This is a genomic window from Paenibacillus sp. D51F (assembly GCF_053345695.1).
This window is the reverse complement of sequence record NZ_JBKFAO010000007.1, coordinates 1-115,343: the sequence shown is the minus strand read 5'-3', so window position 1 is coordinate 115,343 and position 115,343 is coordinate 1. Positions and strand designations below refer to the sequence as shown.

The window sequence follows — 115,343 nt, the reverse complement described above, 5'->3', positions numbered from 1 at the left end:
AGCGCGGGAACGAGCGGCTGCCGCGGACGCTGCTGAAGCTGGCCGGCAAGTCGATCCCGGAAGCCTGGGAGTGCCTTTCCGTACCGACGCCGCTTGCGGCGCTGGATCTGCTGCTCAGAGACAAGCATTGGACGGGAGATGCAGCCGGAGCGGTGCCCGCCGAGCCGAAGGCGCTGGAGCTGATGCGGCTGCATGGTCTGGATGCGGAGAGCTTCGGCGATGTTGGAAGCTTTGGGCACAAGAATGCCGTACGGCTGGAAGCGGTGCGCATGCTCTATCTGGAGCAAGCCAGGTGGGAGACGGCCGAAGGCTCGGAGGCTCGGGACGGAGCGGCTGAGGATGCCTTGACCGTGCCGAGCGGCTGCCGGCTCGCTGTCGTTCGGCTGCCCGACTGCCGGTGGGGAGCGGCGCAAGAAGAGACTTGGACGGATAGCGTGGAAGCTTTGCGGCTGCTCGGAGCCGACGGACCGAAGCGGACGCTTGTGGCCGGACCGGATAGGACCGAGGTCGCCGCGATCGGCTCGCTCAGTACCGGAATGCCGAATGTGGAGACGGCGTGGATCGCAGCCGAACCGCAGGTCATCCGCCGTCTGGCGGGATTGCAGCGGGCTGCGGGGACGGCTGACTTGTTGGGCAGCCGAATCATGGAGGAGCTGCTTGAGATCGGCTCGCTGTCCGATCGCATCAAAGCGGCCGCTGCCGGTTGGGATGCCGCGCTGCAGCATCTGGAAGCGGTGCTCCGCACGACGATGCCGCCATCGGTCGGCTGGCGAAAGGCTGCGCGAGCCGGCGAGCTGTCGCTGCTGCTGCCGGAAGGGCTTGGCCTTGCGGCGCTGGCGAAAGCGGCCCGCCTGAAGGGAATCAGCTTTTCCGGCGGCAGCATTCAGGGCCGCGGGCGGCCGCGCGCCGTCGTAACGATCAGCTGCGAAGCAGGATCGGAGGAAGCTCGGCTGGAGCATGGAGTCCGGCTCCTCGGCGAGACGATCGGGGAGTTCCAGGCTCGGTCGTAGTCGTAAGTATTTTGGATGCCAAGGGTGACTGGGCTGTAACGACGGCGCAGCAGTGCGGGGAGTGTGCGGATGGTTGGCGTCGTGGTACGTTGGGGATAAAATAGATATCGGTGCAGAGTAGTGCAGATAGAAATGTGCTGTAGTTGCGGCGTGGTGCGGAGCGAGGGAAGGTGCTGATGGTTGGCGGTACTGGAGTGACGGTTCACTGTGTTTAGCTGTCGCGAAGAGCTGCCCCCGGTAATCATCACGTTATTCGTGCAGCTATCGGACATAGGATCCGTTATTTTGAACATTATGCCTTCATTTGAGGATTATCGGACATAGGATCCGTTATTTGTGTCGGCTCTATCATAAACTCGATAAGAATATGAAAATAGCGGAACGTATGTCCGATAGAACAGGAATCTCGTGCTTTTTGGAGAAATAGCGGAACGTATGTCCGATCGGACGCAATATGCCGGTACCTGGAGCGGAAGTACAGAACGCTAGCCAGCGAGGCCAACCCCCGTTCGGAGCGGAAGCCCAGAACGCCGGCCAGCGAGGCTTACGCCCGTTCGGAGCGGAAGCCCAGAACGCCGGTCAGCGGACCAACGCCTGTCCGGAGCCGAGGCCCTGAACTCCACCTGCGGTCCAATATCCGAATGAAGCTGCCGGCATGCTGCCCAATCGGACCCCAAACGAAAAAACACGATTGCTTATGGCCGTGTTTTTTTTCGATTGGATCTCTCCGCCGAGCGCTGAGCACCTTGCTCGGGCTGAACCAAGCCCGCCGCCTGCTCACGCCAGGCGGCAATGACAACGGCATGCTGCTCAACCGCGGCTTCGCCTGCCGGCAGCAGCTGGTAGACGCCGCGCTCGATCTTGGCGAACCAGCCGTAGTAGTTGCTTCGCAGCAGCTCGCCGGCGCGGGCGACGCCGGTCAGGTCGCGCAGCCGAGCCGGGGACAGCGGCCCGGCGGCCTTGAGGCCCCAGGCCAGGCGCAGCGCCTTCTCCCGGTAGGCGGTCATCATGACGCGCCCGGACGCGCGCCCGCTGCCGCCGACGTTGTAGTCGCCGCTGCGCTCCCGGAATTCCTGCAGCAGCCGCTTCTCCCGCGAAGGCCTGCGTCCGCGCATGGGCGCGTCGCCGGGCTCGCAGAGCATTTCGAGCACCGGAGCCTTCGTCTTGTAGAAGGTGACGGTGAGCAGGCCCATGCCGAGCATGCGGCACAGCTCGGCCAGCTCTCCGAAGCGCTGGTTCACCGCGCCGCGCTTCGAGCGGTTGCGCTCGACCGCGAGCACGACGCCGTCAGCGATCCGCATCCGCTGCAGGCCCTGCAGCAGCAGCGCCAGCGTGAACGTCTTCTTGAGCTCCACGATCAGCGTCTCGCCGCCGTCCGGACGGATCGCGACGAGGTCGCAATGAAGCACCTCGCCTTTGACCTCGTAGCCGAGTTTTTCATAGTAAGCCTTGACGGGGCCATAGAGCTCCGCTTCTTCTCTAACCGCCATCGTACAAGCCTCCTTCCCGAGCTGTCTCGGAACAAGGGCGCCGCCCGCTGCCGCCCGCTGCCGCCCGCTGCCGCGCCATGCGGGGCATCCGGCGCACGCCTGTTCCCATCGTCCGTTCATTATAGGAGATGCGCGGAGCAATGGCAATTCCTTTAAAGCGGCGAAATTTTCGGTCAAGTTATGAGGGGGGTCCGCATAGGCTTAAATACTTCGAATAGCTGCTATTCGGAAGCGGAAGCAGAGAGAAGCCTGGGCGAAGAGGGACTCAAGGGAAGCTTTAGCGGAAGCGATGGGAGGAGGCGCAGCATGGATATTTTCAAACGGATTGCGGAGTACAAGTCGGAGGGCGACCGCCTGGCCTGGTCAGGCACATTCAAAGAGTACATCGACCTGCTCAGGAGCGATCCGTCACCGGCGATGACGGCGCATTCGCGGGTGTATGAGATGATCAAGTCGCATGGCATCGAGGAGAAAAACGGCCAGAAAACCTATAAATTCTTCCAGCAGGAAATCTTCGGCCTGGACCGCGCCGTGGAAAAGCTGATGGAGGAATATTTCCACTCCGCCGCGAGAAGGCTGGATGTGCGCAAGCGGATCCTGCTGCTGATGGGACCGGTCAGCGGAGGCAAGTCGACCATCGTCACGATGCTGAAAAAAGGGCTGGAGAAGTTCTCGCGCACCGAGCAGGGAGCGGTATACGCGATCAAGGGCTGCCCGATGCACGAGGATCCGCTGCATCTCATTCCCCACGAGCTCCGTCCCGAGCTCGAGAAGGAGATCGAGGTCCGGATCGAAGGCAATCTGTGCCCGTCCTGCCAGCTCCGGCTGAAGACGGAATTCGAGAACGACATCGAAAACGTGCTGGTCGAGAGGGTATTCCTGTCCGAGGACAACCGGGTCGGCATCGGCACGTTCAGCCCTTCGGACCCCAAGTCGCAGGATATCGCGGATCTGACCGGCAGCATCGACTTTTCTACGATCACCGAGTACGGCTCGGAATCGGATCCCCGCGCCTACCGCTTCGACGGCGAACTGAACAAGGCGAACCGCGGCCTGATGGAGTTCCAGGAGATGCTCAAATGCGATGAAAAGTTTCTCTGGAACCTGCTGTCGCTGACGCAGGAGGGCCAGTTCAAGGCAGGCAGGTTCGCATTGATCAGCGCGGATGAATTGATCATCGCCCATACGAACGAATCCGAGTACAAAGCGTTCATCTCCAACAAAAAAAACGAGGCGCTGCAGTCGCGCATGATTGTCATGCCGATTCCGTACAACCTCAAGGTGTCGGATGAGGAGAAGATCTACGCCAAGCTGATCGCCCAGAGCGACCTGCGCCATGTCCATATCGCCCCTCACGCGCTCCGTACATCAGCCATCTTCTCCATCCTGACCCGGCTCAAGGAATCCAAGAAGCAGGGCATGGACCTGGTGAAGAAAATGCGGATGTACGACGGGGAAGAGGTCGAAGGGTACAAGGACGCCGATCTCAAGGAAATGCAGAATGAATTTCTGGAGGAAGGCATGTCGGGCATCGATCCCCGCTATGTCATCAACCGCATCTCCAGCGCCCTCATCAAGGGTGAAATGGATCATATCAACGCGCTCGACGTGCTGCGGGCGCTCAAGGACGGGCTCGACCAGCATCCTTCCATCACCAAGGAAGAGCGCGAGCGTTACTTAAACTTCATCTCCGTGGCGCGCAAGGAATACGACAGCCTGGCCAAGAACGAGGTGCAGAAGGCATTCGTCTATTCCTTCGAGGAGTCGGCCCGCACGCTGTTTGAAAATTATCTCGACAACATCGAGGCTTACTGCAACTGGTCCAAAATCAAGGATCCCCTCACGGGAGAGGCGATGGACCCGGATGAGCGGCTGATGCGCTCCATCGAAGAGCAGATCGGCGTATCCGAAAATGCGAAGAAGGCATTCCGCGAAGAAATTCTGATCCGCATCTCCTCCTACTCCCGCAAGGCGCGCAAATTCGACTATACGAGCCACGAGCGGCTGCGCGAGGCGGTGGAGAAGAAGCTGTTCGCCGATCTCAAGGATATCGTGAAGATCACGACGTCCACGAAGACGCCGGATGAGAACCAGCTCAAGCGGATGAACGAGGTGACCAAGCGCCTCATCGACGAGCATGGCTACACGCCGGCGAGCGCCAACGAGCTGCTGCGTTATGTGGGCAGCCTGCTCAACCGCTGAGGCGGCCCTGCGGGCTTCAAGCTTGCGCAAGCAAGAGCCGTTTCCAGGTCCAGCGGACCCGGAGACGGCTTTTTTTCATGCGGAGCCAGCTTCCAAGCGAGACGAGAGCAGGGCCGTTTCCTGCGACGGTCTTTATCCTCATGATGCGCATTGGACTGAAGGAACCGCTGCCGCTCGCGGCTCATCCTCTTTGCCCAGCTATTGGTCTTGAAGACGGTCTTCCCGCATAAACTTCCATGATTCGAGCGCGAATTCGCTTTGTTTATATATGTTAGTTATATTGACATACATTGGTAGGATCTTGTATGATCTGGGTAAAAAACTGCAGCCACATCTTCATTCGACCGTTACGGCCGGCATCCCGTCCCCGCTGAAGCCCATACCGGAGGGAGGTCTACGCGCATGTCCAAGGCAGAGCCGCATCGCGCGGCTGCTTACGAATCCCGTTCTTTTTATGATGAAATGTACGATGAGCGGGGCGTTGTCCGGCCCCACTACGAGCAGGTGCACCGCCATTTCTCCGCCATGAAGCAGCCGGAGCAGGAGCGCCGCCGCCAAGCGGTCGGGAACCGGATGCTCCATGAAGGCATCACGTTCACCCTCTATGCGCCGGGAACTCCCGATCCACTGGAACGCACGATTCCGTTCGACTGCATCCCGCGCATCATCCCGCCGGACGAATGGCATCATCTGGAGCTGGGGCTGCAGCAGCGGGTCAAGGCTCTCAATATGTTCCTCCAGGATATCTATCATGGGCAGCGCATCATTCGGGACGGACTCATCCCGAGGCGCATGATCGTCGGCAACCGCTACTTCCGTCCCGAGATGGCCGGCCTGCATGTTCCCGGCGGCGTCTACGTGACCGCCTCAGGCATCGACCTCATCCGCGACGAGCAAGGTTATTACGTGCTGGAGGACAATCTGCGCAGCCCTTCCGGATTCTCCTATATGTTCAAAGGCAGGACGCTGATGAACGAGCTGTTCCACGAGCTGTACCTGTCCAGCTCGGCGGCGGACACCGACCGCAGCCTCAATATGTTCCTGCGCAGCCTGAGATCGCTGGCGCCTTCTGGGCGCAAGGATCCGCTCATCGTCCTCCTCACCCCGGGCTCCTACAATTCCGCCTATTACGAGCATACCTTCCTCGCCCAGCAGCTCGGGATCCATCTCGTGGAAGGGCGCGACCTCGTGTGCAAGGACCAGAAAATCTATCTCAGGGACCTGCGGGGCCTCCGCCAGGTGGACGTCATCTACCGGCGCATCGACGATGAGTTCCTCGATCCGCTCGCCTTTCAGCCGGATTCCATGCTGGGAGTGCCTGGACTGATGAACGCCTATCGGGCCGGCAATGTCGCCATCGCCAACGCTCCCGGAACAGGCGTGGCCGACGACAAGGCCGTGTATGCCTATGTCCCGGAGATGATCCGCTATTATATGGGGCAAGAGCCGATTCTGGGCAATGTGCCGACCTATATCCTTTCGCGAAAGGAAGAGAGGGACTACGCGCTGGAGCATCTGGAAGAGCTGGTCGTGAAGGAGACCTCGCTCTCCGGCGGATACGGAATGTTGATCGGGCCGCAGGCTTCCCCGGCTGAGCTGGATGCGTTCCGGGAGTCCATCCGCCGCCATCCGGAGCGGTACATCGCCCAGCGAACGATGAAGCTGTCGACCGCTCCGGTTATGGGCGCTCAGGGGATGGCGCCCCGTCACATCGATCTGCGGGGCTTCGTGCTCAGCAGCGGCTCGGGAGAGACCCATGTCGTGCCCGGCGGCTTGACCCGGGTGGCGCTGCAGGAAGGCTCGCTCGTCGTCAACTCCTCCCAAGGCGGAGGGGTCAAGGATACTTGGGTGCTCCGGCAGCCATAAGCGGAACCTGGAAACAATCGAGTCGGAAAGGATGATGCGGCATGCTGAACCGCAATGCGGAGGCGCTGTTCTGGATCGGACGTTATATGGAGCGCACGGAAAATCACGCCCGTCTTGTCGATGTCCTGTACCATCTCCAGGGCAGTCCGGAGAACAAGGGCGGTGATGAGCTGAGGGCGGAGGTCGAATCGGCGGGCAAATGGGCGCTTGTCGTCAGCTCCATCGGCAGCCGGGAAGCTTATGAGGAGAGATACGCGGCTTACCGGGAAGAAAACGTGCTCCAATACGTCACGATGGACCGGGACAACTCCAATTCCATCCTGAGCTGCGTCAGCAGCGCCAGGGCCAACCTGCGGACGCTGCGGGAGAAGATGCCGGGCGAGCTGTGGGATACCGTCAACGGCATGTACTTGTGGCTGCGGGAGCGGCAGGAGGCGGGCTGGAGGGAGGAAGCGCCGCATCTCTTTTTCCGCCGGATGAAGGATTGGGCAAGCCTGTTCCAGGGGTACAGCCACTCCGTCATGCCGCGCGAGAATGAATGGCGCTTCATGGAATGCGGACGCCATCTGGAGCGGATGGAAAATACGCTGCGCATCCTGCAGGCTGTGCGCGGCTGGGTGCCCGGAGGAGGCTGGAACGGTCCTGAAGCCTATCCTTACCTGCAGGCGGTGCTGCGATCCATCAGCGGCTACGACGCCTTCCGCCGCTACCATGCCGACGGGTTCGGCGTGGAGAGCATCGTGGAATTCGTCATGCTCAACCCGGCTTTTCCCCGCTCCGTCCATTACGCCCTGCATAAGATGGATGAGCATCTGTGCAGTCTGGAGCTTCAAGATAAGCAGCTTCGGATTTTGCATGGACGGATCGCGCGAAGCTCAGGCCGGGCGAAGGCGGATCTGGCCTGCCTGGAGCGGGAAGATCTGCTGCTCGACGGCGAAGGGCGAATTCCGGCCCATCTGCTCGAACAATGCAGGCAGTTGGGCTCCGCCATGGAATCGGCGTTTTTTCGGATCGGGGAGGCCAGCGCGTGAAGCTTCATATTTCCCACATGACCCGTTACCGCTATGCCGATCCGGTTACGGACAGTGTCAATGAAATCAGGCTTACGCCGGCTACCGACGAGCGCCAGTCCTGCCATCAGCACAGCATTTCGGTCGAGCCCAACGCCCCGATGTTCGCCTATGAGGACTATTTCGGCAATAAAGCGCATGCCTTCACCGTCAATGCGCCTCATACGATGCTGACGGTGAGGACGGCCACGGTTGTGACGACGAAGGAGCCGCCTGCGGCTGGAGCAGCGGCTGCCATGCCTTCAGAGAAGGCATGGGCTTGGCTGCGAGGAGATGAAGCGCTCGACCGGTTCGCGGAGTATCTGCTGCCGACGGGATACACCGAGCTGTCCCCGGCCATCTCGGCCTTCACCGATGCCCGCGATCCGCAAGATACCGGAGTGCTGGGCTGGCTGGAGAGCTTGTCTGCCGACATCCAGGCGGAATTCATCTATGACCCCGAGGCGACCAACGTGTATACGAAGGCTGCCGACCTGCTGGAGTTCCGGCGCGGCGTCTGCCAGGATTTCGCCCATCTGATGCTGGCCTGCTGCAGGTTCAAAGGCATACCGGCCCGTTATGTGAGCGGCTATCATTTCGTCGGGGATTTGAGGGGCGGCAATGCCGACTTCGAGCAGGCTTCGCATGCATGGGTCGAAGCTTATATTCCGTCGGCGGGATGGCGCGGCTTCGACCCGACCAACGCCTCTCCGATCGGGGAGCGTTACGTGAAGCTGGGACATGGCCTGGATTACCGGGACATCGTTCCCTTCAAGGGCGTGTATATCGGCAGCGGCGCCCAGGAGCTGGACGTGCATGTCGATGTCAGCCGGCTGGAGGACTGAAGCCGCATGGCGATGCCGGCGATTCTCCTTTCCGGCGAGATGATCATGGCAGCCGGAAGACCCTTTTTCGTTCAGCCGCTCCCCGCAGCTTCGATTTTGGAGCGGATCCATAGGATGCCATAGAGCAGCAGAGGCAGATAGATCAGGAAGATCGAGGCGAAGGGACTCCAGTTTTTGGCGAGGAAATCCTGGACGAACACGGTGTTGGGATAGCACATCTGGGCGAGCACGACCAGTCCCAGCCCGAGCGGGATGACGAAAGCTGCCTGCTGCTTGATTCCGAATACCTGGGCGAAGCCCATGACGGCCGCATCGAACGCCAGGACGATCTTGATCAGGATGGACAAGACCCAGATCAGGATTATGATCGCCTCGATCCGCTCCAGGAAATGGCCGATGCTGATATTCTTGGCCAAGGTGTAGGCGGGAAATAGCTGGTTGGACGTCACGGCATAACCGAGCACGCCGATGCTGCTTACAGTCGTCAGGACTAGGACGGCGCCTCCTACGAGAGTTCCGCCCAGATACGCTTTTGTCTTGCTGCCCGATTTCCGGATGTGGGGGTAGAGCATCGTCAGCACGATCATCTCCTGCAGTCCATACAAGGAAACCCCGCCTTTGATGGATGGCATGAGTCCGTACTCCATGACAGGCTCGAAATTATGGATATCCATTTTGGGGATGGTAGATAGAAACAAGAGGGCGAACAAGAGCATCAGCCACGGGAAAAATATTTCGGCCGCGCGGGAATAGGCGCTTTTTCCGAGGCGGACGGCGTACACCACGATGCCGACGAACAGCAGCTGCAAAATCTCGATCGGCGTTTCCGGCAAATTCTGAGTCGTCATGAAATACCCCAGATCCCCTACCATGATGGAGGCGAGCAGGTAGAAGAAAGCCGCGAACGCCACGCCGACCAGGGCGCCTGCCCATTTGCCGAGCGCGCTCCGGCACATCTGGACCAGCGACTCGCCCTTGCGCAGCCTTCCCAGCGCCGCATAGAGCGCAACCGTCGCCAGATTGATGCCGACGCCGATCATGGATGCCAGCCAAGCGTCCTGCTTCGCGTCCAGCGCCAGGCCGGCGGGAGCGATCAGAATGGAAGTTCCGATCGTGAAGAAGACGGTCAGAATGGTGAACGCGCGGACGGATATCATTTGATCTTGCGGCATCGTCTCATTCCTCTCAGGTGAACAGGGCGTAAAAGGCTTTGGAATAGCCGGAAATGACCATTGCGATTCCGATCAGCGGATTGGGCGGGACGGGCATGAAGATGCATGCCAGGCTGCCGGCCGTAGCCGCGGTCAATACCGCCGCAACTCCGACGGCTTCCTTCTTCTTGCCCTTTTTCCACAGGGCGGGAAGATCCAGCAGGCCCGTCAGCAGCCAGGCTCCTGCAATTCCAAACCACAGCCACATTTCTCCATCCTCCTATTTCTGGATCTCATCTTCCATGGACTTGATCGTCGTGCCGATCCGGCGGATCGTGCTGACGGACGTTACTTTAACCCTCACCGTTTCGAACTCCCGATCCCAGTCCTTGATTTTGTGCCATTCCTTCGGATTCTGCCGGTGAAGAGCGTCTCCGAAGCCGAACACGTCGACCTTCAGCTGCTTCTGCAGCTTGTGGATCGTTTTGTTCATCATGGCCTCGATCTGCTCGTCGACCGCCTTGGTCAGAGCGGACAAGGTGGACGGATCGGTAATGTCCAGCCGGCAGCCGATATCCGAGATGTCCTGCTGCGTATGCAGCACGACCTCGAATTCGTCCGGGGAAAGGGAGCGGATGTTCGCATGGGAGCGCAGCACCTGATAGGAGACGAGTCCTTTGCTGCTTGGGCACGGGGCGGTCAGAGTGGTCATGTACATGGAATTCTGGATGAAGTTGAGCACGCGGGCATCATTCTCATCCATCCATCCGGCCATCCGATCGTATTTGAAGGCGGCCATGCCGTCATATTTCAGCAAGACAGCCGGATTAATATCTTGTCCGCTCGAGATTTTTTCGCCTTCCGCCGGCTTGCCGACGAGCTCGATCGTCGTCAGGGCCGGACCTTTGCCTTCCTTGGATAAATTCTGGATCAACCGGTCCACCGTGACCTTGCTCGTAGCCGACCAGGTATTGTCCGACGTTTCCAGCTTCGTAAACAAGCTGTTCGATGGAATCGGATCGATCGGACTGTACATGTCCAGGATTTCCGATGCCGAAGCGTTTTTGGCTACGATGAGATAGAAGTCGGTCCGCAGCTCCCGGTTGCGCGAGATGAAGTCGAGCGGCTTGCTGATGCCGCCGCGTGCGATTTCCTCCCCGAGGATGAGAATGCGCAGATGGGAAAGGTACATTACTCTCGATACCTTGACCGTCATCCGCGCCAGAGCGTCCGGAATGGTGAGCCCGCTGGCCTGATAGGTGACGACGGGGCTGAAGCTTCCGCCGCCGCTTTTCTTCTGGGCCACCTGTCCCGGGTTCACGATCTGAGCCGATACCTGGTAGAGGCCGTTCTTCTTGTCGATGCCCATGCCGACGACGATGCTGATATCGTTGAGCTCATGGCGGCTCCAACAGCCGGCGAGAGGCATGAGAAGCAGCAGCGAGAGCAGTGCAGGCGCGAGCCTGGAGATACGCAGCATCCGGATCATTTCTGCCTCCTCAGCTTTTGCGGGTGGAGGCTGCGGGGCCGATTTTTCATCCGCGGAATCGTGATCCGGAACAGCGTGTCCTTTTGATCGCCCATGATGAAAGGAGCCATCGGGGACATGTATGGCGCTCCGAAGGAGCGGAGGCTGCACAGATGCAGCACGATGGCGATGATGCCGAGGAAGACGCCATACAGTCCGAACGATGCTGCCAGCAGCATCAGTCCGAAGCGGATGATGCGGGCGGCGATGCCCATGTTGAAGGCAGGCAGGACAAAGTTGGCGATCGCGGTGATCGACACGACGATGACCATCGCCGCGCTGACAAGTCCGGCATCGACGGCGGCCTGGCCGACGACGAGCGTGCCGACGATGGAGATCGACTGGCCGACCGTCTTGGGCATGCGCACGCTCGCTTCCCGCAGAATCTCGAAGGTCACTTCCATGATGAGCGCTTCGATGAATGCCGGGAACGGCACCCCTTCCCTCTGGCTGGCCAGGTTGAACAGCAGCGTCGTCGGCAGCATCTCCTGGTGGAACGTCGAGATCGCGATGTAGAACGACGGAGTCAGCGTCGCCAGGAAAAAAGATGCGAACCGGAGCAGGCGGATCAGCGTGCTGAAATCCGCTCGCTGATAGTAATCCTCGCTGGACTGGAAAAACTGGCTGAAGAGAGCCGGGACGAGCAGCACGAAGGGGGTGCCGTCCACCATGATCGCGACCCGGCCTTCCAGCAGCGCGGCGGCGACCACATCAGGCCGCTCCGTATTGAAGATGGTCGGGAACGGAGTGAACGTTTTGTCCTGGATGTATTCCTCGATGTAGTTGCTCTCCAGAATTCCGTCGATCTCGATCTGCGATAGCCGTTCCCTGACCTGATCCAGAACGGCGGGAGCGACAAGGTCCTTCACATAAGCGACAGCCACCGCCGTATTGGTCACGGTGCCGAGCGTCATCGACTCGAACCACAGATTCTGATTCGCGATCTTCCGCCTCAGCATCGCCGTATTCCAGCCGAGCACCTCCGTGAAGCCCTCGCGCGGGCCGCGTACGACGGACTGCACGTTCGGCTCCTCGACGGAGCGGGCCTTCACTTCCTTCGTCGCAACCGACAGGGCGGAGGGGGAGCCCTCCAGCATGAGGATGCTGTGGCCGTCCAGGAGCTTGTCGTACAGCTCCTCGAACGTATGGAGCATTTTGACGGAGCCTTCCGTGATGACCCGGGTTCTGTAATAAAGGAGCCATTCCTCTACGGTCGCGCAGTCGGAATGCCTGCCGCCGCGCGAGAACAGCGATTGCATCATGAAGGTGGAATTGGACATCCCATCGATGTACCAGACGGCGCCTTCAACGGAAGTGTCATCGCTGAGGCTGGCTTGGAAGTCCCGATGGATCAGGTCGGGGCTGCTGCCGAATGCGGCATGGATGATCCCGGCATTGATATTCAGGGCGGGGCTGAGCGCACCGGAGGTCCCTGCAAGCGTCTGATTCGTCATCCCCTCACCTGATTTCCTATATGATTGGTATAGGTAGGATGAGCAATATTACGGTTCCTTATCCTTAAAATAACATTTGGCTGCGAAAAAAAGGCAGCATCCCTTCCGGCCGGAGCCGAACGGGATGCTGCTCTTTGCTGCATTGTTCCTGACGGAGCCGAACGGAATGCTGCCTTTGTTCCTTTCCGCCCGGCAACAGCGGAAAGGAAAGCAGCGAGCATGTCGATGCGGATCAAAATGGCGACCTGCGCACCGCCATTCTGCCTGCCGGGCGGTGCCGGTCAGTCGGCCGAACGGCGCTGCACGGATTCGGCCTCGATCAGAGAAACGTAGATCCGCTCATGCTCGACTTCTTCGCCGCCTATGATTCGGAGCAGCTGTTCCGACGCCATCGCTCCCCACCGGTACTTGGAGTAATCGATGGTGGCGAGGCGAGGCTCGAGATACTGGGTCAGGTCGATGTTGTCGAAGCCGACGAGCGAGAGCTCCTCGCCGATCCGGACGCCTTTGCTGGCAGCGTAATTGTACAGGCCGATGGCCATTTCGTCGTTGAGGCAGAATACGCCTGCCGGGCCTTCGTTCCGCTCCAGAATGATGCGTCCGGCTTCCTCGCCCGAGCCCTTGTTGAAGTCGCCTTCAATAATGACGGCTTCCAGCTCCGGATGGCGGTCGAGCGTCTGCCGGACGGCGATCATCCTCTGGCGCGAGTCGAAGGTGTCGGCCGGCCCGGTCACGACGTACAGCTTGCGGTGCCCCGTGCCGATGAGATAGTCCATGGCGAGATTTGCGCCGGCCTTGTTGTCGAGCAGCACCTGATTCACGGCGGGATGATTGAGTTCCCGGTCGAGCACGACCAGCTTGTGCCCGCGGTCGGCATAGTCGAGCAGCTCCTCGTCCGAGAAGGTGGAGTCGAGAATGATGGCTCCGTCGATCATCCGCTCCGGCAGCAGGCGATGCGACTGCATGCCGCTGCAGACGATCAGGTCATAGCCCTTGCGGTTGAGCACTTCCTTCATTCCTTGCAGCAGATCGCCGTAGAATGCGCCCGTGAAGTCGGTCAGGAACGCCCCGATGATCCGGGATTCCCGCTTCTTGAGCTGGCGGGCCGCCGCATTGGGAATATAGTTCAGCTCCTTGGCGATGGCCAGAATCTTGGCGCTGGTTTCGGATGTGACCTTCGGACTGCCGTTCAGCGCATAAGAGACCGTCGATATCGACACTCCGGCCTGCTTGGCGATATCCTTGATGCTGACCACCGAGATTCCTCCTGGAGAAGGTTTTTTTTTCAACTATACCACAACTTTCCTATTCGTAAGCGTTCTCTATCGGCACGCCTCAGGCTTCGATGACAATCTCGTTCATGGCCTCGGCATCGGACAGCCACAGCGACTCCAGCCCCGCCAGCGGCAGCTCCGCCCCGGTGCTGCGGTAGGAGCCGGCAATACGGCCGAATGCCGCTTCCTCGCCGTTGACGGTGATGCGCCGGATTTCTCCGCCGCTGCCGGCAAGGGAGTAGAGAATTCGCACGGAGCGGCCTGAGACCGCAAAGCGGAAGCTCATGCCGTCCAGCTCGGCAGGGAGGACGGGATCCAGCTGCAGGACGTTTGCCGCCACGCGGATGCCGAGCACGTTCGAGATGAGCTGGTTCATATAGATTCCCGGGCCGCTGGAGTAGATGCGCCAGCCGCCCTTGACGGCGGCGGTTCCCTGCCGCAGCTCTTCGAAGCGCGCTGTGGCCTCGTACCGGGTCGCGAAGCGTCCGTCGGAGCTGCTGAAGTAGGCGTTGCTCTGCCGAAGCTCCGCATTCGGAACCGAATCGACGATTCCGATCGGGTTGATGACCTGCAGCGCCTGCCAGGCTTCGTCAGGCTTGCCCAGCTTGGCCATCGCCTCGATGAAGCGGATATGGGCGTGGACGTACTGAAGGCCGATCTCGCGGCCGAAGTTGGATGCCTGCTCCGCGCGCTTGAAGAGGGTGCTGACGCCGCCCTCATAGGCAGCGGGCCGGTTCATCAGGCGCACGCCGTCGGGGAAGCTCAGCTCGCGCTTGATCAGCGCGTAATGCGCCTCGGCCTGCTCCGGAGTAATCAGCCCGGCTATCATGCTGCGCGTCATCGGCAGGAGGCGGTACTGGATGCCGGTGCGCTCATCCGACGGGTGCAGCCACTTGTCGGGATGCTGGGCGTCCTCCATGTAGAGGAATCCGGGGATGACCTCGTCGGGATTCATGTACCGGTGGAAGTCCTCGCGGATGCCCTCCGCCAGCTTCAGCAGTCCTGCCCCGAAGGCGGCATGCGCGGAGGAGCGGGCTCCGCCATCAGCAGGGGCCAGCAAGCCCCCGAGCTGCCGGACCGCCTGATAGGTCAGCGCGACGGTCCAGCTGCTGACCATATAGGCGCGCAGCTCAGCGCTCGCCGGCTGCAGCGTATCGTCCCAGTCGCCGTCTCCGTAGGAGGAGAGGGACGTGCCGTGCAGGAAGCGGGAGCGGATGTAGTCCATCTGCTTGATGACATGATCGAACAGGGAATGTTTTTGCTGCGTAGGCTCGAAGGTGTCATCTTCGGTATAAGGCAGCTCGGCTTCCAAAATAGAGAGGTCGCCGGTCGCGGCGATATAGTCGCCGAGCAGCTTCAACGGCCAGACGATGATGTCGCCGTGGCTTTCCTCCTGCTGGACGCGGTAATAGCGGTCGAACATGAACCATTGCGGCCAGCCTCCGCTTGCCTCGTACTGATGGGCGTAGACGGTTCGGATAATATCCTTCACGGCCTCGTAATGCTGCACCGCCAGGAAATATTCCGCCGGCCCCTGGCAGACGTCCCGCGTTCCCCAGGCGGCGCCGCCATATTGCTCCAGCCCGTGCGGAACGGCGAAATGAACCCGCATGTTGTGCGTGTACCACCACGCCAGCATGTCGAGGCGCCGCACGGAGGGGATGTCCTGCGGATGCTCCAGCCGGAAGTTGTTCATAAGCTTTGCCATGCCGGCGCGGTAGCTGTTCTTTTCGCGTTCGAAGACCAGAGGCTCGGCATGGTCCGGCTCGGAGCTTCCCCAGCCGTTCAGCCGGCCTCCGATGCGGAGGCTCCAGGCTGCCGAAGGAGCCGTCTCCAGCACGAGCAGAGGGGCGGCGCCTGGAGTAAGGGAGGGCATGAGCCTCCGCTCATCCTTGAGGACCATTTCGGTGCCCTGCGCGTTGATGCGGTAGGAGAGGGCCGGGTATGCTTCCCGGATCGGCGATCCTTCGGAGGCGGAGACGATGAGGCTGCCGTCCTGCTGCCGGAGCTCGTACGGAAGCTCGTAGTCGCGGTCGTTCATCGTGATCTGCGCCGTGACCAGATAACGGCGGGGCTGATGGCTGGCGGATGTGATTTCCAGCACGGCATCCGGCGCGGAAGAGCTTGCGAAGCTCGTGATTTCCAGCGTGTCGTCATCGAGAACATAAAGCCAGCGGGCATAGTTGAAGCCGATCTCGAACAGGCTAGGCATCGCCAGCAGGCGGTATTGTCCGTCGACCTCGGCGTATAGGCGCAAGCCGGAAGCATGAGCGGCGTTAAGAGCGCTGCGTACATGGCCGATCAGCTTGTTGAAGGAAGTGTTCCCGACGACCAGCTGGGAGTGGAACACTCCGTACATATAAGCGGTCGTGGTGAGCATCTCGGCTGCTGCCCGGTCCGGAGCTCCGCTCATCAGGATATGGCCATGCGGCCGCTCCATGGAGAGCTCCTTGGCCTTCAGCACGACATGCTCGTAATCCGGGGTGAAAAAGGACAGCAGCTCGCCATCTGAATATTCTTCCTCCAGCCGGACCGGGTAACGCTGCGCAATCTCGGCTGGCGCCAGCGGCCGGGAGAGCAGCGGATCGCCGAGATCGGCGGAGCGGAGCGGCACCGGCACGGCAGGGCCGTCTGCAGCGGGCAGGCGGCTGGCCTCCTGCCAGGCTTCCTCCAGTTGATCGGCATATCCTGCTTCCGTGACGGCTTCCGGATGATGCTCCCGGAACATCCCGTAGAAGACGGCCTCAGCGCCATTCGCCGGATCAAGCGTCTTCGACTGCAGAGCGGTGTAGGCGAATTCGTATTGGTAGACCTCGGAGGGCAGCCGCTCCAGGCTCAGCGCCTCGGGCCGGTGGCTGTCCTTGAAGGAGAGGCCGAAAAATTGGAAGCCGTCGGTCGAGTACGATTCGGCTCCCGTGAGGCAGCCCTGCTGCATGTAAGGGAACGATCCGGCTTGCGGCTGGTTCTGGCGGGAGCAGACCCTCCAGCCCCAACGCTCGTCGCGGTAGGCCGAATGGTCGATGTACTGCGAGCAGTAGGCTTCGTTGCTGCGCACTGCCGCCGGAGCGCCGAGGCCGATATCCTGGCCGTAAATGACATCGGTCTGCAGGGAGACGCCGGCGGAGTCGAGCTTGACCTCCCAGAACCAGCTGTCGCTGGAGGACAGCAGGAAGGAGACTTCGTACGCCACTTCTTCCGCGGTGCCGCTCCAGGTGATTCTTTGCCCTTGGCGGCTGACTGCGCTTCTCGAGGAGACGCCCAGCAGAGGATGGATGGAGAAGCCGCCCGGACGGCGGATCCGCAGGTACAGATTGTTGAGCGATCCGTCCAGCGGGCTGGACAAGAGCTGGTTGAGCATCATTCCGCCGCCGAGCGCCTCATACAGGTCGCCGGAAGTGTGGAAGGCGAAGGATAAAGACCCGGATTCCAGTCTCCACAAGGCTGGCTGAACATTTGTTTGCGGGGTAGGCATGGGGTGTTTCCTCCTTTCGATAGACAAGAAACGCCTGTTTATCCGGAAAATAGATAATAAAAACGTTTCGACAACATGTAATCCGAGTATAAACAAAGGTGGGAAATGAAGTCAAACCTTTATTGAAAATCAATGTAAGCGGATTTTTTGAGGAGAGGCTGCCCCTTTCGGCTATATATGAAGAGAAAAATCTTCATCAAAAAAGCCTTGAATGCGATTTCAAGTTGATCTATAATTCAATTCGAAACGTTTCAATAGAGCATAGGGCAACTTAACCAGGGGAGGAAATACAAATGAAAACGAAAACTGCAAGCGCCGCCATCGCGGCCGTCATGCTCGCAGGAACCGCTTTGGCGGGATGCTCTTCGGGCGGCAGCGACTCCGCTAACGGAGGCAAGGTCACTCTCTCCGTATGGGCGATGGGAGACAGCAGCAAGCCGATGGAACAGATGGCAGCCGCCTTCACCAAAGAGAATCCGAACGTCACGGTCAAGGTTCAGGCGATCCCTTGGGGCAGCGCCCACGACAAGCTGCTGACGGCGGTCGCTTCCAAGAAAGGTCCCGACGTGCTGCAGATGGGCACGACCTGGATGCCGGAGTTCGCCGCGGCTGGAGCTCTGGCCGATCTGACGGCCGACCTCGGCAGCTACCCCGAGCTTGCAGCGGACAATTTCTTCAAGGGTACCGTCACCTCCACCCAGTTCGACGGCAAAACCGTCGGCGTGCCCTGGCTGGCTGAAACGCGAATCCTGTTCTACCGAACGGACGTGCTGAAGTCCGTCGGCTACGACCAGGCTCCGAAAACCTGGGATGAGCTGCTTGACGCCTCCAAGAAGCTGACCGAGCGAGGCAAGGACAAATACGGAATCGGACTCGATCCGAAGGAGCCGACGCTCAGCTTCATGTTCGCCCGCCAGAACGGCGCCAAGCTGATCGAGGACAACAAAGCGCAATTCGACCAGCCGCAATACCGCGACACGGTCGCTTATCTGGACAGCTTCTTCAAGAACGGATACGCGCCGGTCGATCTCGGCCTCGATACGTCCCAGACGTTCGGCGGCGACGGCATGGTGCCGATGTTCATCAGCGGACCTTGGATGATCAAGACGATCAAGGACCAGATTCCGGACATCGACGGCAAATGGGCGACGGCCGTTCTTCCTGCCAAGGAGAACAACATGAGCTCGCTGGGCGGTTCCAACCTGACCGTATTCAACTTCACCGACCACAAGGCGGAAGCGATGAAGTTCGTCTCCTTCCTGAGCAAGCCGGAAAACCAGCTGGAATGGATGAAGCAGACCGGCGAGCTGCCGGCCAACATGAAGGCATGGGAAGATCCGCAGCTGAGCGGTGATGCCAATATGAGCGTTGTCGGCGAGCAGCTGAAAAACGCCGAGCCGATGCCGCTGGTCAAAGCCTGGGACAACATCTCCCAGAACTTCGTTAAAACATTCGAGCAGATCTACCGCGCGAACGGAAATATCGATGCCCAGCTCAAAGACTTCAACGCGCAATCCCAGCAGCTGCTGGACAAATAAATCGCTGACGGCCAGGGGCCGGCTGCCGGAATCTCCGGCAGCCGGCTGATCTGCACTCCGCCTTCCGTCAGGACCCGTAAAGGAAGTGAGATGGATGAAAGGACCTTCAAGGGCTGCGCCGTACGTCTTCATCGGCCCGACCCTCATCCTGCTAGCCGTGTTCTCCCTGCTGCCCATTCTTGTCGCGGTCTACATCAGCTTGACCGACATGGACTTGGCGGGACTGGCCAACTACTCCAGCATCAAGTTCGTCGGCCTGCAGAATTATGCCGATGTGCTGGGCGATCCCGTCTTCCTGCTGGCGCTGCGCAACACGCTGTTCTACGTCGTCATCGGCGTGCCGCTCGTCATTGCCTGCTCGCTCGGGGCAGCCCTGCTGATCAACTTCGGACGCTCGCGCGCGTTCAAGGTATTCCGGGTCGTCTATTACCTGCCGTCCGTGACGAACGTCGTGGCAGTGGCCGTCGTCTGGAGCTATCTGTACAATCCGGGCATCGGCCTCTTCAATTACGTCCTGACGTCGCTCGGCTTCGGCAAGGTGGCCTGGCTGACCGACCCGACGATCGCCAAGCTGTCGCTCATCCTGCTGGCGCTGTGGCGGAGCATCGGCCTCAACATGATCATCTTCATCGCGGCGCTGCAGGGCATCGACCGCTCGTACTACGAGGCGGCGCAGCTGGACGGCGCCAGCCACTGGCAGCAGCTGACCCGGATCACGATTCCGATGATGCGCTTCGCCATCTTCTTCGTCAGCGTGACGACGATGATCGGCTGGCTGCAGTTTTTCGAAGAGCCTTTCGTCATGACCCAGGGCGGGCCGCTCAACGGCACCGTATCCGCGTCTCTGTTCATTTACCAGAACGGCTTCCAGTTCAGCAACTTCGGCTATGCCGCCGCCGGATCGTTCGTGCTCTTCTTCATCATTATCGCCGTCACCCTGCTCCAGCTGAGACTCCAGCGGAAGCAAGCCGAGGAATAGGAGGCTTACCGTCATGTCCTTGACACCTAAACAAGCGCAATCGGCAGCCCCGACCGGCCGCTCGCGGGATAAGCTGCAGCAGTGGGCCGCCGGCATCGTGCTGACCGTATTCGGCGTCGCGATGATTTTGCCGTTCATCTGGATGCTGCTCTCCTCCTTCAAGACAGAAGGGGAGATCAAGCGCATTCCGCCGACTCTGTGGCCGGAAGCCTTCACGCTCGACAACTTCGGCAAGCTGTTCACCGAGATGGACTTCGGCACGTACCTGACCAATACGCTGCTTATCACGCTGTTTTCCTTCGTCGGGCTGCTGCTGAACGCGATGGCCGGCTTCGGCTTCGCCAAGTACAGCTTCAAGGGACGCGAGAAAATGTTCCTGCTCGTGCTCGCCACGATGATGATTCCGGGCCAGGTGACGATGATTCCGGTCTACCTGATCCTGAACAGCGTGAGCCTCACCAACACGATGCTCGGCATCGTGCTGCCGGGCTTCACGAGCGCCTTCGGCATCTTCCTGTTCCGCCAGTTCATGTCGACGCTGCCGGATGAGATCATGGAGGCGACGCGCCTCGACGGGGCAAGCGAATACCGGCTGTTCGCCCAGATCGTCCTGCCGATGTCCAAGCCGATCCTGGCCGTGCAGGCGATCCTCACGTTCATCGGGGGCTGGAACAGCTTCCTGTGGCCGCTCATCATCGCCAACGACGAGAAGCTGTATACCCTCTCGGTCGGCCTGTCGCTGCTGAAGGGCCAGCATGCCACCAACTTCGCTCTGCAGATGGCGGGAGCGGCATTCATGGTCGTTCCGATCATGATCATCTTCGTCTTCTTCCAGAAGCATATCATCGAGAATTACAATATTTCGGGCATGAAATAAGGTTAGAACAGGGCCTGTCTGATTCCCCCTATTTCCGACTCGACCGGCAAGGTAGACCACGTCTCCGTGCTGTCGCTTGGAGACGCGGTCAACAACATGGCCGGCTAATAAGCTGCTCATGCAGCTCACGATGATCCCCATGCAGGGAACGCTTTGTAAAAGCGATCCGGCGCATGGGGATTTTTTTGGTTTAAGCACAGACTAAGAATGATTTTTTTTTCCATTCAAGAAGGGGATCTAAATCGAATGATCAGGCCAAGAGCCCGACCCCGCAGCCGCCGTCGGCAGAACCGCTTCCGACGCCGGAGCCCGAGCCGACCCCGACGCCGGTTCGGTGCTGCAAGCGGAGGACTGAACCAGCTGGTCCACAGACAAGAACACATTCAACAACCAGCTGAGGCACACCGAGGCTCAGCGAGCCCGTCACGGTGCGGTCGACGGAACCATGTGTGGCGAAGACTTCCACATTTGTGCCGAGCGTGATTTATGAACTGCAGTAAGAAGCCTAGTTCAAGTTGGTTAGTGGTTACGACGCGCCGACGGGCAAGGTCCCGGCAGGAAGCAGGCTGGAGATTAGGCTCGGAATCGTCGCGGGCGAGCTCGCTTAGGTTGGACTACGGAGTCTTATAACCAAGCACTTCCCTAAACATCCGAATCATCACATCGCTCGGCGAATTGTGGATTTGCACAGCCACGGTTCGTTGATCCGAAAGAGAAGATAATAAGGAATTAGTAATTTTTTGAAGAGGCTTGCAGCACAGCAAGCTTTTTATTTGACGAATTGTCAGTCTAAGTGCGACACCTCGTCCATGAAGGCTTCGTGAACCGACTTCCAGCCCATGCATTTCCTGGGGCGGTTGTTAATCAGATGAAGGGCATCCGCGAGTTGCTTATCCATAACAGAAGCGAAGTCGTGTCCTACGCTCAAAGCTCTCCGCTCATGGTACGCCTGCTCGGCGGACTGAGGCTTATAGCATTCTGCTGACGGCCGAGTTTGAGTTGGCATGCGATCGTAAAGGGATGTCGGCCTAGCTCATGACTTATCTTCCGGAATGACCAGCCTAGCCGATACAGAGCTTCTATTTGCCCGCGTTCAATTAGGCTAAGAAGAGAGTAGCTCATGTTGGATTCTCCTGTAGAGAATGGTCGTCTGGTCACTCCATTTTACATGAAACCAGCATGGGTCTTTTGTTTTCTAGGTGTCGCACTTCATATTGAAATCGTCAAAATATTAGAATAATAGACATAGACATAGGAAATTATACCCTGTATAATTATGGTAGGTAAAAAGGCCCATGGACTAAAGTACATATCTATTATCCAGCGAGTTGTCAAATGGAAAAGCCCCTTTTATATCAGTGGGTCATTTTTCTTTGAAAATTAAAAGTTGAGAGGGGTAGTAGTATGAAAAAAGTTTTATCGATTTTATTTTCAGCTGCGCTATTCTTAGGAGTAGGATCTCAAGCTTTTGCAGCAGAAAAGGTTGATGTTCAACAAGCAATGAAATTAATTGAAAAGACAAACAAGGAAATTGATGAAAAAATTAATAGTTCAGTAAAAAAAGCTGATAAGTTACAAGCTGATTACCTTCTTGAAGTTCGTAAAATTGAAGAAGGAGATCAAGTAGTTAAATTAAAAAAAGATAAAGAAAAAGTTTTGACTGACTTAGCAGCAGCTCAAAATGATGTGAAAAAACAAGAGGAATTAAACAAAAAATTAGCAAAAATTACTGCTGAGCTTGAAAATGAACAAACAAAAATTGATAATGAAATTACAGATATCAATCAGGATATTATGGATGCCACTTTTCAGCTAGTAACAGCAGAAGATAAAGATTCAAAAAAAATAGAAGAAAAGATTAGTAAACTAAATAAGAAGTTAAATGAGAGATCGGAAAAGTATCAAGAAAAAACACAAAAGTTTACGAGCGAGCTTGAAAAAATCATTACTGAGGTTTATGATGAAACCCTTAAGATGTCAGCAGAGACAATCAAAAAGGCTGCTGAATTGGGTGTTCAAGCTGAATGCAGCTGGAAGCTTGTCCGTTTTGCTGACAAGTGGGTATGGATTGATCCGATAAGAGTAGTGGGCTGTTAATTTTAAACTAACAATCAAATATAAATGTGTAAGACAATAAAAATGAGTTTGAATTCGAACTCATTTTTATCTTTTTTAAGGTGGGATACCATGGAAGGTTTTTCGATTGGAAAAAAAGGATCTTCTTTAGAAACAGTGAAATTTGATAATAATTTCGAGTTTAGTTTGATTTCCCGTGGGGATGGTGTTGAAATATTAAACCAAACCATTCAAGAGGGGAAATTATTCTACATTTATCCCAGCGATAACGTTAATGCTTTGGAGTTTTATTTAATATTATCTGGTCAAGTCGTTTGTGAGTTTGATAATGCTAAGCATATATTAGGTCCCGAAGATTATTTTACTGCCAGAGGACTTCAAGACCCAATCCACTTTACCGCTCTTACAAAAGTAACCCTACTATGTGTTTTTACGGAAAAAACTTTGTTCATATTAGTAAGGATCTTTCCTCCCTTATGGAAATTACGAAACAAGTAGAAATAAAAGATAGATATACTCATAGACATAGTGATCGAGTGGCAAAGTATTCTGTGAAAATAGCTAAAAAATTACATATAAGTAAAGAGCAATTAGAGAATTTGACAGTGGCAGCTGTGCTGCATGACATTGGTAAAATTCATGTGCCAATTGAGATATTAAATAAACCAGGAAGATTAGAGAATGAAGAATTTGAAATTATAAAAAAACACCCTATAGATGGAGCAAGAATGGTAATTAACTCTTATTATCAGGAGCTGGCTCCTATTATTGAACAGCATCATGAAAGGTTAGATGGCAGTGGCTACCCTTATGGATTAAGTGGAGATGATATTCTTTTGGAAGCAAGAATTATTGCAGTAAGTGATACATTTGATGCCATGACAGAAGATCGGGCCTATAGGAAAGCGTTTAAAGAACAATTTGCAATAGATGAACTTAAGAGAATGGCTGGCTCTCATTATGATAAGGAAGTGGTCTGGGCCTTCGAACAAATATTAAAAGAAGAAGGACGAATTAACTAATCTGCCTTTTAAACGAATAAGGCAACTAGAGAAAGGTAAGACCTATCATCAAGCAATATATTTGAAGCAATCATGTGTAGAGAAAACTCATTAAAGTAACGGAGAACGATAGTGTAATAAAAGAGAAGTTCTACTCAAAGAAACCACTCCATTGTCAGGAGTGGTTTTCACTTTATATCCTGATGTAGATTTTATGGTCAAGTTGTACTTTGTGCTTAGATACATTGCGGAGAACCGTATCACTAGTAACGACAGGTTCTACAACTTACCTCGAGACAACCGGAAAGGTTCACGACGTTCGAAAAAATGATACAATATTTATAATGACGCATCGAAATCGTTAGCGAGTATAGATCAGGAGGAAGATAAGGAAATGAGTTCTAGAACATACCCAGCGGCAGATCCGCGGTTCGTATATCAGCCTTCAGCCGAAGGGGAGAAGCCGTATCGCATCTTGCTGTATTACAAATACGTGACGATAGAAGATCCGGAAGGATTTGCTCAGGAGCATCGAGAGCTCTGCAGAAATCTTGAGCTGAAGGGCCGTATTCTTGTTGCCCCTGAAGGTATTAACGGCACGGTATCCGGCACCGTCGATCAGACGAACGCCTATGTGCGGTACATGCATGAGCACCCGTTGTTTCGCGATCTCGTTTTTAAAATTGACGATGCGGACAATCATGCCTTTCAAAAAATGTTCGTCCGGCCGAAAAAGGAACTGGTTACCTTCCGGCTCGAAGACGATGTCAACCCGAACGAAAAAACGGGCAAGCACTTGAAACCGAAAGAGTTTTTTGAAATGCTTCAAAAGGACGACGTCATCGTCCTGGACGGCCGCAACGACTACGAGTTCGATATCGGCCATTTCCGCGGAGCGATCCGTCCCGATGTCGAATCGTTCCGAGAATTTCCGGAATGGATTCGCGAAAACATGGAGCAATTCAAAGACAAGCCCATTTTGACCTATTGTACAGGGGGGATCCGCTGCGAAAAGCTGTCCGGCTTCCTCATGAACGAAGGCTTTAATGAGGTGTATCAGCTGGACGGTGGAATCGCCACGTACGGAAAAGATCCCGAAGTTCAAGGAAAGCTGTTTGATGGCAAAATGTACGTGTTCGATGAGCGGATTTCGGTACCCGTCAACCAGGTAGAACCCGTCGTTGTCGGCAAATGCCACCATTGCGAAAAACCGGAGGATCGTTACATTAATTGTGCCAACGACTTCTGCCATAAACAGCACATCGTCTGTCCGGACTGCTATGAGGAGCACAATCAATTTTGCTCGAAAGAATGCGAAGAGTTTTGGCTGAACCGGGCGGAAGGCTGACCATCGGCTTGTTGAACGCGGAGCATGCCGTATTTTCAATGGATTTTGTTGAATTTCCAAATATGGATTGACCTCTAATATAAGGGGTATCCGCATTTATTGTGGGTACCCCTTTTTGATGTTTATTTTTGGGGAACTTGTGCATGTACCGCCTGCAGCACGTTTGGATTCATTTTGTTTCTTTAGTGAAGGGCATGATTGGTTGCCCAATATAGAAAACGCTGTTATGGTCGGCAGTCTCGGGCAAATCATCGGGAAGCTTCTTTCGGTGATGCGGCAGCTTATTTTTTTAGTGCCACAGAATATGGACTGGTATATAATTCCAATTAAGAGCAACACAGAACTTGAATCCGCCTGCATATCAGTTGTTACTGACGAAATCGGCTCAGAGCTTTGTGGTGGATTCTATACAGAGGAAGTAACGAATCTTAATGATAAATGATAAGCGAACGAACCGAGGTGACATATGTCTTTCATTTTGCCATCCCTAGAACAGATCAAGGACATTGAGAATGCTGAGATTGAGTACATGACGGATCGGATGTCAGCCATCCAGGCTCGACCCGGAAATCCGGAAGGAATCGAGATTCAGCGATTCGGGAATGCAGTCTGCTATTACAGCAAGACCATGACCTGGGCGGCCTTCAATACGATTAAAGGATTGAGGTCGGAAGACATTGATGCCATAGAGCCCATAACCGAATTCTATAGAGCAAGAGCTCGAACACCTCGATTCGAAGTGATTCCTTCGTTGGTGGATCAGAGCTTCCTCCGGCGATTGTCTGATCGGGGCTTCTATCAATCCGGCTTTCACACTTCAATGGTCTGTGAACCTCAGACCTATCCGGATGGTTATTCCAATGGCGTCACCTTGTTGGAATGCGGAGAAGATCAGTTAGAGCTGTATGCAGCGATTCATTGCCGAGGAACAGGGCTGTCCGATGAGGGCATCCCATATGTTTTGGAGAATAATAAGGTTTTGTATTATCGACCTGGATGGAAATTCTTTATCGCGTGCCTGGATGACGTTCCGGCAGCGGCCGGCGTGATGTTCTGCAAGGATAAAAAGGCATCCTTGACCTTTGCGGCTACTTTGCCCCAATACCGGAATCGGGGATTGCATCAAAGCTTATTGAAGAGACGAATAGAAGAAGCCTTGATGAACGATTGCAAGCTAGTCGTCAGCCAGTGCTCATTTCAATCTCAAAGCCATAAAAATATGGAGCGCTTGGGAATGAAAATAGGTTATGTGCGAGCATCCTGGACGGAGAGAGCGGCGGAATAAGCAAAATGAGCGGTCCACCACTATGTAGCTGCTATCGGACATACGATCCGCTATTTAGCCGCTGTGAAGCCAATTTCACATTTATCGGACATACGTTCCGTTATTCCCCTCTGCAATATTTGGATCCCAATAATAATTCACAAATAGCGGATCCTATGTCCGATAATCAACCAGATCCTACGAGTTCCCTCAAATAGCGGATCCTATGTAAAACCACATTCCGGTCTTATGTTTGAGGTTTGGTTTCATGTACCTGCCGTTGATAGTTGCTGCCGGATTCGGGATTCTATTCGGAAGGTTGTGGATGGGGTGAAAAGGGTTCTTGCAGGCGGATTTATTCTGTTAAGCGGAGTACTGCTTTATTCAGGGGTGCATCTTGCGGCGGCCATGTATCTTCCCCACATTACGGCATGGTCGACACCTCCAGGGAAATATGGAACAGCGTTGAGAGAAACAGGAGGATATGCGGCAAATCTTGTTTCCATCCTGTTTATGATTGGAGGCAGCCTTATTTTGCTGATTGAACTTTATTTCCCGCATGCAGCGGCAAGATATAAAAAAGCGGTTGCGGAGAGAAATATGGAATATGAAAATGAACATAATCTAAGGAAATAAACCGTTCAAAGAAGGAAATTGGCTGCAGCCGCAGCTCACCGAACGGTTCGTGCGAATGTAAAGCAAGCTTGAGAACAAGTAGGAAATTACGTCGAGAAAGACATGCCCGTGTGATAGTCGCAGCTTGAAGCTAGGTCTGGACAGGGTGGCTTTTGATGGAGCCAATTATTAGGATTGTTCTAGCTCTTTCGTTGACGCATTGGTTCCTCAGGGCGATTCTCTTTCGAATTCCGAAAGAAGAGTTGTCGAGCTCAGGCCGAAGAGCGGATGGTTGGGGAAAAGCCATTCTCGTGTTTTTGGCGTTCATCCTTATCATCCTGTTGCTTTTAAATGATCAGGACATCAGCAAGAAGTGGCTCTGGATGGCATTTCTTTTCTTTGGCCAGGGCTTTCAGACTTTTATCGACTGGAAGTATCAAAAGCCGTCTAAGGAATACTTGATTTCACTAATCGTACTGGTACTTGGAGAAGCTTTGATCTTCTTCATTCTTTAAAAGAAGGATACCGGAGCTTCGCGATCCGGTCCTTCCAGTTGGATCTAGTCCCGTTCGAGCTCCAATCCGGCCAGCGACTGCTGAGAGCGATAGAGGTAGGGCGAGATGCCGAAGCGGGCGCGAAACACCCGGTGAAAATAAGAGTAGCTGGCGAAGCCGCAAGCCTCGGCGATCTGCTCCAGTTTAAGCTCGCTGTATTTGATCTGCTCCACTGCAGCATTGAGGCGGATCTCAATCGCGTATTGGATCATGGTCTTGCCATAATGCTCTTTGAACAGCCGCACGGCTCGCGACAAGCTGAGGCCTCCGTAAGCGGCGGCTTCCTCGAGCTTGAAGGTGGCCATGGCATGCTCTTCAATAAATCTTTTGATTCTCAGTGTCGCCATGCCCTTGCGGTCCGTCTGCACATTCTCGGCGATGGCCCGGTCGACAGACAGGCAAAGGCTGCGCAGTAGAACGTCCTTCAGCTCGTCATTTCCCTCCAATGAGCCCCGGCGCTTCTCCAGCATAAGGCTGCGCCACAAGCCGATCAGATTGTCGTCGGATCCGACCCGGCTGACCGTCGGGCGGACCTTCCGATCCCACCAGACATCAATCCATGAGCCTTGGCAAAACAGATAATAATCTGCGCTGGACAAGCGTCCTTTTCTTAAAGGCTCCCCCACGACGAGATGGTAATCGTCCCCGGGCCGGAGCAGCAGCAGATCGCCTCCGTTCAGGATATACTCCTGGCCGCCAGAGAAGACCTGGCAGGCGCCTTCGGTCTGAAGGCGGAAAAGGTAGTGCTGCAGCCCGCTCTTCAAGTCCTGAGTAAAGGGTTTATAATGATTTGAATAGTCGCAGATAAGCAAAGATGTGTCCAAAAAGAAACCCTCCCATTGGAATTCCGAGCAAATCGTTCATGTTCTAAGGAGATTGTATATGTTCATTTTAGGCTGTAATCCCCTAGAATGAAACCAGAGAATAAAACATGTATGCAGAGGAGCTTACCAGTATGGAAAAACTTAACATTGGACTTCAATTGTTTACGCTGCGGGATGAAACCGCTGCAGATTTTGAGGGCACGCTTCGCAAAGTCGCGGAGCTTGGCTACAAAGGTGTCGAGTTCGCCGGTTACGGCGATCTGAGCGCCGATAAAATGAAAGCGCTGCTTGACGAGCTGGGCCTGCAGGGCTTCAGCAGCCACGTTTCCCTGCAAGCTCTGCGCCAGGATCTGCAAAAAGAAATCGATTATCTGAAGACGATCGGCGCCAAATACATGATTTGCCCGTATCTGATGCCGGAGGACCGTCCCCAAAGCGGCGAGGAATGGAGCCGGCTTTTCGCCGAGTTGCAGGAATTCGGCATTGAAGCCGGCAAGCAGGGGTTGATTTTCGGCTACCACAATCATGATTTCGAGTTCCATGGCCAAGTCGGCGACGACAACGCTTTCGACGCCATGTTCAAGGAGACGACACCTGAAGCGGTTCAGGTCGAGATGGACGTATGCTGGGTTCAATTCGCAGGCCGGAATCCGGTCGAGTATATCGGCAACTACGCCGGTCGCCTGCCGCTGCTGCACTTGAAGGATTTCAGCGCGGATGAGCAGGGGCAGATGAAAACGCTGGAGCTGGGACAAGGCTCCGTTGATCTGCCTGCCGTCATCGAGGCTGCAGCCGAAGCGGGCGTGCAGTGGCTGATCGTGGAGCAGGACGTCTGCCAGAATCCGCCGCTGGAAAGCATCTCGAATAGCTACGAATGGCTGAAAAGCAACTACTTGAACGTCTAATAAAGGAGGAACATAAGCTGTGAGCAAAATCAAAATCGCTGTCATCGGTTGCGGCGCCATCGCCCAGCGCCGACATATTCCGGAGTATGCCGCCAACGAGAACGTAGAGCTGGTCGCATTCGCTGATCCTATTCTGGAGAGGGCCGAGAACATGGCCGAAACTTATGGCGGCCAAGCCTTTGCTTCCTTTGAGGAGCTGCTCGCCCAAGCGGACGTGGACGCGGTGAGCGTATGCACGCCCAATCATCTTCATGCCTCCATGGCGATTGCAGCCGCTAACGCAGGCAAGCATGTCCTGGTCGAGAAGCCGATGGCTACGACGCTGGAGGAAGGGGAGCGGATGATCGAGGCCGCCCGGAGCAACGGCGTTTTCCTGATGGTCGGACATAATCAGCGCCTGATGCCTCCGCATGTGAAAGCCAAGGAAATTCTGGATTCCGGAGAGCTGGGCAAGGTGCTCACCTTCCGCACGTCCTTCGGCCATCCCGGACCGGAGGCTTGGAGCGTGGACGGCGCGGAGAGCTGGTTCTTCCGCAAGGACGAAGCCATCATGGGCGCCATGGGCGATCTCGGCGTGCATAAATCCGATTTCATCCGGTATTTGCTGAACGACGAGGTGGCGGAAGTCGCCGGATTTATTGGAACCTTGGACAAGGAAGGCACGGACGTGGATGACAACGCCGCCTGCCTTCTGCGCATGAAGGGCGGAGCGATCGGAACGCTGGTCGCAAGCTGGACGCAGTACAAAGGCGGAGACAACAGCACGGTGCTGTGGTGCGAGCGCGGCGTCATGAAGATCGGCACGGTGGACGGCGACGAGGTCATCGTCGAGCCTGTCGACGGTTTGGTGGAAACCTACAAGGTCGGCGCCATGGCGACGAACGAGAAACAAGTGCCGAGCGGAGTCATCGATGCATTCGTGGATTCCATCGTCACGAACACGCCTCCAGCGATTTCGGGGGAAGAGGGCTTGAAGTCGCTGCAGGTCATTCTGGCAGCCTTTGAATCCCAGAAAACCGGACAGTTCGTCAAGCTCTAGGAAAAAACGAAAGACCCGAAGTAGGGACCCAGGTTGGGGCCGCACTTCGGGTTTTTTGTCTTGCCGAAAAGCTATTGCCAGTTCACAACAACCGTCGCCGTTCCGGTAGCGGGAGTCGTGAAGGTATGATTGGAGCCGCCTTCCCAAGTGACCGCCGTTCCGTTCTTCTTCAAGAACTTGAACTGGAGAGCGGTGCCTGCCGGCACGCTGACATCGTAATACCAAGTCGGGTAAGCGTATAGGATCTTGTTGAAGATCGGTCCGATGGCGGCGGCTGGAGCCCAGTTGCCGAGCTCGGATACGCCGCCGGAGAGGTAGACGTTCTCTCCAAACGCCGTCGTCGCATTCTGCACCACGAAGCGGACCGAGACCTGATTGCCGGTCAGGATGTTGAAGCCGTTGTACACATTGCTGTCGACCGCGCCGGAGGTGCGGATCTTGATGCCATAGCTGCCTGCGGCGACGGAAGGAACGGTGACTTTGATCTGGGTATCTTCCCAGGAGACGATGCCGGTTCCCGTTACGGCCGTGCTGCCGAAGTATACGGTGCCCTTGGAGGAGCCGAAGCCGCGGCCGTCGATCGTGACCGTGTTGCCGGGCTTGCCCATGACCGGCCCGGCATGGCCGACGACCGGAGCTGTCGCCGCCGCCGTATATTGCCATACGGCCGTACCGCCTGCAGCCAGGGTGAATGTGCCGACAGCTCCGCCGGATGCCGCCGTAATGCTGTTGCCTCCAAGCAGTCCGCCGAGAACATCATTGTAGGTTCCCGCCGGGAGGGAGGTGGCCAAGCCGCTGATGGATGCAGCCGTGGACAGGTTGCGGTTGACGGCTACGACCGCGACATTGTTGCCGAATTTGCGCTCATAGATGTAGACGTCGTTGTTGATCCAGCGCTGCTGGGTCGTGCCGTAAGCGATGGCCGGATTGGACTTGCGCAGAGGTCCCAGCAGGCCGCTGACCTTGTATGCTGTCGTCGTCGTGGAGAACGACGGCATCATGGCGCGGTTGTCGGGATCCGTGCCGCCAGTCATATATTGCTCGGTGCCGTAGTAGATCGCCGGTACGCCGCGCGAGGTCAGCGTGAACGCCAGCGCCTGCTCGAGACGGCGGTTGCTCAAGGAACCGGTTTTGAAGCGTTCCATGTCATGGTTGTCGATGAACGTGACCTGATCGGATACTTGCGCGTAGTCGGAGCCGGTCGCAGCGACCATGGCGTCAAGGCCGTACATCGTGTCCGTGCCGTCGCGGAAGACGCTGCGGACTTCCTGGTTGAAGCGGAAGTCGAGCAGGCTCATTCCGGATTCGTTGGCGAACTTGGTGTTGTCCGCCTCTGCGGCGGCCGAGCCCATGAACCATTCCCCGAAGACGAAGACCGGCTTGTACCCATAGATGGAGGCGAGCCAGTTTTTCTGCCAGCCCATGGACATATGCTTGGCCGCGTCGACGCGGATGCCGTCAATGCCGAGATCGAGCCACACCTTGATCGCATCCTTGAAGTAGGTGTCGATCGTGCTGTTGTTCTGCTCGAGATCCGCCAGATCATACAGATTTTTGTAGATGCCGTTCTCAAGCGTGGAGAAGTCAGAGCCGCCGTTATGGTGGAAGAAGCCGTTCGTATCATTGGTATATCCGCCGAGCAGCGTGCCGTTGTTGTAGAGCTTGCCGTTCTCGGCGAAGGAAGTATCCGTCTCCATGGCCGGAGAGGTGTGGTTCGGCGCGAAGTCGATGATGACTTTGATGCCTTTGGCATGAGCGGCATTGATCAGGTTCTGGAAGTCCGTGAAGCTGCCGAAGGCAGGGTTCGTCTTCTTGAAGTCGCGGGCCCAGTAGCCGTGATAGGCGGTATTGGTCACCCCGGAGTAGTTGATGACGGAGTAGATGTTCTCCACAGGCTGGGAAATCCAGAGCGCCGTTACGCCCATGCCGGTAAAGTAGTTGTTGTTGATCTTGTTGACGATGCCTTGCCAGTCGCCTCCGCAATAAACCCGCTTGTTGGTGCAGCCGGAGCTGAAGGCCGCTCCCGTCGGATTGTTGGCGGCATTGCCGTCGGAGAACCTGTCCGTGAAGAGCTGGTAGATGACGTCCGTGCTGTAATTCTGTTTGTTCCCGACCGCCGTGTCAGGCGCGGCGGAAGCGAGTCTCATCGGTGCCGCAGGCGTAAGCTGGGCTCCAGCGAGCATCGTGGCGATGGCCGCTCCCGCAAGGATTCGTTTCAACATTACGTTCATCAATATAACCGCCTTTTCAAGTGATTAATATGAAGCGCTTACATATGCTGTCAAAGCCTTGACGATTCCGGAAAGGCAGCCTCCTTTCTATACAAATAAACCCCGGTTTTCTCCGCTGACGGAGTAACCGGGGTTGTCTTAAACCATCTGGTTTAAAAAGCATAGCCCTCAAATTAAGGTTGGCTCAGTCATCATAAAAAATGTTTGGCATCGCTGTCAATAGGAAAATCGTTCGTCTTGCGGAGCGGAAGGAAAGGGTATATGGAAGTGCGCAGCAAGTCCCGGAATGCACAATGCAAGGGCGGAAAATGGCCGTATATATAGAAAAAACCGGATAAAACCTCATTTAGTCATTAACGTTATTTTCCAGCAATGGTATAGTCGGAATGGAAACAGAGAGATGAGAAGCGGAATTGAAAAGATTGGATCAGGAGGTCGCTGATGAATGCTTCCGATTGGCCTTCCGATCAGGAAGTCAGGCTTCAACGAAGACGAACGATAAAGCGAGCATTGGGAATCAGTTTCATTGGTTTCATAGTCCTATTCGGAATGGCTGCTTTCGGACTCCACCATCTGGGAGGAAGCCTGTTATCCGGCATGTGCGCGAATGAAATCATCCATAGGTCGGTCCAACCGACCGGCAGCTTGGAGCTGGTCGCATTCCAAAGGAATTGCGGAGCGACAACCGGTTACAGCTATCAGCTGTCGATCCTCCAGCAAGGATCAGGATCAAAACAGTCGGGGAATGTGTTTATTTCAACGAAACCATTCAAAGCGGAATGGACAGGTCCCAGTTCTATTGCCGTCACCGGCGATACGGGCGGTGCTTTAAAAAAACGCGAACGATATAGAAAAATCCATATTCGGTATAACTAATCACGATCGGGCATACTTCCCTTTGGTCTTGGAGAAAGGAAAACGAAAATGAAAATAGGGGAATTGCTTGGCAGCGGGAACACGGCCAATGTTTATCGCTGGGGGCGTACGGAGGTCATCAAAGTCTTTCATCAACGTGAGCATTCCAGGCATGAGGCCAAAAAAGAAGCGCGGAATGCGGAAGCCATTCAATCCTTGGGTCTTAAAACGCCGGCTTTCGGCGGGTTAGTGGAGGTTGAAGGCAAGACTTGCCTGGTGTATGAGCGAATTGATGGTCCCACGATGCTGAGCCGAATTGAGATGGCGAAATCTAGCGTTGTCTACTACGCCAGACAAATGGCGCAGGTCCAGTTCGATATCCATCAGGTAGACAGCCTTTCCGGTTCTAATTTAAAAGAGGGACTGTCGCATCAAATACAAACGGCAGAGATTCTAAGTGAACGAGAAAAACAATCGGTGATGGCAAAGTTGAAAGACTTGCCGGATGGCAGGAAATTGTGCCATTACGATTTTCATCCCGGCAACATTATTCTCTCTGCGAATGGGCCGGTTATTATCGATTGGATAAATGCATTGGTTGGTCATGAAGCGGCGGATATCGCCAGAACGTCCATGATGCTGCGTTCGCATGCTGTCCCGCGAGACGCTCCCGGTTGGCTGCAGGGAAGAGTGCTGCGCGAGCTGTTTCATGATGAGTATTTGAAAGAATATTTGCTGTTGTCCGGCATGGGGATTAGGGAAATCGAAGAGTGGGCGGCTCCTACGCTGGCGGCTCGAATCGGCGAAGTGCAAAACGAAGATCGGGACGAGATTGTTCACTCGTTGAGAGCGACTTTAAAAGCCTTAGGACGGATCCTGTACTGAGATATTCGAGCAGTTAGAAGCGGAGCTTCCTACATTTAAAGATTAGAAGCTTTGTTCATAGCACGGGAACAATAAGAAATTGAAATTTAAGTCAACAGGATCAAAAATACGAAAAGCCCCTTCCCGGATATCCGGAAAGGGGCTTTTGCAACGAAGAACTCTTAGAAAGCGGCTGCTTCGGCTTTGACTTTGTCCAGACCTTCGCGTACGATGTCGGCAGCGCGGTCGCGGAATTGGTTGTGGCCTTCGATGACGATCTCCTCGGCTTGGATGCCGAACAGGGCGAATGCGCCTTTGAGAGGACGGATGGCCGATTCGAAGTCAGCCATAGGAGCTGTGGAGTACACGCCGCCGCGAGCCGTCAGCAGGGAGACCTTCTTGCCGGCTGCGAGGCCTACAGGACCTTCGGCTGTGTAACGGAAAGTCTTGCCTGCTTGCGCCAGGTAAGCCATATAGTTGACCAGCGGAGCCGGAGCCGAATAGTTCCAGAGAGGAACCGTGATGACGACTTTGTCGACTTCGAGGAATTGGTTGACATATTTTGTGACAAGCTCGACTGCGGCTTGCTCTTCAGGAGTCGTGTCCATGCCTTGTCCAGCCTTGAACATGCCGGTCATGGCCGTGTTGCCATAGAAAGGAAGCACTTCCTCGTACAGATCCAGCTCGATTACCGTGTCGTTCGGGTGAGCGGCTTTATAGGATTCGAGGAACGTATTGTACATTTGGACGCTGATCGCTTGATCAGCCGGGCGGTCGTTTGCTTTGACGAAAAGAATGGATGCCATGATGGAAACGTCTCTCCTTGTGTCTTTAAATTGTGTTTGCAATAGTGACAGTATACATCGATAACGAAAATAATGCAACTAAACAAAGTGAAGTGAATTCCTGCCTTTTTAGGTTTCCTTATCCGCTGCTGACGCATGCGAAGGGTTTTCTGGAAACCATGGTCATGTGATAAAATAGGCTTCAAATCCATTCCTTCCCATATGAACTCCACCACAAAGGAGAATCCGCATGGCATCCAAAGCGCTTGAAGTTCTCATCGCGATCATTTTGGGCTTCTTCACGGGCATCTTGCTCAGCGGAAACGGCATTCATGTTCGGGAAAGCGGAATCCACATCCTGCTGGGCTGCATCTTTTGGATGCTCACGTTCTCGTACATAAAGCGCCGCCCGTGACGGACGATTCCATCCGAAGCTGCTGCATCCTGCATCGATGCCGCATCAACAGCCGGCTCCATCAGGAGCCGGCTGTTTTTTCGATTGTCCTATGGGGTTTCTTCAAATGAACTTTCGGCTCGTCTTCTTCCCGTCGCAGCTGAAGACGATTTTCTTGTCTTCGACGACGGTCTCCAGATGCACGGACTTGCCCCAGAGGGTGACGACGTGAGGGAGCGTGCGCTCCACATACTTGAGATCCAGCTCCACGCCTTCGTAATGGTGGATCAGGTACAGCTCGCCGACGCGATTGAAATCGCCGTTATGCACCTCGATGACGGGAAATCCGCCATTGACCCGGGAGTAGACGAGCTGCTCGCGGATATTTTTCCACGCCTTGTCGGTGATTTTCCATTCGGGGCCTTTCTTCTCGAAAATGAACAGGTCGAGATCGTCGACAAGCTGCTTGGTCAGGTAATTGCGGAGGAAGGAGGTATCGGAGTCCAGCTCCCGGACCTCGAAGATCTTCTCCCGGCCCCTTCCCGGCTTGTATCCGAAGCGGCGCTGGTCTTCCTCCGTCGGCTGCTCCCAGCGCTTCTCGATATCCTCGAAAATTTTCAGCCCCAGGTAATAAGGGTTCAGGATGCCGCGGCCGGGTACGACGACGGAGGCGTTCAGCTTGGCGAACTCGATCGTCTCCTCGCTGTCCAGATCCATCTCGCGGATGATCCGCTGATGCCAGTAGGACGCCCAGCCTTCGTTCATGATCTTGGTTTCCATCTGCGGCCAGAAATACAGCATTTCCTCGCGCAGCATGCTCATGATGTCCCGCTGCCAGTCGGCGAGGTGAGCCGAATGCTCCTCAATAAACCAGACGAGGTCCTTCTCGGGACGAAGGGGGAACTTCGGCGGCTCCGGCGGCCCCGCCTTTTCCTCCGACAAGACATTTTCCAGCCCCCACAGGTCGTCGTACTCTCCCGCTGTGCGCTCCTCCGCGTTCTCGGCTTCCCGTCGCAGGTATTCGTCGCGCTTCGACTTGTCGAGCTGGCGGGGCTTGATGAGCGTAGGATCGATATGCTCCTGGATCGCGAGCACGGAGTCGATGAAGCGCTCGACGGTCTCCGTTCCATAGAGCATCTCGTACTGGCTGACCCGCTCGGCCGTCGCGGACATGCTCTCGACCATGTCGCGGTTCGTTCCGGAGAAGCGGGCATTGTTCTTGAAGAAGTCGCAATGGGCGAGCACATGGGCGACGATGAGCTTGTTCTGGATGAGCGAGTTTCCGTCGAGCAGGAAGGCGTAGCAGGGATTCGAGTTGATGACGAGCTCATATATTTTGCTGAGACCGAGGTCGTACTGCAGCTTCATTTTGTTGAACGTCTTCCCGAAGCTCCAATGGCTGAAGCGGGTCGGCATGCCGTAAGCGCCGAACGTATAGATGATGTCTGCCGGGCAGATTTCGTACCTCATCGGATAGAAGTCCAGGCCGAAGCCTGTGGCGATTTCCGTAATCTCGTCGATCGCCCGCTCCAGCTGGCGGATGTCGTCCTGAGTCATAAGCTCAATCCCTCCGTGCCGAGATAAGTAAGGTTCATACCCACTGTATGCGGCGGTGGACGGGACTATGAGCGGCGATATGGGGATTATGGAAAGCCCGCAAAAAAAAGTGACCCTCCGGCATAAAGCCGGGGGGCCCAAGGTGCTGCTATATTCAAAGGGGGGTCATGTGCTTATTATAAAACCGCTTTCTTAAAAAAAGCTGAAAACGACGTTTCAGTTGCATGACATTTCGTTACGATATGTTTGCCGGGGAGAAAGCAAAGATCATCTAATGGCTGCATACCTCCGCGGTTGTTTGGTGAACGGCCCTCGATTCGAGTCAGCCTTCAGCTCTGCCCAAACAATAACAAAAACCATATTGAACGCAAAAAAGCGCTATGATACAATCTATAGCGACGTTGAATTGATGAAGTTATGGATGTATCCATTCTATTCCTAATCTAATTCTACATCTGGAACTCTGATTTGTCAATGCTCTTTTTTGCTCCAGAAAAAGGAAGACGAGGAGTGTGTTGAGGGAGAGATGGAAGCGAAGGATTGGAAGCAGGAACAGCAGCGGCTGGAAGGGGTCCGGAACAAGCTGCAGACGAGAATAGACGAACTGGAGCCGGAGGTCGCCGGACTGCGCGGTCAAGCTGCGGATATCCGCAAGCGGTTTTGGGAAGATGTGACGATCAACACGAGCACGGACGAAGACTTTGAAGAGACATTCCATACGATCAACCAGCAGTCCGCGGTATTGGCCGAACGGGAGCGCAGCCACAAGCTGTTGGCGCAGCAGTGGAAAAGCATGAAACGTCTGCTTCCGTCGCCGTATTTCGGACGCATCGATTTCAAGGAGGATGGGCTGGAACTCGCCGAGCAGATCTATATCGGCGTATCTTCCTTCGTCGACGAAGACGGCTTGAGCTTTCTGATCTATGACTGGCGGACGCCGATCGCGAGCCTATATTACGACCACTCCCCCGGTCCGGCTTCTTATGCAACGCCCGCCGGGCCCATCGATGGGACGATGGAGCTGAAGAGGCAGTTTCAAATTCAAGACGGGCACATCCGCAACATGTTCGACGCGAGCGAGACGATCGGAGACGAGCTGCTGCAGCAGGTGCTCGGCAAAGGCGCGAACCCGCAAATGAAGAGCATCGTGGCCACGATCCAGAAGGAACAAAATGCGATCATCCGCAATGACAAAAGCCGGATGCTTATCGTCCAGGGGGCGGCCGGCAGCGGCAAAACTTCCGCGGCCTTGCAGCGGGTGGCGTACCTGCTCTACAAGCATCGCCAGACGATCAAAGCCGACCAGATCGTGCTGTTCTCTCCGAATCCGATGTTTGCCAGCTATATCTCCACGGTTCTTCCGGAGCTCGGTGAAGAGAATATGCAGCAGACGACTTTTCAGGAGTATCTCGACTATTGGCTAGGTCCATCGCTCCGCCCGGAGGATCCCTTTGACCAGATCGAATATATGCTGACCGCTCATGGAGCGCCGGGGCATGAGGCTCGTCTTCAGGGGATCGAATACAAAGCTTCCGAAGCTTTCCTGCAAGCTCTGCGGAGCTATGGGGCTTGGTTGGGAGAGCAAGGCATGCGATTCAACGGAATTCGCCTTCGTGACCGCGAGCTGATTGCCGCGGAGCGGATGGAAGCGGAATTTTACGGTTATGACCGTTCCCTGCCTTTGTACAATCGGGTCGTTTTGCTGCAGGAATGGCTTCTGAACGAGCTGGCTTCGCTGGAACGCAAGGAACGGAAAGCGCCTTGGGTCCAGGAGGAGTTGGATTATCTCGATTCCGATCAGTACGCGGAGGTCTTCGACATGCTTCATAAGGAAAGGGAGCTGTTCGACCTTGCGGAGCATTACGCCGCAGTCCGCGAGAAAATCATCAAGAAGCGCCGGGAGGATGAGAGCGACTTCGACTTCGCCCGGAAGGAGGAGGAGCTGCTCCGCCGCCGCATTGTGAAAGAACTGTTCAAGCCGCTGAGGAAAAGCGTGAGGAAATTCGCGTTTATCGATGTCGATGGCATCTACGGGCAATTGTTTGCCGACGAAGCCGCTTACCGGGAGCGGACAAACGGGGGCGCCATCCCACCGCTGTGGCCCGATATATGCAGGCAAACGAAGGAAGCGCTGCTCCGGAATGAGCTGCTCCACGAGGATGCGACGCCTTACTTGTATCTGAGAGAGCTGATCGAAGGGGTTCGGACGAACACGGAGATCCGGCATGTCTTCGTCGATGAGGGCCAGGACTATTCGATGTTTCAATATGAGTATCTGAAAAAGCTGTTTCCACGAGCCCGGATGACGGTGCTCGGCGATTTCGGGCAAGCGATCTTCGTTCAGGCGACAAGCTTGGACACATCCGATTCGCCTCTGCTCCGCCTTTTTGGAGAAGCCGACACGAGCCTTGTCCGTCTTGTGCGCAGCTATCGTTCAACGAGGGAGATTGTCGAATGGACGAAATCGATGCTTCCGGGCGGGGAAGAGATTGAATCGTTTGAAAGGGGAGGCCGCAAGCCCCTTCTGACGAGGCTGGACAGCGGGGAGAAGCGCGACGCGCGGCTGCTGGCTGACATCGCGGCGCTCAGGGCCGAGGGCTTTGATTCCATCGCTGTCATTACGAAGACGGCAGCCGAAAGCCGGGAAGCCCATGAATCGTTGCGCAATCTTGGAGGCGAGGCTCTCCAGCTCATTGCGAAGGACACGGCGGGTTTTGAAAAAGGAGTGATGGTCCTTCCCGTGTATCTCGCCAAGGGTGTCGAGTTCGATGCCGTTCTGGTCTATGAGGCCTCGTCCGGAGCCTACGGCCGGGACAGCGAACGTAAGCTTCTGTACACGGCATGCACGCGGGCGATGCACCGGCTTCATCTTTACTCGACGGGCGATTGGTCGCCGTTCGTGCAGGCGCTGCCTGCGGATTTGTACGAGATTGACGGATCGGTACCGAGGCAGCTGGAAGAAGGCGCAGCTTCCGACGCGGACATCCAGACCCGGCGATGATGGGGCAGGACCGAGCGGATCGGTACCGATGCGCTCGTATGCAATTAGCCTCGGCCTTAGCGGCCAAGGCTTTTTTTGTGCTGATTTTGCCCGTTCGTACAGAACGGCAGTCAGAACCTTCCCAGCATGCTTCACCATTGAACATCTTCCTCGACAGAAGCGCAGGGGACTATCGGTTCAGCTTGAAGGTTATAATTTCATCATCATCTCCATACGTTTCTTTGCACTCTCCATATGATTGCTTTATCTCGCGATGTTTTTTGTCTAAATGGTTCGGGATTAAAGCAACCGGGGTAATTTTGCTTGGAAGCCGAGGGCGAAGGGCAAGAGATTCCGTCCTTCAAGCAGCGTTCGCACCGGGAAGAAACCCGTTTACAGAAGTTGGCTTCGGGTGTACGATACATCATGTTTCTAAAAGAGGGCAAAGTAATCATTCACGCTGCGCATGATGCGCAAAGGAGCAAAAAGAATCATGGTCAACCGCATGAAACGCCTTCTGATCGGGCGCCCGATGAAGAGCCGAGAGCTCGAGGGCGAGAAGCTCACCAAATTGAAGGCGCTGGCCGTCCTGTCCTCGGACGCCTTGTCTTCCGTCGCCTACGGGACGGAGCAAATCCTGATCGCCCTAATGGTGGCCGGCTTCGCCGCCGTATGGTACTCCATTCCGATCTCGCTCGCCGTGCTCGGCCTTCTTCTCATCCTCATCCTGTCTTACCGCCAAACGATCTATGCCTACCCGATGGGGGGCGGGGCTTATGTCGTCGCCAAGGACAATATCGGCACGACGACCGGCCTGCTGGCCGGCGGCTCGCTTCTCATCGATTATATACTGACGGTAGCGGTCAGCGCTTCCGCGGGGACCGACGCCATCACGTCCGCCTTTCCTTCCCTGCATGACAGCCGGATTCTGATCTCGATCATCGTCATCGTCCTGCTGACGATCATGAACCTGAGGGGCACGACGGAATCGGCTTCGGTGCTTGCCGTGCCGATCTACCTGTTCGTCGTATCCATATTCGTGCTCATCATTTCCGGCGTGGTCAAATACGCCTTCGGCGGCGCCCACCCGGAAATCCCGGAGATCGGCGCGACGGTGAGCAACATCAGCCTGTTCCTGCTGCTGAAGGCGTTCAGCTCGGGCTGCTCCGCGCTCACGGGCGTGGAAGCCGTTTCCAACGCGATCCCGAACTTCAAGCAGCCGGCGGAGAAGAATGCCGCCTCTACCTTGATCATGATGGGCGTCATTCTCGGCTCGATGTTCCTCGGCATCAGCTTGCTGGCCTATTGGTACGGTATTACGCCGAAGGCGAGCGAGACGGTCGTATCGCAGATTGCCGCCGGCACGTTCGGACGGGGCATCCTGTACTACTTCATCCAGGGCGTTACGGCGCTGATCCTGTTCCTGGCCGCCAACACGGCCTACTCGGCCTTTCCGCTGCTGGCGTTCATGCTGGCCAAGGACAAATACATGCCGCATGCCTTCATGGTGCGCGGCGACCGGCTCGGCTTCTCGAACGGCATCATCTTCCTGGCGGTATTCTCGATCATCCTCGTCGTGGTGTTCGGCGGCGACACCGAGAACCTGATTCCGCTCTATGCTGTCGGCGTGTTCATCCCGTTCACGCTGTCGCAGCTCGGGATGATGATCCGCTGGCTCAGGCTGAAGCCGAAAGGCTGGATCGGCAAGCTCGCCATCAACACCGTCGGCATGCTGACGACGCTCGGCATTACGCTGATCTTCATCTTCACGAAGTTCGCGCATGTCTGGATGGTATTCGTATTCCTGCCCATCGTCATGCTGCTCTTCCATCGCATCCACAAGCACTACACGAAGGTGGCCGCCGAGCTGCGGATCAACCCGGAGGTCGACAAGCCGGTCATCAAGGGCAGCACGGTCGTCGTGCCGGTGGCGGGCATCACGCGAGTCGTCGCCAATTCGCTCGGTTATGCCAAGTCGCTCACCGACAACGTCGTAGCCGTCTATGTCGGCTTCAACGAAGAAGACATCGCTCGCATGGAGAAGAAATGGGAAGAATGGAACCCGGGCGTCCGCCTCATCACGCTCCGCTCCAGCTACCGGAGCATCACGAGGCCGATCCTCAAGTTCATCGATACCGTGGAATGGAAAACGGGCGAGCATGACCATATCACGATTCTCATTCCGCAGTTCATCACCAAGCACTGGTGGCAGCATATCCTGCACAACCAGACGGGGCTTCTGCTGCGGGCCTACCTGTTCAGCAACAAGGATATCGTCATCGCCACGGTGCCGTACCATCTGCGGCATTAGGCCTTGAAATGAATAGCAAAAGGAAAGCGGGCGAATCCTATTTGGACCGCCCGCTTGAATTTTATTGCCGCCGGCATTATACTTACTTTTAATAAGTAACTTATTCAAGGAGGCAATCAGGATGACTCAACAGCATCTCTCCATCCATCCCGGCGTCTCGATCGGTCTTGTGAAATTGAAGGTCAAAGAAATCGATCGTTCCGTCCGGTTTTATACCGATATCATCGGCTTTCAAGTTTTGCGCAGGGACGAGGAGGGCGTCTGGCTGACAGCCGGCGGTCCGGAGCCTTTGCTGCTGCTCGAGGAACGCCCGGATGCCGTGCCGGCAGCGGGACGCACCGCCGGCCTGTACCATTTCGCTATTCTCGTGCCGGACCGCTTGTCGCTCGGCCTTGTCCTGCGCCGTCTGGCGGAAGCAAGGCTGCCGGTCGGGCAAGGAGACCACTGGGTGAGCGAAGCCTTGTACCTCGACGATCCCGACGGCAACGGCATCGAGATCTACCGCGACCGGCCGCGCAGCGATTGGAAGCATGACGCCGAAGGCCATGTGCTCATGGGGACCGATCCTGTCGACGTCGAGGGCTTGCTGCAGCTGGCCCAAGGACATGAATGGCAAGGGCTGCCGGCCGGAACGGTCATCGGCCACGTCCACTTCCATGTCTCCGATCTGCAAGCCGCCTACGACTTCTATTGCGGCCTGCTCGGCTTCGACCTGATCGCCGACGGCTGGCAGTCGATTGGCGCTCTTTTCGTCTCGGCGGGCGGCTACCATCATCATATCGGACTGAATATATGGGCGGGCAAAGGAGCTCCGCCTGCGCCCGAGCGCGGAACGGGGCTTGCCTATGCCACGATCCTCTATCCGGATGCCGAATCGCTGGCGACCGCCATGAGCAGGCTCCGCGACGGCGGAGCGGAGGTCAGGGACGTGCCGGAAGGCGGGGAAGTGACCGATCCTTCGGGAATCCGGCTGCGCCTGGCGAGCGCCGCGAAGCGGGCATGAGGCCGGGTTGATCGTCAAGCAAGGCGTGCTTGTCAAGGGGAGACGGGCGCTTCCAGCTCCCGATCCTTCCTATCAGAGACTTCCAGGCGGAGCTGTCCCCGGCTCCGCTTTTTTTGTGCTATAATTCGGCCATGACGCAAGTGGAAAGGGGAGGATCCGGAAATGGCGAAGAAAAAGCAGGCGCCTGCTCGGCGTCCCGAGCCGGGAGCGGAAGCCGCCAAGCCGGCGACGCTCAAGGATCTGCTGCCGGCGGATATGGTCCAGCGGCTGAAGTCGCAGGCCGACGGCATGAAGGCCGAGCAGGAGCGCGTCCGCGAAGAGGAGCGCCGCCGGGCGGAGGAAGCCCGCAAGGCCGAGCAGAAGCGCAACGAGAGCAGCATGGAGTATCTGCTCGACAACAGCAGCATGGATTGGAAGAAATTCAAGTAAGAAGGTCTCATCCGGTTTGGGGATGCGCTTGGGTGGTAATAAAGGAAGCGGACGGCGGTTCTGCAAGGCAGAGCCCGCCGCAGCCCGCGAATACCGCAACCCCAAGCAGGAGGATTTGACCGACATGATGACCGAAGCAAACGTATGCCATGAACGCGAAGCCTTCCAGCCCGCCCTCGTCGATCCTGCGGATCTGCAGGAGCAGTTGATGGAGCTTGACCATACATTATATGAAATGCGGTTCTATCTGAAGCGCAACCCCGAGGACGAGATGGCCGTCCTTCATCTGAAGCAGTTCGAGCGCAAGCGCCGCCGTCTCGCTGCGGAGCTTGCCGAGGCTAAGGCAGCCTCCTCGTTCTCCCTCAAGGGAGAAGAGGATCTCCAACCGGCTTGACACCGGTCTTGAAATGGAGACGTTATCGGCAGGCAAGCGGATTGTTTGGAGCCGGAAAGCATTACGACCATTAATCGCCAAGCGGCAGTCAGGATTTCCTGGCTGCCGCTTTTTTGCATTCCTTGGTGTGCCTTTTTGCATTCCTTGGTGTGCTTTTTTGCATTCCTTGGTGCGCCTTTTTGCACTCCTGGGTGGTGCCTTTTCTGCAATCCCTCCCTTTCGCTACCGATGTCGACCCTTCTAGCCAAAGGACCATAACTCCAAAAGAAATGTCATGGGAGCGCTTCCGCAATCCCCATAAAATGGAGGCGCTGCGGCAGAAGCCGCAGACAGTCAAAGGAGGAATTCATCATGTTCAAAAGATGGTCCCTGCTTCTGCTTGCCTTCAGCTTGACCTTGGCCTTGGCGCTCCCGATGGGCAGCGGCAAGGCCAAGGCCGCTCCGGTCTCGACCTTCTTCAACGTCATCAAGCAGGACGGAGCCGATCCGTGGATGTACAAGCATACGGACGGCTATTACTACTACACGCAGACGACCGGCAACAACATCACGCTGTGGCGCTCCAAGACGATCAGCGGCATCGATGCCGGCGACAGCGCGGTCGTCTGGACGCCGCCGGCGGGCACGATGTACAGCTCCAACATATGGGCGCCGGAGCTGCACTACCTCGACGGCAAGTGGTACGTCTATTTCGCCGCCGACAACGGCAGCAACGAGAACCATCGCATGTACGTGCTGGAGAACGCGAACGCGAATCCGCTCGCGGGAGGCTGGACGTTCAAGGGCAAGATCGCCGATCCGGCCGACCGCTGGGCGATCGACGGAACGGTGCTGACGGTCGGAGCGAACCGCTATTTCATCTGGTCGGGCTGGGAAGGCACGGTCAACGACAAGCAGCATCTGTACATCGCCCAGATGAGCAATCCGTGGACGATCTCTTCCGCACGGACGCGGATCGCGACTCCTGCCTACGCATGGGAAACGAATACGACTCCGCAGGTCAACGAAGGCCCGCAGGTCATCGTCAGGGGAAGCACGATCAGCCTCGTCTACTCCGCCAACGGCAGCTGGACGGACGGCTACTGCCTCGGCCTCGTCACGGCGGGCACATCCGCGAACCTGCTGAACGCCGCTTCCTGGACGAAAAAGAGCGCGCCGCTCTTCGCCAGCGCGAACGGCGTCTACGGTCCCGGCCATCACAGCTTCACCAAGTCGCCTGACGGCACCCAGGACTGGCTCGTCTATCACGCCGCCAGATGGCAAGGGTCCGGCTGGACCCGCAATGTCCGTACCCAGCCGTTCGGGTGGAATGCCGACAACACGCCGAATCTCGGCGCGCCGGTCAATCCCAACGCTCCGATCGCCAAGCCTGCCGGCGAGCCGGGCCGGGACCGCTACGAGGCGGAGAGCGCGCTGCTGTCGGGCGGAGCGGCCGTGGCGAGCGAAGGGAGCGCTTCGGGCGGCAAGAAGGTCGGCTATCTCGATACGACGAGCAGTTATGCCCAGTTCACCGTCTCTGCCCCGTCTGCCGGCTGGTACGTGCTGGCTGTCCGCAACGGCAACGGCACGAGCGGACAGCCTTGGGCGATCCACTCGCTGTCCGTCAACGGCGGCGCGGCGTCCAGCTTCTACGTGGCCTATTCCGGCTGGAACAACTGGGGCGCCTCGACGGCCAAGGTGTACCTGAACGCCGGCAACAATACGATCCGCTTCAGCGGCTCCAGCAATTACGCCGAGATCGACTGCATGGACATCTTTCCGGCAGGGTGACCTGTAAATATGTCCATTGTTCCTGTAGAAGCGGCATTTTTTCGCCGATCCCCTTCCCTTACGATAGAGCTATCAAAGCGCTCGCGCCTTGAACTACCAGGCAAAAGGGGATTAGAAACAGATGAAGACTCCGAAGTTCAAGAAAGCTTCGATCCTTGCCATGACGATGATGGTTCCGCTTCTTGCAACCGCTTGCTCCAGCAACGGCGGCGACAACGCGCCGGCCGGCGAAGGCCAGAAAAGCGGCAGCGGCAAAAAGACGGAAATTTTGTTCTGGTCGCCGTTCTCCGGCTCCGACGGCCCGTTCATGAAAAAGATCGTGGACAAATACAACAGCTCCCAGGACAGCTACAAGGTCAACTTCGTCATCCAGCCGAACGGCGAGTACTACAAGCAGCTGGACGTGGCGCTGAGCACCGGCAAGGAGCGTCCGGACCTGATGATCATGCACGTGGACAGCGTGCCGACCTACCAGAGCAAGGACCAGCTGCAGCCGGTCGATGAGCTGGCCGCTTCGGCCGGCATCAATCCGGCGGACTTCGCGGAAGCGCCGGTCAAGTATGCGACGATCGACAGCAAGCTGTACACGATTCCGCTGGACATCCACCCGCTCGTCATGTACTACAACAAGGATCTGTTCGAGAAGGCCGGCATTACCGCGCCTCCGACGAACCGCGCGGAATTCGACTCTGCGGTGGAGAAGCTGACCGACAAGTCGAAGGGCGTCTACGGCTACGTGGTGCCGAGCCTGTGGCCGCAGCAGTTCATCTTCCCGTCGCTCGTCTGGCAGAACGGCGGCGAGCTGTGGAACGGCAGCGACGTCGCCTACAACTCTCCGGAAGCGGTCGAGATGGTGCAGTGGCTGCGCGGCATGGTCGAGAAGGGAATCTCTCCGGGCAACGTGCAGCAGGACGGCGAGAACACGCTGTTCCTCCAGGGCAAAAACGCCATCCAGTTCAACGGCCCCTGGATGAAGTCCCAGTTCGACGAGGCCGGCCTCAACTACGGCGTCGCCGTCATTCCGCAGATCGGCAAAGCGAAGCAGGCGGTCTATGCCGGCTCCCACGGCTTCGTCGTGCCGAAGGCCGTGACGGACGCGGGCAAGATCGCCGGCATCGGCGACTTCCTGAAGTATGTCGCCGGCAACTCGCTCGACTGGGCCGAATCCGGCCAGGCGGTCGCCTCGCACAAGGTGCTTGAGAGCGCCGAGTTCAAGGCGATGGAATTCCAGAGCACGGTCGCCCAAAGCTTCCCGTCCGTTCAATTCGCGCCGAACGTGCTGAATTGGGGCACGATCGTCGAGCCGCTGTGGGGCGAGCTGAGCAACGCGATCCTGGGCAAGAAATCTCCTCAGCAAGCGATGGACGATGCCGCGGCGAAGTCGCGCCAGGCAATCAAAAAATAACGGCTTTCCAAACGTTGGGGCGGAAGGGACGGGGAGCGCGGACAGCCGGCTTCCCGTCCCTCCTTCCGTCCACGACTCTCGGAAAGATGAAATGGAGGCATCGTCTATGAAAAGCGCCTGGACTTCCCGGCTGACCTCGTTCCTGTTCATACTTCCCTATCTGGCCGCCTTCGGGCTGTTCCTGCTCTTCCCGATCCTGTACGGCGTCGTCATCAGCCTTCAGGACTTCGAGCTGCTGTCGGCGGAGCATGCCTTCGTCGGCTTAAGCAATTACGTGACGATCTTCACGCCCGGCACCTACGAGAACAGCCTGTTCTTCAAAGGCCTGTGGACGACGGCTCAGTTCGTCCTGTATTCCGTGCCGCTGCTCATTGTCATCGGGCTCGGCCTCGCGATGCTGCTGAACGCGCTGCCCGCCCGGGTGCGCGGCTTGTTCCGCACGTTCTATTTCCTCCCGTACGCGCTGTCCGCCTCGGTCATGGCCGTCATCTGGCTCATGATGTTCGACACGAACGCCGGCTTCCTCAACAGCCTGCTCGCCAAGCTGGGCATGGCCGGAATCCCGTGGCTCACCGATACTCCCTGGGCCTGGATATCGCTCGTCTCCACGACGATCTGGTGGACGATCGGATTCAATATGATCATTTTCATCAACGCGCTCAACGAGGTGCCGGAGGAATATTACGAGGCGGCCTCGATCGACGGCGCCGGGCCATGGTCCCGCTTCGTCTCCATCACGCTGCCGACGATCCGGCCCGTCATGCTGTTCGTCATGATCACCTCGACAATCGCCTCCTTCAACATCTATGCGCAGCCATTCCTGCTCACGCGCGGCGGTCCCGGTGATACGACCCGGGTGCTGCTGATCAATGTGCTCGACCAAGCGTTCGCACGTAAGGATGTAGGCTCCGCCTCGGCGATGGCGATTTTGATGGCCGTGCTGATCATGGCCGTATCCGTCGTCCAGTTCAAGCTCACCAACCGGAAGGAGAAGGCATAGATGGCGAACCCGAAAACCAAAAAAGCAATTCTTCTCCTGCTCGCGGCCGTCATCGCTCTGGTCATGGTCCTGCCGCTCGTATGGATGCTGTCGACCGCGTTCAAGAACGACTTCGAAGCGCTCTCGGGACGGATGGATTTCCTCCCGCGCAAGCCGACGCTCGACAACTTCAAGCAAGGGCTGGGCGGCGAGCTGATGAATACGCCTGTGCTGCGCTGGATCGCGAACTCGCTGTCCGTCGGCATCATCGGGACCGGACTCGTGCTCCTGATCGATTCCATGGCGGCCTTCGCGCTGGCGAGGCTGAACGACCTGCCGCTGAGGCGGGTGCTGCTGCCGATGTTCATCGCCTCGCTGATGATCCCGGGCGTGCTGACGTTCCTGCCGATGTATATGGAGTTCAACTCGCTCGGCCTGATCAACACGTACCCGGCTCTCATCCTGCCTGCGACGGCCGGTGCCTTCGGCGTGTTCCTGCTGTACCAGTTCTTCGTGTCCTTCCCGAAGGAAATCGAGGAGGCGGGACGAATCGATGGAGTGAACAAATGGCAGCTGTACTACCGCATTCTGCTGCCGTCGGCCGTACCGATCATGGTGACGCTCGGCATCTTCACGTTCATGGGCATCTACAACGACTTCGTCTGGCCGCTGTACGCCACGACCTCGCCGGAGATGCGCACCATAACGGCCGGCATCGCGATGATGGCGACCGGCAGCTATACGCAGAGCTATGGCAAGCTGATGGCGATGACGACGATCGCGGCGCTTCCGGTCGTGCTTGTTTTCATCCTGGGACAGAAATCCTTCGTCCGGGCGATCACGAGCGCCGGCGTTAAGTAGCGCTGAGAAACGAGCAGGGGACTCGACAGCGATCGGAAGAACATTCTGACTGCGCAGCAATTTTTTACGGATTCCTTATGAAGCCCGAAAACAACTGAGCAAGGAGACGACCGATGTCAATACGAGGCAAAAGAGCTTTCCTGCTTGCGGCGGGAGCGCTTTTAGTCCTGATCGCAGGAGGAATCTATTGGATGCAGCAGCAGGGAGACGACGGGAAAACGCTTTCGTATAATGGGCATGGAGGCATGTTCAAGAACACGCTCGCCGAGATCGATACGCCGGACCCGAGCGTGGTCTATCGCAACGGCTTCTACTACATGACGTTCACGCATCATGGAGCCGACATCATGGTGATGAAGTCCCGGACGCTGGATTTCCGCTCCGCAGAGCGCAAGGTCGTCTGGTATCCGCCGGCGGAAACGGCTTATTCGGCGAATCTATGGGCGCCGGAGATCCAGTATCTGCAAGGGAAATGGTACATCTACTTCGCGGCCGACGACGGAGACAACGCCAACCACCGGATGTATGTGCTGGAAGGCGAGAGCGACGATCCCATGGGCAGCTATGCCTTCAAGGGACAGATCAAGGACGATGCCGGCAAATGGGCGATCGACGGGCTGGCGATGGAGCATGAAGGCAAGCTCTACTTCGTCTGGTCGGGATGGGAAGGCGACGTGAACGAAGCCCAGAACACGTATATCGCGCCAATGAGCGATCCTTGGACGATCAGCGGGCCCAGGGTGCTGCTGAGCCGGCCGGAGCTGGACTGGGAAAGGGGCGGCGGACCGCCTTACATCAACGAAGGCCAGTCGCTGCTGTACAAGGATGGCCGCGCCTTCATCGTCTACTCGGGAGCGGGCAGCTGGACGCCGCTCTACAGTCTCGGGCTGCTTGCGCTGAAGCCGGGCGGCAATCCGCTGGAGCCTTCCGATTGGACCAAGGCGCAGGAGCCTCTGCTCGCCATGGACGAGGAGGCGGGCGTCTACGGACCCGGGCATAATTCCTTCGTCCCTTCGCCCGACGGAAGCGAGACATGGCTCGTCTATCATGCCACCTCCGGCCCGGCCGACGGGTGGAACAACCGCAAGGCGCGGGCTGCGCGGGTGGAATGGGACGAGAACGGACTGCCGCTCTTCGGCAAGCCGCAGCCGCTGGCGACGCCGATCCGGATGCCTGCGGGAATGGGCGTCCTCCAGGCGAAGGACGCGGTCCGGGACGGAGACCGGCTCCTCTTCGGAGCGATCCCGTCGACAGTGGAGGCCGGCGCTCCGGTGCTGGTCCATTACCGGAATGCCGGAGGAATCGAGGCTGCCGCGCGCATCGGAACCGATGCGGGACAAGCGGCGGAGCTGAGGCTGGCGCCGACGGAGGCGGACAGCATCGGCTACGCCTATGGACAGGTCGGATTGCGCGCAGGGATGAACGAGCTGGCGGTAGAATCGGCGGGAAGCGGCGCGGAGGTGCTTGCCGTGGAGATTCCCCGCTATGAAGCCGAGTGGGCGGCGTTCGGGGGCGATGCGGCCGAGGAGGAGAATCCGTATGCCTCCAGGGGCGCTGCCGCCGGATTGTACGGCGAGGGCGATTCGCTGCGGTTCGCCAATGTGAGCGTGCCTCGCGGCGGAAAGTACATGGTATCGGTGAGCGTCCTGAACCCTGGAGAAGGCGCGGAGCTGTCGCTTGCCGCGAACGGGGGACGCAGGTCGGCCGTCAAGCTGAAGCCGCAGGAGCGCAATGCCGCAGGCGTGTACGAGGCGGAGCTGGAGCTGAAGGCCGGGGAGAACGAGCTTGTTCTCTTTGACAGCCAAGGAAGCTTCATTATAGATTATGTGGATATATGGAGAAGGCCCGGCTGACGGGTCTTTCCGGGGAAGTGGTCCCAATAGGAGCGGAAGAGCGGGCCGTACCCGGAACGCTGGGAAGGATGCCGTCGATCATTCCGCTTGAAGATCAGCGCGAGACGGGGGAGCATGCAGCATGACAGGCAGCCGAGGCAGCAGGGACAGTCGGAACAGTCGGAATAGGTATGGGAATCTAACGAAAAGGCGGATCGCGCTGCTGATGAGCGCTTCAATCGCTGCGGCGGCCGCAGCGGGCTGCTCCGGAGAGAAGCCGGCCGAGAAGCTGCCGGATCCCGTCCAGCCGGTCGTGCTGGAATATTGGACCCCCTTCAGCGGCGGGGACAATATTTTCATGACGGAGCTCGTCGAGAAGTTCAACGCGGAGCATGAGGACATCCGGGTCGAGCAGATCAATTCCCGGCTGGACGACTATTACTCGCGCCTCCGGACCGCCATCCTGGCCGGCAATGCGCCTGACTTGGCTGTCGTCCATGCGACGAACCTGCCGCAATTCGTCCAGAACGGCTACATCGAGAAGCTGGACGAGCCGGCCGCGGATACGGGGCTGGACTGGAGCATGTTCAATGCGAATATCGCGGAATCGACTCTGTACGGCGGCAGCCATTACGCGGTTCCGCTCGATACGCATGCCTTGGTGCTCTACTACAACAAGAAATTCCTGCGGCAGGCCGGGCTTCTCGATGCGGACGGCAAGCCGGTTATGGAGCCTGGAGAGAAGGGCTTCGCGAGCTTCCTGGAGCGGATCAAGGAGCGCGTTCCCTCCGGCATCGCTCCGCTTGCCCTGCCGAGCACGAGAATCGATTCCGTCTGGCTGTGGTGGAGCCTGTACAACCAGATCGACGGCGGAGGCAGGTTTTTCAGTGCGGATGGGACGAAGGCCGTCTTCGACAATTCCGATTCGCTGCGCGCGCTGGAGTTCGTGGACAGCCTCTACAAGCGGGAGCTTGTTCCTCCCGGCATCAACGATGCCTTCAAGATGTTCCACGACGGAGAAGCGGCGGCGCTGATTACCGGCATGTGGGGCACCGGGGCATTCGAGAAGGCCGAAGGCCTGGAGCTCGGCGTCATTCCTTTTCCCGTCATATACGATCATCCTGCGGTATGGGGGGACACGCATACGCTGGCTCTGCCTGCCAAGGCGGGCCTGACGCCGGAGAAGCGGAAAGCCGCGCTTACGTTCGCCAAGTGGGCGGTCGACAACGGCGTCATGTGGGCGGAGGCCGGGCATGTTCCGAGCTCCAAGAAGGTCGTGGCGAGCGAAGCGTTCTCGGCGCTCAAGTTCCGCAGCGACTATGCGGCTACCGCCAACTACGTCGTCTATTGGCCTCGTCATGTCAAGCAGTGGACGATGATCGAGAAGCTGATTTCCGAGTGGGAGAAGATGATCTACCGTCAGCAGACTCCGGCGCAGGCGCTGGAGCGGGCGGCGGCGAGCGTGGATTCGCAGCTGGGCAAGTAGGCATCCGGGCGGAAGGGGAGAAAGGAATTTGAAGGCATTCGGCAACTGGTTCCGCAATCTGGAGCTGGCGCGCAAGCTGATTCTCATCAATGTCGTTTTCATCGTGCTGCCGCTCGGCCTGATGGGGTATCTCGCCTTCTCCCGCTTCTCCGCTACGACGGAAGCCAAGGTGGGCGATTACCAGCTTCAGACGCTGAAGCAGATGACGCTGAATATCGACACCTATATGAACGAGCTCAACCGCCTGACGGTGATGCCTTACCAGTATCCCAAGGTGACGGCTTATCTGGAGTCGAAGCGGGCATCGGGACAGGCGCTGTCGCTGGAGGAGATCAACGAGCTGAACAGCTTCGTCACCCAGGTGTTCCTGAACGGGCGCGTCGACATTCTCGGCGTCTCTCTCTACGGCCAGGGCGGCGCGTCGTACGTCGTCCTTCCGGAGAGCCAGTATGTAACGACCTACAAGCTGGACGAAAGCGCGGAGTGGCTGGACCGGTTCAAGGGCCAGTACGGCGAGCCGGTGTTCATCGCGACCCATGACGTCCGGTCGACCGGCGGCAACGTGTACCAGGCGTTCTCGATCGCCCGCGAGCTGCGCAGCTTCGACAGCGGCCAGTCGCTCGGCTATATCGTGATCGACGTGGATCCAAAGTTCATCCGCGAGATTCTGTCCAAGGTGAAGCTGGACCCGGAGGAGTCGCTCTACATCGCCGACCGGTCCGGCAACCTCGTCATCCGCAAGGACGACGGCGGAAGAGAGATGGCTCCCGGGCTGTACCTCGGCCGCACAGGGGAAGGCGTCAGCCATGTCCGCAATGATGGACGAGGGCTGCTGGTCTCCCATTTCACCTCGGAGGTGACCGGCTGGACGACCGTCGGCATCGTGCCGGTGGCGAGCCTGATGAAGGACACGGATACGCTGCGGACGTTCATCATCGGCATCGGCGCTACGAGCGTAGGACTTGCGCTGCTGCTGTACGTGTTCATCGCTTACCGGATCACCCGGCCGCTGCGCAAGCTGAGCCGTCTCATGCGGAACGTCGAGCGGGGAGAGCTCGGCCAGAGCTTCCATGCGGAGGGGCGGGACGAGATCGGTGCGCTCGGCCGCTCCTTCAACGAGATGGTCGCCAAGCTGAGCGAGCTCGGCTATCTGCTCTACGAGACCGAGATCCGCGAGAAGGATGCCCAGATCGCGGCTTTGCAGAGCAAGATCAACCCGCATTTCCTCTACAACACGCTCGGGTCGATCAGCATGTATGCGGAGATGGAGGGCAGCCGCGAAATCATCACGATGTCGAACAATTTGAGCCGTCTCCTGCGCTACAGCCTGAGCGGACGCAAGGAGCGGGTGACGCTGAAGGACGAGCTCGACCACGTTTCCGGGTATATGAAAATTCAGCAGATGCGCTACGAGGAGCGGATCAAGTTCACGATGGAAGCCGATCCCTCGCTGCTGGACTGCGAGGTCATCCCGCTCATCATTCAGCCGCTCGTGGAGAACGCGATCAACCACGCCCTGGACAAAGGCGCTGGCCAAGGGCGGATCGCGCTGACGGCGGAGGCGGCGGGACAGGTGCTGGAGATTGCGGTGGCCGATGACGGGATCGGCATGAACGCGGAGGCGCTGGAGGCGCTTCGCGCCCATCTGCGGAGCACCAAGGAGCTCGGCGGGCAGTCGGGCAACGGCCTGCTCAACGTCCACCGGCGGATCGTGCTTCACTATGGCGAGGAATACGGCCTGACCTTGGAGAGCATGCCCTATCAGGGCTTCAGGGCCGTGCTCCGGTTTCCGCTGCTTCATCATGCAGGCGCCAGATTGGAGGAGATCGGGTAAATGCCGAAACTATTGATTGTCGATGACGAGTCGATCTTCCGCAGGGGGCTCCGCAAGATGATCGCCGGCCTCGACGAGAGCTGGGAGATCGTCGGCGAAGCCTGCGACGGCTACGAAGCGCTGGACAAAATCGAGGAGCTCGCTCCCGACGTCCTGCTGACGGATATCCGCATGCCTCGCATGGACGGCATTCAGCTGCAGCAGATGGCGGGCAGCCGGCGCCAGGAGCTGCTGACCGTCGTCGTCAGCGGCTACGACGACTTTGCCTACGTCCAGCAGTCGATGCGCCAGGGAGCGATGGACTATCTGATGAAGCCGGTCGAGCGCGAGGAGCTGTCTCAGGTGCTGGAAAGGCTCAAGGCAGAGGTGGAGCGGCGCCGGAAGTCCGCGCGTTCGGAAGCGGGCTGGGATGCGCAGCCGGCGGTGCGGCGCCATATGACGGAGCATCTGGCCGAATCGCTGCTGTCGGGCAGGGTGGACGAGAGCGAGCTGCGGCTGCTGGAGCAGATGGGCATTGCGCTCCCGCATCCGTACTTCGTCTGCATGGTCATCAAGCTCGACAAGCAGTCGGTCGGGGAGGAGCGCTACAGGAGCGGCGACGCTTCGCTGTTCCAGCTGTACATCCAGCAGTTCGTGCAGGAAATGCTGGACCGGCACGCCAAGGGGCTCAGCTTCGTGCTGTCGGACTCAAAGGTTGTCGCGCTCATCAATCTAGAGCGTCCGGAGCCGCTGCCCAGCCGATCGGATTCGCTGGCGGACATGATCCGCAGGCAGATCTCTTCCCTGTCGCGGCTGACGGTGACGATCGGAGTCGGCCGGCCGGCCGAGGGGCTGGCCGGCATTCCGAAGGCGTACGGCGAAGCCGAGATCGCGCTGCTGCACCGGCTCATCGTCGGCGGCGACAGCGTGCTGGACTACGCCGCGGTCGCCGGGAGCGGCCGGTCGGACGACGAGGTCGCGAAGCGTTCCGCCGACAGCCTGGAGAAGGCGGTCATGGAAGGCCGGCGCGGGATCATCGCGGCCATGGCGCGGCAGTGGATCGACGAGCTGTGCGCCACGGCCCGCACGCCGGAGAGCATCCACCAGCAGCTGTGCAAGCTGCTGATCCGCCATTACGAGCTGGCGGAGGAGCTCGGGGCGGCGGGCGCCTGGCTGGACCGCTCGGATATCGGCAGGATGCTCGTCGAGATTTGCGCCATCACCTCCCGGCAGGAGCTGGCGGAGCGGCTGGAGGAGCTGCTGTGCCGGCTTGCGGAGGCGATCCAGCAGTCGAGGGAGCAGCAGGACCGGGACCCGATCGCGGCGGCCAGCCGCTACATCGAGGCGAACTTCCGGGAGGCGCTGACGCTGAAGGACGTCGCGGACGAGGTGTATTTGAACCCGGCTTACTTCAGCAATCTGTTCAAGCAGCGGACGGGCGTCACCTTCATCGAGCAGCTGACCCGAGTCCGCACGAGAGAGGCTCAGCGCAGGCTCGCCTTCACCAACGAGAAGATCAATGCGATCGCCGAGGAAACCGGGTTCGCCCATGTGCGGCATTTCAACCGGGTGTTCAAAAGCCGGCTCGGCGTCTCGCCCAAAGAATACAGGGACAGCATGCGCGCGGGCGGCGATCTCCCGCTGGCATGAGGCTTGCGGCGGAATGACAGGGTTGAGGGAACGCCGAGTCTTCGATTCGCCATGGCCGATAAGAGCGTGAGGTTTATTGAAGAGCGAATGAAGTCCTTTGGAGAGCGCATGAAGGTTTAATGAAGAGAAGGATCATGAAGTTTATTGAAAAGCCTATAAAGTCTTTTGAAGAGCCGGACCATGAAATCTGTTGAAAAGCCCATAAAGTCTATTGAAGAGCGCATGAAGTCTGTCTGAAAAAGAAGGCATGAAGTCTGTCTATTGTGAGCAGCAGGTCCAAAATAGGAGCGGAGGGTTATGGTTATGGGAGAGCAGCATCGCGCGGAGTATCCGAGGCCGCAATTCGCCAGAGAGAATTGGATCAATCTGAACGGGCCATGGGAGTTCGGCTTCGACGACGCCGGAGAAGGAGAGGGAAAAGGCTGGCATAAGGGAGAGACGCCTTTGGAGCGCGTCATCGAGGTGCCGTTCGCTTTCCAGAGCAAGCTGAGCGGCATCGGAGATTCGGACTTTCACGACATTGTCTGGTACCGCCGGGAGCTGGAGCTTCCCGAGCCGTTGGCAGGCAAGAGGATTCTGCTCCATTTCGGAGCGGTCGACTACGACGCCTCGGTCTGGGTGAACGGCATTCTCGTCGCCCGCCACGAGGGAGGGCATACGCCGTTCAGCGCGGATATCACCGACGCCCTGCATAAGGACGGGCGAAGCAGCCGGCTCGTCGTGAAGGCGGCCGACTACAGCAAGGACGTCACGCTGCCGCGCGGCAAGCAGTATTGGAAAAGCGATTCGGCGAGCATCTTCTACACCCGCACGACCGGCATTTGGCAGACGGTATGGATGGAGGCGGTCTCCGAAACCTCGCTGGGCAAAGTGAGATTCACGCCGGATATCGACCGCCAAACGGTGGAAATCCGCTCCTGGGTGCAGGGGCCGCTGAGAGAGGGATTGACGCTGCAGGTGGATATTTCGTTCCAGGGCGAGCCGGTGGCCAGCGATACGTTCTCGGTGCGCGGCGCGCATGAAGCCCGCAGCATCACGCTGGCGGACTTCAACGACCACGGCCTCGGCCGCTGGTGGTCGCCGGAGCGGCCGCATCTGTACGACGTCAGATTCCGGCTGCTGGACGAGAAAGAGGTGCTCGACGAGGTGACGAGCTACTTCGGGATGCGCAAGATCTCGATCGAGAGCGGCAGGCTGTGCCTGAACAACCGGCCTTATTTCATGAAGCTGGTTCTGGACCAGGGGTATTTCCCGGACGGCAACCTTACGCCGCCGAGCGACGAGGCGATCCGGCGCGATGTCGAGCTGACCAAGGAGATGGGCTTCAACGGAGCGCGCAAGCACCAGAAGCTGGAGGATCCGCGCTATTTGTACTGGTGCGACAAGCTGGGCTTGCTCGTATGGGGCGAGGCGGCAAATGCTTACGAATATTCGGAGGAGTACGTGCGGCGCTTCACTCAGGAATGGCAAGAGAGCATCGAGCGGGATTACAACCATCCGTCGGTCGTCGTCTGGGTGCCGCTCAACGAGAGCTGGGGAGTGCCGAACATCGCCGTCGACAAGCGGCAGCAGGAGCATGCCCAGGCGATGTACCATCTGACAAGGTCGCTTGACGCGTCGCGTCCGGTCGTCTCCAACGACGGCTGGGAGATGGTGAGCACCGACTTGTTCAACATCCACGATTACGAATGGCGCCGGGACGTGCTGGAGAAGAGATATTCCACGGCGGAAAACGCCGTATCGGCAACGCCGGCCGGGCGCGTGCTGGCGGTGGACGGGTTCCCGTACCGCGGACAGCCGATCCTCGTGACGGAGTTCGGCGGCATCGCCTACAAGAAAAGCGACTGGGAAGGCTGGGGCTATTCCGGAGCGGAGAACGACGAGGACTTCGCGGCCCGGCTGAACGCGGTCATTTCGCCGCTGCTTCTGTCCGGATGCGTGCAGGGGTATTGCTATACGCAGCTGACGGACGTGGAGCAGGAGATCAACGGCCTGCTGACGTACGACCGCCAGCCCAAGCTGCCGCTGGAGACGATCCGGACGATCAATGAGGGACGCTGGCGGCAATAGAATCAAGCAGAGGACTGTTCCGCAAACCTCTTTCCTAGACCTTTCAACCGGATTTAAAACCGGAATAAGCCGAGAAAACCGTCTTAGTCGCTCTCGTCGGGCTCTCGAGACCGGAATAAGCCGAGGAAACCGTCTTATTCGCTCTCGTCGGGCTCTCGGGACCGGAATAAGCCGAAAAATCCGTCTTATTCGCTCTCGTTGGGCTCTCGAGACTGGAATAAGCCGAAAAATCCGTCTAATTCGCTCTCGTCGGGCTCTCGGGACCGGAATAAGCCGAAAAATCCGTCTTATTCGCTCTCGTTGGGCTCTCGGACCGGAATAAGCCGAGAAAACCGTCTTAGTCGCTTATCCAGTCTCAGCCCTCGGTGCGAACCAAGCCCTCCACTTGCACTGGAGATGATGGAGGTGAGGACGGATATTCTGCGGCAGAGGGAGCAGGAACAGCATTTCGAATAAACACCAGCTAAACCCGGCTCCGAGAGAGCCGGGTTTAGCTTTTTAATGAAATGGCCGCGGCATGTGTTTGATTTTCCCCAACCCAGACTCGGGGAGAACACGACGACTGAAAATCACCCGCCAGCTAAAGCGGTCCCCCGTGGGATCAACTCCGCGGTTCAGCGCCGATCCGAGCCGGAGGACGTGCTCGCCGCATAAGCGGACAATACCCGCAGCGGCCATATGTACCGGCTGCTGTGGTAGTTCAGATACACATGACCGGGCAAGCCGCCGCCGGTCGGATAGCGGCTGCGCCAGTCTTCCGCTTCCAGCAGTTCGATCAGGCATTCGATGCCCCGATCGATGGCGGCGGGGGGCGAAGAGGGATGAGCCATCAATCCCTCGAGCGCCCAGGCGGTTTGCGATGGCGTGCTTGCTCCGAGCGCGCGGTATTCTGCGGCGACGTCGCTGAAGCAGGATTCGCCCCAGCCGCCATCCGCATTCTGCACGGAGAGAAGCCAGTTCATGCCGCGGTAGAGAGCTGAAGCGCTGCGCTTGGCACGCATGGCCATAAGACCGGCGAGTGCGGCGCCGGTACCGTGCACATAGGCGATTCCCCAGCGTCCCGGCCAGCATCCGGGGCGCTGCTGCTGCTTCAGGATCCAGGAGGCTGCACGGGCAGCGGCGTCGCCGTCAGGATCGTCTCCGCCTTCATCGGCGTCGATCGCTGCGCTTACCCATGAAGGCGACGGGGCATTCCGGCGGCTTGCCCATAACAGCGTACGGGCGGTCAGATCGACGGTTGGCGGATCGGTGACGATCTGCGAGGCCTGTTCGAACTGGATAAGCCCGATCAGCGGGCTTCCGGCTTCGCGCTCGAAGGCTGGCCAGCCGCCGCTTTTGTTCTGCATCGACCATACCCAGCGGTCCCCTCGTTCCCGGGCTTCATCCGGAAAAGCATCTCCCGCATGTATCCGTTGGAGCATCGAGAGAGAAGCCGTCGTATCGTCGATATCCGGGTAGCGGGTGTTCACATCCGAAAACCCCCAGCCTCCGGGCGGCGTGCGGTGATTGCGGCGGGCCCAGTCGCCCTTGGCCGTCTGCTGGCGGGAGGCTATATATCCGGCCGCCCGCTGGAGAGCGTCATGCGCTCCGGGAAGTCCGCTTTCATGAAGCACGCAGCCCAGCATCGCCGTATCCCATACGGTCGAGGAAGCGATCTGCAAATGGGAGATCTCATGCCGCTGATCATCCCATACGAGCGACTGGATTCCTTGTAGGCCATGCCTTATGATCTCATGGCTTGGCGGGTAGCCGATGGAGACGAGAGCTGCGATCATGAGGATGGTGGCGGTCGAATAGGTGAGCAGAGTGCCGTTCGGCTCTATCCGCTCGAGCATGAATTTCTCGCCCTTGTCCAGCGAAGCCGGGTATAGAGGGGAATGGCCGGCGGCGAGCGCCTCGGCCATGCCGGCGAGCGGCCCCGGAAGCGAAGGAGGCTTCAGGAAGCTCCGGCTCTCTCCGGCCACGAGCTCCGAGAGATCGGGCAGGCGTCCATCGCCCAGCTTGAAGCTGCCGGAGGCCAGCATGAGCACCGGCACGAGATGGACGCGGGCATGGCCGGACAGATCGAACAGGCTGATCGGCAGCCAGGACGGGGCGAGCAGCGTCTCGACCGGTATGCGCAGAACCCGCGGCCATTCCAACTGGCCGGTCATGCAGAGCAGCACCTGCGTCATCATCGTCCGCACTTCTCCAAGCCCGCCTCGTGCGAGAATGAAGCGGCGGGCGTTGACCATCCGAGGATCGCCGTATTCGTAGTAGCCGGAGGCGAGCAGCGCGTAATAGGCTTCCACAGTCGACTCCAGATGGCCTTCCTTCTGATCCTCATGCAGCTTCCAGCCTCCGCCGTTCTCCTGAAGCACGGCGATGCGCTGAGCGATCCGCCCCGCGAGCTCGCGGTGATCCTCCATCCAATCCATCGCCTGCAGCAGGATCAGCAAAAAAGCATCGCTCATGACGCCGCTCTCGCAGCACAGCCGCCATGCGCCGTCGGGACTCTGCCGCTCCAGAAGCTCTTCCCGGAGCCGTTCGGCCGTTTCCTTCGCCTGTCCGCTCCATTTCATGTCGTCTCACCTCGGTTTCAGCAAGGATATTCATCGCGCCGGGAGGCACTCGTCCAATTACGCGCGCCATGTTCCGCAATAGGTTGAACCATACGGCCGTTAAAGAAAGCCGTGTCGTATGCCGGAGGGGCCGGTTGGACCCGCACAAGCATCATTCTGGTCCTGTTCATTCTGCTTGTCATCATAAGCCGAGTCTGGTTTTTATAACGCGAGCAGCGGCATGAGGGGCAGGATGCCGGGAGGCGTCCTGCCGCAGGCAAAGGGCTGTGCCGACCGCTAGACCACACAAGGTCCGGCGGGGCGCAGCCCTTTTGGCGCGTCGCGAGGCGGCAAATGCCGACCGCCAAGAGACGGCCTTTAGCGTGAACGCCGCGAGACAGCCAATGGCAGTACGCTGCGAGACAGCCAATGGCAGTACGCTGCTAGACAGCCGATGGCAAGACGCCGCGAGAAAGCCAATAGCATGACGCCGCGAGGCGACCATCGGCGTGAATGCCGCGAGACGGCCATCGGCGTGAATGCCGCGAGGCAGCCAATAGCATGACGCCGCGAGCCGGCACTCGGCCTCATCATGGCGGGCCAGCCAGGGCGGCTGCCGGCCGGGCTTCAGCCTGCCGGCTTCGCGAAGAACCGTTTGAGGGCATTGTAGACCTCGCTTTTGTCGCGGATGACGGAGAACAGGAATTTCTTGTCCTGGATATGCTTGTAGGCGGACATCAGGGTGCTGCTCCGGTTGTACTGGTTGACCTCGCCATAGCCGAACAGGTTGGACCGCTTCATCAGCTCGTCGATCAGCTTGATGCATTTCTCGTTGTCCGAGGTCAGGTTGTCGCCGTCGGAAAAGTGGAAAGGGTAAATATTCCAGTTGGCCGAGGGATAGCGGCTGTCGATGATGTCGAGAGCCTTCTGATAAGCGGATGAGCAGATCGTGCCGCCGCTCTCGCCGCGGGTGAAGAACTCCTCCTCGGTCACTTCCTTCGCTTCCGTATGGTGGGCGACGAAGACGATCTCGACATGCTCGTATTTGCGGCGCAGAAACTTGGTCATCCAGAAGAAGAAGCTGCGGGCGCAGTATTTCTCGAACGAGCCCATGCTGCCGGATGTATCCATGAGGGCGAGCACGACGGCGTTGGAGTGGGGCTTGATGACTTCCTGCCAGGTTTTGTAGCGCAGATCCTCCGGAGTAATCCCCCCGATGCCTTGGCGTCCGGCGTTGGCGTTGCGCCGAAGATTCTCGAGCAGCGTACGCTTCTTGTCGATGTTGCTCATGATGCCTTTTTTGCGGATATCCTGAAAAACGATGTCGGCGGCTTGAACGTTCTCCTTCTGCTTCTGTTCCAGCCTCGGCAGCTCCAGCTCCTCGAACAGCAGATCCTCCAGCTCATCCATGGTGACTTCGGTCTCGAAATAATCCTCTCCGGCCTGATCGCCGGCCCCTTGCCCTTTGCCTTTGCCTTTGGCGGCGGAAGGATCCACGCCAAGGACGTCGCCTACCTGAGAGTCCCCGTCTCCTTGTCCGACATGCTGCTGCTTGTTGTAATTGTAGACGAAGCGGTACTCGTCGATGCTTTTTACCGGCACCTTGACGGTTTCGCGACCATTCGAGAGGATGATGCTTTCGTCGGTGACGATATCTTTCAGATTTTGCTTGATGGCCTCGCGCACCTTCTGCTGATGGCGGGTCTGGTCCTGATAGCCTTTGCGATGCAGGGACCAATCCTCGCGGGAGACGATGGACAGCGGTTCCGTCATAGCCGCTCACCCCACTATGTGTATTTCAGAGCCTGTAGGACCTGTTCTCCAAGTATATTCATGGGGAGGGGATTCATTACCTGATGCCGGTGCCGGGGTCCGGCGTCTACTGGCGCTGGACGAGCCTCGAAGAGGATATGGTATAATAGGAACATTCGCGAGCCGGATAACGTGCTTGCAAGAAGAGGTGAAGCCGCATCATGTTTCCCCGTTATATCGCCTACGGCTCGGTGCATGCCCTGATCTCCGTCGCGCTCGGAGCGTTCGGCGCCCATGGGCTCAAGGACCGTCTTACGAGCGACATGCTGGACGTATTCGAGACCGGCGTCCGTTATCAGATGTATCATGCCATTGCCCTTATCCTCATCGCCTTCGCCGCCAGCCGTCTGGGAGAGATCCGGGCCTTGCGCAACGGCGGCCGGCTCATCAATGCCGGCATCTTCCTCTTCTCGGGAAGCTTGTACGTGCTGAGCATGAGCGGAGTCACTTGGCTCGGAGCCATCACGCCGCTCGGGGGACTCTGCTTCATCGCTGGCTGGGGGCTGACCGCCTGGGCCGCCTGGAGCGCCCGGGGCCGTTCCTGAGAGCGGAGCAGCCGCCCGCGGATTCGTAGCCTTGAAAGCAAAATGCGGCGGCACCTTGGAGGTGCCGCCGCATTTGCAAAAACAGGGGAATGTAGGACGAAGCAGCCGGCTGGACTAGACGGACGCGCTGCGTGCATGCTAGTTGAAGTCGTCGATTTCCTGGAGCAGGAAAGTGTAGACCTGCTTCTCGTCGACATGATAGACGGTGATGAGATCGCCCTCGATGTTGAGGATTCTTCCCGGAATGCTCATTCGGACGCCCTTGCCTTTGTTGACGCTGAGCCGGACGAGAGTCTTTTGTTCCATATGATGCAGCAGGGTGGATGTGACGCTCAAGGATTCGGAGCCGTTGGAAGGCTGTGCGGCCTCGGGCGATACGGAGCTTGCCGTTGGCGTTGCCATCCCGGATGGAGCATGTTCTTCAGGGAACGAGGCGCCGACGAGGGAGCTCTTGCCGATCTTGTAGCTGCTTATGCCTGCCGACTGGAGCAGCAGCTTGAGCCTGGCCTCGGCAAGGTCCCGGGTAACCGCGTCAATAATGAGATCCGTCTGGAAGGAATAGGTATTAGGTCCTTTGCCGTTCATGATGTATGTAGTTCCTCCGAACTTCATAGAGATAATGGTATAACTATATCATTAGATCACCTAATGACATAGACCTATTTTTGAGGTCGAGATCCGCTATGGAATCGGTTTTCAATTATGGGTTATAAGCTATAAGTCATGACGATCGAACCCTGGCAAGGGATAAAATAAGGGATATTCTGGAAGATAAAAGGGATTCAACTTATAGAGGAGGTTTTCCGAATGTCCGCAGGCATATTGGAAAGATTGCGCGAGGAAACGGCGCCCAGCCATGAGCAGCTTGAAAGCAATGCATATGCCAAAGCCATCATGGATCAGACGATGACTCTTGAGCAATACAAGCAGTATTTGGAGCTGTTCTATGGCTTCATCAAGCCGATGGAGGCCATCGTGCTGGCCCGCCCCGCAGCGGAAGCACGGGGCATCGATCCCTCAAGGCTCGCCAAGCTGCCTTTGCTGGAGAAGGATTTCATGGAGCTCGGCTATTCGAGGACGGACATCGATTCCATTCCCATATGCGCTTCCCTTCCGGATGTCTCCGTACCGGCGCGCATGCTCGGTTATCTATATGTCATGGAAGGCTCCACGCTCGGCGGACAGGTCATCAGCAGGAAGCTGGCTTCCGGCTTGCAGCTCGCCCCCGAATCGGGATTGTCGTACTTCTACGCCTACGGTCCCGACACGAGGGAAAGATGGGGCGAGATGAGGGAGCTGCTTGTTCGGGAAGGCTCCGAGCCGCGGCAGGGTGACGAAATGGTCGATGCTGCAAAAGAAACGTTCACTCTTCTGGGTGCCTGGATTCATGCCCGCCTCCAAGAGCAGGCCGTATAACAAAGAAGGCGGAGGCCTGAGCGGCAATGAAAGATGACGGAAACGCGAATGAACACGAGCTGCTGGACAGAACCCTTCTGACGGAAGGCGATTTCGTCGCCGTGACGAGGGAGGATGGCTGCCGAATCGGCCCGTGCAGCGCCAATGCCGAAGAGCTGCTCGGCATCGCAGCCGGCAAGGCTGCTCGGAACGCCTTTGGCCGCTGTCGGCTCTGTTGACGGCGGCCTTTGCTGTTGACGGCGCCATCGTCAAAGAGCGGGCACCTTCCCCGACCCTCCACGCATACAATACGGGAGTGCTGAGAAGGGAGGTGGCCCATTGTCATGATGCAGATTGTACCCGTTGCTCTCGGAGACGGAAAAACCGCGCTCGGCATCGAGGTGAAGCTGCCTAAGACGACGCTGCTCGCTGTAACGACGGATAAAGGATATATCATGTGCGGTGCGCTAGATGTCGCTTTGTTCGACAGCAACCCCAAGCTGAAAGAACGGGGAGTCGTCGCTGCGCGCGCCGTCGGCGTCCGGACGCTTGAGGAGCTGCTTGACGCTCCGCTGGAATCGGTGACGGAGGCGGCTGGAGAAGCCGGCCTCTATGTCGGCATGAAGGGAATCGAAGCCGTCCGGCAGCTGGCTTGACGGAAGAGCAGGAGGATTTCCGAATAGAGGAATGAAGCAGGATGGCAAGGAAGGGCAGAGGAAATGCTGCCCTTTTTTGTTGTTTTTTTGGAAAATAGGCCATCTGGCTGGAGGGATTGATCCGTTCGTTGATGAAATAGACACAATCGATTTCCTGGAGGGAGAATGAATGCGTCCATTTGCCAATGAAGAGTGGTTTTCTGCGATCCTTCCGAATTCTAACGTGCCGTTGAGCGGGATGATGAGCATTTCGGGTAACGGCCATATTGTATACATTTATGAAAATTTGGACCGCTACATCCAAAATGCGGTTGCGTTTGTCCGTATGGGAATCCAGCAGGGGCATCAGACCGTGATGGTTGAATCCGCGACGCTCTATCAAACCATCCGCAAGCTGCTATCCCGCCAGATGGATGAGAGCCAGCTTGCCCTTGTCCATCATATCGATCGGGAAGAGCTGTACCGGATCGACGGAGGGTTCCGGAGCGGCATCTTCATGGAGAGATTTTCCCGCGCCGTGGAATCCTATCAGAAACAAGACTTGCTCCTGCGTGCCTGGGGCAATATTCCGCTCAAGGATGTCGAAGAGATCAGCCTCAAGCTCGACGCTATGGACCATTTGGCGGATGAATGCATAGGCGGGAACGGGCTGATCTCCGTATGCGCCTATGACGGCAGGCAGATATCGGCTGCCTTCCAGCTCGCGCTGCTGCGGAGCCACGAATATCATATGACCGACGAGGAATTCGTCGGGTCCAGCCTGTACCTGCGCCGCTCCGATATCTACCCGTCCCTGGCCGTGCAGAACGAGCAGCAGATCGACATGGACCGCAGCAAGCAGGAAGCAAGCCTGATGCGGAGCCAGCTGCTGGCGACGAAGCATCAGCTGGAGTCTTTCATCACCCGGAACTTGGATCCGGTGCTTATTCTGGATGACCATGACCTGACCGTCAGCGTCAACCAGGCTTTCGAGACGACATTCGGCTGGACCATGGATGAGCTGGTCGGTATTCCGGGCCATGCGCTGCCTCTGCTCCCGGACGAGAAAACCTTCGAGGTGGGGCGCAATAAAACCATCATTACGGCGGGGAGAAGCATCGAGGGCTATGAATCGGAGCGGGTGACGAAAAACGGCGTCCGCCTCCATGTCATGGTGTCGAGCTTTCCGCTTCTCGACGCCGAGGATCGGATCAGGGGCAGAGCGGTCATCATTAGGGACATTACAGAGAGATTGCAGGCCCAGGAGCTGCTGATCCGCTCGGAGAAGCTGTCGATCGCGGGGGAGCTGGCGGCCGGCATCGCCCATGAGATCCGCAATCCGGTCACGGCGCTCAAGGGCTTCCTTCAGCTCCTTCAGTCCGGAAGCACGGAGAAGCGGGATTATTTCTATGAAATCATGGCCTCGGAAATCCGCCGGATCGAGCAGATTCTCAGCGAGCTGCTCATGCTGGCCAAGCCTCAGGCCGTCCACTTTGAAGCGAAGGATATCCGCCTTCTGCTGGAGGATGTCGTCACGCTGCTGAACGCGCAGGCGATCCTGAATGACGTGCAGATCATCACTTCTTTCAGCGACGAGGAAATGATGATCATGTGCGAGGAGAACCAGCTGAAGCAGGTGTGCATCAATATGATCAAAAATGCGATCGAGGCGATGTCAAGAGGCGGCAGCCTGATTATCGACGCCCGGATGAAGCCGCACGGACGAGGTGTGATGGTCAGCTTCATCGATGAGGGCTGCGGCATTCCGGCCCATTTGCTGGAGAGGCTCGGACAGCCTTTCTACACGACCAAGGAGAAAGGGACCGGCCTTGGCTTCATGGTCAGCAAAAAAATCGTCGAAAACCATGGCGGCACGGTCACGGTACATAGCGAGGAGAACAAAGGAACGACGATCGTCGTCGGGCTGCCGCTGGACGGCGATCGGACAGGCGATGACGACTGAGGGAGTCCGCTGTCCCAATTATTCATTGCCGATCAGGGCTGAGCACAAAAAGCCGCCATGGAGATCTCCCTGGCGGCTTGCTGCTGTCCAGCGGCATTATCCCTGGCGGAGCTCCTCGAACAGCTTCTTGAGGTTTTCGCCGTAGGGCGGCCGGATAACGCCTTTTTCGGTAATGATGGCTGTAACATATTCGGCAGGCGTCACATCGAATGCCGGATTGTACACCTTGACGCCTTGAGGTGCGGTGCGCTTGCCGAAGCCCTCGGTCACTTCCTCCGCGTGGCGCTCTTCGATCGGAATCTCCGCACCGGTAGGCGTGCCGAGATCGATGGTGGAGAGAGGACATGCGACATAGAAAGGAATTCCGTGGGCTTTGGCGAGCACGGCCACGCTGTACGTGCCGATCTTGTTGGCGACATCGCCGTTCGCGGCGACGCGGTCGGTGCCGACGATGACGGCGTCGATCCAGCCCTTGTTCATGACCATGCCGGCCATATTGTCGCAGATGAGCGTCACGTCGACGCCGGCCTGCTGCAGCTCGAATGCGGTCAGCCTCGCCCCCTGAAGGACAGGACGGGTCTCGTCCGCGAATACTTTGAGCGAGATTCCGCGCTCTTGAGCCAGGTAGAACGGAGCAAGCGCCGTCCCGTACTTCGCGGTGGCGAGTCCGCCTGCGTTGCAGTGGGTCAGGACGCCCATGCCGTCGCGCATGAGCTCCAGCGCATGCTCGCCGATCATCCGGTTCGTCGCCTCGTCCTCGCTTTGGATGGCGATCGCCTCGTCGAGCAGGCTTTGCTTGGCCTCATCGAGGGAGACGGCGCTTTGGGCCAGCTCCGCCGCGCGGGCTTTCATGCGGTCCAGCGCCCAGAACAGGTTGACGGCCGTCGGACGGCTCGTCGCCAGATAGCCGGCTTTCTCCGTTACGCGGCCAAGCCAGGCGGCGAGGCTGTCGTCCGCCTGGAAGGGCTGGCCCGGCAGTCCGCTGCCGAGCACAAGCCCGTAGGCGGCGGCGATGCCGATGGCGGGAGCTCCCCTTACTTTCATATGTCGGATCGCTTCCCAGACGCCTTCGGCATCCGTCAAGGGAAGATAGACGGTCTCCTCCGGAAGCAGGCGCTGGTCGAGCAGCTGAAGCTGGCTGCCCGCCCAAATGAGGGATTGCAGGCCGGGGTATGCGGCTGAGTTGTCGGTCATGATGGTTCCTCCGTTCATTATCCCTGTCCGGCGATCGTGCCGGCGGAGCCGGCCTTCCGGGCAAGGTGTCGTTGCGCCATCCGCGCTCAGCGCGCGGATGCCGTAAGGGCGATGTCGATGACTTCCTCGATCGAGGCGATGGTGCGGTGGCGCTTGACGAGCTCCTTGCCGATCGCCAGCGCCATGCGCTTCGCGCGCTCGCGGACGGCGTCGTCCGGAATCGCGTCGAGATCGGCGACATGGGCGAAGCCGACGACGCGGCGGACCATCTTGGCTCCGGCGAATCCGGCCGTATCCTGCAGCAGCCGGCTCATATACAGATCCTGGAAGCCCGCCGCGGCGGAGAAGACGGGATCCTTGCCGTGCTCGTCCCACAGCGTGCGGAACTTGGCGGCGAACTGCGTCCATACGCCGCGAACGGTCTCCGCGAGGAATTCCCGGTACTGCTTGCGGGAATCCGCCTCCGGGCTCCAATGCTCCTGTCCGGCAAAGTTGAGCAGCAGGTTCGCGATGACCGCGCCGATATCAAAGCCCATCGGGCCGTAGAAAGCGAACTCGGGGTCGATCACCTTGGTGGAGTCGGGCAGGGCGAAGATGCTGCCGGTATGCAGGTCTCCGTGGATCAGCGCCTCTCCGCGGGTGAGGAACTTCTCCCTCAATACGGCGATTTCCAGATGGAGCGCGGCGTCCGTGCGGAGCGCCAGCGCCTCGTCGGCGATGGAATCCTCGTAGTTGTTGCGCTCGTGCTCGCGGTAAGGCTCGTCGAAGATGAGGTCTTCCGTAATCTGGCACAGCTCCACGTTGACGAACGACTGCTGGCGCAGCTTCTTCTCCTGCTGGCTCATGCCGAGATCCGAGGTGAAGAACAGCGTCTGGGCGAGGAAGGTGGAGATGTCGCTCGCGAATCGCGGATACAGAGTGCCTTCCATCAGTCCTTTGCGCATGATGACATGGCTGCTGAGGTCTTCCATGACGGTGATCGCCTGCTCATGGTCGGTGAAATAGACTTGCGGCACCAGCTCGGGCGCCAGGCTGTGCTGGATCTTGAGAGCTTCGCCTTCGATCCGCGCGCGGTCGACCGACAGCGGCCAGGACTCGCCGAATACTTTGACATAAGGCAGCGCCTGCTTCACGATGAGCCCTTTGCCGGTCGCAGGCTCGGTAATATGGAAGACGAGATTCAGGTTGCCGTCGCCGATCTCGGTGCATTCCAGCTCCGCTCCGGGAGCGAAGACTCCTCCCACCGTGCGGGCGAGCTCGACCGCTTCCGCCTCGCTGTAGGGATGATATGCTGGCATTAGTGATTTCCACCTTTCATGGGTAGCATAATAAAAGAAGGAACAATTCATGAGATCGCTTGCGGCCGCGTGCGGACGCCAGGCTTTCGTTCTACATAAGCCCTAATTATAGCCCATCTTTTTTAGACTTGAAATAGGCTCGTTTGATATAATGGGGCGAATATGCTTGACGGGTGAAAGGATGTGTAGCCGAAGTGAACGTATCTGACGGAGCCGGCGCAGGAGCCGCAGCGCTGAAGGAATGGGCCGTCGCGGTCCGGGCGCTCGAGGAAGGGCGCCAGATCGTCGTCCTGCGCAAGGGCGGCATAGCCGAGGAGACCCGGCACTTCCGGCTGGAGCGGCCGGATTTCTATCTGCTCCCGGCTTATGAGCATCAGCGGCCGGAGCTTCTCAAGGAGGAAGCCCGTCCGCTTCTGGACGAAGTGCTCGGAGAATGGGCGGGCCCGGGTGCCGGCACGGTGTCGATATCGAGCTGGGCGCATGCGGTCGAGGACATTCCGGTCACGGATCCGGAGGTTCTGGAGCGGATCAGGGAGCGGCATATCTGGACGGATTCCTTTGCCGAGGAACGCTTGAGATGGAAGAAGCGGGATCCGCTGCATGTGCTGCTGCTTCGGGTGTACAAGCTGAGGCAGCCGCTGCGGCTGCCGATGGAGCCGGCTTTCACCGGCTGCAAGTCGTGGATTTCCTTGCCCGAGGGGCTGGACGGCGAACAATCGGAGCCTGTGCTTGGAGACGAGGAGTTCAACCGGATGAGAATGGAAATCCGAAGCTTGCTCGGCGCGGCCGCGATTGATTGATTTATAACGAGTTTTATACTAAAATTATTATTGAGAACGACTGAGAATGAACTTCGGGCGCAATTGTTCCCGGAAACTCGCAAAGCAGACAGCTTCCACGGCGGAATCCGCCCAGCGGGACACCGTCGCCGGAAGTACTCATATTTGAAGGGAGCATTTCAAAGATGGCAACGCAATTCGTCATTGACGGACTCAAGGCAACGATCGAAGGCAAGGAAATTCTCAAAGGCATCAACCTCAGCATGAAGGGTGGAGAAATCCACGCGATCATGGGACCGAACGGAACGGGCAAAAGTACGCTGGCTTCCGCACTCATGGGGCATCCTAAGTATGAAGTGACCGAAGGCACCGCGACGCTGAACGACGAAGACCTCATGGAGATGGCAGTGGACGAGCGCGCCCGCGCAGGCCTGTTCCTGGCGATGCAGTACCCGAGCGAGATTTCCGGCGTGACGAACTCCGACTTCCTGCGCAGCGCGATCAACGCCCGCCGCGAGGAAGGCAGCGAGATTTCCCTCATCAAGTTCATCCGCCAGATGGAAGGCAAGATGAAAGAGCTGGACATGAACCCCGAGTTCGCCCACCGTTACCTCAACGAAGGCTTCTCCGGCGGCGAGAAGAAGCGCAACGAGATTCTGCAGATGATGCTGCTGGATCCGAAGGTCGTCATCCTGGACGAAATCGACTCCGGCCTCGACATCGATGCCCTGAAGATCGTCGCGCAAGGCGTCAACGCGATGCGTTCCGAGGACCGCGCTTTCCTGGTCATCACTCACTACCAGCGCCTGCTGAACTATGTCAAGCCTGACTTCGTGCATGTCATGATGCAAGGCCGCATCGTCAAATCGGGCGGTCCTGAGCTGGCTGAGCGTCTCGAAGCGGAAGGTTATGACTGGGTTAAGGCTGAGCTTGGCATCGAAGACGAAACAGTCGGCCAAGCCTAAGACGGGAGGGAACCAGATGAGCACAGAAGTATCGAACCCCGTTGAACGGGCATATGCGGAAGAAGTATCCCGCGGCAAGGGCGAGCCGGCATGGCTGACTGCCCTGCGCGGCGAAGCGGCCGAGCTGTCGGCCAGCCTGGAATGGCCGAAGCCGGAGAAGATCCGCATCGACCGCTGGAATCTTGGCGCGCTTGGCCAGCATGGCCAAAACACGGCTCTTGCTTCCGAAAACGAGCTGCCTGAGCAAGCGGCATCGCTCGTAGCCGGCGCGCAAGCACTGCTGGTGCAGCGCGGATCGGGCAATGTCCTGCGCCGCCTGCCGGAGGAGCTGGCAGCCAAAGGTGTCATCTTCACAGATCTCGAGACGGCTGCTTCCGAGCATCCCGATCTCGTGCAAAAATACCTGTTCAAGGCCATCGCCAAGGACGAGAACAAGCTGACGGCGCTGCACGCTGCGCTGTGGAACGGCGGCGTATTCCTGTACGTGCCGAAGAATGTCGAGGTTGAAGTTCCGCTGCAAGCCCTCTTCTACAACGAGGATGCATCGGTATCGTTCGCTCCGCATATCGTCATCGTGGCCGAACGCCACAGCCGCGTAACTTACGTCGACAACGCTCTTACCGTTGGCGGAGGAGCCGACGCGGTCCACCATTCCATGGTGGAGATCTTCGTTGAAGCCGGCGCCCACGTCGACTTCGCTTCGATCCACCAACTGGGCTCCAACGTGATCGACATGTCCGTACGCCGTGCTGTGCTTGAGAACGACGCGCGCATCCAATGGGTGATCGGCGATCTCAACGACGGCAACGTCATGTCCGATACGCTGTCCGTCCTCAAGGGCAACGGATCCTCCTCGGATGCGGCCGTCGTCAGCATCGGCGCGGGCAAGCAGCGCATGAGCCTGACGACTCAGGCCAAGCACTTCGGCCTGAACTCCGACAGCAACATGGTCACCCGCGCCGTCATGAGAGACGAGGCGACGGCGATCATCAACGGCATCACCAAGATCGAGAAGGGCGCGACCAAAGCCAACGGCGTTCAGACGGAGAAAGTTCTCATGCTGAATCCGAAAGCCCGCGGAGACGCGAACCCGATCCTTCTCATCGACGAGGATGACGTAACGGCAGGCCATGCAGCCAGCGTAGGGCAAGTCAACCCCGAGCAAGTCTACTACTTGATGAGCCGGGGCATTTCCAAGCAGGATGCAGAACGGCTCATCATCTACGGATTCCTAGCGCCGGTTGTAACTGAAATTCCGATCGACGCGGTCCGCGAGCAGCTGCAGCAACTGCTCGAAAGGAAGCTGAACGCCTAATGAATATCGAGGAGATCAGGAAGCAGTTCCCGATTCTTCATCAAGAGGTTAACGGGCATCCGCTCGTTTACCTCGACAGCGCGGCGACTTCCCAGAAGCCGCGTTCCGTCATTGAGGCCGTCAAGCGTTATTACGAATATGACAACTCCAACGTGCATCGCGGCGTCCACACGCTGGGATCCCGGGCTACAGACGCCTACGAGGGCGCTCGGGCGCGCGTAGCGGAGTTCATCGGCTCTCCTTCGCCGGAGCAGATCATCTTCACGCGCGGCACGACTACGGCGCTGAATCTGGTCGCGTCGGGATATGCCCCGTCCGTATTGGAGGAAGGCGACGAGATCGTCATCACGCCGATGGAGCATCACAGCAATCTGATTCCCTGGCAGCAGGCAGCCAAGCGCTCCGGTGCGGTGCTGAAGTATATTCCGCTGCAGCCGGACGGAACGATCTCGCTCGAGGACGTGGAGAAGACCGTTACGGACCGCACAAAGATCGTATCCGTCATGTATGTCTCCAATGTGCTCGGCGTCATCAACCCGATCAAGGAAATCACCGAGATCGCTCACCGCAACGGTGCCGTGATGGTCGTAGACGGCGCGCAGAGCACGCCGCATATGAAGATCGACGTGCAGGCGCTCGACTGTGATTTCTATGCTCTTTCCGGTCACAAAATGTGCGGACCTACCGGCATCGGCGCGCTCTACGGGCGCAAGCCGCTGCTGGAGAACATGGAGCCGATCGAGTTCGGCGGCGAAATGATCGACTTGGTCGATCTGCAGGATTCCACCTGGAAGGACATTCCATGGCGCTTCGAAGCCGGCACCCCGATCATCGCAGGCGCGATCGGCCTTGCGGCAGCGATCGACTTCCTGGAGGAGATCGGCCTCGACAACATCGACCGTCACGAGAAGGAGCTTGCGGCCTACGCCTACGGCAAGCTGTCGGAAATCGACGGCATCACGATCTACGGACCGCGCGAGGGCCGCGTCGGCCTGATTACGTTCAATCTGGACGACGTGCATCCGCATGACGTGGCTACGGCTCTCGACTCCGAAGGCATCGCCGTGCGGGCCGGCCACCATTGCTGCCAGCCGCTGATGCGCTGGCTGGATGTGACGGCCACTGCGAGGGCAAGCTTCTATCTGTACAATACCGAGCAGGATGTCGACGCTCTGGCGGCTTCATTGCTGCGGACAAAGGAGTTCTTCGGACATGCAATTGGATGATTTGTACCGCCGGGTCATCATGGATCACTATAAAAACCCCCGCAACCGTGGTACGATGGACGAAGACGCAGTTACGATCAACCTCAACAATCCAACCTGCGGCGACCGCATCTCCCTCCAGCTCCAGCTGGAAGGAGACGTGGTCAAGCAAGCGAAGTTCACCGGAGAAGGCTGTTCCATCAGCATGAGTTCGGCTTCCATGATGACGGAGGCGGTCAAAGGCCGTACGCTTGAAGAAGCTTACGCCATGGCCGACAAGTTCTCCGCTCTCATGAAGGGCGAGCCGGTGGAATTCGAGGAGCTTGAAGATATAGAGTCCCTGTCGGGCGTGAACAAATTCCCGGCGCGCATCAAGTGCGCCACTCTGGCTTGGAACGCCCTCCGCAAGGGCGTCGAGGCTCAGGGCAAGTAGGCTTGATTGCAGTCCGTCGCTTTTGCGGCGGCTTTGGTTGGCGACTTTCCGTTAGGCAGGATAACGCAGAAAGCAATGAGTTCTGGAGAAGCGCAAGCGGTCGCCTTTGTCCCCGGATTCCACCTATTGAATATTGATGAAAGGAATCTGGGAGCAACAGCGATGTGAAGAATCATTGTTTTCGGAGTGAATACTGTGCAATAGAGAGTTCCAATCCCATAACAAGGAGCGTGAAAACCATGGCAAAATCGATGCCGGAAATGGAAGAATATAAATACGGATTCCGCGACGAGCACAAATCAATTTTCCAGTCGGGCAAAGGCCTGACCCCGGAAATCGTCCGTACGATCTCCGAAATGAAAGGCGAGCCGGAATGGATGCTGAAATTCCGCCTCAAATCCTTGGAGCAGTTCAACAAAATGCCGATGCCGACATGGGGCGGCAACATGGACGATCTTGATTTCAACGACATCCAGTACTACGTCAAGCCTTCCGAGAAGCAAGGCAAGACATGGGAAGAAGTGCCGCAGGAAATCAAGGAGACGTTCGACAAGCTGGGCATTCCGGAAGCCGAGCAGAAGTTCCTCGCCGGCGTATCCGCCCAGTACGAGTCCGAGGTCGTCTACCACAGCATGCAGGAAGACCTCGAGAAGCAAGGCGTTATCTTCATGGATACCGACTCGGCTATCCGCGAGCATCCCGAGATTTTCCGCGAGCACTTCGGCACGGTCATTCCTCCGACGGACAACAAGTTCGCGGCTCTGAACAGCGCGGTATGGTCCGGCGGCAGCTTCATCTATGTTCCTAAAGGCGTAAAATGCGAGGTGCCTCTGCAAGCTTACTTCCGCATCAACTCCGAGAACATGGGTCAGTTCGAGCGCACGCTCATCATCGCCGACGAAGACAGCTTCGTGCACTACGTCGAAGGCTGCACGGCTCCGGTCTACAGCACGAACTCGCTGCACAGCGCGGTCGTCGAGATCATCGTGAAGAAGAACGCACGCGTCCGCTACACGACGATCCAGAACTGGGCTCCGAACATCTACAACCTCGTCACCAAGCGCGCCGTTGCCGAAGAGAACGCCACGATGGAGTGGGTCGACGGCAACATCGGCTCCAAGCTGACGATGAAATACCCGGCTGTCGTCCTGAAGGGCCGCGGAGCGAAAGGCATGGTTCTGTCCATCGCCGTCGCAGGCAAAGGCCAGCATCAGGATGCCGGCGCGAAGATGATCCACCTTGCTCCCGACACGACTTCGACGATCGTCTCCAAGTCGATCTCCAAGCACGGCGGCAAAGTATCCTACCGCGGCTTGACCTCCTTCGGACGCAACGCCGAGGGCGCCAAAGCCAACATCAAATGCGATACGCTCATTCTCGACAACCAGTCCACGTCCGACACGATCCCGTACAACGAGATCATGAACGACAACGTGACGCTCGAGCATGAAGCCACCGTCTCCAAAGTATCCGAGGACCAGCTCTTCTACCTGATGAGCCGCGGCCTGACGGAAGCCGAGGCGACTCAGATGATCGTCATGGGCTTCATCGAGCCGTTCACCAAGGAGCTGCCGATGGAGTACGCCGTCGAGATGAACCGTCTCATCAAGTTCGAGATGGAAGGAAGCATTGGATAACGGTTATTCACCGAGCCTTTTCTGGTTCCAGGAACCCTGAATTTGCCAACAAACTAAGATACTTCGCGTAAAGATCAAGGGCATTGCCCTCGTTCTTTCACGTAACGTGCAGATACGTATCCGCAGTGACTTTCACGCTTGCGTGCCCAAGTCCCTCGGATACGTATTTTTATTTGCACGGGCTTCCAGCAGGTGCACGGCATGCGTATGCCTGAGGGTGTGTGGGGGGAGAATCGGTAACCTTCACGCTTGCATACGGTTTTGAAATAATCTCTTATGACATTGAATCGCAGCCATCGGACGTCTTGCAACTGAATTCACTTCAGTGTCGTGATGGCGACCTCGACAGTGAACCGAAAACGGGTAAAGCAAGTCTGCAGCAGTGTGCCGAGAGCGAGTACCTGATTAAAAGCCGTCAAGGAACGAACCGGCCCATTACGATGGCCTACAAGATCATGCAGGGGATCGCGACCGCCGTGATATTTACAACTATGCTGCCCCGCTTGCATAATGGTAGTGGACAAGTCTTCCGGGGGGCCTATATTCTTGAAATACATTGAATTCGGATTCGGGAACAGCTGGCTCCTCCGGACGGAGATCGAGCTTGCGGACGGTACGGAACACGAACAGAGGGGCATTCTCGGACCTCTGAAGCCGCGTTCCGCCTACATTCGCATATGGATCCGGAGGACGGTATTCATTCTGGATACCCGGGAAGGCTTCAAGCGCATCCGGAAAGGCAGAAATGCCTTCAAGATCATCGTCGGAATAAGCAGCTTATGAACAATGACATACGGAGGAATTGCGGCATGAATCAGTCCCAGCAGGTATCCTTGGACATGTACAAGCCCCATCATCTCGAAGGCTTGAGCCGGTTCAAGCTGCCGAAGGAGCAAGCTCAGTTCACGGCCATGCCGGCAGAAATGCTGGAGGAATCTCCGGGCAGATTCCCGGTCGTCATTCTGGCTGGCGGAGAGCCAGTCGGTTTTTTCGTCCTCCATGCGAGCGATCGGGTGAAGGATTACACGGACAATCGGAAAGCGCTGCTGCTCACAGCATTCTCCATCGGTCATTCCATGCAGGGCCGCGGCTGCGCCACCGCAGCTCTGGAGCTCCTGGCGGAGTTTGTCCATCGGGAGCTTCCCGGCCGCGACGAGGTCGTGCTGGCCGTGAACGGCAAGAACACAGCGGCCCAGCGGCTGTACGTCAAAACCGGCTTCAAGGATACCGGCCGCAGACGGACAGGGAATCTTGGGGAGCAATGGATCATGAGCCTGGCTCTGACGTGAAGATCGGAGGAATCCGATGTTTGACTCCTTGGGATTCGCACTAGCAGTAGAAGACCGCCACCGGCATATCCGGGGCGGTCTTTTTTTTACATATAAACCTGGGTAATTTCATACTCGCGTTCAATCGTCAGGTCGATGAACTCTTCCTCCATCTGAACGAGAGGGCGGAAAAACTCCGTTGGATGAGTCATGACGATGATGCCGGATTGCCCGGAGTCGAGGTCGACCCGCTTGCCGATGAAGTTGGGGATCATATGCCGGATGAAGGTGTGGGTCGTAATCGGGTCAAGCTCATGGAAGCTCATCCGGTACAGCTCCCGAAGCACATAGAGCAAGTCGCGCTTTTCCTGGTAGACGCGGGCTGAGATCATGGCGCTGTACACATCTGCGACGGCCACGATCTTGGCGATCGGGGAGATATCTTCGTTGCTGATCCCATGGGGATAGCCGCTCCCGTTCATGCGCTCGTGATGCTGCAGGGCAGCCGTGGAGAGATAGGGGTCTTCGTAGGAATTAAGGATGATTTCTTCTCCGTACAGGGTATGGCGCTTGATTTCCTTGTATTCTTCCGGGGTCAGCTTCCCGGGCTTGTTCAGGATGCTCTTGGGGATCCTGCATTTGCCGATGTCATGGAGAAAGCCGGCTTTGCCGATGCGCAGCGATTCCTGCTCTTCATGCCCCATCCATGAGGAGAGGTAATAGGACAGCATTCCGACCTGGACCGAGTGCTGGTACGTATAGTCATCGGTCGTATTCAGCAGGAGCAGCATGGAGACGACATCGCGTTCCATCTGGAACCTGGACATGAGCGGCTGGAAGGTGCGCTCGACGTCTTCTTCCGTTACTTTTCCTTCCCCTGCAGCCTGGCGGAACAAACCCTCGCATCCGGAAATAGCGCTCTCATAAAGCGGCTTCATGGCAGGCAGCCATTTGGGCGACAACCCGGACTCGATCGTCCTGTGTCCGAATTCAGCGATCTCTGCCGCCGGCAGCTCCTCCAAATCGACGTAATCGATTCCGTGCTGCAACAGCTTGCTGATTTCGTATGACCGCAGCATCGTGCCGCTGGACATGACGTTCAGCCCGAACTGGTTGAATGCGTCGCTGTTAAGCCGATCGCCTTCTTTGATTTCCGATACATGCACCCTCATGTTGCACCTCGACAGTGTTTATATTCTGCTGCCCACCCTTATCTAAATAATCCTAAATACAGGAAGCATAGGGTGAAAGTTGAACCTATTCACCTATTATATCGGTATAAAGGCCCTTTGCTTTAATAGGGTCATGAGTACCTTGGACTAGTGCCCTTCCATCTGGGAAAATTATGACCGTCAATCCGCTCTCGGATCGGTAGCGGAGACTATAGGGGCCCAGCTCCGCGCGGCCGCTGGATGCCAGCCGCGAAGCGAGCTGCTGGAGATCGAGCTCCAGAGTGCGCGAAGGCGTGACCTGCACGGAAGAGGCGCCGCACAGGACGGCAGAAGACTCCTGCTGCAGCTCTTCCAGGAAGTCGAACTCTCTTCTGGAGCAGCAGGGGCAATCGGCTTTCCTGGCATTGCCCGCCGATACCTGCATCCACGAGTTGCGCCATACATCCAGCTGCAGGAGCGATCCGCTCAGCGCTTCCCTGTTTCCCGTCAGCCATTTGATGGCTTCCATCGCCTGCAGGGAACCGATGATGTCGACAAGCGGGGAGAGCACTCCGGCCGTCTCGCAGGTGTCGGCAGTCCCGCCCGCCGGCGGAGAGGGGAACAGGCAGCGGTAACAAGGCGTCTCTCCAGGAATGACGGTCAGCGTCATTCCGCTTGCGGCGACGGCTCCGCCATACACCCACGGAATGCCGTGTTTGACGGCATAGTCGTTGATGAGATAGCGGGTCGAGAAATTATCGGTGCCGTCTACGATGATATCCGCTCCGGCCAGCAGGCTGGGCGCATTGGCTGAGGTCAGATCGGCGATTTCGGCAAAGACGCGGACCGAGCTGTTCGCTTCCCGCAGCCGCGCGGCCGCAGCCGCCGCCTTGGGCGTGCCGAGCGCCGCGTCCCGCTCGGAGTAGAGCATCTGCCGCTGAAGGTTGCTCCATTCCACGATATCCCGGTCGATCAGCACGACTTCCCCGACTCCACTGCGGACCAGATGGGAGGCGATGACGCAGCCGAGAGCGCCCATTCCCGCGACGGCTGCCCGCGAGGAGGCAAGGGAATGCTGGCCTGCCTCTCCGACAGGAGCAAAGCGGATCTGGCGCGCGTAGCGAGTGGAGGAAGGGGGGAGCTGTCCGGCGGCGATGACTCCGTCTGCCGCTGCTTCGTCCATGCTCATCCCTCCACGGGCGATGACGGAATGTCCGCGAGTGGATTCCAAGGCCCTTGCTGATGCCCCTTCCATTCGGATCCGTCTTCCCAAATCTCTTTTTTCCAGATCGGCACGACCTGCTTGAGCCGTTCGATCGCGTAGCGGCTCGCATCGTAGCCTCCGTCCCGATGCGGCGAGGAGACGGCGATGACGACGCTGGCCTCGCCGACGGCGACGGGGCCGATGCGATGGTGGATGGCGCTGATGGTGCCGGGCCATCGTTCGGCCAGCTCCGCTCCGATCTGTTCCAGCATCCGCAGCGCCATCGGCTCATAGGCTTCATATTCCAGCAGGACGGTCCGCTTGCCATGCGTCCACTCCCGCGTCGTGCCGATGAACACGAGGGCAGCTCCGTGATCGGGGTGAAGGACGAGGGAGGAGACCCGGCCTGCGTCGAGCGGCGCCGAGGTGATGACGTAGCGCTTAGCGCGGCTGTCGTCCTCCTTGCCGAAGGGCTTGTCTTCCCCGCCGGAGACGGGAGGAAGAAGGGCGAGCTTGTCGCCGCAGCCCACGATCTGCCCGTCTGCGGCGTAAGCCTCGTTGCAGGCGACAAAGCTGACATCGATAAGGCCCGCATGAGCCGGATAAGCGGCGGCGACGGCGGCTTTGAGGCTGCCAGCGGCCATGCTGTCCTCAGGCAGCTCCAGCGTGATTTCCGGCATGCCGATTCTCTCCGGCAGCCCGGCGAATAAAGCGATTTTCCATGCATATTTCATGGAGTTGATCTCACCTGTCTTTAGCGGCTAGTTTGCTTCCAGCATATCATATGTCCTGCAAAAATGTTAAACTGATAAAACAATCAGGAGGGGGAGAGCGAGATGCTGAGCGATCGATTCGGCCGGATCCACGACTATTTGCGCATATCGGTCACGGACCGCTGCAACCTGCGCTGCCTCTACTGCATGCCAGAAGAAGGCATGCAGTTCGCAGATTCCGACACGCTGCTGAGCTACGACCATATCGTCGAGGTCGTCCAGTCGGCGGCGGCCCTCGGCTTCCGCAAGCTGCGCATCACCGGAGGAGAGCCGCTCGTACGTCCGGGTCTGGACGGCCTCATCCGCAGTCTCAAGGCCGTCGAGGGCATCGAGGAGATTTCCATGACGACCAACGGGATGCTGCTCTCCAGACATGCGGAGGCGCTCCGCGATGCAGGCCTGGACCGCGTCAACATCAGCCTGGATACGCTGGATCCGGCGCGCTTCCGGTTCATCGCCAGGCGCGGCGGGCTGGAGCAGGTCATTGCGGGCATCGAGGCGGCCGCGCGGGCAGGACTGGGCCCGATCAAGCTCAACTGCGTCCTGCTCAAAGGAATCAACGAGGATGAGATCCGATCGTTCCTGCGGATGTCGATCGAGCATCCCCTGCATGTCCGTTTCATTGAATACATGCCGATCGGCCATGACGACGAGCAGTGGAGAAACGCTTATCTTCCTCTCGGCCGAGTCATGGAGGAAGCAGGCGGGCTCGGCATTCCCTATGCGCCGGTGTCGCGGCTTGCCGGCAACGGCCCTTCGGACAATTGGGCGTTCTCCGGAGCTTCCGGCTCGTTCGGGCTGATCCATCCCGTCAGCGACCGCTTCTGCGCCGCCTGCAACAGGCTCCGCTTGACCGCGGACGGAAGCCTGCAGCCTTGCCTGTACTGGGTGGATGAGCTGAACGTCAAGCAGGCGCTGGGGAATCCGGCTGCCATGCGCGAGCTGTTCTTCCGAGCGGCCAGGCTCAAGCCCGAGAACCACGAGATGGCGGCCAAGCTGCATGGAGAAATGCTGAGCCATACTCCTACTGCCCGGCGGATGTCCCAGATCGGCGGCTGAAGGGCTTCGGGCTTAACTGTACATCAGCGGCTGTTGGAAGACGCCATTCATAGATCATAACCTGGAGCCCAGCGGGAGGATGTCCATGGATGAGAGAATCATAGATCGGGAGCCGCTCGTCGTGCTGCTCCACAGCAACGATATCCACAGCCGTCTGGAAGAGGCGGCCCGAATATCGGATTATATCGCGGATACACGGCGGACTTGGGGAGCGGACCGGGTCATGGCCGTCGACATCGGCGACCATCTCGACCGGATGAGGCCGGAGACGGAAGGAAGCGGAGGCAGCGTCAATATCGAGCTCCTCAACGCCGCCGGATATGAAGCCGGCGTGCCGGGCAACAACGAAGGGCTGACATATACCAAGGAAGAGCTGGAGCGGCTGTACGGCTGCGAAGCGAGATTCCCGGTGCTCTGCTGCAATCTGGAGGATGCCGATGCCGGCGAGCTTCCGGAATGGCTGCTGCCCTCCCTGGTCATCCCTAAAAACGGTCTGGCCATCGGACTGATCGGAGCTACGGCGCCATATCCGAACTTCTACGGCCTGCTCGGATGGACGGTCAAGGATCCGGTCGAAGCGATCCGGGAGCAGGCGGAGCAGCTGCGTCCAACGGTCGATGTCCTGGTCGTCCTGTCCCATCTGGGACTTCCGGTAGACCGCAGGCTGGCTGAAGAAATCCCCGGCATCGACCTCATTCTCGGCGGCCACACGCATCATCAGCTGGACGAGCCGATCGCAGTCGGGACGACCTTGCTGTGCGGTACCGGAAAATTCGGCGAGCATGTGGGCAGGATCGAGATCGGAAGAGATGCCGAGAGCGGCCGGCTGACGTTTCAGGCCGGCCTCATCGCGACGGCTTCCATGAAAGAGGAGCCGCGGGCGGCCATGATTTTGGAGCGTTTCAAGGAATCAGCCCGGCTCAGCATGTCGCGAGCCTGCGCGGTGCTGGACCGGCCGCTCCCTCTCGATACGGACCGCGAATCTCCGCTCGCCAACCTGCTGGCGGCCGGAGTGCGCCGCTGGACGGGAGCCGATATCGGCCTCGTCAATTCCGGGCAACTGCTCGGCGGCCTGGCGGCGGGCGAGATCAGCGACGGACTGCTGCACTCGCTGTGCCCCTCTCCGGTCAACCCTTGCCGCATTCTGCTCAAGGGCAGCCAGATCCGCCTGGCGCTGGAGCAGTCTTTGCTGGAGGAGTACACCCGCATGGAGATTCGCGGCTTCGGCTTCCGCGGCAGGGTGCTCGGATGCCTGGCCATGGATGGACTCGAGCTGGAGTGGGATGAGCGCCGCCCTGCCGGCAGCCGCATCACGATGCTGAAGGCAGGCGGGAGCGATCTGGACGACGACAGGGAATATCCGGTCGGAACGCTGGACATGTTCACGTTCGGCGTCGGCTATCTGTCCCTGAAAGAAGGCCGGGACATCAAGTATTTCCTGCCCGAATTCCTTCGCCATGTCCTGGCCGGAGAGCTGCGGAGCCCTGCCGGCCTGGACGGCTGCTTCCTCCGGCGCACCCGGCTGCGTCCTTGATGCGCGCGGCCGGAGAAGCATAACATTCCGGTTCGGACATGCCGATAAACGAATACGTATGCTCAGCATTATCGACTCGTGAAATTTATGGACGGCAGGAGCGACCTGGGAATGATTCTGATGCCTCTCAGCATGTGCAGGCCGGGGATGATACTGGCCAAGAAGATTCTCTCCGAAGAAGGGATCGTGCTCCTTGGAGAACGAATGGAGCTGACCGCCCGAATCATCGAGCGGCTCAAGGAATGCCATATCAATTTCCTTTATATACAGGATGAATTCACGGAAGACATCATCGTGCCGGAGCTGATCAGCGAAGACACGATGAGGGTAGCGATGACCGAGATCCGCAGCAGCTTCCGCCAGATGATGGACGCGCCTCCGCGCAAGCGGGGGGTCGCCTATCCCTTTGTCGGCAAGCAGCTTGCCGATGTGATGAACCGGGTCATCGACGATCTGACCTCCCATAAGGAATCCGTCGTCATGCTGATGAACATGGCCTCGATCGACCATTACCTCTATCAGCACTCGCTCAATGTATGCGTATATACGACCATGCTTGGAATATCGCATGGCTACTCCAGGGACAAGCTCATGATGCTCGGCATGGGAGCGCTGCTCCACGACGTCGGCAAGACCCGGATTTCCTCGGAGGTGCTCAAGAAGCCGGGCACGCTTACTCGAGAAGAATACGAGGAAATGAAGCGCCATACGTTGTACGGGCATGAAATATTGGCGAATGAGCCGAATATCCCTCCTCTCGCAGCTCTTTGCGCTCTCCAGCACCACGAACGGCTGGACGGAAGCGGCTACCCTCACGGGCTGGCGGGCAAGGAGATTCACGACTTCTCCAAATGGATCGGAATGGTGGATTCCTACGACGCCATGACGACCAACAGGATCTACCGGAACCCGATGCTCCCCCATCAGGCGGTTGAGGCGTTGTATGCGGGTACCGGTACGCAGTACGAGCAGTCGATGGTGCAGCTGTTCCGCGACAAGGTCGCGATCTACCCGATCGGCATGACCGTACGTCTGCAGACCGGTGAAGTCGGAGTCGTCGTGGATGTCCGGGCTACCTGTCCGCATCGCCCTATCGTGAGGGTGCTGCAGGATGACGTCGGGATGCGGCTGAACGCTCCTTACGAGATCGACATGAGCCTGCAGCTCACCCGCATGATCGCGGGCGTCAACGACGAGCAGCCGGAGGAGACCGCCGCTGTAGGCGTATAGCTTCGGGATTTGGCGGCCGGAATGACGGACGAAATCCAAGCCCCATGAATGAAGCCCATCGTGAGCAGGCCTCGAGAGAGGCCTGCTTTTATTTGCTTCCGAACGGCCGGGAGCCGTTTGATATGTCCAAGCCGTAGAAGTACAATAGACCCAGATGTCTACTACGAAGAATTAAGGTGCTGTTAGAAATGACTTCCAACCTGCAACAAACGTCAGCTCCCCTCTCTCCGGCCAACGATCCTTGGGATCCGCTGGAGAGCCTCGCCCGGCATGGCAGCCATGCGCTGACAAGCGTGGAGTTCACGGTCACCAATCTATGCAATATGCGCTGCGAGCATTGCGCGGTCGGCGACACGCTGACGATGCGGGAGCCGGACAAGCTGCCTCTGCAGCTTCTGCTCCGCCGCCTCGACGAAGTCGGGCAGCTGCGGACGATCAGCATAACCGGGGGCGAGCCGTCCTATTCGGAGCGCACGGTCAAGGACTATATCGTGCCTATTCTGCAGTATGCGCGCAGCCGGGGCATCCGTTCGCAACTCAATTCCAACGTGACGCTCGATTACGGCCGCTATGCCCTTATCGCTCCATATCTGGACGTGATGCACATCTCCTTCAACTATACTTCTGCGGAAGATTTCCATGAGGTCGGCTTCGCCCGTTCGGGGCATGCCGTGCCGAAGACAGCCGCGGTCCGCATGTACGAAAGGATGATGGACAATGCGCGCAGGCTCAGCGAAGACGGCGTGCTCGTGTCCGCCGAATCCATGATCAATTACCGCACCCATCGCAAAATGCCCGAAATCCACCAGCTGATCCGGGAGATGGGATGCGCCCGCCACGAGGTGCACCCGATGTACCCGAGCGCATGGGCGAGCGATCTGCCCGCGCTGTCCAAGGAAGAGATGAGGGCGGCCGTATCGGATCTGCTGGATTGCCGCGACGAATCGATGTGGATGCTGTTCGGCACGCTCCCGTTCTACTCCTGCAGCGATGATGAAGAGGACCGCAGGCTGCTTGCCAGGCTGCGCGGCGAATCCCGGGTCACCGTGCGCAACGACCCGGACGGCCGCAACCGTCTCAACGTCAACCTGTTTACGGGCGATGTGTTCGTCACGGACTTCAGCGATATTCCGGCCTTCGGCAATATCGGCCGCGACCGGCTGGACGATGTGTTCGGCCGCTGGCTGGAGCATCCGCTGAGCCGCAGCGTCAACTGCCACTGTCCGGCAGCCGCTTGCTGCGGTCCGAACCTGCTCGTGAAGGACATGTATTACCGGGATACCGACTTCTTGTCGAAAAAAGCGATTTTGTAGCCCTGCCGCGGCCGCGCCGACTGCTTCGGCGGGGCCGATTTCGGGGAATAGGGGTGAAAAAGGCTCCATGCCTGCTTACTATTGATGGAGGGTATCCGAAATGACCAAAGAATTCGTTCCTGGCGAAATTATTCTCAACCTTGCCCTTGTCGCCGTTCTCGTGCTGCTCAACGGATTTTTCGTTGCGGCCGAGTTCGCGCTCGTCAAGGTACGCTCGACGCGGCTGACGCAGCTGCGCTCCGAAGGCAACAAGAAAGCCGCATACGCGCTGCGGGTCACGCATCGTCTCGACGCTTACCTCTCGGCGACCCAGCTCGGCATTACGCTGGCTTCGCTCGGACTGGGCTGGGTCGGCGAGCCGGCCGTCTCGCATATGATCGTGGAGCCTCTGCTGTTCAAGTTCGGAGTCACGAGCGAATCGGTCATCTCGACGGTATCCCTGATCATCGGGTTCCTGGTCATCACCTTCCTGCACATCGTGCTCGGCGAGCTCGCTCCCAAGTCGCTGGCCATCCAGAAGGCGGAGGACGTTTCCCTCTGGCTGTCCGGACCGCTCATGTTCTTCTACAAGGTGTTCAAGCCGGCGATCGTCGTGCTCAACGGAGCTGCCAACGGCCTGCTGAAGCTGTTCGGCATCGCTCCGGCCAGCGAGCATGAGACGGCCCATACCGAAGAGGAGATCCGCCTGCTCGTCAACCAGAGCGCCAAGAGCGGAGTCATCGATTCCAACGAAATGAAGCTCGTCGACAATATTTTCGATTTCTCCGACATGGTGGCCCGCGAGGTCATGCTGCCCCGGACGGATATGGATTGCCTTTTCGCCAACCTGTCCTTCGGCGACAACCTGAACATCGTCTACCGCACCAAGCATACGCGCTATCCGGTCGGCCTGGAGGACAAGGATCAGATCATCGGGTTCGTCCATATCACCGACCTGTTGACGGCGGATGCGGGACGCGACCATAATGTGCGCGAGCTGATCCGGCCGGTGCTGAACGTGCCGGAATCGATGGAGATCAGCCAGGTGCTGCAGCTGATGCAGCGCCGCCATTCGCAGCTGGCCATCGTCGTGGACGAGTACGGCGGCACGGCCGGCATGCTGACGACGGAGATGATCCTCGAGGAGATCGTGGGAGAGATCCATGACGAATTCGACCAGGACCAGCCGAGCGTCGTCGTCAAGGATCAGGTGACGACCGTCGAGGGGCGCATGCTCATCGACGATATCAACGATATGTTCCGCCTCGACATCGAGGATGACGATGTCGATTCCATCGGAGGATGGCTCTTCATCCGGCTGGAAGGAAATCCTGCAAGAGGCAAGAAAGTCGTCTATGGCGAATATGTATTTGAGATAGCAGATTGCCAGCGACTTCGCGTGCTGCGCGTACATATCTACCGCGATCCCGCAGCCGAAGCCCTTCCCGCAGAGGCGGAGCAGGCCGACAGCTGAACCCTGAGAGGCTGGACACAGCTCTTGCCGGGGATGCGGCCGGGATCAGCCAGGGGCGCCGCACCCCTTGGGGAGAGAAGCCGATGTCTGTCAAAACCCTTGTTTTCATCGCAGTAGGCCTGCTGTTGCTGTACTTGAGCTTCACCGTGGGGGCTCCGTTCCTGCTCGCTCTCGTCGTCGCCATCTTCCTGGAGCCGCTGAACGGCCTGCTGATGCGCCGGGCGAGGATGAACCGGCTGTCCGCGGCGATCGTCTCCTGCACGCTGTTCACGCTTGCGCTGCTTGCGCTGGCGGGAGGCATCGGCTTCAAGCTGATCGCCGAGCTCATCGCCTTCTGGGATCGCGTGCCGGGCATGGTGGCGGATGCCAACCAATACTTCCTGCATACGACCGACAACGCCAAGGACCTGTACACGAACATGCCTCCCGATGCGGCGGCGCAGCTCGAGAAGGTGCTGGGCGGCCTGACCGGGACGCTGATGTCCGTCGTCACGGGCTTCTCCAAGTCCGTCGTCCAGTTCGCCTCGGGGCTGCCGGGAATGTTCATCTTCTTCATCGTGTTCATCGTAGCCGTTTACATGTTCAGCTTCAGCCTGAATACGATGCGCAAGTCATTCCTGTCGCAGTTCCACGAGGATTCCCAGCTGCAGGTCGGATCGGTGCTGGACAATCTCAAGTCGTCCATCTTCGGATTCCTGCGGTCCCAGCTGCTGCTAAGCCTCGTCACGTACATCATCACGCTGCTCGGCCTCGTCATTCTCGGGATCAACTACTCCCTGGCCATCGCGCTGCTGATCGTCGTCGTGGATATACTGCCGATTCTCGGCACCGGGTCCGTGCTCGTCCCTTGGGCAGCTTACCTCATGATGACGGGCCAAGTCGGGACGGGCATCGGCCTGCTGGTGCTGTTCCTCGTCATTACGGTCGTCAGGCGGATCATCGAGCCGAAGATTCTCGGAGATTCCGTCGGCATCGGCTCGATCTCCGCGCTGGTCAGCCTGTATGTAGGCTTCAAGCTGGTCGGCGTCATCGGCGTGTTCATCGGACCGCTGGTCGTCATCATCTACATGGCCGCCCGCAAGGCCGGACTGTTCAAGCTCCGGATTCGGCTGTAACGAAGGCGAAAGCCCGCTGCTCTGGCATAACCAGGAGCAGCGGGCTTTTTTGTGCGGCTGCTCGGGTCGATCCGCTTGCCTCATGGGGGAGGCATGAGCCGCGAATACTCCGCGCATCCACAGCCATGCGGATAAAGAAGCCTTCAGGAGGCGGCCGGCTGCTTGCTGTCCTCTGCACGGTTGATGCGGGCAAAGGGCAGATACAGCAGGAAGAAGAGCAGCAGCGCGACCAGCTCGAGCGAAAGGATGTACCACGGATAAGGACCGAGGACATCCAGCAGCGAGGAGGACGAAGGCTTGCGTGCAAGGAACATATAGTTGGCTCCCGTCAGCCTGTCGACGGCATAAACGAAGACGGCGATGACATTGACGGCTGCCCAGGCGGTGAAGACGGAGCGCAGCGTCGGCCGGAATCCTTCTACCCAGACCATGTAGAGGGCGGAGACGATCAGCAGGCCGTGCGCGATGAAAAATTCCAGGAAACGGAAATGTGGGTAAGCGTATGCCAGCACAGGCGTGGCCAGTGCCTGGAGAGCGCCACCGATCGCCGTGAAGTAGACGATGCCGAACAGAAAACGGCTGCGCAGCAGCAGCATCAGGACGGATAAGTACAAGGAGATGCTGCACAGCTCGAGCGGCAGCGTGGAAGAGGGGCTGTATACATCTCCGCGTACATACCAGACATTGAGCAGAATCTCGCATGCCGCCAGCAGCGCCGCCAGGATGAAGCGTCCGGGAGCCGGCCTCAGGGCGAGCTTGCGGCGAAGCAGATAGACGGCCAGCACGACGGCGGCAATGAGCAGCAGGCTGGCCAGATGGGCCGCCCCGAAAGGCGCGAATTTCGCTGTCACATCCGTTCCAAACATGAGGAACCCCCTTTTTGTATTTTTTTCCACCTATTGTAGCACAGCCCCGTACGCTGCGGGATTTGGGGGTTCCTTCTTCTGGCAGCGAACGGAATTTCGAAGTCCTCCTCCTGGCAGGGAAGGATCCCCGGGTTCCTTCGGAACGATGCTGGGAGATTCTTCTCTCGCGTGAATATTCATCTCCTGCCGGAAAGTTAAGAATTTCCTAAGCCGCATCTCCCGCGATTATTAAGAACTTCCTGGTAAGGTCGTAATCATAGGGAGGGATTGCGGCATGTCATTTGAAGCCATCCGAAGAAAGTTTTATCTCGCATGCGTTTCATCGGCCATTCTCAGCGGAGCTTGCGGATACTTGCTGCTGCGGCTGCTGAGATTGTTGACCCGGTCAAGCGGAATCGGGAGAGGGAGCCTGCCGGCCCGGTCGGCTGCCTGGATCGTCAATCATGTCGGCGCCAAACCGGCGCTGCTGATGGCATGTGCCGCCCTTTTTCTGGTTTTCTACCATTGGCGCTCCGGCAAGCTGCGGGAAGAGTATGAAGCCTGCCTGCCGACTGCGGAAAGGCTGCCGAAAGAGGCGATGATGAGAAACTCCCTGCATGAAGCGGAGAAGCAGCTGGCCGACATTCGGGGACGCATGCAGCGCTGGGAGCAGCGGAATGGAGAAAGGACGGACAAGTCCGATGCGCCGGATGAAAGGGAATATTAAGAAGCCGTGGAGCCGCCTTCCCTTATGGCAAAGCCGCTTCTGGTTCGATGCGGCTGCGGTTGCGGCAGCCTTATGCATGCTCGGAATCGCCGCGCTGCACTGGGCGGGAGACGCCGTCACGGACGGCGCGCGCGCACTTGGCGAGCCGGTCGCGCCCTCGCTTCTGATCGACCGCCAGGGCAAGCAGCTGGGCGTGCTGACGAGCCCGCAGTATGGATATCGTGGAGGAGAGCTGGAGCGGCAGCTCCCTCATCTGTTGAAGGAAGCCTTCGTGGCGACGGAGGACAAAAGGTTCTATTCGCATGGCGGCATCGACTTCCGCGCCCTGCTCAGAGCCGCGGCAGCAAATGTCTCCAGCGGCCGGATCGTCGAGGGAGGCAGCAGCATCACGCAGCAGCTCGCCAGGACGGCCTATCTGTCCAATGAGAAGAGCTTGCTGCGCAAAGCTCTCGAAATGGCCGCCGCGCTCTCCTTGGAACGGCGCTATTCCAAAGACGAGCTGCTCCGCCAGTATTTGAGCCGGGTCTACATGGGCAAGCAGCTGTACGGTGTGAAAGCGGCGGCTGAGCGCTACTTCGGCGAGTCGAGGCTGGAGCGTCTGGAGCTGTGGCAGATTGCGACGCTCGCAGCCATCCCGAAGGGACCGGCGCTGTACAATCCGATCGACCACCCGGAGCGCAGCAAGGAGCGGCGCCAAGTCGTCCTGCGGCTCATGCGCGAGCAAGGATATATTACGCAGCGGCAAATGGAGATGGCCGGCGCCGTCGATTACAAGGCGCCTGCGGCGCCGAAAAAGCCGGCGAGCGCTTCTCTCGCAGAAGCCGTCATCCGGGAGGCGGGGGAGAGAGCTTCGCTGTCCGAAGAGGAGCTGCTCGGCGGGGGATACACGGTTGCGGTCGGTCTGGATGCGGGCTTGCAGGCTGACATCGAGAAGAAGCTTGCCAGAGATGCCGATCTGCCCAAGAGCTCTCTCGGCAAGCCGGTTCAAGCGGCTGCCGTCGTGCTGGACAACGGGACTGCCGAGATCATGGCCTTCGCGGGAGGCAGCAGCGGGGCCTCGGGCGGATTCAACCGTGCGTTCGCCCGCCGCCAGCCCGGCTCGGCATTCAAGCCGATCTCCGTATACGGACCGGCGCTGGAGACGGGCTTGTACTCCCCGGAATCCATGCTGGAGGACCGCAAAGCCAGCTACGGCGGCTACGCCCCGACGAATCCGGGAGGGGTATACAGAGGAAGCGTCCCGATGCGGCAGGCCGTCCAGAATTCGATCAATTCCCCCGCGGTATGGCTCCTTCAGCAGATTGGGCTGCAAGCCTCGGTGAAATTCGCCTCGGGGCTCGGTATCCGGCTAGGGAAGGAAGACCGGCATCTGGCGATTGCGCTCGGAGGACTGTCTTCCGGAGTTACGCCGGTTGAGATGGCCCAGGCTTACCGGGCGTTCGCGGCCGGAGGAAGCTATGAGGAAGCGCATCTCATCCGCAGCATCACGGATCGGCATGGCAGAATCGTCTATGCCTTCCAGCCTGCCGGCAAGAGGGCGATGTCGGCGGAAACCGCGGCCGCCATGACCTCCATGCTGCAAGGCGCCGCCCGGGACGGAACCGGCAGGAAGGCGGGCTTGGGTCGAGAAGTGGCCGGCAAGACCGGCACGACGCAGCTGGAGGGCGGTCCTCCCGGATCGAGCCGGGATGCCTGGTTCGTCGGGTATACGGCACGTTATACCGCATCCGTATGGATGGGCTTGGACAGAGCCGGAGCGGAGTACATGACGGCATCCGGAGCGGATGCGGCCCGTTTGTTCGCCGTCATAGCCCGAGCTGTCGATTCGCGTCCAGTCGCGGGGAGATGAGGCTGGGCTCCCATATCGGGCATGATTGCCTGCATGCATCGGAATGGATGCCGAGCGTGCGGAACAAGCGGCTTCTATCGGCAGGACGATCATGCAGGCGGCTGGGAGCTGCCATCCTGCGATTCGTGCCGGGTCGCACGGTCTTTTAAAATTATGGCAAGTTGGAAAAGCCATCCTACATACCCTTTAAACGAGCATAACAGCAGGGCGCCGAATGTCCCGGCTTGACGAGCCGACGCGCCCAGGTCAGTCAGAAGGGATGATGGCATGAACATGCAGGCAGGCAGGCAAGGAGCGGGAGCTCCGGCTTCGTACGGCGCTGCACCGGGTCCATACGGCGGCGTCATCGGGAATCAAGGCTATTCTCCCGGAACCTATCGAAATGAGCCCGAGTTCCAGGCTTCTGTCCAGGGAGGCTATGGAGCTCAGGGCGGATACGGGAATCAAGGCGGATACGGCGGAAATCAAGCCCAAGGAGGGTACGGCGCCGTCCAGCCGGCAGGCTATCAAGGCGGGGAAATTCCTCCTCCGGGCGTGCCCGGAGCCGGATACCGGGAGTGGTTCCCGTTCCATGGTCCGTTCGATCCTTGTCCGCCCATTCAGGTGAAGACGTACGTCATCCCTCCCAACCAGTATATTCCCTATCAGCCGATGGGACTGCCTCAGTATCCGCTCGAGGAAGCGCTTAGGCTGGGCACGCTGTGGCCGGCGCTCTACAGTCCTTACGAATCCAGATGCGGAAGGAGCTGACCGGGATCTATGAGCGAGGAGAAGCAGGTGTTTGACATGGAAGCCTACTATGCCCAGTTGAGGGAGCTCCAGACGCTGGATTTCGCGCTTGTGGAGCTGAATCTGTATCTCAACACCCATCCGGGAGACATGCAGGCGATCCAGCAGTTCAACCAGCTGGCCCAGAAACGGCAGGCTTGCGCCCAGCAGTTCGAAATGCAGTTCGGTCCGCTCGTGAACTTCGGCAACAGCTACTCCCGTTACCCATGGCAGTGGAGCGAGACTCCATGGCCGTGGCAGGTATGACCGCATGTGTTCAGCAGGGTCGGAAATGCGGCAAGCAGGCAACATAGCCGGAGCCGGCTGTCAGCGCAGGTGCAGCGGGTGCGCAGCGTCGATGAGGGAGGAGCCGGCAAGGCTCCCCCTGGCGACGCGGGCTAAAGAGACAGCTGGGAATGAAGCGGAGCAGGACAAGGCAATAGCGTCTCATAACCGGGAAAGCGGGGTGGAACGATGTGGCTCTATGAAAAAAAGCTTCAGTATCCGGTTCGAGTAAGCAAATGCGATCCCATGATGGCCAAATTCCTGACGGAGCAGTACGGGGGGGCGGACGGGGAGCTGGCGGCGGCGCTGCGCTACTTGAACCAGCGCTACACGATTCCCGATAAGGTCATCGGAGTCTTGAACGATATCGGCACGGAGGAATTCGCCCATCTGGAAATGATCGCGACGATGATCTACAAACTGACCAAGGACGCAACGCCCGACCAGCTGAGAGCGGCGGGGCTGGGAGCCGATTTTGTCAATCATGGCGGGGACTTGTTCTACGAGAATGCCGCCGGAATTCCTTGGACGGCTACTTATATCGCGGCCAAGGGCGATCCGCTTGCGAATCTGTACGAGGATATCGCGGCAGAGGAGAAAGCCCGGGCCACCTATCAATGGCTCATCGATTATACGGACGACGTCGATCTGCAGGACAGCTTGAAGTTCCTTCGCCAACGGGAAATCGTCCATGCGATGAGGTTCAAGGAATCCGTGGAAATTATCAAAGCGGACATGGGCCAGAAGAAGATGTTCTGAACGAACTGCGACATATCGGAAAACGAGAAGAGTCTACAGGAACATAGGGAAAAACGCCGGGGGCGCTCCGGCGTTTTTTGTTTGGACGGCAAGAGAATCAGCGGTCGAATATGGAAGGGGGACGGTGTCCGCCGCCATGGAAACCGCCGCCATGGAAACCGCCGCCATGGAAGCCTCCCCCTCCGTGGAAACCGGAGCCGCCGGGACCGAAGCCCGGGCCATGGAACCCGGGACCGAAGCCGGGGCCGTGAAAGCCGGGACCGAACCCGGGACCGAATCCAGGACCGAACCCGCCGATCGGGTACTGAATGGGGAGAGGAACAACTTCCGGATAGGGCGGATAAGGGTAGGGGTACGGATAAGGCGGGTAGCCGGGACCTACAGGTACAAATGACATGCGCATGCCTCCGATGGATTAAGGATGTTATAGCCTATGCCGGCACGGGCGGAACGGACACTGGCCTACTTGGCCGAAAAGCGGTTTAATAGCATTAAAGCGATTGAGTTGTGCAAAAAGGGAGGAGAGCCGTCATGCGTCCTATCGCGCTCGGCGCCGCATCGGCATTATTGTTCGCGGTCACGTTCGTGCTCAACCGCGGGATGGAGCTTGCGGGGGGCAGCTGGCTCTGGAGCGCATCGCTCCGATATTTCTTCATGGTTCCGCTGCTCATGCTTCTCGTCGGCGCGAGAGGCAGGCTGCTTCCCCTGTTCCGGGAGATGAGGCTCAGGCCCGGCAGCTGGCTGCTGTGGAGCTTTGTCGGCTTCGGGCTGTTCTACGCCCCGATCTGCTATGCGGCCGCCTATAGTCCCGGCTGGCTGACGGCGGGGGTGTGGCAGATCACGATCATATCCGGATCGCTGCTGGTTCCTTTCTTCTATGAGACGGTCATGACTTCGGAAGGAGCCCGCAGAAGGCGTCAGAAGCTTCCGCTGAGAGGACTTGCGTTGTCATTGATCATCCTTGCGGGCGTCGCGCTGATGCAGATCGGATATGCGAGCCCGCTGGACGCCGGAGAAGCATGGCTGGGGATCATGGCTGTCGTCGTGGCCTCCTTTGCCTATCCGCTTGGCAACCGCAAGATGATGGAGCTCTGCGGAGGCCGGCTGGACGCCTACCAGCGAGTGCTGGGAATGACGATTGCCAGCCTGCCTTGTTGGCTGCTGCTGGCCGCGCTCGGCTGGTCGATGGATGGACCGCCGTCCGGCGGCCAGCTGCTGCAGACGCTGCTCATCGCCGTGTTTGCCGGAGTGGCGGCTACGGTGCTCTTTTTCCACGCCACCGATCTGGCCCGACGCAGCACGGAGAAGATGGCTTCCGTCGAGGCCACCCAATCCCTGGAGGTGCTGTTCGCGGCGGGAGGAGAGATGCTGCTGCTCGGAAGCGCCTATCCTTCTCCGATTTCCTGGATCGGAATGATCGTCGTCATGGCCGGAATGGTTCTGCACAGCTATGCCTCCCGCCCGCGAAGCAGCTCCTTGCGCGCGGATAGAGCCGAAGCCAAGGAGGGATAGATGAACCTTGCCGCAGCAGCGGCGCTGCTTCCATTTATTCCTGAAACTTTCATCCCGCTCCCTTCGTCTGAGTCGTTGACTATATGTGGAGAGAGGGATGACGTTGGCGCAATTAGCTTCCCGCTCGCAGGCCCGCAAGAAGCGGAGCCGCAAGAAACGGGGATTTTTCGCAAGTCTGTTCCGCCTGTGCCTGATGTTGTGCGCGGCCGGAATCGTCGCATCCGGAGCTTTGGCCGCATGGCTTTTCTATACCCCCAGCGGAAATGAATACCGCTATCTGGCGGCGGATACGCTGATTACGACGCAGCATCGCATCTGGGCCAAGTATCTCATCGGCCAGGAGGAGCTGGACAAGCGCGTCGCCTCCTACCAGCAGTCCTTCGACAAGATGGGCCAGGAGGCGGATCATCATGAGATCATGCAGCCGGCCGGTTCGTCGACGGCTTCCGACAAGCCGAAGGAGCTGGTCACCGTCGAGCCGATATCCCGCAAGTCCTTCAAGGGCTTCGTGATGACGGTCAGCGATCCGACCAAGATCCGGCTCGGCATTCCTGCCGCCAAGGGCAAAGGGGAAAAGGTCACGAGCATGGTCAAGCGCTACGGGGCGATCGCGGGAGTCAACGCCGGCGGATTCGCGGACCCGAACTGGAAGGGCAACGGCTTCCAGCCGATCGGAGCCGTCATTTCACGCGGCAAGGTGCTCTACCAGGATCTCGACAAATCCAAGAGCACCCAGATCGTCGGCCTCGACAAGAGCGGCAAGATGATCGCCGGCCATTACACGCTGAAGCAGCTGGAGGATTTGGGCATTCAGGAAGGCGTCACGTTCCAGCCGCGCATCATCGTGAACGGCAAGGGGCTCGTCAAAAACCATGGCGACGGCTGGGGCATCGCTCCCCGCACCGCGATGGGCCAGAAGGCGGACGGATCGATCTTGTTCGTCGTCATCGACGGCCGCCAGCCGGGCTACAGCATCGGGGCGGATCTGTACGACGTGCAGAATATCCTGCTGGATCACGGCGCGGTCATTGCGGCCAATCTCGACGGCGGCTCGTCCACCGTGCTGGTGAACGGCGGAGAGATTGTCAACAATCCGTCTTCCCAGCATGGCGAACGGTACTTGCCGACCGCGTTCCTGGTGTTCGACGACCCCGATGCGGTCAGCATCCCCAATGTATGGCAAGGGCTGAAGCCGGGAGACATCGACGCCTCCAAGTGGTAGGTTGCCTATTGCGGGCGCTTCCCGTATGATGATGGCAATCAATCAGGCAAAGGGTGGGAGCATGGCGAAGGAAATCGGCATCAATAAGCTGTTCAGGCCCGAAGCGGTCATTTTCGATATGGACGGCACGCTGTTCCAGACGGAGACGCTGCTGCGGCTCGTGCACGGAAGGCTGTTCGGCACGCTCCGCGACGAAGGCTTGTACACGCAGCCTGAACCGCCTGTCGAAGCGCTGCTCGGCTGTCTGGGCATGCTGCTGGAGGATATATGGCGCAAGCTGATGCCGGATGCCTCCGAGGCGGCGAGGCGGCGCGCGGACGTGCTGATGCTGCAGTACGAGCTGGAAGGGCTGTCGGCCGGGGACGGGCTGTTGTACGAAGGCGTGCCGGAGACGCTGGCGGAGCTGAAGCGGCAGGGCATCACATTGTTCGTCGCCAGCAACGGCCTCCAGGATTATGTGGAGGGCATCGTGCTGCATAAGCGTCTGGACGGGCTGTTCGCCGGACTGTACACCGCTGGCGGCCGGGGAACGGCTTCCAAGACGGATCTCGTGCGTCTGCTGCTGGAAGAGAACGGCATCGGCAGCGCCTGGATGGTCGGCGACCGCTCCTCCGACGTGCAGGCGGGAGCCGGCAACGGGCTCGCCGTCGTCGGCTGCGCATACGCAGGCTTCGGCGACAGCGGCGAGCTGGACGGCAGCGACGTGCGCATCTCCGGCTTCGCCGAGCTGCTGGAGCTGCTGCCGGAAGCTTGAACCGCATACCGAAAGCGGCATCCCATTGGGATGCCGCTGTTTCATTCCGTCTGTTGGAAGGAGCTGACATTCCATGATGGCTGTTGAAGCTGGCGATGGCGGATCCTTGGTCAATGCGAAGACAGGGACTGAGCAGCGAGACACCAGGGACCGAGCAACACGAAGACAGGGACAGAGGTGCAGCTAAAAAAGGAGTCGAGCACGGTTTTCCCGTGTCCGATTCCTTTTTGCATGAGAGGCCTATGATTCAGCCGGACCCTCGGCAGACATAGAGCCCGTATCCGTCTCGGCCGCCGCTTCAGAGGGCGGTTCAAGTTCCGTCGCTTGGCTTTCGGGCGTCCAGTCTTCTTCCGGCTCCGGAAGCCGTTGGACGGAACGGACCACCGGCCGGTCGGCGGCCAGAGGCTTGCCGGGCAAGACGGGGCTGCGCCTCAGGAACCCGCCCGGAACCCGGACGCGCGCCTGGCCCGTTTTGCCGAAGCTTTCTTTTGCCGAAGGCTCCCTCCGGACAGAGAGGCTGCCGGCCTTGCCGCTATCGACGGGAGTTGTTTCGGAACGGCCTTTCCGCTGGTCAGCCGGACGGATTCCCTTCGTCCGGTCGCCGCCCGCGCGCCTGCCAGCCTTGCCGGAGCCGACGGGACGGCTGTCCTTGGTGCGGCCGCCCGACTTGCGCTTCGCCTTGCGGTTATAGAGGTACAGGGCATATTCAAGGGGTTTGACGATCGCCCGGTCGTAGGTATCCGGATCTCCGCTCTGCTTGAACACTTCGCGTGCCGGCTTGGGATTGACCTCCAGCAGCCAGATGCCGCCCTGACGGTCGATCGCCAGGTCGAGGGCGAGCTCGCACAGCCTGCCGTACTGCCGTTCCAGATATTCGGCCACTTCGATCGAGAACTGCTCGGCCTCGAGCCTGATCTCGGATGACTGCAGTCCTTCATCGATCCAGGAATCGAGCAGCTCTTCCATTTTTGCCGCCTTGCCGCCGCCGTGAAGGTTGGAGGTGATGCTGCCGGCCGCTCCGATCCGTCCCGCGCAGCCGGTCGGCTCCCATTCGCCGCGTCCGTTCTTCTGCACGAGCATCCGGTAGTCATGGACGCGTCCGCTCGGAAGCTTCAGCTGGATGCCCTGCTGGATGATATAGCGTCCTCCGCCGAGTCTCCAGGAGCTTAGACGGTTCCGAAGCCCGTTCGCGCCGACTTTCTGGGGCCGGATGATCTTCCGCGACTGGTCGCGTCCCTGGATGGAATACATGCTGCCGCCAAGCTTTTCGATCCGCAGGATGCCGCGCCCTCCTGTGCCGTTGATCGGCTTCAGGAAGACGAGCGGATGCTTCTTCAGCATGTCGGTCAGATCCCGGTGGGAGGCGTACATCAGCGTCTGGGGCTGCTTGTTCTGGAAGCGGGGCTGCGACTGAAGCGTTTTGTATATCTTCCATTTGTTCCTCAGCGGCCGGTTCAGGAATCCGAGATGCCCGTAGCGGGAGCGGAATTTCTTCAGCTGCTCGAACCGGGGCGAATTCTGGATGCGGCAGCGGTCGAAGATGAGATGCGGAAAGGCCGACCGGCGCCGCGACCATATTTTCGTCGAAGGGTCGTAGAACATGGCATTGATCCGGTTTCCTTCGTAATCGACATCCGCCGGGGTGAACACCATCACGTCCATGCCGAGGCGCTTGCCCGCGACGATCATCCGCTGGTAGACGGGCCTCTCCTCGAGCTGCTTCTGGTTATTGAGGTATAACGTTAAAATGCCGAGTACGGGTCGGGCCACTGTCATCTCTCCTTGATGCGTCCGGCGGTCGGCTTGTTCCCCCCGGATGTTGGATAAGCGGCGAAGCCGGCCGGGAACCGGCCGTTCCGCTTCGAAGCCGCGGGGAGGCTGGGCTTCCGGGCCTTGCCGCGGACGGAGGATCCGCTGCATGAGCGGCGGCGGCTTCCGCTGCGGCAACCGGCCAAGCAGCGCTTTGGAACAGGAGCGTCGCCTTGCCGGTTGGGCCGTCCTGCAGGGATGTCGCCGCAAGACCGGCGCGGAAGCACATTTTCATGCTCGCGGTATTGTCCGCGGCGACTCTGCAGGAGAGATGCCCCCAGCGCTCCTGCAGCGCCTTCAGGAGCAGGCTGCCGGCTCCGCGCCCGCGCAGGGGAGGGGCAACGGCGACAAGGCAGGCCTCCAGGCCCGCCTCGCGGGCGAAAGCCGCGCCCGCCGTCTTGCCGTCTTCCGTCGTGACCACGGCGATCGCGGCTGCCGGCGCAGACCGGCTGCCGCCAAGCTGCCTCGGCTCGAGATCGGCCGGCTGCAACGCTTCCAGCGCGGCGAGTCCCGCTCCGGTCAGCCTGCCGCTGCCCCAAGACTTGATGAGCCGGATCAACCGATCCCGGTGACAGCTCCACTGCGCCGGTGTGAGCAGCTGTACATTCATATGCTTATGCGCCTCCAACCTTCCCCTGTTTCGGCGAGCGCATCAGGTACGATCCGTATTGGAAAATGCGCTCGAGCGATTTTTTGCGGATGTGGGGCTCGTCGAACTTCATCGGCTTGGCGTTGGCTTCGAAAAACCACAGGCAGCCTTCCGCGTCGACGCCGAGATCCATCGACATTTCGCCATGGCATTGCCCGCTGGCTTTCTCGATCTGCCGGGCCAGCTGCACGCAGGCGCTCTTTGCCTTGCTCATGAGCTCGCGGGCCTCCTGGGTGCCAAAAGCATGCTGGAGCAGCTTCTCCGGATCCTCGATGCTGCCTCCTCGGGGAACATGGGTCGTGATGCTTCGGGAGCCTGCGAGGCGGGCGCCGATGCCGGAGACGGCCCATTGGCCGCTTCCGTTTTTCTGCACGAGCGCGCGGAGGTCGAACCGGCGCTCCTGGTACAGCGCGAGATCGATGCCCTGCTGAGCGATGTACGACACTCCGCCGCTCTCTCTTAGAATACGCGACCACAGCTTGCTTATCGTCGCGCAATTATACGTGCTGCTTTTTTTCTTTTGCTGGATGCGCAGCCGATAAGGCAGCGTCTTGCCCTCCATCACCCGGATGGTCATGATTCCCTTGCCTGCCTTGCCGCTGACCGGCTTCAGGTAGAGATAGGGATGCTGGCTGATCATCCGGCAGAGGCCGGTGACCGAAACCATTTTGCGGGTGGACGGAATATAGCGCTTCGTCGCCTGGGATTTCTTCAGCCACTCGAACAGCTCCCATTTGTTGAAGAAGGAAGGATTGAAGACGCCTTTGATCCGGGGATGCTGCTGGCACAGCCGGATCTTTTGCTGCACCTTCGGGCGCATTTCGTCCTCGCGCTGGGGAATCCGATTGTAGACGAGGTCGGGGAAGGGGAAGCGACCCTTGATCCATTCCCCCGTCTTGTCGTTCAAGCCGTAGCCGATCAGCATCGGATCGGTGAAATTCAGGCTTTTGCAGGGCAGGACATAGACGGTGAAGCCCATATCGCGTCCGGTTTTGGCCACGTCGGCGAAGTTTTCGCGATTGCCTCTGAACCCGAGCAACCGATCCGACATCGTCAGGATAGCCAGAACCGGCCGCTTGGAAGCGAGCTCGGCGGGAGGATAGCCGGGAAATTGCTCGAGCTCCATCAGCTGTCCCTCCCTCGGAAGCGGCTCAGGTACAGGCAATGTTCCAGAATATATTCCAGAGAGGCGCGGCCTTCCGTCTTCAAGGCGGGATGCTTGAAAATGGACCGTCCGGGCTTGGCGTTGGCCTCGAACATCCAGACGTCGCCCTCCTTGTCGATGCCGATATCCAGACCGAGCTCGCCCAGGCGGTGAGGATAGTTGCGCTCGATTGCCTCCGACATCCTCACGGCTACTTTTTTCGCTTTCTCGAGCACTTCGCTCGTCTCTCCGCCGAATGCGCGCGAGAGGGCGCTTGCCGGCGTCATCAAGGAGCCGCCGTTCTTGATATGCGTCGTGACGCTGCCGCGTCCCGCTTTTTTGGCCCCGATGCCGGCGGTCACCCACTCATTGCGGCCGTTCTTGTGCATGTGGAAGCGGAAGTCGATCGGGCAGGAGTCGATTTCCACGAGCCGGATGCCCTGCTGCACCACATAACCTCCGAAGGAGCTTCCGATGCGGGCATGAAGAGTCTTCATGAGTCCCTGGAAGGTGCCGAAGCGCAGCAGCACGTTTTTGCCGCCGCTGCGGTAGCGGGCGAAATAGCCTTTTTTCGGCTGGTAGGTGAGACGGTAGATGCCGGTTCCGAGACTGCCGCCGGATGGCTTGAAGTAGACGAAGCTATGCTTGCTCAGCAGCTCCTTGATCTTCTCCTCTGTCGGTGCGGATACCGACTCCGGCAGATGGCGCAGCGCCTCGACATCCTTGTCGAGCAGCTTGTAGACATCGGATTTATTGAAGAAGCTCCAGTTGAAGAAGGGGATTCCCTTGCGCACGAAGCGTTCGCGGAGCGTGGAAATATAGGTGCCGGTCTCGGCCTTGCGGCTCGGCAGGCGGTTGTAGACGACGTCCGGAAGAGGTACGGTCTTGCGGTACCAGCCGCCGTCGGCATTCAGGAAGTAGCCGTTCACCGTTTCCTGCTGCCAGTTGATGTCGCGCGGGGCGAACCCGAAGAAGTAGGCTTTCTTGTCTCCGATGCGGATCAGTTCCTTGATGAAGCCGGTGCGGGAGCCGAACGGCATGGAAGAGGAGACATAGCCGTCGCTCAGAATGCCGACGAGCGGCCCGAATTGCACCTCGTCTTCGTTCGCGTGCAGCATGAACACGTTGCCGGACTTAGGAACGCGGATGTGCTGGCGGATGGCGGAGCCGAGGTATACATGGTTGCCTTCCCTTTTGACGGACTTCACCGAGGCCGTCACCGTTTCCCTTCCAAGCCTGATCGACAGCTTCTTTTTTCCGGACAGCTTCAGCGACCGGTACAACGGTCCCGACACATAGACCACCCGGTCGTTCTTGCCGGAGAAATGCACATTGCATAAAGTAAGACTCATGAGGAACCTCCTGGGCGTTCTGTCGCTAGGGTAACGGATCTATGTCAATGGATGATGATTCAACATGCGGATGAGGCTGCGTCCGGCGGGCGTAGGACTCGGTCCCTCGCATAGGAGCCGGGCATAGAGCAGCGGTCGTTCCACCGCCGTGCGGGCGGTTCCGCCCGCGAAGCCGGAAAAGGCTTCGCGCCCCGGCCTGGAGTTCATCTCCAGCAGCCACAGCCTTCCATCCGGCTCGACGCCGAAGTCGAGGCCAAGCTCTGCGAAGCGGCCGAAAGAGCTTTCCGCTGCTTCGGCCGCTGCCAGCGCCAGCCTGTCGATGCGGGCTGCGACCGCGTCGGCGGCAGCAGGCCCGAGCTGCATGGACAGACCGTCTCGGGCCGGAATCGCTTCGCCTCCTCCGTGGAGGTTGGAGGCGACGCCTCCGGGCCTTCCCCGGCGCATCGCTGTTCCCGTCAGCCGCCATTCGCCGCGGCCGTCCTTCTGGACGAGAGCGCGGATGTCGAAGGGCCGGCCTTGGCGGTCGCAGAGCGGCAGGCAGGGCTGGACGACGTAGCGGGCGCGGCCGGCCAGCCGGCAGATCAGCGCTGCGGCTGCGTCCAGATCCGGCTGGAGGCTGCGGAAGGGCCGGCTGCCGCCGTCCCGGCCTCGAACGAGCCAGCCGCCTTCGGCTGCGGGAGCCGCGCTGATGACGCCGCGGCCTTGCATGCCTCCGTCCGGCTTGAGAAAGAGGGATCCGTATCTCTCGGCTGTCTCGCATAGCGCCTGCCTGCCGGCCAGCGGACGGCATGGAGGCACGAGCTCGGCGAGCTCGGCGCCGCTGCGGCGAAGAGCATCATACTGGGCGGATTTGCCGGGCAGCCAGCCGTTCAGGACGACATGGGGCTGCAGGGCGGCCAGCCGGCTCAATGTGTCCCTGTAAGGGCGGGTGCGGCCGGCGACGAGAGGGCCGCAGCGATCGTAGATGACGGCAGGCCAAGGGACTTCCCTTTCGGACCAGCCGCAGCTCTCCCTTACATAGCCGGTAAGAGTGCCGCTGTCCGGATCCAGGCCTCCCGGAGTGAACACGTACAGATTCACTCCGAGCTCTTCGGCCCGGCTGCTGAGGGCGGCGAGAAAGCTGTCTTCCGGAAACGTCCTGCGCTGCTCCCGGCCGCCCTCTCCTTCATGGATATCCGATACCAGGACGCCGACGCTGCTTCGGTTGCCTCTCATATGGACCGCCCCCTTTATTCCGTCAGAATCCCGCCAGATAGCGGGAATACTGGATCATGTTGCGTACCGAAGGACGGATCTTGCCTTCGTTCAGCGGCGTGTTGTCGTTCTTGGAAGGCTTGGAGTTGACCTCCAGCAGCCATACCCTGCCCCCGGTATCGAGGGCCAGGTCGATGCCCAGCTCGCCGAAGTGGGCCGGTATCCGGGCGTCGATGCCTTGCGCAATATCGAGTGCGGCTTTTTGCAGCTTGGCGCCGGCGCCGGCCTTGTAGCCGGGAGCCAGATTGCTCCGCGCCACCGCTTCCTTGACCCGGCTGAGCGTTCCGCCGCGGGCGAGGTTGGATACGAAGTGATTGCTGCCCGCCGTACGGGCGACGATGGAAGTCAGCGCCCAGTTGCCGCTATGGTTTTTCTGCACGAGCGCCCGGAAGTCGACGGGCCGCTTGCCGATATCGATGAGGGTGAGGCCTTGCTGCAGCTGGTATCGCACGGTTTTCAGCTTGCCGCCCAGCGAGGAATACAGCTTAGCCAGGCTGGGATACGATTGGCGGCGGATGCCGGCCGGCGCCGTATAGGTGGCCAGCACGCTTTCGCCCTCGAGCTTGCTTACCCGGATGATCCCTTTGCCGAGGCTTCCGCGCTCGGGCTTGAGGAACAGGACGGGATGCCGCGGAGCCATCGACTTGAGATCGGCATAGCTGCGCAGCAGCCTGGAATCCGGGAGGTATTTGGCCAGGCTGCTTTCATGCCCGAGAGCGCCGAACACCTCGTTTTTATCTAGAAACTTCTCGTTGAACACTTGAGTTCCATATCGTGATTTCGCTTCTTTGAAAAACTGCTGCACCGAAGGGCGGTTCTCCAGCTTGCGCGTGGTAAGCCGGTTGTAGACCACATCCGGTACGGGCATGCTGGTTTTCCGCCAGCCGCCGTTGTAGACCCACCCCTCGATGCGCGAGCCCGATACCGCCGCATCGGGAGTCAGGAAGTAGACGGAGGCGCCTTGAGCGGCGCAGGCATCCACCAGCTCCCGGCAGAACATCGTGATCGCCCCGAATGGCCGATCCGTCTGCTGCGGATAATCCCGGCTGATGAGGACGCCGATCAGAGGACCGAACGACAAGGTGCTCGAGCTCTGCTTGTAGCTCGATCGCAGGACGGCTCCTCCCGGTATGCCCATTTGGCGGGCCAGCGAGGCGCCGATTTTCATGACGTCGCCTTTGCCTCCGGATGAGATGCGCACCGTAGTCCGGAACGAGCCGAACTTCAAGGTGACAGGGTGGCCGGGCGACAGTTTGTATTGCTTGACATAAGCATCGCCCAGCAGGATGGTATCCTCGGCCAAGGTGCCTGCCTGCGGCACCTGGACGGTGATTTTGGATTTAAGCATCGAAGAATCTCCTTCCAGAGCGAAGGGTAGTGCGGGTTGGCGGTCGGATGGGTATTGGTGAATGAAACGGATTAATTCATCATATGAGGACATCTATACCTTGGTGATAGGCGCCTCCAATAAGGACGGGGCGTTTCGGCCTGATTGGGCGGATGCCGGGGCGCGGAGGCGCGCAGTCCAGTCCGCAAGGGACAGGCTGCGGTATGCTTGCAGCGAGGCCGCTAACAGAAGCGTAAGGCGCGAAATCGTTCTGGAGTAACGGATGTGGTCGCCTTTGTCCCCGGATTTCAACCGTTAAAAGCGGCAGAAATCAGAGAAAGCTGGGGACAACAGCGATCGGAAGAATGATTTCCGTCTGCAGCGACACATTTTCAGTGACCTCGCGCGCAGCGATACCTTTTTCAGCGGCCCGCTTGCAGGGGCCATGCTTTTTTGCCAGCGCCTCTTCCATGATGGTATGATGGGCGCAGGAAACACGAGGGAGATGAAGCCATGAACGTATATGACCGTGCTTACGAGCTGGCCCAAGCTCTGCAAGGCAGTCTGGAGGCCAAGCAGGTCATGGAAGCCCGCGCTGCGGCGGACCGGGATCCGGATGCCCGGCGGATGCTGGCCGACTTCCAGCGGCGCCAGGTCGAGCTGCAGCAGCGCATGATGGGCGGCGAGGAGCCGTCCGCCGAAGAGCTGGACGGCCTCGGCAAGCTGTACGAGCTGCTGAGCCTCAATCCGCTCGTTCAGGACTATTTCGAGGCGGAGAAGCGCCTTGGCGTCGTGTATGAAGACGTCAACCGGATCATCGGCAACTCCATGCAATCCGTGCTGCTTCCTTAACGGATCCTATTCCTATTCCTTCTCCCTGGAGGGCATGTTCGTCCGCTCGTCCGCATAGGCTAGACAGACAAGCAGCCTACTAGGAGAGTTAGGGGGAAGGATTGCGGATGAATTCCGGCAAATGGAAGCATGGAATCTACCTGCTCGCGGCGCTCGGCATGCTCCTCTATGCGCTGCCGCGCCTGGAGCTCGGCAGCCCGTGGAGCTTCGCGACGGTGTTCGGGGTGTTGTGGTCGGCGCTGGCTCTGCTCGTCATCGCGGCCAACCTGCGCGTCCTGATCAGCGACCGCGAGCGGGAACGCAGGCGCGTAGCCGCCATACGACGGCAGCGGGCGATGCAGAACCGCAAGCTGCTGGAGAGGAAGCCTGAACGCCGTTACCGCGGCTGAGAGGCGGCAGTCTTCGGGGGACGAGAAAAAGACCGGATGCAGGAGCTGGAGCCAGCTTTCTGCATCCGGTCTTTTTTGGCTTCTGAGCCGGTGCGGATTCTTTTTTCATGATCAACGGGTCCATCAGACCGTTTCGGTCCCTGCTCCTGCCTGGTCCGTTCCTGCCGCAGCCTCTCCGCCGCCGGACAGAATGGGAGCGCAGGGAAGTACGACGCTGACGCAGAGGAAGGAGCCGTCGAGCCGGGCGGAAGCGGATCCTTTGTAGTGCCTGGCACGCTCCGCCACGATGGAAAGCCCGAGTCCGGAGTGGCCCGAGCCGGACGGCTTGGTGGTATATCCCGATCGGAACATTTTTTGAAGAACCGCGAGATCCGTTCCGGCCCGGCAGCGGTTGGAGACGGCGATGGTCATGCCGCGCCCGCTCAGGGAGGCTTCGAGCCGGACTTCGCGCTGTCCGTCCGGCAGCTCCGCGGCCTCGTCGAAGGCATTGTCGAGCAGGTTCGCCGTGATGCGGACGAGGTCGATGCTCTTGAGAGGAGGCAGCTCGGCTGCCAGAAGCAGATCTGCGATCTCGTAGTCCAGCGAGATTCCGAGGGACTTGGCCGCCTCTTCCTTGACGCTGAGAAGGGCGGCGACGGCTGGAAACGGCAAGGCGGCGAGATCGGCGGCGACCCGGTTGACGGCCTGGATCTCCTCCAGCACCTCTCCCATATAAGCCGTCAGCTCCTCGTGCTTGCCCAGCTTCAGCATGAGATGCATCGTCTGGACATGGTTGATGAAATCATGCCTCTGTCCCCGGATCGTAGCCAGCATCCGGACGAGATCGCCTTCGAATGCCTGTCCGCCCTTGTCTTCCCCTTCGCGGCGTGCTTGGGCGATCAGCCGAAGCGCCATGAAGATGATCGGGGCGATCGTCGAGACGCTCAGAACGAGAAGGAGCGAAGAGGTCTGCCGGACGCCGCTGACGACATAGTGCTCGAGAAACAGGAGCGCCAGCAGCATGAACTGCAGGGAGACGAGCAGGATGAAATAGAGCATCGATGACCCTGCCGCTTTTGCAAAGCCCTTCTTCAGCATGGCTCCGGGATGGAAATTCCGGCGCTCCATCAGCAGCGCCGCCAGCGCGAACAAGGCGAAGGAAGGCCAGCAGACGGCGATCTTCAGCCAGACAGGTCCGCTCAGGACGCTCTCGTAGGCGGTGAACTGAACCGCGGCGCCCATTGTAACCATATCCGACAGGATGATGAAGATGAGCAGCAGCGCTTGCAGCACCAGGCGCTGCCGCAGACTCATTTCCCGGAAAAACAGCCAGAGAAAAAAAGCAATGGAAAGGATCGTATTGCTGAAATGCGCCCAGGCGGGAAGCTCGAAGAAGAAAAGATCGGTATATAGGGAGGACGCCGCGACGAATCCAAGAATCCGCTTCCAGAGGCCTTCGGTCCGGATGCCGAGAAATTGGAAGGTGAAGCAGGTGAAGATGAGGCTCTGGGGAATGGATACGAAGACATAGAGAGTGGCAGAGCGCATGAGCAGGCTGTAATCAATATTCACACTTGGCTCTCCTTGTCGGACCATTTACGTATCGGTTCAGGCGTTCATTTCTACTTTAGCGGCTTTTTGCTAAAATGAACACATCGATTTTTCATCGGCGAAAGGCGGCGAAGCAGGTGGCCTCAGACAGCAGCGGCAAACCATCCATGGAAGCATTAACGAAGCACGAACAGCTGATCCGCCATATCGAGGAGCTGGAGCCGGGAGTCCGGATATCGGTCCGGGGCATCGCCAAGGAGCATGGAGTCAGCGAGGGAACGGCCTACAAGGCGATCAAGGAAGCCGAGCAGACGGGCCTTGTCGCGACCAAAAAAAGAATCGGAACCGTACGCGTGCACCGCTCCCGCAGAGGATCGCTCGAAGGGCTCACCTTCGGCGACGTGGCCGATATCGTGGAGGGACAGCTGCTCGGAGGCGCGGAAGGCCTGCAGCGGACGCTGCATAAGTTCGTCATCGGCGCGATGGAGCTGGAGGCTATGAGCCGTTATATCAACGAAGACAGCCTGCTCATCGTCGGCAACAGGCAGGAAGCCCACCGGACCGCGCTGCAGCAAGGTGCGGGCGTGCTCATTACGGGCGGCTTCGGCACGGGGGAAGAGGTCATCGCCTTGGCCGACGAGCGGGGGCTTCCGATCATCGTCTCCCGCCACGACACCTTCACCGTGGCCTCGATGATCAATCGGGCCATGTATGACCGGCTGATCAAGCAGAAGATCGTGCTGATCGAGGATATCATGAGCTTCGGGCGGCCCGCGGACGTGCTCGGCGCGAAGGATACGGCGGCGGATTTCCACCGGCTTGCTGGCATTACGGGCAGCTTCCGCTTTCCGGTGCTGGACGAGCGGGGGCGTGTCACGGGCATGATGACGGCCAAGGATGCGGCCGGATCGGATCCGCAGACGCCGCTGGAGCGGCTGATGACCCGTCATCCTATTACGGCTGCCCCCAATATCACCGTCACCTCGGCCGCTCATACGATGGCGGCCGAAGGCATCGACCTGCTGCCCGTCGTCGACCGCCACCGGAAGCTGCTCGGCGTCATCACCCGCCAGGAAGTGCTTGAAGCGATGCGGATCACCGGCCGCCAGGGCGAGTCCGGAGAGACGTTCGACGAGCTCATCGGCGCGGGCTTCGAGCGCCGGGAGGACGAGGGCTCTTTCCGGTATTCCGGCGTAGCCGCGGCGCAGATGTCCGGCACGCCGGGAACCGTATCCGAGGGCGTCCTTGCGACGCTCATGATCCAGGCTTCCCGGCGCATGGTCCGGGAGAGCGGGCGGAGCGACCATATGATCGAGAGCGTGACGTCGTACTTCATGCGGCCGGTCGCCATCGATTCGCAGCTGCATCTGGAGCCTGCGGTGCTGGAGATGAGCCGCAAGTCGGCCAAGCTGGAAATCCAGCTCAGCGATTCCTCCGGAGTGGCGGCCAAGGCGATTCTGTCCATGCAGCTGATGGACGGCTATTGATAGGCTGCCGAGCCTTCTGCATCTGCATGGCATGAATCTGCCGACAGGCATGGACCCCGATCCGGGCTCGCCAGGCAGGACGATTACGCTCGTCTTCCTGATTCCGTCTCTCTCTTTTTAACGACAGGCCGTTTTTCCATGAGCGCTGCCTTCCCGGCGCTCTTGGCAAAAGCGGCCTTTTTTTCATTTGATTTTTCCATTCATTTACAAGCTAAAAGCGTTCATGGTACACTGAACTAGAGATAAATTGATTTTAGTAACTTTATTCAAAAATAAGGAGAGCCATGCCATGGATCGTAAATTCACGAAAATAGCCGCACGGGAACCGGACGGCCAGCTGTCCATGATGTATCCGCGCGGAGGCAATCGTTCCGGAGCAGGCAGAAAGGCGATCGGAATGACGCGCAAGGTGTCGCTCACGCTGAGCGACTCGTTGTGGGCCGAGATCGACAGGCGATGCGGCCGGAACGGCCAGTCCAGGTCGGAGGTTCTGCGGGGTCTCCTGGAAGCCGCTGTCGCTGCAGGGGCCTTTGGGGCTGAAGAAGCCGAAGAAACCGAAGAAACGGAAGAAACCGAAAAATAATGGGATGAAGGCGCAGGTGGCGGGAAGATGCGGCTGATGATCAAGCGGGATCTATTGATGGAAGCGTGTGATCAAGTTGTTCCGGCGGGGGGCAATTTCCGGACCGGGGAGCTGCATTTGACCGCGAGCGCGGGTGAGCTCGCCGTGAGCGCGGCTGCCGGGAGGGTCGTGCATCAAGCCGTATTGCCGGAAGATGCCGGCTTGCTGAAGATCGAGGATATAGGACGCCTGGCCCTGCCAGCCCGTTATTTCCTTGCCGTTATTCGCCAGGCGGACGGGGAATGGCTTGAGCTTGAAGGACCATCAGGCGGCATGGCCCGCATCAAGGCCGGGCAGTCGGAGCATCGGCTGGCCGTTGCCGAATCCGGAGAAATCCCCGTTTTGGCCGATGCTGCCGGCAGCCCTGCTTTCGTTTTGGATGCCGGCAGCTTCCATTCCAAGCTGAAGCAGGTTTTTTTCGCCGCAGCGGCTTCGGGCTCAAGGCTGCCGTTGACCGGCATTCTGATCGAAGCGGGAGGATCGTCCTGGAAGCTATCGGCTACGGATGGAGTCCGTTATGCCAGCTGCCGCATGGGCGCTTGGGGTGACGGAGGAGCCGGCTGGAGCTGTCTGCTCCCGGCCAAGCCGCTTCACGACTCGCTCAAGGCGCTCGGAATGGAAAAGGGAGCCTCCCTAGCCCTTGCTATCCTTCCTTCCCAGGTCCACCTGTCGGCAGGGAGGGCAAAGGTTCAGCTCCCGAGGCTGGAAGGCAGCCTGCCGCATATCAAGGAGGACATATTCGGGGAGGGAGCCCGAGGTATTTCCCTGGATTCGACTGTATTTCGCCAAGCGCTCGATCGTGCCTGCCTGGTCGCGGGATCTTCGGGGGCGGTGAGACTGAGCGTGGATGCGGAATCCGCCTTCCTGTCCGCCAGGACGGCAGGAATAGGCGATACCCGGCAGAGGCTGCTCGGGGTTGAGCGGATCGCCGGCGCTGAATCGTCCTGGCAGGTGCTGTTCCACGGAGGGGGCATGAGGGAAATCGTGCATGCCATCGACTTTTCCCGGCTTGAGCTGGCAATCGGGGGCCTGCAGAAACCGATCCGGATCACCGTTCCCGATGACGACGGACGGCTGTACATGGTAGCCCCCATTCTGGATGCGGCGCTGTCTTCGCGAGGAGGCTGAGCCCGATTGCAGACGTGGTGAGCACGCTGAAGACCCGCTGTCCGGGCTGCCTGGCTTCTCGGCCCGGCGCCGGAACTTCAAAGTCCGTGAGCGTCTCCGATCCGCTCCATCGCATTTCGAGGGGAATGACAAAAGCCGGCCTGCACTCTGCCGATATACGGCGGTGCAGGCCGGCTTTGCTGTTCCGGAAGCAGCGGCAAGCTTCAGCTGCCGCTGCGTTCCATGGCGGCGCGGATCATGCTGCGGTTGCGCAGGCCGGCAAAGATGTTGAACAGCCCGATCACCATGAAGAGGGAGCCGATGATGACGCGCAGCGTGGAGCCGCTGTACATGAACATCTGGATCAGCGAGATGAATATCAGCATGCTGCCCATGCTGATATTCATGCGGGCGGCGTGCAGCGCGCGTTGGCGCTGGTCGGAGGAACGGCGGGATTTGAAGCTGTAGACGACGGACATCGCAGAAGTCAGGACGATGCCTGCGATGAGAATCCACTGAAGCCATACGACGGGATCGTTCATGGTCGAGTGCTGCTCCTTTTTCAACTTGCGGACGCGAAGTCCGGTTTTTGGCCATTGTACCACGAATGCGGATGCAATCGCGAACAGGTTGCGGCGGAGGCCAGGCGGAGAATGCGGCCTTGAACGGCCGATGGAGACATGATCCCTTGATATAAATATCGCCGCCGATGCGGTGCAGCCGCCGGTCTGCTTCCGGAAGAATGCTCTGCAACGAGCATTGCCCCGCCTGCCGCTCCGACCACGGAGAAGCGTCTGTCGACGGGAATCTTGATTTCCTGCCGGGCTGTTTCCGAAATGGCTGCCTTTCAGCGGGAGTCGTCCTGCTTGGCGCTGCTGTTCATTTCCGGTCCCTTTTGGCTCACGCTGACCCATACCTGAAGCCGGTTGTCGACGACGAGCACGGTTTTGATTTCGAGCAGCAGGTTCTTGTCCTTGTCTTTATAGATTTTGCCGGCGAGCAGCTCGCGTGCCAGCCTCGACTCGCGGTCGATGTCGTAGATGCTGCGCCCCTCCAGCACCTTCAGATCGTTGTGAAGCATCTTCCGCAGCCGCGTTTTGGCGGGCTCGTCGAGCGACGCGGTGACCGGACCGTTCTCGAAGCGGATCTGCAGCGACTTGATGATGGAATGCTGTTCGTTGAACTTGGTCAGCTTCTCGATTTCGTAATCCCGTTCGTTGAGCTTGCCTTCCAGCTCGCTCTTGAGGTTGGCGATCCGGTCGAACTGGGCCTGGAAGAGAGCCTGGTAGAGGGCGGCGCCGATGACGATGCCGCAGATGACAAGGCCGAGCGCTTGAGTAAGCCTGGCGAAGCGGGCGAAAGGAGGCATGCGCATGGGATCTCCTCACACCCCGTCCCGGCAGATCATGCGGATCAGCTCCGTGCCGGCATGCGCCCCGATGAAAGCGCAGATTATGAACAGCAGCTGCTGGGCCACCGGGGACAGATGGCCTTGGGAAATGTTGCTCTCGATGACCCGCATGGGATCGATCGTGCCGCCGACCGCGGCGACCAGCGCCCATATTTTCAGACGCGACGCCGTATCGATCATCATAAGGGACGGCGGCGAGGAAGCCAGCACGGAGGCGATGCCCGCGAGCAGGGTGCCTCCGACTACGACTCCGAAGGCAATGAAGCAATCGATCAGGGCTTTGGTCAAGATCATGTTCATTCGACTCATCCGCCTCACCTGTTTCGGCTAGTAGTAGGGAGCGCTTGTCTCCCTTCCTCCATTCTATGGGCTTGGCCGGGTTATTTATGATAAGATAGACGGAAAGAGCGAACAAGTGTGCCCCGCAGGGGGAGAGGGAGAGAGCCGATGAGCGGAAGCGAGAGTTTCGTGCACCTGCATGTGCACAGCGAATACAGCCTGCTGGACGGAGCGGCGCGGATCCGCGACCTGACGGCGCGCGCGGCGGAGCTCGGCATGACCTCGCTGGCTCTGACCGATCATGGCGTCATGTACGGGGCGGTTCCCTTCTACAAGTCCTGCCTGAAGCACGGCATCAAGCCGATCATCGGCTGCGAGATGTACATGACGGCCGGCTCCAGGGCGGACAAGGGAACGCGCAAGGACAATCCGATCTACCATCTGATCCTGCTCGCCAAAAACGAAGCCGGCTACCGGAATCTCATGAAGCTGTGCTCGATCGGCCATCTGGAAGGGTTCCACTACAAGCCGCGGATCGACCATGAGGCGCTTGCCCGGCACTCGGAAGGGCTGATCTGCCTCAGCTCCTGCCTGCAGGGAGAGGTGGCGCAGCATCTGCTCTACGACCGTCCGGAGGAAGCGCGGAGGGCGGCGCTCCGTTACCGCAGCGCGTTCGGCGAGGACTTTTTCCTGGAAATCCAGGATCACGGCATGACGGAGCAGAAAAAGGTGATGGCCGGCATGATGGCGCTGGCGGAAGAGACGGGCATCCCGCTCGTCGCGACCAATGACGCCCACTACCTGCGGCAGGACGATGCCGCCGTGCAGGATGTGCTCATCTGCATCGGCACCGGCAAAAGCGTCAGCGATCCGGACCGCATGCATATGCACGGCGAACAGAACTACCTCAAGAGCCCGGAGGAGATGCGGCGGCTGTTCCGCCACGTGCCGCAGGCGCTGGAGAACACGGTCCGCATCGCCGAGCGCTGCAATCTGGAGCTGAGGCTCGGCGAGCACGCGCTGCCGGAATACAGCCCGCTGCCGGAGGGCATGACAGCCGCGGCTTATCTGGAGGAGCTGTGCCTGAAGGGGATGGCGGGACGTTACGCCGCGGACGCCTGGGGAACGACAGGCTCGGCAAGCGCGGTTGACGGAGAACCGGGATACCGAGGAGCGGAATCCGGGCTTTCCATGGCGGAGGCCGGCGGAGATGGCGGGACGGCTTCTCCGGCAGATGGCGGCAGCTTCCTTCAGAAGGCGGAGGAGAGGCTGCGCTACGAGCTGTCCGTCATCGAGCGGATGGGCTTCAGCGACTATTTCCTCATCGTCTGGGACTTCATCCGCTACGCCCATGAGCAGGGCATCCGCACCGGTCCGGGCCGCGGCTCGTCGGCGGGCAGCCTCGTCGCCTACTGCCTGGAGATCACCGATGTGGATCCGCTGAAGCACAGGCTGCTGTTCGAGCGGTTCCTCAATCCCGAGCGGATCAGCATGCCGGATATCGACATCGACTTCAACGATGAGCGGCGCGACGAGGTCATCGCCTACGTAAGCCGCAAGTACGGAGCCGGGCATGTCGCCCAAATCATTACTTTCGGCACGCTGGCGGCCAAGGCGGCCGTCCGCGACGTCGGCAGGGCGCTGGACATGCCGCTCGGCGACGTGGACCGCATCGCCAAGCTCATTCCGGGCCAGCCGGGCACGACGCTGGAATCGGCGATGGCTGCCGTGCCGCAGCTGCGCGAAAGCGCGGAACATCCGGCGACCCGCGATCTCATCGCGATGGCGCTGAAGGTGGAAGGCATGCCGCGGCATGCCTCCACGCACGCCGCAGGCGTCGTCATCGCCGGACGTCCGCTGACGGACTACGTGCCTTTGCAGGCCGGCTCCGAAGCGGCTCCGCTTACGCAGTATTCCATGGAGAACGTCGAGGCGGTCGGACTGCTCAAGATGGACTTCCTCGGCTTGCGCACGCTGTCCATCCTGGAGCGTACGCTGAATTGGATCCGGGAAAGCGAAGGAACGGATATCGACTTCCGCGCCATCGCAGACGACGACCCGGCGACGTACGAGATGCTCGGCCGGGGGGATACGACGGGCATCTTCCAGCTGGAGTCCAGCGGCATGCGCCGCGTGCTGAGGGAGCTGAAGCCTTCCACGTTCGAGGACATCGTCTCGGTGCTGGCTCTGTACAGGCCGGGTCCGATGGAGTTCATTCCGCAGTTCATTCGGGGCAAGCACGGACTTGCGGAGGTCGAATATCCGCATCCTTCGCTGGAGCCGATCCTGAAGGACACGCACGGCATCATCGTCTACCAAGAGCAGATCATGCAGATCGCCTCTTCAATGGCCGGCTTCTCGCTCGGGGAGGCCGACCTGCTGCGCCGGGCCGTATCCAAGAAGAAGCGCGAGATTCTCGACGAGCAGAGAGCGGCCTTCGTCAGAGGCAGCCTCGGCCAAGGCTATCTCGAAGAGGAGGCGGACCGGGTCTACGACATGATCCTGCGCTTCGCCGACTACGGCTTTCCGCGCGCGCATGCGGCGGCTTACGGCGTGCTGGCGTTCCAGACGGCCTGGCTCAAGCGCCATTACCCGGTCGCCTTCATGGCCTCGATGCTGGCTTCCGTGACGGGCAACCAGCGCAAGACCGGGGAATACATCGACGAATGCCGGCGGATGGGCATCGCCGTGCTGCCGCCTGACGTCAACCATAGCGGAGTCACCTTCGCTCCGGATGGCGGAGCGGTCCGCTTCGGCCTTGCTTCGATCAAGAACGTCGGCACCCAGGCGATCGAGTCCATCCTGCGGGAAAGGAAGGAGCGCTCCTTCGCGAGCCTGATCGATCTGTGCCGGCGCGTCGACCTGCGCGTCGTGAACAAGCGCGTCCTGGAATGCCTGATCGGCTCAGGGGCTCTGGAATCGATGCCCGGCCACCGGGCGCAGCAGCTCGCGGCGCTCGACGAGTCGGTGGAGACGGCGCAGAAGTGGCGCAAGGAGCGCGAGGAACTCCAGATCGAGCTGTTCGGCTTCGAGGAAGTGCAGAACTGGGACGTGGAGCTGCCGGCCGTGCAGCCCTATTCCGCCGTGCAGCAGCTGGAGCTGGAGCGGGACCTGCTCGGCCTGTACCTGACCGGCCATCCGCTCGACGCTGTCGAGGAGGTTCTCGCCGGGCTGGAGCTCGATCGTCTGGTCGACCTGGCCGACGCGCCGGATGGAGCATCCTGCGTCGCCGCGGTGAGAGTCGTGTCGCTGAAGCAGCTGCGCACCCGCAAGGGCCAGCAGATGGCCTTCGCGGAGGCGGAGGACCGCATCGTGCGCGCCGAGGCGGTGCTGTTCCCTGCCGCATGGTCCCGCTTCGGGGACAAGCTCGAAGCCGGCAGCCTGGTCATCATCCAGGCCGCCGTGCAGCAGGGGGACGAGGACTTCAAGCTCATCGTCGATGATCTTGTCCCCCTTGACGCCGGCGATCCCGGCTTCGCCGCCGGGGTCGCCCGGCTGCGCCGCCAGGCGCGCGCCCGCAGCGCGCGCGCCGCTGCCGCGCCGCAGGCAGCCGGAGCTGCGCCC

Annotated in this window: 101 protein-coding genes and 2 pseudogenes (1 of these 103 running past the window's edge); 69 read left to right on the top strand and 34 right to left on the bottom strand. The window is 58.9% G+C overall.

What is annotated here, in order from left to right; translation table 11 throughout:
• Nucleotides 1-1,010 carry the 3' portion of a hypothetical protein gene (locus tag ACLBWT_RS14335; RefSeq protein ID WP_447663840.1) on the top strand. 109 nt of this gene lie to the left of the window's left edge, so 1,010 of the gene's 1,119 nt are visible here — the last part of the coding sequence; its start codon lies off the left edge, out of view; the stop codon is at nt 1,008-1,010.
• A gap of 695 nt (nt 1,011-1,705) precedes the next feature.
• Here the strand turns inward: ACLBWT_RS14335 and ACLBWT_RS14330 are convergent.
• Nucleotides 1,706-2,500, bottom strand: coding sequence for a DUF2161 family putative PD-(D/E)XK-type phosphodiesterase (locus ACLBWT_RS14330; RefSeq protein WP_447663839.1), 795 nt, complete (start codon nt 2,498-2,500; stop codon nt 1,706-1,708).
• A 306-nt stretch (nt 2,501-2,806) separates the two neighbouring features.
• On the opposite strand from ACLBWT_RS14330, the gene ACLBWT_RS14325 reads away from it, so the two are divergent.
• The 4 genes from ACLBWT_RS14325 (at nt 2,807) to ACLBWT_RS14310 (ending at nt 8,462) form a co-directional block, all read left to right on the top strand.
• Nucleotides 2,807-4,702: a PrkA family serine protein kinase gene (locus ACLBWT_RS14325; RefSeq protein WP_447663838.1), complete on the top strand. Its 1,896-nt coding sequence runs from the start codon at nt 2,807-2,809 to the stop codon at nt 4,700-4,702.
• Nucleotides 4,703-5,104: 402 nt separating this feature from the next.
• The gene (locus tag ACLBWT_RS14320; RefSeq protein WP_447663837.1) at nt 5,105-6,568 is read left to right on the top strand and encodes a circularly permuted type 2 ATP-grasp protein; all 1,464 of its coding nucleotides are present in this window, start codon (nt 5,105-5,107) and stop codon (nt 6,566-6,568) included.
• 41 nt (nt 6,569-6,609) lie between these two features.
• Nucleotides 6,610-7,599, top strand: coding sequence for an alpha-E domain-containing protein (locus tag ACLBWT_RS14315; protein WP_049867921.1), 990 nt, complete (start codon nt 6,610-6,612; stop codon nt 7,597-7,599).
• Nucleotides 7,596-8,462, top strand: a complete 867-nt coding sequence (locus ACLBWT_RS14310; protein WP_447663836.1) for a transglutaminase family protein — start codon at nt 7,596-7,598, stop codon at nt 8,460-8,462. The genes ACLBWT_RS14315 and ACLBWT_RS14310 overlap by 4 nt, the downstream gene beginning before the upstream one ends.
• A gap of 71 nt (nt 8,463-8,533) precedes the next feature.
• Here ACLBWT_RS14310 and ACLBWT_RS14305 read toward each other — a convergent pair whose 3' ends face one another.
• From ACLBWT_RS14305 to ACLBWT_RS14280, 6 genes are all read right to left on the bottom strand, one after another.
• Complete coding sequence (locus ACLBWT_RS14305; protein ID WP_447663835.1) at nt 8,534-9,634, bottom strand: GerAB/ArcD/ProY family transporter; 1,101 nt, start codon at nt 9,632-9,634, stop codon at nt 8,534-8,536.
• Nucleotides 9,635-9,647: 13 nt separating this feature from the next.
• A complete protein-coding gene (locus ACLBWT_RS14300) occupies nt 9,648-9,881 on the bottom strand; it encodes a hypothetical protein (RefSeq protein ID WP_447663834.1) in 234 nt (77 codons plus the stop codon).
• Between the two features lie 12 nt (nt 9,882-9,893).
• Nucleotides 9,894-11,102 carry a Ger(x)C family spore germination protein gene (locus tag ACLBWT_RS14295; RefSeq protein WP_447663833.1) on the bottom strand — a complete coding sequence of 403 codons (1,209 nt, stop codon included), beginning with the start codon at nt 11,100-11,102 and terminating at the stop codon, nt 9,894-9,896.
• Nucleotides 11,099-12,595: a spore germination protein gene (locus tag ACLBWT_RS14290; RefSeq protein WP_447663832.1), complete on the bottom strand. Its 1,497-nt coding sequence runs from the start codon at nt 12,593-12,595 to the stop codon at nt 11,099-11,101. The genes ACLBWT_RS14295 and ACLBWT_RS14290 overlap by 4 nt, the downstream gene beginning before the upstream one ends.
• Nucleotides 12,596-12,876: 281 nt before the next feature.
• Entirely contained in the window at nt 12,877-13,851 is a 975-nt protein-coding gene (locus tag ACLBWT_RS14285) for a LacI family DNA-binding transcriptional regulator (protein ID WP_447663831.1), read from the bottom strand.
• Between the two features lie 79 nt (nt 13,852-13,930).
• Nucleotides 13,931-17,341, bottom strand: coding sequence for a GH36-type glycosyl hydrolase domain-containing protein (locus ACLBWT_RS14280; RefSeq protein ID WP_447663830.1), 3,411 nt, complete (start codon nt 17,339-17,341; stop codon nt 13,931-13,933).
• 293 nt (nt 17,342-17,634) lie between these two features.
• On the opposite strand from ACLBWT_RS14280, the gene ACLBWT_RS14275 reads away from it, so the two are divergent.
• The 3 genes from ACLBWT_RS14275 to ACLBWT_RS14265 all read left to right on the top strand — a co-directional run bounded on the left by ACLBWT_RS14275 (nt 17,635) and on the right by ACLBWT_RS14265 (nt 20,735).
• Nucleotides 17,635-18,879 carry an extracellular solute-binding protein gene (locus tag ACLBWT_RS14275; protein WP_447663829.1) on the top strand — a complete coding sequence of 415 codons (1,245 nt, stop codon included), beginning with the start codon at nt 17,635-17,637 and terminating at the stop codon, nt 18,877-18,879.
• Between the two features lie 94 nt (nt 18,880-18,973).
• Entirely contained in the window at nt 18,974-19,858 is an 885-nt protein-coding gene (locus ACLBWT_RS14270) for a carbohydrate ABC transporter permease (protein WP_447663828.1), read from the top strand.
• Nucleotides 19,859-19,871: 13 nt separating this feature from the next.
• Complete coding sequence (locus ACLBWT_RS14265) at nt 19,872-20,735, top strand: carbohydrate ABC transporter permease (RefSeq protein WP_447663827.1); 864 nt, start codon at nt 19,872-19,874, stop codon at nt 20,733-20,735.
• A 784-nt stretch (nt 20,736-21,519) separates the two neighbouring features.
• Here the strand turns inward: ACLBWT_RS14265 and ACLBWT_RS14260 are convergent.
• A pseudogene (locus tag ACLBWT_RS14260) lies at nt 21,520-21,654 on the bottom strand (IS30 family transposase); the annotation flags it as partial.
• A gap of 5 nt (nt 21,655-21,659) precedes the next feature.
• Nucleotides 21,660-21,857, bottom strand: coding sequence for a helix-turn-helix domain-containing protein (locus ACLBWT_RS14255; protein ID WP_447663826.1), 198 nt, complete (start codon nt 21,855-21,857; stop codon nt 21,660-21,662).
• A 282-nt stretch (nt 21,858-22,139) separates the two neighbouring features.
• Here ACLBWT_RS14255 and ACLBWT_RS14250 point away from each other — a divergent pair, with 282 nt between their 5' ends.
• From ACLBWT_RS14250 to ACLBWT_RS14215, 8 genes are all read left to right on the top strand, one after another.
• Complete coding sequence (locus ACLBWT_RS14250; protein WP_447663825.1) at nt 22,140-22,832, top strand: hypothetical protein; 693 nt, start codon at nt 22,140-22,142, stop codon at nt 22,830-22,832.
• A gap of 90 nt (nt 22,833-22,922) precedes the next feature.
• Nucleotides 22,923-23,309, top strand: coding sequence for a hypothetical protein (locus ACLBWT_RS14245; protein ID WP_447663824.1), 387 nt, complete (start codon nt 22,923-22,925; stop codon nt 23,307-23,309).
• Complete coding sequence (locus ACLBWT_RS14240; protein WP_447663823.1) at nt 23,288-23,833, top strand: HD-GYP domain-containing protein; 546 nt, start codon at nt 23,288-23,290, stop codon at nt 23,831-23,833. Before ACLBWT_RS14245 ends, ACLBWT_RS14240 begins: the two co-directional genes overlap by 22 nt.
• Nucleotides 23,834-24,206: 373 nt before the next feature.
• A complete protein-coding gene (gene trhO, locus ACLBWT_RS14235; protein ID WP_447663822.1) occupies nt 24,207-25,160 on the top strand; it encodes an oxygen-dependent tRNA uridine(34) hydroxylase TrhO in 954 nt (317 codons plus the stop codon).
• A gap of 118 nt (nt 25,161-25,278) precedes the next feature.
• The gene (locus tag ACLBWT_RS14230) at nt 25,279-25,602 is read left to right on the top strand and encodes a hypothetical protein (RefSeq protein WP_447663821.1); all 324 of its coding nucleotides are present in this window, start codon (nt 25,279-25,281) and stop codon (nt 25,600-25,602) included.
• Nucleotides 25,603-25,626: 24 nt separating this feature from the next.
• Nucleotides 25,627-26,445 (top strand): GNAT family N-acetyltransferase, encoded by an 819-nt coding sequence (locus ACLBWT_RS14225; RefSeq protein WP_447663820.1) that lies wholly within the window; start codon nt 25,627-25,629, stop codon nt 26,443-26,445.
• Between the two features lie 309 nt (nt 26,446-26,754).
• A complete protein-coding gene (locus tag ACLBWT_RS14220) occupies nt 26,755-27,060 on the top strand; it encodes a hypothetical protein (RefSeq protein ID WP_447663819.1) in 306 nt (101 codons plus the stop codon).
• Between the two features lie 155 nt (nt 27,061-27,215).
• Nucleotides 27,216-27,554, top strand: a complete 339-nt coding sequence (locus tag ACLBWT_RS14215) for a DUF4181 domain-containing protein (protein ID WP_447663817.1) — start codon at nt 27,216-27,218, stop codon at nt 27,552-27,554.
• Nucleotides 27,555-27,598: 44 nt separating this feature from the next.
• Here ACLBWT_RS14215 and ACLBWT_RS14210 read toward each other — a convergent pair whose 3' ends face one another.
• A complete protein-coding gene (locus ACLBWT_RS14210) occupies nt 27,599-28,417 on the bottom strand; it encodes a helix-turn-helix domain-containing protein (RefSeq protein WP_447663815.1) in 819 nt (272 codons plus the stop codon).
• Nucleotides 28,418-28,548: 131 nt separating this feature from the next.
• On the opposite strand from ACLBWT_RS14210, the gene ACLBWT_RS14205 reads away from it, so the two are divergent.
• Together ACLBWT_RS14205 and ACLBWT_RS14200 are read left to right on the top strand one after the other, a co-directional pair.
• Nucleotides 28,549-29,322, top strand: a complete 774-nt coding sequence (locus ACLBWT_RS14205) for a sugar phosphate isomerase/epimerase family protein (RefSeq protein WP_447663813.1) — start codon at nt 28,549-28,551, stop codon at nt 29,320-29,322.
• Nucleotides 29,323-29,341: 19 nt separating this feature from the next.
• Nucleotides 29,342-30,361 carry a Gfo/Idh/MocA family protein gene (locus ACLBWT_RS14200; protein ID WP_447663812.1) on the top strand — a complete coding sequence of 340 codons (1,020 nt, stop codon included), beginning with the start codon at nt 29,342-29,344 and terminating at the stop codon, nt 30,359-30,361.
• A 71-nt stretch (nt 30,362-30,432) separates the two neighbouring features.
• Here ACLBWT_RS14200 and ACLBWT_RS14195 read toward each other — a convergent pair whose 3' ends face one another.
• Entirely contained in the window at nt 30,433-32,544 is a 2,112-nt protein-coding gene (locus tag ACLBWT_RS14195; RefSeq protein ID WP_447663985.1) for an alpha-amylase family glycosyl hydrolase, read from the bottom strand.
• Between the two features lie 489 nt (nt 32,545-33,033).
• Between ACLBWT_RS14195 and ACLBWT_RS14190 the strand changes: the two genes are divergently transcribed.
• Entirely contained in the window at nt 33,034-33,468 is a 435-nt protein-coding gene (locus ACLBWT_RS14190) for a hypothetical protein (RefSeq protein ID WP_447663810.1), read from the top strand.
• A 48-nt stretch (nt 33,469-33,516) separates the two neighbouring features.
• On the top strand, nt 33,517-34,332 hold the full coding sequence (locus ACLBWT_RS14185; protein WP_447663808.1) for a phosphotransferase family protein: 816 nt from the start codon (nt 33,517-33,519) through the stop codon (nt 34,330-34,332).
• A 161-nt stretch (nt 34,333-34,493) separates the two neighbouring features.
• Here the strand turns inward: ACLBWT_RS14185 and ACLBWT_RS14180 are convergent, their stop codons facing one another.
• Nucleotides 34,494-35,117 (bottom strand): FMN-dependent NADH-azoreductase, encoded by a 624-nt coding sequence (locus ACLBWT_RS14180; RefSeq protein WP_447663806.1) that lies wholly within the window; start codon nt 35,115-35,117, stop codon nt 34,494-34,496.
• A 229-nt stretch (nt 35,118-35,346) separates the two neighbouring features.
• Between ACLBWT_RS14180 and ACLBWT_RS14175 the strand changes: the two genes are divergently transcribed.
• The gene (locus ACLBWT_RS14175; RefSeq protein WP_447663805.1) at nt 35,347-35,511 is read left to right on the top strand and encodes a hypothetical protein; all 165 of its coding nucleotides are present in this window, start codon (nt 35,347-35,349) and stop codon (nt 35,509-35,511) included.
• Between the two features lie 102 nt (nt 35,512-35,613).
• Here the strand turns inward: ACLBWT_RS14175 and ACLBWT_RS14170 are convergent, their stop codons facing one another.
• A complete protein-coding gene (locus tag ACLBWT_RS14170; protein WP_447663804.1) occupies nt 35,614-37,047 on the bottom strand; it encodes a SpoVR family protein in 1,434 nt (477 codons plus the stop codon).
• 526 nt (nt 37,048-37,573) lie between these two features.
• Between ACLBWT_RS14170 and helD the strand changes: the two genes are divergently transcribed.
• The 14 genes from helD to ACLBWT_RS14100 all read left to right on the top strand — a co-directional run bounded on the left by helD (nt 37,574) and on the right by ACLBWT_RS14100 (nt 58,030).
• A complete protein-coding gene (gene helD / locus ACLBWT_RS14165; protein ID WP_447663802.1) occupies nt 37,574-40,048 on the top strand; it encodes an RNA polymerase recycling motor HelD in 2,475 nt (824 codons plus the stop codon).
• A gap of 472 nt (nt 40,049-40,520) precedes the next feature.
• Nucleotides 40,521-42,338 carry an APC family permease gene (locus ACLBWT_RS14160; RefSeq protein ID WP_447663801.1) on the top strand — a complete coding sequence of 606 codons (1,818 nt, stop codon included), beginning with the start codon at nt 40,521-40,523 and terminating at the stop codon, nt 42,336-42,338.
• Nucleotides 42,339-42,459: 121 nt separating this feature from the next.
• Complete coding sequence (locus ACLBWT_RS14155; RefSeq protein WP_447663800.1) at nt 42,460-43,341, top strand: VOC family protein; 882 nt, start codon at nt 42,460-42,462, stop codon at nt 43,339-43,341.
• 162 nt (nt 43,342-43,503) lie between these two features.
• On the top strand, nt 43,504-43,770 hold the full coding sequence (locus tag ACLBWT_RS14150; RefSeq protein WP_447663798.1) for a DUF3886 domain-containing protein: 267 nt from the start codon (nt 43,504-43,506) through the stop codon (nt 43,768-43,770).
• Between the two features lie 124 nt (nt 43,771-43,894).
• Nucleotides 43,895-44,164 carry a hypothetical protein gene (locus ACLBWT_RS14145; protein WP_447663796.1) on the top strand — a complete coding sequence of 90 codons (270 nt, stop codon included), beginning with the start codon at nt 43,895-43,897 and terminating at the stop codon, nt 44,162-44,164.
• A 351-nt stretch (nt 44,165-44,515) separates the two neighbouring features.
• Complete coding sequence (locus ACLBWT_RS14140) at nt 44,516-45,934, top strand: family 43 glycosylhydrolase (protein WP_447663795.1); 1,419 nt, start codon at nt 44,516-44,518, stop codon at nt 45,932-45,934.
• 121 nt (nt 45,935-46,055) lie between these two features.
• Nucleotides 46,056-47,339 carry an ABC transporter substrate-binding protein gene (locus ACLBWT_RS14135; RefSeq protein ID WP_447663793.1) on the top strand — a complete coding sequence of 428 codons (1,284 nt, stop codon included), beginning with the start codon at nt 46,056-46,058 and terminating at the stop codon, nt 47,337-47,339.
• Between the two features lie 106 nt (nt 47,340-47,445).
• Nucleotides 47,446-48,339: a carbohydrate ABC transporter permease gene (locus ACLBWT_RS14130; RefSeq protein WP_076353942.1), complete on the top strand. Its 894-nt coding sequence runs from the start codon at nt 47,446-47,448 to the stop codon at nt 48,337-48,339.
• Entirely contained in the window at nt 48,340-49,179 is an 840-nt protein-coding gene (locus ACLBWT_RS14125; protein WP_447663792.1) for a carbohydrate ABC transporter permease, read from the top strand.
• 113 nt (nt 49,180-49,292) lie between these two features.
• Nucleotides 49,293-51,032, top strand: coding sequence for a family 43 glycosylhydrolase (locus tag ACLBWT_RS14120; RefSeq protein ID WP_447663791.1), 1,740 nt, complete (start codon nt 49,293-49,295; stop codon nt 51,030-51,032).
• Between the two features lie 205 nt (nt 51,033-51,237).
• Nucleotides 51,238-52,497, top strand: coding sequence for an ABC transporter substrate-binding protein (locus tag ACLBWT_RS14115; protein WP_447663790.1), 1,260 nt, complete (start codon nt 51,238-51,240; stop codon nt 52,495-52,497).
• Nucleotides 52,498-52,525: 28 nt separating this feature from the next.
• A complete protein-coding gene (locus ACLBWT_RS14110; protein ID WP_447663788.1) occupies nt 52,526-54,331 on the top strand; it encodes a cache domain-containing sensor histidine kinase in 1,806 nt (601 codons plus the stop codon).
• Nucleotides 54,332-55,960 carry a response regulator gene (locus ACLBWT_RS14105; RefSeq protein WP_447663787.1) on the top strand — a complete coding sequence of 543 codons (1,629 nt, stop codon included), beginning with the start codon at nt 54,332-54,334 and terminating at the stop codon, nt 55,958-55,960.
• Between the two features lie 303 nt (nt 55,961-56,263).
• Nucleotides 56,264-58,030, top strand: a complete 1,767-nt coding sequence (locus ACLBWT_RS14100; protein WP_447663785.1) for a glycoside hydrolase family 2 protein — start codon at nt 56,264-56,266, stop codon at nt 58,028-58,030.
• Nucleotides 58,031-58,644: 614 nt separating this feature from the next.
• Here the strand turns inward: ACLBWT_RS14100 and ACLBWT_RS14095 are convergent.
• Complete coding sequence (locus tag ACLBWT_RS14095) at nt 58,645-60,591, bottom strand: squalene cyclase (RefSeq protein WP_447663784.1); 1,947 nt, start codon at nt 60,589-60,591, stop codon at nt 58,645-58,647.
• A gap of 111 nt (nt 60,592-60,702) precedes the next feature.
• Between ACLBWT_RS14095 and ACLBWT_RS14090 the strand changes: the two genes are divergently transcribed.
• Nucleotides 60,703-60,798 (top strand): YjcZ family sporulation protein, encoded by a 96-nt coding sequence (locus ACLBWT_RS14090; protein WP_447663782.1) that lies wholly within the window; start codon nt 60,703-60,705, stop codon nt 60,796-60,798.
• Between the two features lie 399 nt (nt 60,799-61,197).
• Here ACLBWT_RS14090 and yhbH read toward each other — a convergent pair whose 3' ends face one another.
• Nucleotides 61,198-62,343, bottom strand: a complete 1,146-nt coding sequence (gene yhbH, locus ACLBWT_RS14085) for a sporulation protein YhbH (protein ID WP_447663780.1) — start codon at nt 62,341-62,343, stop codon at nt 61,198-61,200.
• Nucleotides 62,344-62,543: 200 nt separating this feature from the next.
• Here yhbH and ACLBWT_RS14080 point away from each other — a divergent pair, with 200 nt between their 5' ends.
• Entirely contained in the window at nt 62,544-62,927 is a 384-nt protein-coding gene (locus tag ACLBWT_RS14080) for a DUF423 domain-containing protein (RefSeq protein ID WP_447663778.1), read from the top strand.
• 138 nt (nt 62,928-63,065) lie between these two features.
• Here the strand turns inward: ACLBWT_RS14080 and ACLBWT_RS14075 are convergent, their stop codons facing one another.
• The gene (locus ACLBWT_RS14075) at nt 63,066-63,512 is read right to left on the bottom strand and encodes a hypothetical protein (RefSeq protein ID WP_447663776.1); all 447 of its coding nucleotides are present in this window, start codon (nt 63,510-63,512) and stop codon (nt 63,066-63,068) included.
• Between the two features lie 222 nt (nt 63,513-63,734).
• Between ACLBWT_RS14075 and ACLBWT_RS14070 the strand changes: the two genes are divergently transcribed.
• The 4 genes from ACLBWT_RS14070 to ACLBWT_RS14055 all read left to right on the top strand — a co-directional run bounded on the left by ACLBWT_RS14070 (nt 63,735) and on the right by ACLBWT_RS14055 (nt 66,920).
• Nucleotides 63,735-64,343 carry a biliverdin-producing heme oxygenase gene (locus tag ACLBWT_RS14070; RefSeq protein WP_447663775.1) on the top strand — a complete coding sequence of 203 codons (609 nt, stop codon included), beginning with the start codon at nt 63,735-63,737 and terminating at the stop codon, nt 64,341-64,343.
• Nucleotides 64,344-64,369: 26 nt separating this feature from the next.
• Nucleotides 64,370-64,561, top strand: coding sequence for a hypothetical protein (locus ACLBWT_RS14065; protein WP_447663773.1), 192 nt, complete (start codon nt 64,370-64,372; stop codon nt 64,559-64,561).
• A 105-nt stretch (nt 64,562-64,666) separates the two neighbouring features.
• Nucleotides 64,667-64,978, top strand: coding sequence for a YunC family protein (locus ACLBWT_RS14060; protein ID WP_447663772.1), 312 nt, complete (start codon nt 64,667-64,669; stop codon nt 64,976-64,978).
• 169 nt (nt 64,979-65,147) lie between these two features.
• Nucleotides 65,148-66,920, top strand: a complete 1,773-nt coding sequence (locus tag ACLBWT_RS14055) for an ATP-binding protein (protein ID WP_447663771.1) — start codon at nt 65,148-65,150, stop codon at nt 66,918-66,920.
• Between the two features lie 96 nt (nt 66,921-67,016).
• Here ACLBWT_RS14055 and mtnA read toward each other — a convergent pair whose 3' ends face one another.
• A complete protein-coding gene (gene mtnA, locus ACLBWT_RS14050; RefSeq protein ID WP_447663770.1) occupies nt 67,017-68,114 on the bottom strand; it encodes an S-methyl-5-thioribose-1-phosphate isomerase in 1,098 nt (365 codons plus the stop codon).
• A gap of 86 nt (nt 68,115-68,200) precedes the next feature.
• Nucleotides 68,201-69,412 (bottom strand): S-methyl-5-thioribose kinase, encoded by a 1,212-nt coding sequence (gene mtnK, locus ACLBWT_RS14045; RefSeq protein ID WP_447663769.1) that lies wholly within the window; start codon nt 69,410-69,412, stop codon nt 68,201-68,203.
• Between the two features lie 194 nt (nt 69,413-69,606).
• Here mtnK and ACLBWT_RS14040 point away from each other — a divergent pair, with 194 nt between their 5' ends.
• From ACLBWT_RS14040 to sufB, 6 genes are all read left to right on the top strand, one after another.
• Nucleotides 69,607-70,212, top strand: coding sequence for a DUF1802 family protein (locus ACLBWT_RS14040; RefSeq protein WP_447663767.1), 606 nt, complete (start codon nt 69,607-69,609; stop codon nt 70,210-70,212).
• A 164-nt stretch (nt 70,213-70,376) separates the two neighbouring features.
• Nucleotides 70,377-71,156: a Fe-S cluster assembly ATPase SufC gene (sufC, locus tag ACLBWT_RS14035; RefSeq protein ID WP_048749392.1), complete on the top strand. Its 780-nt coding sequence runs from the start codon at nt 70,377-70,379 to the stop codon at nt 71,154-71,156.
• A gap of 16 nt (nt 71,157-71,172) precedes the next feature.
• Nucleotides 71,173-72,471: a Fe-S cluster assembly protein SufD gene (gene sufD / locus ACLBWT_RS14030; RefSeq protein ID WP_447663765.1), complete on the top strand. Its 1,299-nt coding sequence runs from the start codon at nt 71,173-71,175 to the stop codon at nt 72,469-72,471.
• Complete coding sequence (locus ACLBWT_RS14025) at nt 72,471-73,697, top strand: cysteine desulfurase (protein WP_447663764.1); 1,227 nt, start codon at nt 72,471-72,473, stop codon at nt 73,695-73,697. Before sufD ends, ACLBWT_RS14025 begins: the two co-directional genes overlap by 1 nt.
• Nucleotides 73,684-74,109 (top strand): Fe-S cluster assembly sulfur transfer protein SufU, encoded by a 426-nt coding sequence (gene sufU / locus ACLBWT_RS14020; RefSeq protein WP_447663763.1) that lies wholly within the window; start codon nt 73,684-73,686, stop codon nt 74,107-74,109. The genes ACLBWT_RS14025 and sufU overlap by 14 nt, the downstream gene beginning before the upstream one ends.
• Before the next feature lie 239 nt (nt 74,110-74,348).
• Nucleotides 74,349-75,746: a Fe-S cluster assembly protein SufB gene (gene sufB / locus ACLBWT_RS14015; RefSeq protein ID WP_447663761.1), complete on the top strand. Its 1,398-nt coding sequence runs from the start codon at nt 74,349-74,351 to the stop codon at nt 75,744-75,746.
• A 97-nt stretch (nt 75,747-75,843) separates the two neighbouring features.
• On the opposite strand, the pseudogene ACLBWT_RS14010 reads toward sufB, so the two are convergent.
• A pseudogene (locus ACLBWT_RS14010) lies at nt 75,844-76,051 on the bottom strand (tyrosine-type recombinase/integrase); the annotation flags it as partial.
• 241 nt (nt 76,052-76,292) lie between these two features.
• Here ACLBWT_RS14010 and ACLBWT_RS14005 point away from each other — a divergent pair.
• Together ACLBWT_RS14005 and ACLBWT_RS14000 are read left to right on the top strand one after the other, a co-directional pair.
• Entirely contained in the window at nt 76,293-76,529 is a 237-nt protein-coding gene (locus tag ACLBWT_RS14005) for a DUF3977 family protein (RefSeq protein WP_447663760.1), read from the top strand.
• Nucleotides 76,530-76,555: 26 nt separating this feature from the next.
• Nucleotides 76,556-77,035, top strand: coding sequence for a GNAT family N-acetyltransferase (locus tag ACLBWT_RS14000; RefSeq protein WP_447663759.1), 480 nt, complete (start codon nt 76,556-76,558; stop codon nt 77,033-77,035).
• Nucleotides 77,036-77,121: 86 nt separating this feature from the next.
• On the opposite strand, the gene ACLBWT_RS13995 is transcribed toward ACLBWT_RS14000, so the two are convergent.
• The 3 genes from ACLBWT_RS13995 to ACLBWT_RS13985 form a co-directional block, all read right to left on the bottom strand.
• Complete coding sequence (locus ACLBWT_RS13995; protein WP_447663758.1) at nt 77,122-78,186, bottom strand: HD-GYP domain-containing protein; 1,065 nt, start codon at nt 78,184-78,186, stop codon at nt 77,122-77,124.
• Nucleotides 78,187-78,271: 85 nt separating this feature from the next.
• Nucleotides 78,272-79,348 (bottom strand): ThiF family adenylyltransferase, encoded by a 1,077-nt coding sequence (locus tag ACLBWT_RS13990; RefSeq protein ID WP_447663757.1) that lies wholly within the window; start codon nt 79,346-79,348, stop codon nt 78,272-78,274.
• Nucleotides 79,349-79,350: 2 nt separating this feature from the next.
• The gene (locus tag ACLBWT_RS13985) at nt 79,351-80,103 is read right to left on the bottom strand and encodes a molybdenum cofactor biosynthesis protein MoaE (protein WP_447663756.1); all 753 of its coding nucleotides are present in this window, start codon (nt 80,101-80,103) and stop codon (nt 79,351-79,353) included.
• Nucleotides 80,104-80,205: 102 nt separating this feature from the next.
• Between ACLBWT_RS13985 and moaA the strand changes: the two genes are divergently transcribed.
• The 6 genes from moaA to ytvI all read left to right on the top strand — a co-directional run bounded on the left by moaA (nt 80,206) and on the right by ytvI (nt 87,846).
• Entirely contained in the window at nt 80,206-81,201 is a 996-nt protein-coding gene (gene moaA / locus ACLBWT_RS13980) for a GTP 3',8-cyclase MoaA (RefSeq protein WP_447663754.1), read from the top strand.
• Between the two features lie 85 nt (nt 81,202-81,286).
• Complete coding sequence (locus ACLBWT_RS13975) at nt 81,287-82,735, top strand: bifunctional metallophosphatase/5'-nucleotidase (protein WP_447663752.1); 1,449 nt, start codon at nt 81,287-81,289, stop codon at nt 82,733-82,735.
• A gap of 111 nt (nt 82,736-82,846) precedes the next feature.
• A complete protein-coding gene (locus tag ACLBWT_RS13970; RefSeq protein ID WP_447663751.1) occupies nt 82,847-83,965 on the top strand; it encodes an HD-GYP domain-containing protein in 1,119 nt (372 codons plus the stop codon).
• Between the two features lie 188 nt (nt 83,966-84,153).
• The gene (yfkAB, locus tag ACLBWT_RS13965; protein ID WP_447663749.1) at nt 84,154-85,278 is read left to right on the top strand and encodes a radical SAM/CxCxxxxC motif protein YfkAB; all 1,125 of its coding nucleotides are present in this window, start codon (nt 84,154-84,156) and stop codon (nt 85,276-85,278) included.
• 100 nt (nt 85,279-85,378) lie between these two features.
• On the top strand, nt 85,379-86,731 hold the full coding sequence (locus ACLBWT_RS13960; RefSeq protein WP_447663748.1) for a hemolysin family protein: 1,353 nt from the start codon (nt 85,379-85,381) through the stop codon (nt 86,729-86,731).
• Between the two features lie 83 nt (nt 86,732-86,814).
• Nucleotides 86,815-87,846 (top strand): sporulation integral membrane protein YtvI, encoded by a 1,032-nt coding sequence (ytvI, locus tag ACLBWT_RS13955; RefSeq protein ID WP_447663747.1) that lies wholly within the window; start codon nt 86,815-86,817, stop codon nt 87,844-87,846.
• A 143-nt stretch (nt 87,847-87,989) separates the two neighbouring features.
• Here the strand turns inward: ytvI and ACLBWT_RS13950 are convergent, their stop codons facing one another.
• Nucleotides 87,990-88,712, bottom strand: coding sequence for a YwaF family protein (locus ACLBWT_RS13950; RefSeq protein ID WP_447663745.1), 723 nt, complete (start codon nt 88,710-88,712; stop codon nt 87,990-87,992).
• 274 nt (nt 88,713-88,986) lie between these two features.
• On the opposite strand from ACLBWT_RS13950, the gene ACLBWT_RS13945 reads away from it, so the two are divergent.
• From ACLBWT_RS13945 to ACLBWT_RS13925, 5 genes are all read left to right on the top strand, one after another.
• Complete coding sequence (locus ACLBWT_RS13945) at nt 88,987-89,418, top strand: hypothetical protein (protein ID WP_447663743.1); 432 nt, start codon at nt 88,987-88,989, stop codon at nt 89,416-89,418.
• Nucleotides 89,369-91,267 (top strand): transglycosylase domain-containing protein, encoded by a 1,899-nt coding sequence (locus ACLBWT_RS13940; RefSeq protein ID WP_447663742.1) that lies wholly within the window; start codon nt 89,369-89,371, stop codon nt 91,265-91,267. Before ACLBWT_RS13945 ends, ACLBWT_RS13940 begins: the two co-directional genes overlap by 50 nt.
• Nucleotides 91,268-91,801: 534 nt before the next feature.
• A complete protein-coding gene (locus tag ACLBWT_RS13935; RefSeq protein ID WP_076356782.1) occupies nt 91,802-92,017 on the top strand; it encodes a spore coat associated protein CotJA in 216 nt (71 codons plus the stop codon).
• Between the two features lie 9 nt (nt 92,018-92,026).
• Nucleotides 92,027-92,302 (top strand): spore coat protein CotJB, encoded by a 276-nt coding sequence (locus ACLBWT_RS13930; RefSeq protein WP_447663741.1) that lies wholly within the window; start codon nt 92,027-92,029, stop codon nt 92,300-92,302.
• A gap of 207 nt (nt 92,303-92,509) precedes the next feature.
• Nucleotides 92,510-93,079 carry a manganese catalase family protein gene (locus ACLBWT_RS13925; RefSeq protein WP_447663740.1) on the top strand — a complete coding sequence of 190 codons (570 nt, stop codon included), beginning with the start codon at nt 92,510-92,512 and terminating at the stop codon, nt 93,077-93,079.
• A 97-nt stretch (nt 93,080-93,176) separates the two neighbouring features.
• Here ACLBWT_RS13925 and ACLBWT_RS13920 read toward each other — a convergent pair whose 3' ends face one another.
• Nucleotides 93,177-93,476, bottom strand: a complete 300-nt coding sequence (locus ACLBWT_RS13920) for a hypothetical protein (protein ID WP_447663739.1) — start codon at nt 93,474-93,476, stop codon at nt 93,177-93,179.
• 134 nt (nt 93,477-93,610) lie between these two features.
• Between ACLBWT_RS13920 and ACLBWT_RS13915 the strand changes: the two genes are divergently transcribed.
• From ACLBWT_RS13915 to ACLBWT_RS13905, 3 genes are all read left to right on the top strand, one after another.
• Nucleotides 93,611-94,591: a DMT family transporter gene (locus tag ACLBWT_RS13915; protein WP_447663738.1), complete on the top strand. Its 981-nt coding sequence runs from the start codon at nt 93,611-93,613 to the stop codon at nt 94,589-94,591.
• A gap of 97 nt (nt 94,592-94,688) precedes the next feature.
• A complete protein-coding gene (locus tag ACLBWT_RS13910) occupies nt 94,689-95,813 on the top strand; it encodes a phosphodiester glycosidase family protein (RefSeq protein ID WP_447663737.1) in 1,125 nt (374 codons plus the stop codon).
• Between the two features lie 61 nt (nt 95,814-95,874).
• Nucleotides 95,875-96,567: an HAD family hydrolase gene (locus ACLBWT_RS13905; RefSeq protein WP_447663736.1), complete on the top strand. Its 693-nt coding sequence runs from the start codon at nt 95,875-95,877 to the stop codon at nt 96,565-96,567.
• A gap of 240 nt (nt 96,568-96,807) precedes the next feature.
• Here the strand turns inward: ACLBWT_RS13905 and ACLBWT_RS13900 are convergent, their stop codons facing one another.
• From ACLBWT_RS13900 to ACLBWT_RS13875, 6 genes are read right to left on the bottom strand one after another with little or no spacing between them, the layout of a single operon-like run.
• Nucleotides 96,808-98,337 (bottom strand): YheC/YheD family endospore coat-associated protein, encoded by a 1,530-nt coding sequence (locus tag ACLBWT_RS13900; protein ID WP_447663734.1) that lies wholly within the window; start codon nt 98,335-98,337, stop codon nt 96,808-96,810.
• The gene (locus ACLBWT_RS13895) at nt 98,294-98,986 is read right to left on the bottom strand and encodes a GNAT family N-acetyltransferase (protein ID WP_447663733.1); all 693 of its coding nucleotides are present in this window, start codon (nt 98,984-98,986) and stop codon (nt 98,294-98,296) included. The genes ACLBWT_RS13900 and ACLBWT_RS13895 overlap by 44 nt, the downstream gene beginning before the upstream one ends.
• 4 nt (nt 98,987-98,990) lie before the next feature.
• Nucleotides 98,991-100,151 carry a YheC/YheD family endospore coat-associated protein gene (locus ACLBWT_RS13890; RefSeq protein WP_447663731.1) on the bottom strand — a complete coding sequence of 387 codons (1,161 nt, stop codon included), beginning with the start codon at nt 100,149-100,151 and terminating at the stop codon, nt 98,991-98,993.
• Nucleotides 100,151-101,521 (bottom strand): YheC/YheD family endospore coat-associated protein, encoded by a 1,371-nt coding sequence (locus ACLBWT_RS13885; RefSeq protein WP_447663730.1) that lies wholly within the window; start codon nt 101,519-101,521, stop codon nt 100,151-100,153. The genes ACLBWT_RS13890 and ACLBWT_RS13885 overlap by 1 nt, the downstream gene beginning before the upstream one ends.
• Before the next feature lie 39 nt (nt 101,522-101,560).
• On the bottom strand, nt 101,561-102,736 hold the full coding sequence (locus ACLBWT_RS13880) for a YheC/YheD family endospore coat-associated protein (RefSeq protein WP_447663729.1): 1,176 nt from the start codon (nt 102,734-102,736) through the stop codon (nt 101,561-101,563).
• Nucleotides 102,737-102,758: 22 nt separating this feature from the next.
• Nucleotides 102,759-104,123: a YheC/YheD family endospore coat-associated protein gene (locus ACLBWT_RS13875; protein ID WP_447663727.1), complete on the bottom strand. Its 1,365-nt coding sequence runs from the start codon at nt 104,121-104,123 to the stop codon at nt 102,759-102,761.
• A 492-nt stretch (nt 104,124-104,615) separates the two neighbouring features.
• Here ACLBWT_RS13875 and ACLBWT_RS13870 point away from each other — a divergent pair, with 492 nt between their 5' ends.
• Together ACLBWT_RS13870 and ACLBWT_RS13865 are read left to right on the top strand one after the other, a co-directional pair.
• The gene (locus ACLBWT_RS13870) at nt 104,616-104,954 is read left to right on the top strand and encodes a YlbF family regulator (protein WP_447663726.1); all 339 of its coding nucleotides are present in this window, start codon (nt 104,616-104,618) and stop codon (nt 104,952-104,954) included.
• A gap of 107 nt (nt 104,955-105,061) precedes the next feature.
• Nucleotides 105,062-105,343 (top strand): hypothetical protein, encoded by a 282-nt coding sequence (locus ACLBWT_RS13865; protein ID WP_447663725.1) that lies wholly within the window; start codon nt 105,062-105,064, stop codon nt 105,341-105,343.
• Nucleotides 105,344-105,466: 123 nt separating this feature from the next.
• On the opposite strand, the gene ACLBWT_RS13860 is transcribed toward ACLBWT_RS13865, so the two are convergent.
• A complete protein-coding gene (locus ACLBWT_RS13860) occupies nt 105,467-106,894 on the bottom strand; it encodes a sensor histidine kinase (protein WP_447663723.1) in 1,428 nt (475 codons plus the stop codon).
• 146 nt (nt 106,895-107,040) lie between these two features.
• Here ACLBWT_RS13860 and ACLBWT_RS13855 point away from each other — a divergent pair, with 146 nt between their 5' ends.
• From ACLBWT_RS13855 to ACLBWT_RS13845, 3 genes are all read left to right on the top strand, one after another.
• Nucleotides 107,041-108,360 carry a DRTGG domain-containing protein gene (locus tag ACLBWT_RS13855; RefSeq protein ID WP_447663721.1) on the top strand — a complete coding sequence of 440 codons (1,320 nt, stop codon included), beginning with the start codon at nt 107,041-107,043 and terminating at the stop codon, nt 108,358-108,360.
• Between the two features lie 289 nt (nt 108,361-108,649).
• Nucleotides 108,650-108,943 carry a ribbon-helix-helix protein, CopG family gene (locus tag ACLBWT_RS13850; RefSeq protein ID WP_447663719.1) on the top strand — a complete coding sequence of 98 codons (294 nt, stop codon included), beginning with the start codon at nt 108,650-108,652 and terminating at the stop codon, nt 108,941-108,943.
• Nucleotides 108,944-108,970: 27 nt separating this feature from the next.
• Nucleotides 108,971-110,110, top strand: a complete 1,140-nt coding sequence (locus ACLBWT_RS13845; protein ID WP_447663717.1) for a DNA polymerase III subunit beta family protein — start codon at nt 108,971-108,973, stop codon at nt 110,108-110,110.
• Between the two features lie 203 nt (nt 110,111-110,313).
• Here the strand turns inward: ACLBWT_RS13845 and ACLBWT_RS13840 are convergent, their stop codons facing one another.
• The 3 genes from ACLBWT_RS13840 to ACLBWT_RS13830 all read right to left on the bottom strand — a co-directional run bounded on the left by ACLBWT_RS13840 (nt 110,314) and on the right by ACLBWT_RS13830 (nt 111,800).
• A complete protein-coding gene (locus tag ACLBWT_RS13840; RefSeq protein ID WP_447663715.1) occupies nt 110,314-110,631 on the bottom strand; it encodes a YtpI family protein in 318 nt (105 codons plus the stop codon).
• A 305-nt stretch (nt 110,632-110,936) separates the two neighbouring features.
• Entirely contained in the window at nt 110,937-111,458 is a 522-nt protein-coding gene (locus ACLBWT_RS13835) for a hypothetical protein (protein ID WP_447663713.1), read from the bottom strand.
• Nucleotides 111,459-111,473: 15 nt separating this feature from the next.
• The gene (locus ACLBWT_RS13830; RefSeq protein ID WP_447663712.1) at nt 111,474-111,800 is read right to left on the bottom strand and encodes a YtrH family sporulation protein; all 327 of its coding nucleotides are present in this window, start codon (nt 111,798-111,800) and stop codon (nt 111,474-111,476) included.
• A gap of 147 nt (nt 111,801-111,947) precedes the next feature.
• Here ACLBWT_RS13830 and ACLBWT_RS13825 point away from each other — a divergent pair.
• Nucleotides 111,948-115,343, top strand: a 3,396-nt coding sequence (locus ACLBWT_RS13825; RefSeq protein ID WP_447663711.1) for a DNA polymerase III subunit alpha, incomplete at its 3' end; no start/stop codon positions are given.

Coding starts and splice junctions, on each gene's coding strand:
- ACLBWT_RS14330 (WP_447663839.1), bottom strand. CDS start 2,500: ATGGCGGTTAGAGAAGAAGCGGAGCTCTATGGCCCCGTCAAGGCTTAC.
- ACLBWT_RS14325 (WP_447663838.1), top strand. CDS start 2,807: ATGGATATTTTCAAACGGATTGCGGAGTACAAGTCGGAGGGCGACCGC.
- ACLBWT_RS14320 (WP_447663837.1), top strand. CDS start 5,105: ATGTCCAAGGCAGAGCCGCATCGCGCGGCTGCTTACGAATCCCGTTCT.
- ACLBWT_RS14315 (WP_049867921.1), top strand. CDS start 6,610: ATGCTGAACCGCAATGCGGAGGCGCTGTTCTGGATCGGACGTTATATG.
- ACLBWT_RS14305 (WP_447663835.1), bottom strand. CDS start 9,634: ATGCCGCAAGATCAAATGATATCCGTCCGCGCGTTCACCATTCTGACC.
- ACLBWT_RS14300 (WP_447663834.1), bottom strand. CDS start 9,881: ATGTGGCTGTGGTTTGGAATTGCAGGAGCCTGGCTGCTGACGGGCCTG.
- ACLBWT_RS14295 (WP_447663833.1), bottom strand. CDS start 11,102: ATGATCCGGATGCTGCGTATCTCCAGGCTCGCGCCTGCACTGCTCTCG.
- ACLBWT_RS14290 (WP_447663832.1), bottom strand. CDS start 12,595: ATGACGAATCAGACGCTTGCAGGGACCTCCGGTGCGCTCAGCCCCGCC.
- ACLBWT_RS14280 (WP_447663830.1), bottom strand. CDS start 17,341: ATGCCTACCCCGCAAACAAATGTTCAGCCAGCCTTGTGGAGACTGGAA.
- ACLBWT_RS14275 (WP_447663829.1), top strand. CDS start 17,635: ATGAAAACGAAAACTGCAAGCGCCGCCATCGCGGCCGTCATGCTCGCA.
- ACLBWT_RS14270 (WP_447663828.1), top strand. CDS start 18,974: ATGAAAGGACCTTCAAGGGCTGCGCCGTACGTCTTCATCGGCCCGACC.
- ACLBWT_RS14265 (WP_447663827.1), top strand. CDS start 19,872: ATGTCCTTGACACCTAAACAAGCGCAATCGGCAGCCCCGACCGGCCGC.
- ACLBWT_RS14255 (WP_447663826.1), bottom strand. CDS start 21,857: ATGAGCTACTCTCTTCTTAGCCTAATTGAACGCGGGCAAATAGAAGCT.
- ACLBWT_RS14250 (WP_447663825.1), top strand. CDS start 22,140: ATGAAAAAAGTTTTATCGATTTTATTTTCAGCTGCGCTATTCTTAGGA.
- ACLBWT_RS14245 (WP_447663824.1), top strand. CDS start 22,923: ATGGAAGGTTTTTCGATTGGAAAAAAAGGATCTTCTTTAGAAACAGTG.
- ACLBWT_RS14240 (WP_447663823.1), top strand. CDS start 23,288: ATGGAAATTACGAAACAAGTAGAAATAAAAGATAGATATACTCATAGA.
- trhO (WP_447663822.1), top strand. CDS start 24,207: ATGAGTTCTAGAACATACCCAGCGGCAGATCCGCGGTTCGTATATCAG.
- ACLBWT_RS14230 (WP_447663821.1), top strand. CDS start 25,279: ATGTTTATTTTTGGGGAACTTGTGCATGTACCGCCTGCAGCACGTTTG.
- ACLBWT_RS14225 (WP_447663820.1), top strand. CDS start 25,627: ATGTCTTTCATTTTGCCATCCCTAGAACAGATCAAGGACATTGAGAAT.
- ACLBWT_RS14215 (WP_447663817.1), top strand. CDS start 27,216: ATGGAGCCAATTATTAGGATTGTTCTAGCTCTTTCGTTGACGCATTGG.
- ACLBWT_RS14205 (WP_447663813.1), top strand. CDS start 28,549: ATGGAAAAACTTAACATTGGACTTCAATTGTTTACGCTGCGGGATGAA.
- ACLBWT_RS14195 (WP_447663985.1), bottom strand. CDS start 32,544: ATGCTCGCTGGAGCCCAGCTTACGCCTGCGGCACCGATGAGACTCGCT.
- ACLBWT_RS14190 (WP_447663810.1), top strand. CDS start 33,034: ATGAATGCTTCCGATTGGCCTTCCGATCAGGAAGTCAGGCTTCAACGA.
- ACLBWT_RS14185 (WP_447663808.1), top strand. CDS start 33,517: ATGAAAATAGGGGAATTGCTTGGCAGCGGGAACACGGCCAATGTTTAT.
- ACLBWT_RS14180 (WP_447663806.1), bottom strand. CDS start 35,117: ATGGCATCCATTCTTTTCGTCAAAGCAAACGACCGCCCGGCTGATCAA.
- ACLBWT_RS14175 (WP_447663805.1), top strand. CDS start 35,347: ATGGCATCCAAAGCGCTTGAAGTTCTCATCGCGATCATTTTGGGCTTC.
- ACLBWT_RS14170 (WP_447663804.1), bottom strand. CDS start 37,047: ATGACTCAGGACGACATCCGCCAGCTGGAGCGGGCGATCGACGAGATT.
- helD (WP_447663802.1), top strand. CDS start 37,574: ATGGAAGCGAAGGATTGGAAGCAGGAACAGCAGCGGCTGGAAGGGGTC.
- ACLBWT_RS14160 (WP_447663801.1), top strand. CDS start 40,521: ATGGTCAACCGCATGAAACGCCTTCTGATCGGGCGCCCGATGAAGAGC.
- ACLBWT_RS14155 (WP_447663800.1), top strand. CDS start 42,460: ATGACTCAACAGCATCTCTCCATCCATCCCGGCGTCTCGATCGGTCTT.
- ACLBWT_RS14150 (WP_447663798.1), top strand. CDS start 43,504: ATGGCGAAGAAAAAGCAGGCGCCTGCTCGGCGTCCCGAGCCGGGAGCG.
- ACLBWT_RS14145 (WP_447663796.1), top strand. CDS start 43,895: ATGATGACCGAAGCAAACGTATGCCATGAACGCGAAGCCTTCCAGCCC.
- ACLBWT_RS14140 (WP_447663795.1), top strand. CDS start 44,516: ATGTTCAAAAGATGGTCCCTGCTTCTGCTTGCCTTCAGCTTGACCTTG.
- ACLBWT_RS14135 (WP_447663793.1), top strand. CDS start 46,056: ATGAAGACTCCGAAGTTCAAGAAAGCTTCGATCCTTGCCATGACGATG.
- ACLBWT_RS14130 (WP_076353942.1), top strand. CDS start 47,446: ATGAAAAGCGCCTGGACTTCCCGGCTGACCTCGTTCCTGTTCATACTT.
- ACLBWT_RS14125 (WP_447663792.1), top strand. CDS start 48,340: ATGGCGAACCCGAAAACCAAAAAAGCAATTCTTCTCCTGCTCGCGGCC.
- ACLBWT_RS14120 (WP_447663791.1), top strand. CDS start 49,293: ATGTCAATACGAGGCAAAAGAGCTTTCCTGCTTGCGGCGGGAGCGCTT.
- ACLBWT_RS14115 (WP_447663790.1), top strand. CDS start 51,238: ATGAGCGCTTCAATCGCTGCGGCGGCCGCAGCGGGCTGCTCCGGAGAG.
- ACLBWT_RS14105 (WP_447663787.1), top strand. CDS start 54,332: ATGCCGAAACTATTGATTGTCGATGACGAGTCGATCTTCCGCAGGGGG.
- ACLBWT_RS14100 (WP_447663785.1), top strand. CDS start 56,264: ATGGGAGAGCAGCATCGCGCGGAGTATCCGAGGCCGCAATTCGCCAGA.
- ACLBWT_RS14095 (WP_447663784.1), bottom strand. CDS start 60,591: ATGAAATGGAGCGGACAGGCGAAGGAAACGGCCGAACGGCTCCGGGAA.
- yhbH (WP_447663780.1), bottom strand. CDS start 62,343: ATGACGGAACCGCTGTCCATCGTCTCCCGCGAGGATTGGTCCCTGCAT.
- ACLBWT_RS14080 (WP_447663778.1), top strand. CDS start 62,544: ATGTTTCCCCGTTATATCGCCTACGGCTCGGTGCATGCCCTGATCTCC.
- ACLBWT_RS14075 (WP_447663776.1), bottom strand. CDS start 63,512: ATGAACGGCAAAGGACCTAATACCTATTCCTTCCAGACGGATCTCATT.
- ACLBWT_RS14070 (WP_447663775.1), top strand. CDS start 63,735: ATGTCCGCAGGCATATTGGAAAGATTGCGCGAGGAAACGGCGCCCAGC.
- ACLBWT_RS14065 (WP_447663773.1), top strand. CDS start 64,370: ATGAAAGATGACGGAAACGCGAATGAACACGAGCTGCTGGACAGAACC.
- ACLBWT_RS14060 (WP_447663772.1), top strand. CDS start 64,667: ATGATGCAGATTGTACCCGTTGCTCTCGGAGACGGAAAAACCGCGCTC.
- ACLBWT_RS14055 (WP_447663771.1), top strand. CDS start 65,148: ATGCGTCCATTTGCCAATGAAGAGTGGTTTTCTGCGATCCTTCCGAAT.
- mtnA (WP_447663770.1), bottom strand. CDS start 68,114: ATGACCGACAACTCAGCCGCATACCCCGGCCTGCAATCCCTCATTTGG.
- mtnK (WP_447663769.1), bottom strand. CDS start 69,412: ATGCCAGCATATCATCCCTACAGCGAGGCGGAAGCGGTCGAGCTCGCC.
- sufC (WP_048749392.1), top strand. CDS start 70,377: ATGGCAACGCAATTCGTCATTGACGGACTCAAGGCAACGATCGAAGGC.
- sufD (WP_447663765.1), top strand. CDS start 71,173: ATGAGCACAGAAGTATCGAACCCCGTTGAACGGGCATATGCGGAAGAA.
- ACLBWT_RS14025 (WP_447663764.1), top strand. CDS start 72,471: ATGAATATCGAGGAGATCAGGAAGCAGTTCCCGATTCTTCATCAAGAG.
- sufU (WP_447663763.1), top strand. CDS start 73,684: ATGCAATTGGATGATTTGTACCGCCGGGTCATCATGGATCACTATAAA.
- sufB (WP_447663761.1), top strand. CDS start 74,349: ATGGCAAAATCGATGCCGGAAATGGAAGAATATAAATACGGATTCCGC.
- ACLBWT_RS14000 (WP_447663759.1), top strand. CDS start 76,556: ATGAATCAGTCCCAGCAGGTATCCTTGGACATGTACAAGCCCCATCAT.
- ACLBWT_RS13995 (WP_447663758.1), bottom strand. CDS start 78,186: ATGAGGGTGCATGTATCGGAAATCAAAGAAGGCGATCGGCTTAACAGC.
- ACLBWT_RS13990 (WP_447663757.1), bottom strand. CDS start 79,348: ATGGACGAAGCAGCGGCAGACGGAGTCATCGCCGCCGGACAGCTCCCC.
- ACLBWT_RS13985 (WP_447663756.1), bottom strand. CDS start 80,103: ATGAAATATGCATGGAAAATCGCTTTATTCGCCGGGCTGCCGGAGAGA.
- moaA (WP_447663754.1), top strand. CDS start 80,206: ATGCTGAGCGATCGATTCGGCCGGATCCACGACTATTTGCGCATATCG.
- ACLBWT_RS13975 (WP_447663752.1), top strand. CDS start 81,287: ATGGATGAGAGAATCATAGATCGGGAGCCGCTCGTCGTGCTGCTCCAC.
- ACLBWT_RS13970 (WP_447663751.1), top strand. CDS start 82,847: ATGATTCTGATGCCTCTCAGCATGTGCAGGCCGGGGATGATACTGGCC.
- yfkAB (WP_447663749.1), top strand. CDS start 84,154: ATGACTTCCAACCTGCAACAAACGTCAGCTCCCCTCTCTCCGGCCAAC.
- ACLBWT_RS13960 (WP_447663748.1), top strand. CDS start 85,379: ATGACCAAAGAATTCGTTCCTGGCGAAATTATTCTCAACCTTGCCCTT.
- ytvI (WP_447663747.1), top strand. CDS start 86,815: ATGTCTGTCAAAACCCTTGTTTTCATCGCAGTAGGCCTGCTGTTGCTG.
- ACLBWT_RS13950 (WP_447663745.1), bottom strand. CDS start 88,712: ATGTTTGGAACGGATGTGACAGCGAAATTCGCGCCTTTCGGGGCGGCC.
- ACLBWT_RS13945 (WP_447663743.1), top strand. CDS start 88,987: ATGTCATTTGAAGCCATCCGAAGAAAGTTTTATCTCGCATGCGTTTCA.
- ACLBWT_RS13940 (WP_447663742.1), top strand. CDS start 89,369: ATGGAGAAAGGACGGACAAGTCCGATGCGCCGGATGAAAGGGAATATT.
- ACLBWT_RS13930 (WP_447663741.1), top strand. CDS start 92,027: ATGAGCGAGGAGAAGCAGGTGTTTGACATGGAAGCCTACTATGCCCAG.
- ACLBWT_RS13925 (WP_447663740.1), top strand. CDS start 92,510: ATGTGGCTCTATGAAAAAAAGCTTCAGTATCCGGTTCGAGTAAGCAAA.
- ACLBWT_RS13920 (WP_447663739.1), bottom strand. CDS start 93,476: ATGTCATTTGTACCTGTAGGTCCCGGCTACCCGCCTTATCCGTACCCC.
- ACLBWT_RS13915 (WP_447663738.1), top strand. CDS start 93,611: ATGCGTCCTATCGCGCTCGGCGCCGCATCGGCATTATTGTTCGCGGTC.
- ACLBWT_RS13910 (WP_447663737.1), top strand. CDS start 94,689: ATGACGTTGGCGCAATTAGCTTCCCGCTCGCAGGCCCGCAAGAAGCGG.
- ACLBWT_RS13905 (WP_447663736.1), top strand. CDS start 95,875: ATGGCGAAGGAAATCGGCATCAATAAGCTGTTCAGGCCCGAAGCGGTC.
- ACLBWT_RS13895 (WP_447663733.1), bottom strand. CDS start 98,986: ATGAATGTACAGCTGCTCACACCGGCGCAGTGGAGCTGTCACCGGGAT.
- ACLBWT_RS13890 (WP_447663731.1), bottom strand. CDS start 100,151: ATGGAGCTCGAGCAATTTCCCGGCTATCCTCCCGCCGAGCTCGCTTCC.
- ACLBWT_RS13885 (WP_447663730.1), bottom strand. CDS start 101,521: ATGAGTCTTACTTTATGCAATGTGCATTTCTCCGGCAAGAACGACCGG.
- ACLBWT_RS13880 (WP_447663729.1), bottom strand. CDS start 102,736: ATGAGAGGCAACCGAAGCAGCGTCGGCGTCCTGGTATCGGATATCCAT.
- ACLBWT_RS13875 (WP_447663727.1), bottom strand. CDS start 104,123: ATGCTTAAATCCAAAATCACCGTCCAGGTGCCGCAGGCAGGCACCTTG.
- ACLBWT_RS13870 (WP_447663726.1), top strand. CDS start 104,616: ATGAACGTATATGACCGTGCTTACGAGCTGGCCCAAGCTCTGCAAGGC.
- ACLBWT_RS13865 (WP_447663725.1), top strand. CDS start 105,062: ATGAATTCCGGCAAATGGAAGCATGGAATCTACCTGCTCGCGGCGCTC.
- ACLBWT_RS13855 (WP_447663721.1), top strand. CDS start 107,041: ATGGAAGCATTAACGAAGCACGAACAGCTGATCCGCCATATCGAGGAG.
- ACLBWT_RS13850 (WP_447663719.1), top strand. CDS start 108,650: ATGGATCGTAAATTCACGAAAATAGCCGCACGGGAACCGGACGGCCAG.
- ACLBWT_RS13845 (WP_447663717.1), top strand. CDS start 108,971: ATGCGGCTGATGATCAAGCGGGATCTATTGATGGAAGCGTGTGATCAA.
- ACLBWT_RS13840 (WP_447663715.1), bottom strand. CDS start 110,631: ATGAACGATCCCGTCGTATGGCTTCAGTGGATTCTCATCGCAGGCATC.
- ACLBWT_RS13835 (WP_447663713.1), bottom strand. CDS start 111,458: ATGCCTCCTTTCGCCCGCTTCGCCAGGCTTACTCAAGCGCTCGGCCTT.
- ACLBWT_RS13830 (WP_447663712.1), bottom strand. CDS start 111,800: ATGAACATGATCTTGACCAAAGCCCTGATCGATTGCTTCATTGCCTTC.